80 protein-coding genes and 6 pseudogenes are annotated in these 95273 nt (G+C 50.2%); 16 read left to right on the top strand and 70 right to left on the bottom strand.

The window, feature by feature from the left end:
- Positions 1 to 439: 439 nt before the first annotated feature.
- The 3 genes from L1N85_RS13520 to L1N85_RS13510 form a co-directional block, all read right to left on the bottom strand.
- Complete coding sequence (locus tag L1N85_RS13520; protein WP_235239188.1) at positions 440 to 1678, bottom strand: TraB/GumN family protein; 1239 nt, start codon at positions 1676 to 1678, stop codon at positions 440 to 442.
- A 264-nt stretch (positions 1679 to 1942) separates the two neighbouring features.
- Entirely contained in the window at positions 1943 to 2923 is a 981-nt protein-coding gene (locus tag L1N85_RS13515; protein ID WP_235239179.1) for a ring-cleaving dioxygenase, read from the bottom strand.
- 32 nt (positions 2924 to 2955) lie between these two features.
- Entirely contained in the window at positions 2956 to 3399 is a 444-nt protein-coding gene (locus L1N85_RS13510; RefSeq protein ID WP_235239176.1) for a MarR family winged helix-turn-helix transcriptional regulator, read from the bottom strand.
- Between the two features lie 149 nt (positions 3400 to 3548).
- Between L1N85_RS13510 and L1N85_RS13505 the strand changes: the two genes are divergently transcribed.
- Entirely contained in the window at positions 3549 to 4190 is a 642-nt protein-coding gene (locus tag L1N85_RS13505) for a M15 family metallopeptidase (protein ID WP_235239174.1), read from the top strand.
- Positions 4191 to 4228: 38 nt separating this feature from the next.
- On the opposite strand, the gene L1N85_RS13500 is transcribed toward L1N85_RS13505, so the two are convergent.
- The 6 genes from L1N85_RS13500 to L1N85_RS13475 all read right to left on the bottom strand — a co-directional run bounded on the left by L1N85_RS13500 (position 4229) and on the right by L1N85_RS13475 (position 8396).
- A complete protein-coding gene (locus L1N85_RS13500; RefSeq protein ID WP_235239171.1) occupies positions 4229 to 5245 on the bottom strand; it encodes an LLM class flavin-dependent oxidoreductase in 1017 nt (338 codons plus the stop codon).
- A 193-nt stretch (positions 5246 to 5438) separates the two neighbouring features.
- Positions 5439 to 5882: an Rrf2 family transcriptional regulator gene (locus L1N85_RS13495; RefSeq protein ID WP_235239167.1), complete on the bottom strand. Its 444-nt coding sequence runs from the start codon at positions 5880 to 5882 to the stop codon at positions 5439 to 5441.
- A gap of 69 nt (positions 5883 to 5951) precedes the next feature.
- Complete coding sequence (locus tag L1N85_RS13490; RefSeq protein WP_235239164.1) at positions 5952 to 6845, bottom strand: kanamycin nucleotidyltransferase C-terminal domain-containing protein; 894 nt, start codon at positions 6843 to 6845, stop codon at positions 5952 to 5954.
- Positions 6846 to 6898: 53 nt separating this feature from the next.
- The gene (locus L1N85_RS13485) at positions 6899 to 7312 is read right to left on the bottom strand and encodes a DUF2203 domain-containing protein (RefSeq protein ID WP_235239160.1); all 414 of its coding nucleotides are present in this window, start codon (positions 7310 to 7312) and stop codon (positions 6899 to 6901) included.
- A gap of 32 nt (positions 7313 to 7344) precedes the next feature.
- The gene (locus L1N85_RS13480) at positions 7345 to 7992 is read right to left on the bottom strand and encodes a zinc dependent phospholipase C family protein (RefSeq protein ID WP_235239158.1); all 648 of its coding nucleotides are present in this window, start codon (positions 7990 to 7992) and stop codon (positions 7345 to 7347) included.
- A gap of 140 nt (positions 7993 to 8132) precedes the next feature.
- Positions 8133 to 8396 carry a hypothetical protein gene (locus tag L1N85_RS13475; RefSeq protein ID WP_235239155.1) on the bottom strand — a complete coding sequence of 88 codons (264 nt, stop codon included), beginning with the start codon at positions 8394 to 8396 and terminating at the stop codon, positions 8133 to 8135.
- 126 nt (positions 8397 to 8522) lie between these two features.
- Between L1N85_RS13475 and L1N85_RS13470 the strand changes: the two genes are divergently transcribed.
- Positions 8523 to 9191 carry an AlkZ-related protein gene (locus L1N85_RS13470; RefSeq protein WP_235239152.1) on the top strand — a complete coding sequence of 223 codons (669 nt, stop codon included), beginning with the start codon at positions 8523 to 8525 and terminating at the stop codon, positions 9189 to 9191.
- A 352-nt stretch (positions 9192 to 9543) separates the two neighbouring features.
- On the opposite strand, the gene L1N85_RS13465 is transcribed toward L1N85_RS13470, so the two are convergent.
- Positions 9544 to 10233: a hypothetical protein gene (locus L1N85_RS13465; protein WP_235239149.1), complete on the bottom strand. Its 690-nt coding sequence runs from the start codon at positions 10231 to 10233 to the stop codon at positions 9544 to 9546.
- Between the two features lie 242 nt (positions 10234 to 10475).
- On the opposite strand from L1N85_RS13465, the gene L1N85_RS13460 reads away from it, so the two are divergent.
- The gene (locus tag L1N85_RS13460; protein WP_235239144.1) at positions 10476 to 11567 is read left to right on the top strand and encodes a ParB/RepB/Spo0J family partition protein; all 1092 of its coding nucleotides are present in this window, start codon (positions 10476 to 10478) and stop codon (positions 11565 to 11567) included.
- An 81-nt stretch (positions 11568 to 11648) separates the two neighbouring features.
- Here the strand turns inward: L1N85_RS13460 and L1N85_RS13455 are convergent, their stop codons facing one another.
- The 3 genes from L1N85_RS13455 to L1N85_RS13445 are packed head-to-tail and all read right to left on the bottom strand — an operon-like array spanning position 11649 to position 14668.
- The gene (locus L1N85_RS13455; RefSeq protein ID WP_235239129.1) at positions 11649 to 12797 is read right to left on the bottom strand and encodes an NAD(P)/FAD-dependent oxidoreductase; all 1149 of its coding nucleotides are present in this window, start codon (positions 12795 to 12797) and stop codon (positions 11649 to 11651) included.
- Positions 12787 to 13527 carry a methyltransferase domain-containing protein gene (locus L1N85_RS13450; protein ID WP_235239198.1) on the bottom strand — a complete coding sequence of 247 codons (741 nt, stop codon included), beginning with the start codon at positions 13525 to 13527 and terminating at the stop codon, positions 12787 to 12789. The genes L1N85_RS13455 and L1N85_RS13450 overlap by 11 nt, the downstream gene beginning before the upstream one ends.
- A complete protein-coding gene (locus tag L1N85_RS13445) occupies positions 13520 to 14668 on the bottom strand; it encodes a type III polyketide synthase (RefSeq protein ID WP_235239125.1) in 1149 nt (382 codons plus the stop codon). The genes L1N85_RS13450 and L1N85_RS13445 overlap by 8 nt, the downstream gene beginning before the upstream one ends.
- A gap of 113 nt (positions 14669 to 14781) precedes the next feature.
- Between L1N85_RS13445 and L1N85_RS13440 the strand changes: the two genes are divergently transcribed.
- Entirely contained in the window at positions 14782 to 15537 is a 756-nt protein-coding gene (locus L1N85_RS13440; RefSeq protein WP_235239123.1) for an NAD-dependent protein deacylase, read from the top strand.
- Between the two features lie 294 nt (positions 15538 to 15831).
- Here L1N85_RS13440 and L1N85_RS13435 read toward each other — a convergent pair whose 3' ends face one another.
- The 9 genes and pseudogenes from L1N85_RS13435 to L1N85_RS13395 all read right to left on the bottom strand — a co-directional run bounded on the left by L1N85_RS13435 (position 15832) and on the right by L1N85_RS13395 (position 22634).
- The gene (locus tag L1N85_RS13435) at positions 15832 to 16380 is read right to left on the bottom strand and encodes a GNAT family N-acetyltransferase (RefSeq protein WP_235239116.1); all 549 of its coding nucleotides are present in this window, start codon (positions 16378 to 16380) and stop codon (positions 15832 to 15834) included.
- Positions 16381 to 16391: 11 nt separating this feature from the next.
- Positions 16392 to 16550, bottom strand: coding sequence for a hypothetical protein (locus tag L1N85_RS13430; RefSeq protein WP_235239100.1), 159 nt, complete (start codon positions 16548 to 16550; stop codon positions 16392 to 16394).
- Between the two features lie 199 nt (positions 16551 to 16749).
- A complete protein-coding gene (locus L1N85_RS13425; RefSeq protein ID WP_235239095.1) occupies positions 16750 to 17739 on the bottom strand; it encodes a zinc-binding dehydrogenase in 990 nt (329 codons plus the stop codon).
- A gap of 39 nt (positions 17740 to 17778) precedes the next feature.
- The gene (locus L1N85_RS13420; protein WP_235239090.1) at positions 17779 to 18810 is read right to left on the bottom strand and encodes an NADH:flavin oxidoreductase/NADH oxidase; all 1032 of its coding nucleotides are present in this window, start codon (positions 18808 to 18810) and stop codon (positions 17779 to 17781) included.
- 180 nt (positions 18811 to 18990) lie between these two features.
- Entirely contained in the window at positions 18991 to 19425 is a 435-nt protein-coding gene (locus tag L1N85_RS13415) for a MarR family winged helix-turn-helix transcriptional regulator (RefSeq protein ID WP_235239085.1), read from the bottom strand.
- Between the two features lie 99 nt (positions 19426 to 19524).
- A pseudogene (locus L1N85_RS13410) lies at positions 19525 to 19706 on the bottom strand (beta-galactosidase); the annotation flags it as partial.
- Between the two features lie 714 nt (positions 19707 to 20420).
- Positions 20421 to 20651, bottom strand: coding sequence for a metallophosphoesterase family protein (locus tag L1N85_RS13405; protein ID WP_235239069.1), 231 nt, complete (start codon positions 20649 to 20651; stop codon positions 20421 to 20423).
- Positions 20652 to 20821: 170 nt separating this feature from the next.
- Positions 20822 to 21016 carry a DUF4153 domain-containing protein gene (locus tag L1N85_RS13400; protein ID WP_235239064.1) on the bottom strand — a complete coding sequence of 65 codons (195 nt, stop codon included), beginning with the start codon at positions 21014 to 21016 and terminating at the stop codon, positions 20822 to 20824.
- A 265-nt stretch (positions 21017 to 21281) separates the two neighbouring features.
- Positions 21282 to 22634, bottom strand: coding sequence for a GMC oxidoreductase (locus L1N85_RS13395; protein ID WP_235239196.1), 1353 nt, complete (start codon positions 22632 to 22634; stop codon positions 21282 to 21284).
- Between the two features lie 371 nt (positions 22635 to 23005).
- Between L1N85_RS13395 and L1N85_RS13390 the strand changes: the two are divergent.
- Positions 23006 to 23260: pseudogene (locus tag L1N85_RS13390) on the top strand (ThuA domain-containing protein); the annotation flags it as partial.
- Between the two features lie 129 nt (positions 23261 to 23389).
- Here the strand turns inward: L1N85_RS13390 and L1N85_RS13385 are convergent.
- The 5 genes from L1N85_RS13385 to L1N85_RS13365 form a co-directional block, all read right to left on the bottom strand.
- Positions 23390 to 25066 carry a type 2 periplasmic-binding domain-containing protein gene (locus tag L1N85_RS13385; protein WP_235239048.1) on the bottom strand — a complete coding sequence of 559 codons (1677 nt, stop codon included), beginning with the start codon at positions 25064 to 25066 and terminating at the stop codon, positions 23390 to 23392.
- 87 nt (positions 25067 to 25153) lie between these two features.
- Positions 25154 to 26023 (bottom strand): carbohydrate ABC transporter permease, encoded by an 870-nt coding sequence (locus L1N85_RS13380; protein WP_235239035.1) that lies wholly within the window; start codon positions 26021 to 26023, stop codon positions 25154 to 25156.
- Between the two features lie 12 nt (positions 26024 to 26035).
- Positions 26036 to 27007 (bottom strand): ABC transporter permease, encoded by a 972-nt coding sequence (locus L1N85_RS13375; protein WP_407946386.1) that lies wholly within the window; start codon positions 27005 to 27007, stop codon positions 26036 to 26038.
- A gap of 160 nt (positions 27008 to 27167) precedes the next feature.
- Positions 27168 to 28667 (bottom strand): response regulator transcription factor, encoded by a 1500-nt coding sequence (locus L1N85_RS13370; protein WP_235239031.1) that lies wholly within the window; start codon positions 28665 to 28667, stop codon positions 27168 to 27170.
- The gene (locus L1N85_RS13365) at positions 28664 to 30472 is read right to left on the bottom strand and encodes a sensor histidine kinase (RefSeq protein WP_235239018.1); all 1809 of its coding nucleotides are present in this window, start codon (positions 30470 to 30472) and stop codon (positions 28664 to 28666) included. Before L1N85_RS13365 ends, L1N85_RS13370 begins: the two co-directional genes overlap by 4 nt.
- A 716-nt stretch (positions 30473 to 31188) precedes the next feature.
- Here L1N85_RS13365 and thpR point away from each other — a divergent pair.
- The gene (thpR, locus tag L1N85_RS13360; RefSeq protein ID WP_235239009.1) at positions 31189 to 31785 is read left to right on the top strand and encodes an RNA 2',3'-cyclic phosphodiesterase; all 597 of its coding nucleotides are present in this window, start codon (positions 31189 to 31191) and stop codon (positions 31783 to 31785) included.
- Here the strand turns inward: thpR and L1N85_RS13355 are convergent.
- From L1N85_RS13355 to map, 6 genes are all read right to left on the bottom strand, one after another.
- Positions 31750 to 32829: a GerAB/ArcD/ProY family transporter gene (locus tag L1N85_RS13355; protein WP_328285211.1), complete on the bottom strand. Its 1080-nt coding sequence runs from the start codon at positions 32827 to 32829 to the stop codon at positions 31750 to 31752. The two genes, thpR and L1N85_RS13355, sit on opposite strands and share 36 nt — an antisense overlap.
- A gap of 45 nt (positions 32830 to 32874) precedes the next feature.
- Positions 32875 to 33954, bottom strand: a complete 1080-nt coding sequence (locus L1N85_RS13350) for a GerAB/ArcD/ProY family transporter (protein ID WP_328285210.1) — start codon at positions 33952 to 33954, stop codon at positions 32875 to 32877.
- A 46-nt stretch (positions 33955 to 34000) separates the two neighbouring features.
- Positions 34001 to 34246: a hypothetical protein gene (locus L1N85_RS13345; protein WP_235238993.1), complete on the bottom strand. Its 246-nt coding sequence runs from the start codon at positions 34244 to 34246 to the stop codon at positions 34001 to 34003.
- Positions 34247 to 34269: 23 nt separating this feature from the next.
- A complete protein-coding gene (locus tag L1N85_RS13340) occupies positions 34270 to 35418 on the bottom strand; it encodes a Ger(x)C family spore germination protein (RefSeq protein ID WP_235238988.1) in 1149 nt (382 codons plus the stop codon).
- 38 nt (positions 35419 to 35456) lie between these two features.
- Positions 35457 to 37040 (bottom strand): spore germination protein, encoded by a 1584-nt coding sequence (locus L1N85_RS13335; protein ID WP_235238983.1) that lies wholly within the window; start codon positions 37038 to 37040, stop codon positions 35457 to 35459.
- 94 nt (positions 37041 to 37134) lie between these two features.
- The gene (map, locus tag L1N85_RS13330; RefSeq protein WP_235238979.1) at positions 37135 to 37878 is read right to left on the bottom strand and encodes a type I methionyl aminopeptidase; all 744 of its coding nucleotides are present in this window, start codon (positions 37876 to 37878) and stop codon (positions 37135 to 37137) included.
- 54 nt (positions 37879 to 37932) lie between these two features.
- Here map and L1N85_RS13325 point away from each other — a divergent pair.
- Positions 37933 to 38034 (top strand): annotated as a pseudogene (locus tag L1N85_RS13325) (DUF2500 domain-containing protein); the annotation flags it as partial.
- Positions 38035 to 38235: 201 nt separating this feature from the next.
- On the opposite strand, the gene L1N85_RS13320 reads toward L1N85_RS13325, so the two are convergent.
- From L1N85_RS13320 to L1N85_RS13290, 7 genes are all read right to left on the bottom strand, one after another.
- Positions 38236 to 39210 carry an aldo/keto reductase gene (locus L1N85_RS13320; protein ID WP_235238967.1) on the bottom strand — a complete coding sequence of 325 codons (975 nt, stop codon included), beginning with the start codon at positions 39208 to 39210 and terminating at the stop codon, positions 38236 to 38238.
- Positions 39211 to 39247: 37 nt separating this feature from the next.
- Positions 39248 to 39616, bottom strand: a complete 369-nt coding sequence (locus L1N85_RS13315; protein WP_235238959.1) for an STAS domain-containing protein — start codon at positions 39614 to 39616, stop codon at positions 39248 to 39250.
- Between the two features lie 28 nt (positions 39617 to 39644).
- Positions 39645 to 40112 (bottom strand): ATP-binding protein, encoded by a 468-nt coding sequence (locus L1N85_RS13310; RefSeq protein ID WP_235238951.1) that lies wholly within the window; start codon positions 40110 to 40112, stop codon positions 39645 to 39647.
- Positions 40113 to 40188: 76 nt separating this feature from the next.
- Positions 40189 to 41814, bottom strand: a complete 1626-nt coding sequence (locus tag L1N85_RS13305; RefSeq protein ID WP_235238948.1) for a PP2C family protein-serine/threonine phosphatase — start codon at positions 41812 to 41814, stop codon at positions 40189 to 40191.
- Positions 41804 to 43261 (bottom strand): PP2C family protein-serine/threonine phosphatase, encoded by a 1458-nt coding sequence (locus L1N85_RS13300; protein WP_235238946.1) that lies wholly within the window; start codon positions 43259 to 43261, stop codon positions 41804 to 41806. The genes L1N85_RS13305 and L1N85_RS13300 overlap by 11 nt, the downstream gene beginning before the upstream one ends.
- On the bottom strand, positions 43245 to 45068 hold the full coding sequence (locus tag L1N85_RS13295; RefSeq protein ID WP_235238939.1) for an AfsR/SARP family transcriptional regulator: 1824 nt from the start codon (positions 45066 to 45068) through the stop codon (positions 43245 to 43247). Before L1N85_RS13295 ends, L1N85_RS13300 begins: the two co-directional genes overlap by 17 nt.
- Positions 45069 to 45198: 130 nt before the next feature.
- Positions 45199 to 45990, bottom strand: coding sequence for a sporulation protein (locus L1N85_RS13290; RefSeq protein WP_235238937.1), 792 nt, complete (start codon positions 45988 to 45990; stop codon positions 45199 to 45201).
- Positions 45991 to 46154: 164 nt separating this feature from the next.
- On the opposite strand from L1N85_RS13290, the gene L1N85_RS13285 reads away from it, so the two are divergent.
- Positions 46155 to 47717: a copper amine oxidase N-terminal domain-containing protein gene (locus tag L1N85_RS13285; RefSeq protein ID WP_235238935.1), complete on the top strand. Its 1563-nt coding sequence runs from the start codon at positions 46155 to 46157 to the stop codon at positions 47715 to 47717.
- A 137-nt stretch (positions 47718 to 47854) separates the two neighbouring features.
- On the opposite strand, the gene L1N85_RS13280 is transcribed toward L1N85_RS13285, so the two are convergent.
- Positions 47855 to 49456, bottom strand: coding sequence for a GMC oxidoreductase (locus tag L1N85_RS13280; RefSeq protein WP_235238932.1), 1602 nt, complete (start codon positions 49454 to 49456; stop codon positions 47855 to 47857).
- 318 nt (positions 49457 to 49774) lie between these two features.
- Between L1N85_RS13280 and L1N85_RS13275 the strand changes: the two genes are divergently transcribed.
- On the top strand, positions 49775 to 53104 hold the full coding sequence (locus L1N85_RS13275) for a DEAD/DEAH box helicase (protein WP_235238930.1): 3330 nt from the start codon (positions 49775 to 49777) through the stop codon (positions 53102 to 53104).
- Positions 53105 to 53222: 118 nt separating this feature from the next.
- Here the strand turns inward: L1N85_RS13275 and L1N85_RS13270 are convergent.
- The 9 genes and pseudogenes from L1N85_RS13270 to L1N85_RS13230 form a co-directional block, all read right to left on the bottom strand.
- Positions 53223 to 53396: pseudogene (locus L1N85_RS13270) on the bottom strand (arylamine N-acetyltransferase); the annotation flags it as partial.
- Positions 53397 to 53415: 19 nt separating this feature from the next.
- Positions 53416 to 54006, bottom strand: a complete 591-nt coding sequence (locus tag L1N85_RS13265) for a histidine phosphatase family protein (protein ID WP_235238923.1) — start codon at positions 54004 to 54006, stop codon at positions 53416 to 53418.
- Positions 54003 to 54743 carry a DeoR/GlpR family DNA-binding transcription regulator gene (locus tag L1N85_RS13260; RefSeq protein WP_235238921.1) on the bottom strand — a complete coding sequence of 247 codons (741 nt, stop codon included), beginning with the start codon at positions 54741 to 54743 and terminating at the stop codon, positions 54003 to 54005. The genes L1N85_RS13265 and L1N85_RS13260 overlap by 4 nt, the downstream gene beginning before the upstream one ends.
- A gap of 60 nt (positions 54744 to 54803) precedes the next feature.
- Complete coding sequence (locus L1N85_RS13255) at positions 54804 to 55739, bottom strand: ribokinase (RefSeq protein ID WP_235238919.1); 936 nt, start codon at positions 55737 to 55739, stop codon at positions 54804 to 54806.
- 47 nt (positions 55740 to 55786) lie between these two features.
- Positions 55787 to 56770 carry an ABC transporter permease gene (locus L1N85_RS13250; RefSeq protein ID WP_235238917.1) on the bottom strand — a complete coding sequence of 328 codons (984 nt, stop codon included), beginning with the start codon at positions 56768 to 56770 and terminating at the stop codon, positions 55787 to 55789.
- Positions 56767 to 58275: a sugar ABC transporter ATP-binding protein gene (locus L1N85_RS13245; RefSeq protein WP_235238914.1), complete on the bottom strand. Its 1509-nt coding sequence runs from the start codon at positions 58273 to 58275 to the stop codon at positions 56767 to 56769. Before L1N85_RS13245 ends, L1N85_RS13250 begins: the two co-directional genes overlap by 4 nt.
- Before the next feature lie 79 nt (positions 58276 to 58354).
- Positions 58355 to 59455 (bottom strand): sugar ABC transporter substrate-binding protein, encoded by a 1101-nt coding sequence (locus tag L1N85_RS13240; RefSeq protein WP_235238912.1) that lies wholly within the window; start codon positions 59453 to 59455, stop codon positions 58355 to 58357.
- 146 nt (positions 59456 to 59601) lie between these two features.
- The gene (locus L1N85_RS13235) at positions 59602 to 60522 is read right to left on the bottom strand and encodes a sugar phosphate isomerase/epimerase family protein (protein ID WP_235238910.1); all 921 of its coding nucleotides are present in this window, start codon (positions 60520 to 60522) and stop codon (positions 59602 to 59604) included.
- A gap of 403 nt (positions 60523 to 60925) precedes the next feature.
- Positions 60926 to 61318, bottom strand: a complete 393-nt coding sequence (locus L1N85_RS13230; protein ID WP_235238908.1) for a winged helix-turn-helix transcriptional regulator — start codon at positions 61316 to 61318, stop codon at positions 60926 to 60928.
- A gap of 116 nt (positions 61319 to 61434) precedes the next feature.
- Between L1N85_RS13230 and L1N85_RS13225 the strand changes: the two genes are divergently transcribed.
- Positions 61435 to 62451, top strand: a complete 1017-nt coding sequence (locus tag L1N85_RS13225; protein WP_235238906.1) for a zinc-dependent alcohol dehydrogenase family protein — start codon at positions 61435 to 61437, stop codon at positions 62449 to 62451.
- Here L1N85_RS13225 and L1N85_RS13220 read toward each other — a convergent pair.
- The 9 genes from L1N85_RS13220 to L1N85_RS13180 form a co-directional block, all read right to left on the bottom strand.
- Positions 62445 to 63704 carry an extracellular solute-binding protein gene (locus tag L1N85_RS13220; RefSeq protein ID WP_235238904.1) on the bottom strand — a complete coding sequence of 420 codons (1260 nt, stop codon included), beginning with the start codon at positions 63702 to 63704 and terminating at the stop codon, positions 62445 to 62447. The genes L1N85_RS13225 and L1N85_RS13220 overlap by 7 nt on opposite strands.
- Before the next feature lie 19 nt (positions 63705 to 63723).
- The gene (locus L1N85_RS13215; RefSeq protein WP_235238902.1) at positions 63724 to 65274 is read right to left on the bottom strand and encodes a response regulator transcription factor; all 1551 of its coding nucleotides are present in this window, start codon (positions 65272 to 65274) and stop codon (positions 63724 to 63726) included.
- A 49-nt stretch (positions 65275 to 65323) separates the two neighbouring features.
- Positions 65324 to 67093, bottom strand: coding sequence for a cache domain-containing sensor histidine kinase (locus tag L1N85_RS13210; protein ID WP_235238893.1), 1770 nt, complete (start codon positions 67091 to 67093; stop codon positions 65324 to 65326).
- Between the two features lie 105 nt (positions 67094 to 67198).
- Complete coding sequence (locus tag L1N85_RS13205) at positions 67199 to 68986, bottom strand: glycoside hydrolase family 66 protein (RefSeq protein ID WP_407946382.1); 1788 nt, start codon at positions 68984 to 68986, stop codon at positions 67199 to 67201.
- A 22-nt stretch (positions 68987 to 69008) separates the two neighbouring features.
- A complete protein-coding gene (locus L1N85_RS13200; protein WP_235238888.1) occupies positions 69009 to 69842 on the bottom strand; it encodes a carbohydrate ABC transporter permease in 834 nt (277 codons plus the stop codon).
- 12 nt (positions 69843 to 69854) lie between these two features.
- Positions 69855 to 70814 carry a carbohydrate ABC transporter permease gene (locus L1N85_RS13195; protein WP_235238886.1) on the bottom strand — a complete coding sequence of 320 codons (960 nt, stop codon included), beginning with the start codon at positions 70812 to 70814 and terminating at the stop codon, positions 69855 to 69857.
- Positions 70815 to 70893: 79 nt separating this feature from the next.
- Entirely contained in the window at positions 70894 to 72216 is a 1323-nt protein-coding gene (locus L1N85_RS13190) for an extracellular solute-binding protein (RefSeq protein ID WP_235238885.1), read from the bottom strand.
- Positions 72217 to 72850: 634 nt separating this feature from the next.
- Entirely contained in the window at positions 72851 to 73579 is a 729-nt protein-coding gene (locus tag L1N85_RS13185) for a ThuA domain-containing protein (RefSeq protein ID WP_235238883.1), read from the bottom strand.
- Positions 73572 to 74633 carry a Gfo/Idh/MocA family protein gene (locus L1N85_RS13180; RefSeq protein WP_235238875.1) on the bottom strand — a complete coding sequence of 354 codons (1062 nt, stop codon included), beginning with the start codon at positions 74631 to 74633 and terminating at the stop codon, positions 73572 to 73574. Before L1N85_RS13180 ends, L1N85_RS13185 begins: the two co-directional genes overlap by 8 nt.
- Before the next feature lie 137 nt (positions 74634 to 74770).
- Here L1N85_RS13180 and L1N85_RS13175 point away from each other — a divergent pair, with 137 nt between their 5' ends.
- Entirely contained in the window at positions 74771 to 75685 is a 915-nt protein-coding gene (locus L1N85_RS13175) for an AraC family transcriptional regulator (RefSeq protein ID WP_235238867.1), read from the top strand.
- 175 nt (positions 75686 to 75860) lie between these two features.
- Here L1N85_RS13175 and L1N85_RS13170 read toward each other — a convergent pair whose 3' ends face one another.
- Positions 75861 to 76418 carry an NUDIX domain-containing protein gene (locus tag L1N85_RS13170; RefSeq protein WP_235238860.1) on the bottom strand — a complete coding sequence of 186 codons (558 nt, stop codon included), beginning with the start codon at positions 76416 to 76418 and terminating at the stop codon, positions 75861 to 75863.
- 234 nt (positions 76419 to 76652) lie between these two features.
- Here L1N85_RS13170 and L1N85_RS13165 point away from each other — a divergent pair, with 234 nt between their 5' ends.
- The 4 genes and pseudogenes from L1N85_RS13165 to L1N85_RS13150 all read left to right on the top strand — a co-directional run bounded on the left by L1N85_RS13165 (position 76653) and on the right by L1N85_RS13150 (position 78618).
- Complete coding sequence (locus L1N85_RS13165; protein WP_235238858.1) at positions 76653 to 77621, top strand: M23 family metallopeptidase; 969 nt, start codon at positions 76653 to 76655, stop codon at positions 77619 to 77621.
- A gap of 1 nt (position 77622) precedes the next feature.
- A complete protein-coding gene (locus L1N85_RS13160) occupies positions 77623 to 78033 on the top strand; it encodes a bactofilin family protein (protein WP_235238856.1) in 411 nt (136 codons plus the stop codon).
- 132 nt (positions 78034 to 78165) lie between these two features.
- Positions 78166 to 78318 (top strand): annotated as a pseudogene (locus L1N85_RS13155) (lipoyl protein ligase domain-containing protein); the annotation flags it as partial.
- A gap of 87 nt (positions 78319 to 78405) precedes the next feature.
- A complete protein-coding gene (locus tag L1N85_RS13150; RefSeq protein ID WP_235238854.1) occupies positions 78406 to 78618 on the top strand; it encodes a hypothetical protein in 213 nt (70 codons plus the stop codon).
- A gap of 448 nt (positions 78619 to 79066) precedes the next feature.
- On the opposite strand, the gene L1N85_RS27175 is transcribed toward L1N85_RS13150, so the two are convergent.
- Both L1N85_RS27175 and L1N85_RS13145 read right to left on the bottom strand, forming a co-directional pair.
- Complete coding sequence (locus L1N85_RS27175) at positions 79067 to 79192, bottom strand: hypothetical protein (protein ID WP_268818271.1); 126 nt, start codon at positions 79190 to 79192, stop codon at positions 79067 to 79069.
- Positions 79193 to 79542: 350 nt separating this feature from the next.
- Positions 79543 to 80763, bottom strand: a pseudogene (locus L1N85_RS13145) (RNA-guided endonuclease InsQ/TnpB family protein); the annotation flags it as partial.
- Between the two features lie 890 nt (positions 80764 to 81653).
- Here L1N85_RS13145 and L1N85_RS27605 point away from each other — a divergent pair.
- Positions 81654 to 82016: a hypothetical protein gene (locus L1N85_RS27605; RefSeq protein ID WP_328285208.1), complete on the top strand. Its 363-nt coding sequence runs from the start codon at positions 81654 to 81656 to the stop codon at positions 82014 to 82016.
- An 18-nt stretch (positions 82017 to 82034) separates the two neighbouring features.
- Here L1N85_RS27605 and L1N85_RS13135 read toward each other — a convergent pair whose 3' ends face one another.
- The 8 genes from L1N85_RS13135 to L1N85_RS13105 form a co-directional block, all read right to left on the bottom strand.
- A complete protein-coding gene (locus tag L1N85_RS13135) occupies positions 82035 to 82229 on the bottom strand; it encodes an erythromycin esterase family protein (protein WP_235238851.1) in 195 nt (64 codons plus the stop codon).
- Between the two features lie 79 nt (positions 82230 to 82308).
- Positions 82309 to 83268, bottom strand: a complete 960-nt coding sequence (locus tag L1N85_RS13130) for an acetylxylan esterase (RefSeq protein ID WP_235238844.1) — start codon at positions 83266 to 83268, stop codon at positions 82309 to 82311.
- Between the two features lie 165 nt (positions 83269 to 83433).
- Positions 83434 to 83652 (bottom strand): DUF3934 family protein, encoded by a 219-nt coding sequence (locus L1N85_RS13125; protein ID WP_235238842.1) that lies wholly within the window; start codon positions 83650 to 83652, stop codon positions 83434 to 83436.
- 251 nt (positions 83653 to 83903) lie between these two features.
- Positions 83904 to 84548, bottom strand: a complete 645-nt coding sequence (locus tag L1N85_RS13120) for a ThuA domain-containing protein (RefSeq protein WP_235238840.1) — start codon at positions 84546 to 84548, stop codon at positions 83904 to 83906.
- A 38-nt stretch (positions 84549 to 84586) separates the two neighbouring features.
- On the bottom strand, positions 84587 to 85351 hold the full coding sequence (locus L1N85_RS13115; RefSeq protein ID WP_235238838.1) for a sugar phosphate isomerase/epimerase family protein: 765 nt from the start codon (positions 85349 to 85351) through the stop codon (positions 84587 to 84589).
- A gap of 320 nt (positions 85352 to 85671) precedes the next feature.
- A complete protein-coding gene (locus L1N85_RS13110) occupies positions 85672 to 85962 on the bottom strand; it encodes a YidH family protein (protein ID WP_235238836.1) in 291 nt (96 codons plus the stop codon).
- Positions 85963 to 86072: 110 nt separating this feature from the next.
- The gene (locus L1N85_RS27905; RefSeq protein WP_407946380.1) at positions 86073 to 86432 is read right to left on the bottom strand and encodes a DUF3231 family protein; all 360 of its coding nucleotides are present in this window, start codon (positions 86430 to 86432) and stop codon (positions 86073 to 86075) included.
- 208 nt (positions 86433 to 86640) lie between these two features.
- Positions 86641 to 94914 carry a GH36-type glycosyl hydrolase domain-containing protein gene (locus L1N85_RS13105; protein WP_235238834.1) on the bottom strand — a complete coding sequence of 2758 codons (8274 nt, stop codon included), beginning with the start codon at positions 94912 to 94914 and terminating at the stop codon, positions 86641 to 86643.
- Between the last annotated feature and the right edge of the window lie 359 nt (positions 94915 to 95273).

The following is a 95273-nucleotide window of genomic DNA, read 5'->3' as shown; positions in this document are numbered from 1 at the left end:
ACGATGGACACCCTTGCTCTTGGCTAGTGGTTGGCAACTACAAGCCCCCACAGTGGACTTTCACCACCTAGTTAATCGCCATGCGTGGCGCACACACAAAAAACCGTGGCCAGCGGCGCACGGTCGAATACGTAGGGGGGTATCAGCTATACGAAAATAACGGATGCGTCACGCCACTCTTTCAGTGGGCAAACATCTCGTGCAGCTCGCTGCTGATTCCAATTGCATAAGTCCCCATTTCGACACACGTATCCCTGACCGGTTCTCGCTGCACGAGAACGCCGCTTGTTCTTAGACAAGTTGTTAACAGGAATCGTGTTCTTACTTCATCGTATGGGGGCCCTCCGTCAGTCATCAGTTTTGATATACGTTTATTATATTAGACTGCCGAATGCATTATCAAGCCTGACTTTTCGAAAAGATTGTCTATGACATGCGATTATTGACGCGTTACCGTAAAACCTGCCTTCTCCAGCAATGGAACAAGGCCATGCTCGCCCAGCATATGCGCGGCTCCCACAACAACGAAATAGGTTTTACCTTCTTTTTCATTCAAATAGCTTTTAACTTTATCGACCATCGGAATGTTACGGTCCTCCAACAGCGCTTTATATAACTCCCCATTAGTCGCTGTATCAAGGGTTAAGGCGAGAAGCTGCTCCTCATTGCCCGTAACCCACATCTCCGATACCGCTTCGATATCCGAGTTTTCGGCATAATAGCTCTCGATGGAGCCGTCAAGCATTTCCTCCTGCAGCTCATCCGAGAATTCATCGAACATTTTCAGCTGTAATTCAAACGATTCCAGCTCGATGATCGGCTGTTGGCTTACAATAGCCTGCTGCAAGAAATAAGCATCGATGCCTATGGCCGGGTCAAAGCCTTCTTTATTCGCTGCGAAATAAGATATTGTGTTTGATACGCTCCAAGGCTTGTATGCATCCAGCGCATTGGCCGCTAAGCCAATCTCCGCCAATATTTTCCCAATCTTCTCATACGTTTCCGCAGACACGTGATCCTTCAGCGTTGTGCCGTCCTTATAAGTGCTAAGATCAAGGACAAGCTCTTGAATCTTAGGATCGTTCGCTTTGCTGATATCCGCCTCAACGACTAAGTAGTCGGATTCTTTATAGGCATTCAGTATTTCTGACCGAAGCGGATACATCGCCTCGTTCGCGATATGAATCGAGCCAAGCAAATAGACCGTGTTGCCGGCATTTTCAACTTTCCATAAGAAACCGCGGCTTGCCTCCGTCGCTTCAAGCGATACCGTCCGCTGCTCGCTGCTCCACGACACGACGTATCCGGCTGCTTCGCTCACAAAGCGCAATGGCACGTACGTTGTACCTTCAATAATCTTAGGGGCCACAAGAAGCTGTTTCTCCGCGTTATTCACGTATGCGGTATGATTGCCTATTTGAAGCGCGAGGACAAGTCCGCCCTTCTCAGCGATAACCGCTTTATTTGCCTGATCCCAGTCTACTGTAAAATCCAGTTCTTCCAGAATCAGCTTCGCGGGAACGAGGGTCGTGCCCTTCTCTAGTATCGGCTCAGATTCTCCCAATTGAATCTGCTCTTCGCCTACCCATACGGATATGGGCTTCGCTTCGGCTTGAACGCTAGTTACGAATGAAAATAGTAGAGCGAAGGATAAAAATAATGCTGCGATTTTTTTCATGAATAGACTCTCTCCCTTAATCAAAATGAATGTCTCTTTAAAGAACTCTAGTAAATACGGCTGCCCGACCCCCTAGTTCCATATTTTATCTGTTTTTACCACGCAAATACCATTTCGGAAAATACCAATTACTTATGCGTTGTGTTCCACAGCCTTAGCCTACTTGACGCAAAAAGTCCCGCACCCCACGGAAAGCGAGTAGAACGGGACGTTCTTCATCCAATTTTGAGAAGAGAATATGGCTTAACAACAATGTCTGTCAAATTAACCCTCCGAAGGTGTCGTCTGCAGAGGCTTCAAACGAGATTCGATCTGCTTGCGCTGCGGCTCGAGGAACGGAGGCAAGGCAAGCGATTCTCCCAAGTGGTTGATGTCCTCATCCGTATCGAAGCCGGGTCCGTCAGTCGCCAGCTCAAAAAGAATGCCGTTCGGTTCGCGGAAGTAAAGCGAGCGGAAGTAGTAACGGTCAACAAAGCCGGAGTTAGGAATACGTACTCCCTGGATATGCTCGATCCACTCGCGCAGCTCTTCGTCGTTATCCACGCGGAAGGCTACGTGATGAACGCCGCCATGGCCTTGCATCTCGCGAGGCAGGTCGTTTCGCTCCTCTATATGAACCTCGGCGCCGCTGCCGCCCTCTCCAGTCTCAAATACGAGGATGTCCGGCTGGCCAGCGACAGTTGATGGATACTGTCCCTTCTCGCGGAAGCCCATCAGCTTCGTTAGCACCATTACGGTAGGCTCCGGATTTTTTACCGTCAATTGAACGGGTCCGAGACCAAGAATGCCGAATTCCGAAGGCACCGTGCTCTTGTCCCAAGGAATGCCGCCCGCAACGCCCTCATTATGCTCATCCGATACGAGCACAAGCCGTTGGCCTTCAAAATCACGGAAAGCTAACGTCTGCCGGCCTGCCCGTTCGATAATCTCGTCATGCTCCACCTTGAATGCCTCAAAACGTTCTTTCCAATATTGCAGCGCCGCGTCATTAGCTACGCGCAGCGATAAGGAGGAGATACTGCTTGTTCCCGGGCGGTTTTTGCCGGTCATCGGAAATTCGAAGAACGTAAGCTCCGTACCCGGATTGCCTTTCTCATCTCCGTAAAACAAATGGTAAACCGAGGTTTCATCCTGGTTGACCGTCTTCTTGACCAGGCGCAGCCCCAGCAGCTGCGTGTAAAATTCGAAATTTCCAATAGCTGTGCCTGTAATGGCGGATACGTGATGAATACCTTTTAATTGCATAGGAATAACCTCCAATACTGTTTTTTGAATCCTTAGCTCTGTATTTTCTTTAGCAAGTCGAGCAGCTGCCTTTTCTCATCCCGATCCAGTCCGTCATACTGCGACGCTTGAAACTGCTCCTGCACGGGAACGACCTCGTCGAACAGCTCTTTGCCCTTTGGTGTGAGCGATACATATTTCGTCTTCCATTGCTGCTCCCGCTGTACCAGACCAAGCTCCTCGAGCCTGCTAAGCAGTTGTGTGATATTGCCTTTCGTGACGAACAGCTTATCGGCCAGCTGCTTCTGCGTCAAACGATCATGGGCGCCTACTTGGGCCAGCATGTCGAACTGCGCGGCTGACAGATTCCACCTTTTCAAATGCTGATGGGTTTCCTTCACGCTTTGGTTATATACGCGCGATAAGCGGTACCATATCATTAAGCCTAATCGCCCGTCGCGCCTCGCCAGGAAGGAATCCGTATGATTCTGTGTCATATTATCACCTCAACCTTCGATATCTTTATCAGTTTAGTTATGAACTTATGATATGTCAAATGTCCAAATGAAATCCCCTACCATGGACTAGGGTAACCATCGACGCATTATGATAAGATAAGCGGATATAAACCGTAAGGAGATCATGCATGATTGAACAAAATCCATTATCCCGGCATCCGCTTCCCGCTACTCCCGCACAAACTCATCTTGTACCGAGAAATAGAAGAAAGCGCAATAGATTGCTTTTGTTCATCATTTTGGCGATTACCGCGGCTTTATTATGGAAAGGAATATGGGAGGTCGAGCAGTTCTTTCCCGGTCGCGACATCTTCCCTCCAGACGCTGCCAATCCGCCGATTACAGAGCTTCATCCCATCGTATTCGCCAAACAAAACGAATTAATAGCCGAAACCGGCAAACTAGGCATCTCCATTCTAATAACCGACGGCTTCCGCTCGAACGAAGAGCAGGACGAAATATATGCGAGAGGACGTACTTCGGAAGGGTCTGTTGTCACTCAAGTGCAGGGCGGCGACTCGTACCATAATTATGGCCTTGCGATCGATTTTGCCTTGAGAACGAAAAAAGGCGAGGTTGTGTGGGACATGAAATACGATGGAAACGAGAACGGGCAGGCGGACTGGATGGAGGTTGTTGCCGTTGCAAAACAGCTAGGCTTCACTTGGGGCGGAGATTGGAATAACTTCCCCGATTATCCGCATTTACAAATGGATTTCGGCTTTTCCATACGCCAGCTCAAAAGAGGATTAAGGCCTCCTGTGGAATAAGGAAGAGCGCCTCGGACGGGGCGCTCGGATTCGCTTGTTTAAAGTCCGGCAACAATTTCATAAGAACGCAATCGTGCCCGGTGATCAAAAATATGGGCAGCCGCCATAATTTCATCCGCCTGCGTCGCTTCGATATATTGCTGCAGCTTATTGCGGACCGTTTCCGGTCCTCCGATTATGGAAGAGCCTAGCTGCTGCTGCAATGCCGCCTTTTCCTGCACGCTCCATACCTTATCCATATCGAGAACCGGCGCGGGCAGCGGACCTCTTGTGTTGCGAATGAACGAGAGGAACAGCTGCTGCATCGACGTCGCTAAATACGCCGCTTCCTCATCCGTATCCGCGGCGACCACATTGACCGCCACCATTCCATAAGGCTTATCCAGCACGGCGGACGGCTTAAAGTTGCTGCGGTACAGATTCATGGCAGGAACGGTAAAGTTCGGCGAGAAATGTCCGGCAAAAGCAAACGGCAAACCCAGCTGCGCAGCCAGCATGGCGCTAAAATCGCTGGACCCTAGAAGCCAGATCGGAATATTCAGCCCTTCACCGGGGATCGCGCGAACAGCCATGCCGACTTCCGCGCCGGATGGATCAAGAAACGCCCGAAGCTCTGCAAGCTGCTCCGGGAAATCATGCCCGTTGCTTTTGCGGTTACCTCTTAACGCAGCCGCAGTAAGGCCGTCCGTGCCCGGCGCGCGGCCGAGTCCTAGATCGATTCGGCCGGGAAACAGCGATTCCAGCGTGCCGAACTGCTCCGCTATAACAAGCGGCGCGTGATTCGGCAGCATAATGCCGCCGGAACCGACTCGAATCGTCGAGGTTCCTGCGGCAACATGAGCAATAACGATCGAAGTAGCGGAGCTCGCAATGCTGGGAGCATTATGATGCTCCGCCAGCCAATAGCGGTTGTAGCCCCATTTTTCGGCATGCCGGGCTAGATCTAGCGTGTTGCCGAGCGATTCGGTGACGGAGCCCCCTTCGACGATCGGAGAGACATCCAGGACGGAAAACGGGATGTCGAATGCTCGATTTTGGGATACGCTTGCTGACATTATGCTCACCTTTTTCTATATAATTGATTTTTTCGCGTGCTTCGTGTGATCACTTCATAAACTGTATGAATATTTGATACATATTAATCGGTAAAAGATAAATGCGTCCGGCTTACTGACCCGCGGCTTCCTCGACGGGATACCCTGCGACACAGTTACATCCGCTCAAACGCCGTATCTATCTTATACGATGTTACACCTGCTCCGCTTTATGCTTCTGTTGGCACAGTCTAATTCTCTCCAACACGGTTTGCAGCGTATTTTGCTCTAAGTAAGCTTCATAATGAAGCTCCGCCTCGTGGAAGAAATGATCCATTACACCCTGAATGTTCGCAGAGACGAGACAGGCTTCCTCCGGATTTCCCGAGCACCAATGCGGCTTCAATGTGCCGCCGGAAAGCGTGCGATAAATCTGAGCCAGCGAAACCTCATGCGTCTCGCAGTTCAAAATATAGCCGCCGCCAATGCCTTCTTTCGTCTTGACATAACCATGCTTCTTCAAAGTGCTCATAATCTTCCGAATCCGCGTCGGATTCGTCGCCACATTGCGGGCTATCGTCTCGCTGCTGGCCATATGATCGGGCAAATACGCTAACAAGACCAAGCTGTGAACCGCTACCGTAAATTCACTATTCATAATTACAACTCCCTCTCTTGAAGGATACTGTAATCATATTTCATACAGTTGATAAAGTCAAACTATACATTAAGAAGAAATGGTTTGGTTACGCGTAAGCAGAAACTCCGCAAATTCGTCTAAGGATTGAAATCTATTCATCTTCACTCCTTGAGCGCGGAGATGGCTCTCCAATAAAATGTCGAGTCGTTCGACAGCCGTTTGAAGCGGTGCAAGGTTTTGCGGGTCAAGAAGACTGGCGAGATCGGGAAGACCTATTCTTCTATATACGTCCTGATAGTCGGTATTGGACTCGATTCTGCAAGGGAAATGCCCCTTCTCCGTATAATAAAGAAAATGCGCGATTTCATCCTGAATCCCGATAGCAGAGAAGAAAGCCGTATTATAGTCCCGCTTTTCGCAAGCCGTAATGATTTTGTCTAACGTCCCTTTCGTCTCCTCGTAAAATCCTTTCATCCGATCGGGATACGAAGATGCGCAGGCGTACGACTCCTTCTTGAGCTTGATCAATACCAGCGTTTCTGCTGTCAACTGCTCGCAGGCCGAAATAATTTCTGCAGGAAGCAGTGATTGTATGATCTTCTCGTACAGCTCTTCATAATGGGCTGGTTTTAATGGCAGCTGCAGCATTTGATCCTTATTTTTTCCCCATCCTGCTGTCAAATAGGTTTGGTTTACCAATGCTAAACATTTCATAATCAGCGTTAACACGCCATAAGCCTCCGTTCGATAAAAGCTTATGTTTACATTCTCATCGGCTCGGGTCATTTTGTACAAATGAACATAAGCATCGCGCAGCAACGACTCTGCCTTATTCGCTAGCTGAAGCCCTTGCTCCGGCTCCTGCATGACGGCAATCTTCTCGCGCAGCTTCATGAAGCGAGCGTGATCCTCGTCCGAGCGAACATATAGTAAGCGGCAATCGGCAATAATGGTCGTTTGCACTTCTTCAAAGGAGGCCATGCGTTCTGCCCGCTCCCAGCTAATCGGCCAGAAATCAAAGCTAATACTCATCTTTATGTATTGGGAAAGGGTTTACGTCCGATAAATCCTTCATGCCAGCCATGATAATGGGCAGCGCTCTCCTCCCCTTCCTTCCAGCAGATGAGTATCTCCTCGCCATCCAGCATCGCGGGAAAATCAATCAAGCCGGGTTGGATCATTTTCAGTAGGACGCCCTTCCGCTTAAAATTTTCGATTAAAAGATCCGTTTCCATCTTCATAAACTCCAGCTTGCTTTCCATCTCAAAAAAAGGATCATGCTTGCCGTTCGTTTGCGTAAACGCTTGCTTGTGAATCATTTTCGTCTTCTGATACTCCAATAATTGACCCTCGAACTGCTCTGTTACTTGCTGGAGCTTCCGCAAATCCTCCTTCAGCTGCGGCAGCAGCGCGTTCGCTTCGTCCAGCGTAAATAGCTTATGTTCCATGATGTCATAGCCCCCTTTACTTATAAACATAATTATAAATACCCATTTCGTTCGAACAGGCTTACCAATTGATTCGAGGTATCTCTAATGAAAAGCTGGACTTTTTCCTCTGTAATATACTCTGGTTTAACACCTGGCTCCTTGGAGCTATCCGTGAACCACAGCAGCGTTCTTGCCTTCCACTTCTCAACCTCTTCTGCTGACAGCATGCCCGGAACGCCGACAGAAACGGCATTGGATAGAATGTCCCACATCTCAGGTCTCCAAGGCTCATTTTGAAATAAATTAAAATCGACTTGATCCGTCTCTGCATAGTACACGGAGCGTTCATCAGCCATTGGATTGTCCGCTATGCTTGTTCTAAAGTCGCGATATACCGTATGCAGCCATATCAAATCAGTCAATACATGCGCTATATAGCCTTTTGCGAACCAATACTGCTGCTTGTCTGTATGATAAGAATCGAAAAATAGCCGCAGCTTGATTTGAAACAAATCTTCGACGTTTGATTCTTCGTTCATGCCAAAATGGGTTCTCCGTTTATCCTCTCTCGTCGTATGTTCCCTCATATGAATCGCATCAGGAGCAATGCTTCCTAATAAAAAATCAGCGTTTATTTCCATACCTTTATGTCTGAATATTTTTTCGGCAATGCTTATATGTACCATGGGCAGCGGCATTGTTGAGCTCTCCCTTATCTATAGCTAACTTTCTTATTCCTAGCTGCATTCCTGACGGCAGAGGAAACACCACCCTGCACTTCATTATTTTACCGCACATACGTTCTGCTGTAAATGTTTGCCACGGTAGATTTTCAATATTAAAAAGCAGAGAAAATGGGCTCACCGTTCAGAAGCGGCCGGCATCGATTTTCACAAAGCAAGGGTATTCGTTCGCGAATCCATGGGTGTATTTTCTCGTTCTCCATTTGAAACGCGTAGTACCCCAAAACCGCCATAAGCACGAAGCCTTCCAGAACGGCGGTGACTTGCTCCGGTACATTACTATCGCCAAAATACCCTTCGAGCACAAATTTCCTGGACAGGGCCGGAGCATTTAAAGCTGCCATCGCCAAATCATGCATATAGAACCCATATCCAAATGTCTTTTTATATGCAAACAGCAACCTGCTTTCTTTACGTTTGTCTGTTGCAGGATAAATATGGATAGTACTAGAATAGATTATTAACCTATTACTGGGAGTGAACGCATGAAGACCTCAACCTATCAAGAATTCGTACAATTAGTTAGGCACTATAAGATTTTCCCATTCTCCGACTTGATTCCCGAGCACCCTTCGCTAACGGCTGTTGCCGCAGATAACGAATGGCATACCGGATCAGAGCTGGATCCATGGCTATGGCGCGTCAAAATCGTAAAGGATGAGCTTGCGGCTTACGGCAAATTTTTTGGCACAAAACTCTCCTTCATCCAAGTGGACCTCTTTCCATTAGTAAAATCACTGCTTTCACAAGGCAAAAGCGTCGAGGAAAGGTATAGCAGCGGATTGATGTCACAGCACGCACGGAACATCTACAATATCATTGCGGAGGCCGGCAATATCGACTCCCGAAATTTGCGTAAGGCTTCCGGATTGACTGACAAGGAGCAGAAAAAGGACTATGAGCGGGCGCTTGTCGAGCTGCAAAATTTTGCGGACATCGTCATTACCGGCGCCCAGGAAAGCGACTTCGAGGGCGGGTGGAGCAGCATGTGCTTTGAAAGCTCCGATCACTGGCTGCATGTGACGTTAGGTAAAACGGCAGCCCCATCGGATGATCTTGCGAGCATGAGGGCTGCCGTTAAAGCTGAGCTGAGCGAGGTATGTACGGATAAAGCCATGAAATACTTGGATAAAAAATTGAAGCTTAACCTTTAGCTTGAATTTAACAAGGTGTCGGGTTAGGAGGACGCAGCGGCAGCCTAGAACTTGAAAATTAAGTCCTGGACTGCCGCTGCCTTTCTCAACTATATATTTCAGTCTATATAAATTGAACTAATCAATCACGCGAGTTCACGGCTGCACCGGCAGCACGAACTGGAAAAACGCCCGCTAATTTGCCTCAGACACGCTCTATAAAAACGATTAATGGGAAAACCAGGCGTTATTCACGGGAATAATCGCTTCTAGTCGGCAATCGGACCACATTAGCGGGACAAATTCCAGTTAGGCCAGACTTACTCGCTGATGAAGCAAGTTTAGCGGGATCTTTTCCAGTTAGATTCGTCATTCATCTCGCTTCCTCCTCAACCGAGCTTTTGAACGCAATGACCTCCTCCAGCTTATTCGTTTTCAAAACCAGCTTTTCTGTATCGAACACTAAAAACATCGGCAGTTTGTCGATATCGAGCGCTTCCTTCACGTCGAGCACGTAATTCGGATTATACTCCAGAAAGCTAAGCCCGCCTTCAAAGAGTTCAGGCGCTTCTTTCTCCATATATTCGGCATCGTAAGGCTGCTTCACACCTTTCTCATACACGATCGTCGTGCGATAGCTCCCCTTGCCGCCAGCGAACAAGCCCATTCTTCCCAAAATCTCCTCTTCGCTCATAGGAATGAGGATCAGCTCATTGGGAGTGTCCGTTATCTCTTCTGTTTTGGAAGGATTGATTTGAACCTTCTGCCCGAGCTTCAAATCGGCCCATTGCAGCTGCTCGCCGGCTTCATTTCGAATTTTGGTGCTTGGCAGAACTCGCGCTTCATAGCTGGCGCCCCAATCATCCATGCCAGGTCCCCGCTCATCCCGCTTCGTCCACTCCGAAATATCGAAGTCGATGATCTGATCCCGCTCGTTCAAGCTGCCCACGAGGCCGATCATTTGATCATCCTTGTAATGCCCATAAGGCTTAGTCGCACACCCCGTTATGATTAAGCATATCGCCAAAATAAGAAAGGCACCGGTTACCGACATTCGCTTCATACGCTCTCTCCCCCTTAAGACTTAGCGGCGGCGGCAAACTCCCGCTTCGTAAGTCATCTCCTTAAAACAAATAACGAGCCTTGGAGCCCTATTGTTTCAATATCTGCCAATTATGCAGCTTATTTTGCACGTCGCACCAATCATTTCCTCATTTTCGCCCATGATATATAATAGAGAAGTCCCCAATGGACGCTTAACCGAACGAGTTAATCGATGCTTCACAAAACGTTAGGAGAATTCATATGGACATTATAGAAATCGAAATGAAGCTAATTGACGAGGATACTGACCAGCCGAGATACCAATTCGACGAAGAAGCGCTGGAAGAATTAATGAAAAGCATTGAGGAAATCGGACTGCTCTCTCCGATTAAAGTAAGGACGACGGGCAACGGCCGCTACAAAATCATTTACGGCAATCGCCGCTATAAAGCGACCAAGCTGCTTGGCCGAACTACCATTCCGTGCATCGTATCGACGGTGACGGACGAAATGGAAATTTACTTGGAGCAAATCGCGGAAAATTTAACGCGCGAGGGCTTCTCTCCGATCGAGGAAGCCGAGGCGTTCAATAAGCTGCTGAATGATCCAAAGTTCAGAAGCTCCGTCAAATTTCTATCCGGTAAGCTGGGCAAGCCGGAAAGCTACATCAAAAACAAATGCGAGCTGCTGAAGTTCGGCAATGCGGTGAAGAAGCTGATCGTGAGCGGTACCGAGATCAGGAAGGACAAGCTGACCGAGGATCAGCTGCTGCCGCTGAAGGACTTGCCCATCGAGCACCGTGACCCTCTGGCTCTTATCGTGGCAAGGGATGAGCTCCCGGTCAGCGATGTGAAGAAGATCGCCAAGCTGTTCAAGGACAAAACGATTTCGGACAGCACCAAGGATAAGCTCCTGTTCAAAACCGGCAGCGGCCTTATCGAAACCTGGTCGACCCATGAGCAAAACAAAGCGGAGCGGGCGAAGCCGGCAGCGGAGCCCAAGCCATCCGCGAAAGCGGACAAACAAGCGAAGCAGCGGGAGTTGCAGTTAGCAGAAGGGCCGCATGCAAAAGAAGAAATGAACCAGCAAGCGACAGGAGCATCCCATGCAGCATCTACTACTCCTATCGCGCTTGAGCTGCAGCAGCTGGCTGCCGCGCTTCCCGTTTTCAGCGCTTTGCCGCCCGAGGTGCTGCAATCCGCCAGGGCCATCCCGGCCGGCGAGCAGGAAAGCTTTGCCCAAGACGTTGAATCGCTCATCGGCCACCTGGAAAAACATTTGGCGGAATGGAAGACGGTACGCGAGCTTGCGAACCTGAAATCGATAACAACGGCAAATACAACGACAACGTAATCAAAAAAAAGCTGCTCCAGAAGTTACGCGTCCTGTTTGCAGCTTTTTTTTCTATGCCGAAAGCCTTACGTCCCGATAGATTCATGGCGACCTGAACGGCTTTAGCCTTGTCGCTTGGACGAGTCCATGCGCTAAGCCGGGCGCCAGCCTCGCCGCGCCCGGCAGCAGCTGCGTCACTGCCGGCATGCTTAATAGCCATTGCAGCAAGCTCCCCCATCTCAAGGGCCCGTTGAACTCACGCTGAATGGTACGCGTATACTGCTGCTCCCAGTCACCCAGAGTCAGGTTCCCCCGCAAATAGCTGTCAACAAGCGGAGCGCAAATGGCCGCAGAACGCAGCGCCATCGACATGCCGTCTCCGCAGAGCGGAGCGATCATCGCGGCGGCGTCTCCTAAGAGCGGAAGCGTGTCCCACGCCAGCGGCTTTCTTTTCAAATGCACGGGAGCAACCGCTGCCTGCGTATCTCTTACCGGTACAGCTGCTGCCAGCCTTTGCGCCAGCTTCGGGTTTCTCTGCGCAGCGGCTTCCATAATGGACATAATCGATTTTCCCGCATTCGCGAAAGCGTCACGTTCCAGCAGCGCCGCCGCATTCACATGCCCGTCTTCAACCTTGCATAACCCCAAATAACCCCCGCGGAAAAAATACATCTCAATAACTGGCTCCATCGTGATCCCGTCAAAATGCGATTTTACGCCCATATACGTTTTCTGCGACGAGGTTTTCTGCCGATTTCCAGGCAGTCCGGCATGCGGATTCGCTCCCCATGCCGCAACGACCGTTCTTGCTTGTATCGTACTTATATCCCCGCCCCGCTTCGTCCTAATCACATAACCCGTCCCGCTGGGATGGACATCGGTGACCGTCGTTGCAGTGTGCAGCTGCGCCCCGGCCTGCTGAGCGGCACGATGCAGCTCAGCATCGAGCGCATACCGGCTCAATCCCCATGCCGCACCCGGCAGAGGAAGCTCCACTTCGGCCCCGTTGTCAAATATTAATCGTATCCGTTCAATGATACGGGGACGGAGCGCGGCAACCGTTTCAGTTAAGCCAAATGCATGCATCGTGCTCTGCGCCTCCGGCGACAGAAACTCCCCGCACACCTTATGGCGGGGAAAGGTCTGACGGTCGATCAGCACCGTCTCCCAGCCCTTATCCGCAAATGCTTTCGCCAGACAGCTCCCCGCCAGGCCTGCACCAAGCACGGCAGCATCCACTCTACGTTCCATCCCATTCAACTCCGCCCGCCGGTTTTGTTTTGCCGATCACAACCGCGTATCGAAACAATGGTCTCCAGGAGCAGTCCATCTGCGCCGGTCCGATCGCTTCCTTGAGCCGCTCCCAATCCTTCGCACGGAAGCCTTTGGCCACGGACAATGGACCGTCATTCCGTATATATCGGTTAGACGAAATGATCCGAGTCGCCAGCCATACCGCAGTCCAAGCGATCCAATGCCGATGGATATCGTTCACGACAACGCCAAGCCGCGCCCCCTTCAGCATGCTTGCAACGACGGCAGGAAGCTCTTCCTCGGCAAAATGATGCAAAAGCTGCGTTCCCGTGACGATATCCGCGCCCCCCTCAGGCAGCACGAATAAGTCCCCGCGCATCACCTGTACGCGCGGCTCGTCGTGAAATAAAAGCCTCGCTTCCGCGCAGGCCTCCTCCGTTGCGTCGACCAACGTAACGGTTAGATCAACGCCGCTCGCAGCCGCCCACTGCAATAGCCGCCGATTTACGTCGCCGGAGCCGGCTCCGACATCCATGACCGATAAGCGCTTCGGCTTGCCCGCCGCCCGCCATAGCCGCTTTACGCCATATAGCGTAGGTGCGGCAGCGGCAAACAGCAGATTAAGGATACGAAGCTCCCGCAGCGCTTCGCGAAGCTCCTCTCCTCCGGAAGAGAAATCGTCCATGAGTTCTGCCGCTATAGCCCGCTCGCGCAGCGCTCTAGGCATAAAGCTCATCCGTAAGCTGCTCACTCCTGATGACGGACGAGGCGTAAGCTATTTTTATCAGCTCCGCAGTCAGGCCGGGACCGAAGGCCAGTGCCAACCCTTCCACGCCCGTCGAGCCCTGCTCCCGCAGCTGCTTTCTCATTGCCTGCAGGACGAATAGAATCGTTGCGGAGGAGACGTTTCCAATGTCGCGCAGCACGCCAAGGCTCGGCGCAACCTGTTCGTCCGAGAGCGCATACCGGTCCCGCAGCACTTCGATGATTCCTTTTCCGCCCGGATGCACGGCCCACAGCTCAGGCTTCTCCGTGCCGCACAGCCGCTCGATTTCCTGCGGAATCCATTCCCCGATCAGCTTCGGAATGTTCGGCGACAAATAAAGATCGAAGCCGTAATTGCCGACCTCCCATACCATTTCCTCCGCGCCTTCGGGCAGCAGAACCGAACGCTGCTCACCCAGCAGGAACACATGCTTATGGCGCGAATCGGCCTTCGCCACGACGCAGGCGGAGGCGCCATCGCCGAAGAAGGAAACTCCGAACAGCGAGTCGCGGTCGCCGGTCGGCTGAATATGCAGCGTGCACAGCTCGACGCAGACGACGAGCACGTTGGCTCCCGGATAGCCGGCGGCAAGCTGCCTGGACAGGCACACCGCCTTTAACCCGGCTGCGCATCCGATAAAGGTAAGCGGCAGCCGGGTCACATTCGCGGGCAAGCCTAGTTCCCTCACCAGCACGGCGTCCAGTCCGGGAAGAAACTGCCCGGTGCAGCTAACCGTGATCAGGTGGGTAATGTCGCCGGCAGCGGTGCCCGCATCGCTCAGTGCCGCTCTCGCCGCTGACAACGCAAGCGGTACGGACTCTCTTTTGTAGATGGACATCCGTTCTGCCGTTGTCGGGACATTATCTTCGAGGCTGCGAGGAAAATAACGGCAAGCGGCAGCTTCCTCCTGCAAATTCGGCTCGCATGTATAACGGCTCTCCACCCCGCACTGCTTAAAAATCCTTCTCGCCCAGCGAGCCGCATCCTGCTTGTCGCCCAGCGCCTCCACCAGCCTGCGGGCCGTATCGGCCTGATCGAGCCGGTAAGGGGGCAAGGCGGTTCCTATTCCTACGATCGCCATATGATCAAATGTTTGTTCCATTCGGCTTCATCCTCTCTTCTAAACGGACGAGTAGCGTCCTGTCCTATTTATACGGCCCGGCCGCTTCAAATATGACGATGAACGCGTATAATTGAGGAAAGGAGGGATCGCGATTGAACACATTCGATCGAATAGCAGCCCGTATCGTTGAAGCTAAGCGAATTACCGTTCTCACGGGAGCAGGCATCAGCACGGCCAGCGGCATTCCCGATTTCCGTTCGCGCGGCGGCCTCTATGACAACGGCCTGCCGATGGAGCAGCTGTTGTCCAGATCCTATTTCAACAACAATCCGCGCCGGTTTTGGCATTATTTTAAGAAAACCTTCCAACTGGACCGCATGTCGGAGCTGCGTCCGAACGCCGGGCATTTCTTCATGAAGGAACTGGAAAATGCGGGGAAAGAGGTAACGGTTCTTACGCAAAACGTAGACGGGTTTCACCGCGCGGCAGGCAGCGGGCACGTCATTGAAATGCACGGCACCTTAATGTACGCATGCTGCCCAGCATGCAAAAAGCGATACCCGATAAAAGAGCTGCTGGAGGCGGATGTTCCGGCTTGCGCTGCAGACGGGGCGGACTTAAAGCCAGATATCGTATTGTTCGGGGAAGCCGTCAGACATATGGAGGAAGCCTATGCGGCTGTGTGCGAGTCCGATGTGTTCATCGTGATGGGGTCTTCGCTTGAGGTATATCCAGTCAACACGTTGCCTTCTTACACTCGAAACGCCAGGGAAATGACGACTATCCTGATCAATAGGGATACCACGCGAATGGATCCGCTGTTTCAGTATGTGCTGAACAGCGACATTAACGAGTGCATTGATCGGATTAAGGCATCCCCGTACTGGAGTTTGGATGCCCTCAAATAAAAAGAAGCTGCGTGCATGCCCGGCGGGCCTGTACGCAGCTTCCTTACAAACGGAAATCGCTTCCTGGAAGGAGTCCATTGTCATTTTTTCTTGATTCGTTTTGCCGACTGTATGGCACTCTTCATGAACTCTCTCTTGGCTTCTGTTGATTTTCGCGAAGATTTCAAATCCTCAGCTATAAGCTTGACCGTACGTTCATGAAGAGTTTCTCCGTTTAACTTCATACATAGCACCGCCCTAAAGGGAACTAACGATAACCTCTCGTTGATCCATTTATTGACGAAGATATGCATACTAATACTCTTCTATGTCAGCATCATCCGGAATTTGGAACATCATTAAATGCAAATTTTCCGAATTGACCGTACCCGTATCCTCAAAATAACGGTTTTGATAAAAACTCAGCGCCCGTTCATCCGGCACAGACCATAAAAACAAATATCTGCACGCAAAAATTTGAGAAAATTGGTAAACGTCATAAATGATCTTGTTAATGGCCAGCGTACCTATGCCTTTATCCTGAAAACGTTCTTCCACAGCCAGAAACTTAACTTCTATAGCAGGTACCAAGAAGGTCGAAATGCCCAGACTGCTGGCCTCTTCTTTCGAGATTTGCACTTGTGTACATGCTGCGGTGAAAAAACCTACAGCCTTCTCCTCGTAAATGATAACCGTGGTAGCAGCCAATCCATTCTGGTGATCGTAACGCGCCTTATATGTAGTGAAAAAGTAATTGTCTATCAACCTGTTCCCGCAAGAAAACCCTTGAACATGCTCAATCGAGACCTTGTCCAAGGGAACAAATGTCAGTTCTTCAGGTGCAACCTTAAGTGTGGGCATCATTCTAATCAGCGTTATCCTGACTTCTGCTCTTTTCGGTTAAGCAACGCGCCTACCCGGAGGCATTCTATTATAAACGCTTTTTTTTGAGCAGATCCTTCTTTTGTTTTAAAATCGTTCGCAATCATTTGGGCAGCCTGTTCCGACAGCTGAATATCGTGATTTAAGTTCACTTTGCTCACGCTCCTCATTACCTATAATTATCCATAAAAAAAACTTAACGTCAATAATGAACAATTGGTGAGGGTATCAAAAAGTACACGACAAAATGCAAAACACCGGCCTAAGGTCGGTGTTTTGCCGTTGGGTGAAAGATGAAGCGATCCTCGTTGCTTTGAGTAGTGAATTCAAAAAAGGGGTGAATTGAATGGTTTAGCTTCCTAGCACCAAGACGATCTTACCGCGCACATGACGCTGCGACAGCCGCGTCAACGCTTCGGAAACCTCCTCTATCCTGATCGTCTCGCCAATCATCGGTTCGATCTTGCCTTCGAGCATAAATGTCATAAATTCATCAGCCATACACGCCAAATCTTCCTGAGGGGCACGGTCCCCCGAAGTATGGGCGCCGCCTAGCATCAGCTTGTGCACGGTGAACGTTTTCCAGCTCGGCTGGAAATCCGCGACGATTTCCGGCGCACCTGCAATGCATGCGAGCTGGCCGCCGAAGGCAAGCGCGGACAAGTCGGCCTGCGCCAGCTTGCGATTAAGGGTATTGAGGATGCAGTCTACGCCACGGCCATTCGTCAGTTCTATGATGCGGCCGTGCACGTCCTCCGTCTTGTAGTCGATGACGACGTCAGCTCCCAAGCTGCGCACGTAATCGGAATTGCCTGGCGAAGCGCTTGCGATGATCTGAGAAGCACCAAACACTCGGGCTAGCTGAATCGCATAACCTCCCACGCCTCCAGCACCTGCGTGGATGAAGATCGTCTGTCCTTTTCCAATTCGCATTTTGCGCACAAGCGCCTGATAAGCCGTTAGTCCCGCGCAGGGGAAAGCCGCTGCCGATTCGAAGGATATGTCCTGCGGAATGGCTGCGGTTGTATGGGCCGTCGTAACCGCATACTCCGCGAATCCCCCTGGTTTTGAGAGATCGCCGTGGTAGACAACGCGATCGCCGGCTTTCCAGCGCGTGACGCCTTCGCCGATGGCATCTACGACCCCGGCGACATCAACGCCGGGTACAAACGGGTAGGTCCAATCGGGATGGCCTCCTGCCGCAACCTTATAATCGACCGGGTTAAGCGATGCGGCCTGGACGCGCACGCGTATTTCACCCGGTCCAGGCTCAGGCAGCGGCAGCTCCGTAAGTCTCATGGCGTCCGGCGTTCCCGGACCGTCAAGTACAATCGCCTTCATGATTCCAGTTCCTCCCCTTTCTTCATTAAGAACTAAAGTCTAAGCCCTTGGAAATCCAAACGTATACTGCTTCGGCAGATCGATTTCTTTACGAAGAATAGCAGCCGCTTCCAGCGTCCAATACGGATTTCTTAACATTCCTCTTCCAACAGCCACAAGATCGGCATCTTCATTTCCAATAACAGCGTTCGCTAGTGACGGTTCATCCAATCTTCCAACCGCAATGACCGGAATGTCAAGTGCTTGCCTAATGGCTCTTGCCAACGGAACTTGATAGGCAACATGCGTTCCCGGTCTTCCCTCAGCGGCTATTGGACCTTCTCCCCCTGCACTGATATGAAACATATCAACTCCTGCTTGCTGATACTCCCTTGAAAAATCAATGCTCTCGTTAATTCCATACCCGCCTTTAACATATTCTCCGGCAGAAATTCTCATAATTAACGGCATATCCGCAGGCATTTCGCTTTTAGCAGCTTGGATGACCTCTTTGCCGAACCTTGTTAATTCCTTTCCGTACTCATCCGTTCTTTTATTCGTTAAAGGCGAATGAAATTGATGAATTAAATAGCCGTGAGCGCCATGAAGCTCAATCGCGTCTACTCCAGCTTGAACGGCTCTGCGTACAGCAATACGGAATTTGTTAACCATTTCTTTGACTTCATCGGTTTCAAGAGCCCTAGGCGTTTTCGATTTTTCATCAAAAGGAACGGCAGATGGCGCGACCGGCACGTCAGCATCTTCCGCTTTTCGTCCTGCATGAGCGATTTGTATGGCTACTTTCGCTCCATGCTGATGACAAGCTTCTACGATACGGGTTAAAGCGGGAATTTGATCATCTGACCATAGCCCTAAATCATAATCCGAAATACGTCCGTCTGGTTCAACATCCGTCATCTCGATGATAATGAAGCCCGCTCCGCCGACCGCACGGCTGACATAATGCGTGTAGTGCCAATCCGTCGCAATACCGTCTTTACCCGTTACCGAATATTGACACATAGGAGGCATAACCACACGGTTTTTTAATGACAATCCCTTCAACTGATAAGGGGTGAATAAATGTTTCATGGAAAAACTCCTCTTCTGACAAGTTGATGATCGAAGTACCTGTAAGCAAAATAAAAATGCATGCACATGCATGTAATTTTACAGGCGATTACCATCTCTGTCAAACAAGAAACCACCAAAAATAAAAAGACGGCATATCCTTCACCCGCCTTATAGACAGTTGCAGGTATAGTTATCCCGTCATGTATGAAACAAATGATTGAATTGTTCGAGTTCCAGTTTCATTGTTTTTTTGGAAAAAACATTTTCGAGGGCTTCATTGAGTGTCAAAGACGCTTTATTAAGCTTTTCCTCTCCTTCTTTTGTTATGGAGGTGTAAATCGCTCTTCGATCCTCGATGCAAATTTGCCTTTTTAAAGCTCCGCAGCCCTTCTCTTCAAAACGGCTGACAAGTCTTGACATCGCACTTTGACTCAAGCCGACAATGTGCTGAAGCTGCTGCAATTTCAGTTTTTTTTCGGGTGCCTCAGATAAAAACAATAGCACGTAAAACTCTTTTAAGGATAACTGATGTTTTTCCTGGAGAATACCTTCTAACTCATTCGTGATCTTCATCTGTATATTCGTTAATGATATCCAACGCATTAACATCTGGTTATTGGGCTTGGAATCCATACTTACCACCTTTAAATGAAACGATATTCAGCCTTAGAAACACTATATCAGTTTTCTGTGTGAAACAGAAGGCTTGCTTCGATGGCGACGATATGATCGCCAGCCGAAATCGTAGGTTTCCTCGTCAGGCTGGTTTTTCGCCCAGGCCAATACGTTCAGCGTCGCTACGTCGATGCCGGCAAGCTTGAACATGCGCAAATCTTCATCCAGACCGGCTTCTCCCATTGATCGGGATTATAATCGCCGCCGTACCATATTTTCGGTTTGCTTGTGTTAATCATCTTGTCACTCCTCGTTATATATGATAAAACCGCATTAGACTACTTTATTTTATGACTTACGATTGCTAGATCCTATATAAAAAAATCGAATTCACATATAAGAATATTACGCTGAAAGCCCAAGCTACTTCGGCAAAGTATTTCGCGAGTATATGTCCATAACGTGAGCTAAAAGAACGCCTGCCGATCATAGGATCGACAGGCGTTTTGAATTTTTATATTATTCATATATTGGATCTGAGTGGAAAGATTCGATAAATTTACTTTTTAGACTTTCGAACTCTTTTAGGTAAGGATTTTACGAACTCAAATGGTTCATTTTTGGGGTTCTGTTTTCGCAAAGGAATTTAATTCACGCATGGCGCCTTTAAGCACGGTACACCAAGCATATCGACAAGCATCTGACACCAGAAGCTCGAATAAGTGAAGCCCCCGGAAGCCCGAACCTCCCTAATCGGGTACTTTTCATTCAGTACTCTTTCAGCTTGAACCCATGAGGATCCCTGTTTAACCAAATCATTGCGCTCTTTTTCGATATCGACCTCGTCAACCACATGCTTCTTTTGTATAATGAGCCCTACTTAAATGTAATAAACTTGAAATCTAATTTTCATCTCGTTTTAATGAAAGCCGCCTATAATAAAAACAACCCCCTTTTGTAATATATATAGTGAAGACCCGCAGCACCGATGCTGTGGGTCTCTTTTTGTTATTTTACGGGGATGCTGGCAGAAGCTCCACCAGCACAACCTCCGGCCGATTAAACAGCCGCTGCGGAACGACGCTGTTTCCAAGTCCGCGGCTTACGATTAGGGTGGAATCGCCCTCTTCATACTTGCCCGCGTCATACTTCGGCAGAAAGCCTTGTCCGGGCACAATCAAACCACCGACGAACAGCAGCCTGACTAGTCCGCCATGCGCATGACCCGAGAAGATCAAGTCCATCCCTCGCTGCACATTTACTTAGAACAGCTCAGGCCGGTGCGACAAGAGCAAGGTGTAAGCTTCCGAGTCCTGCGTCTCCGCCAAAGCCTCCGTTATATGCTCGTTCAGCTTATCGACATCGCCCTAAGCTTCGATAGATTCCAAGACTGCCACTTGCCGTCCTCGCGGGATTACTCACGCAAATCTATTAGCGCCTCATCAAGTCCGGCCAGCTCCGGGTGCTTGGCGTGCAGCTTTTGGAGCGCCGGCGCCGCATCGGCCGATAGCCTGCCCAGATAGGAAACATCGATTTTGCCGGTTTGCTCATAACGTTCACTGTTTTTCTCCGCGATTCGCGCATCGAAATTGGCGTAGTTCAAGGTCACGTAAGGGCGGCGAACATTTGAGAGGGCCAAAGAGTGTATCGGTAATCCGGTTTCGGATCGGCATGGCCGCGGGAGGAAGTTTTACTTGTCTGCCGGCGATATGAAGATCGGGACTTGCAATAGGTGTATTAAGGGAAATGAGCGCCTCTACATCTACCTGATGTTTTATCGCAATTGTTCTAAGCGTATCTCCAGCATCCGCGATATAGATCCTCAATGCTTTCACACCCTTTCACTCAAACGTTGATTTGGCGGACATGCCGCTTTAGCCTTGCCCGATGATATAATCTGCCGTGCGTATCGCCAAGGCAATTGTCGATAACGTCGGGTTGGTGCCTCCGATGCTCGGCAAGATGCTGTTATCAGCCACATAGAGACCGGATATGCCGTGTATTTGACCGTATCTGTTGGTTGCCGAAGTTAAAGGATCAGCCCCCATACGGCAAGTTCCCGCATAATGGGCGTCACTTCCCGGAGGCAACAGTTCGAGACTGCTCAGAGGGGCTTTCATGGCTAGTGAAGCCCGTTCCACGCCTTCCGTCGTTTGGTCGATAACTGCATAATCCTTTGCGCTGTAAGAGAAATCCACCTGGATACGCGGTACCCCGTATTCATCCAGATTGCTCGGATCGAGTGATATCTTGTTTTCAAACCGCGGTTCAGCATTGCCGTAACCGTGTAAATAAACTTCCAATTTCTCCGGTTCAGATTCTCCAGGCCCCCACAAATGTATACCGTAGGGACGCTCCTCCGTTTGCGGGATGAATATTTGCAATCCCCCGATAAAGCCCGGAAATTCATTGCGGTCTACGGTTGCCGCGCCCCTCACAAAAGCATGATCCGTCAAGTAATGGCCGATCGCTCTGCCCGGAATTCCGGACTGAAGCAAAATACGCGGAGTTTCAAATGTGCTTGCCGATAAAATAATGGTCTTCGCCCTGATCGAATAGGATGTTCTATCCGGAGTCAGCACGTTGACGCCGGCCGCTTTCCCTTGTTCGGTCAATACCTGCACGGCGCGGGCCTTCACGCCCAAATCGAAGGGCTTATGGTTCAAGGCATTTCCAAGAAAAGTGATGGAACTGAAAGCTGCATTGGAATGAACCACTCCATAGGATGACGGTTGGAGGTTGATGGCCATGGGCGCATCGATGACATCGGGAAATCCGTTTTCTTGAAGCCGCTTGAGAAGAACTTCTTGAAGTGATGAGCCCTTATTAAATTCTTGATTAACATTCATTGCTCTTTCGGCGATGTTGTAGTATACCTGCATTTCTTCTAACGGTACGGGCCATCCGGCAAGTTCGGAAGGATCCATACGAGGGCTGACCATTCCCCAATATAAAGTCCGTCCCCCTAGGGCAAATACCATATTTCCGGCCGGGAATTCAGGAAGCATATTCCCTATATTTCTCCAGACATTCGGGTTGCTCCATACATTTCCCGAATGACCGCTGGTTGGAATATTGAACAAGTGGGTCGGCAGCACGAGATCTCCCGCATCAATGACACCGATCCGTTTCTCATTTCCCCCCCACTGTTCGCATAGCCTCCAGATCGCGGCTCCCCCTCCGGCCCCGGTGCCAACGATCAGAACATCGTATTCGGTTTGGGCCATTTGTTCCAAAGGCGTAAGGGGAATCCAGTAACCTCTGAAATCCAATGGCGGTTCAGACGGAAAAGGGGCAGGACGGTTGTTAAAGTATCTGGTTGAAATGGTCGGGGAAGAAAGGTTTACCTGTCTGCCGGCGATGTTGAGATCGGGACCGGCAATATGCGGGTTTAGGAAGCTCAGCTCATCGATATGGAGATGATGTTTTGCCGCGATCCTTCTGAGCGTATCTCCAGCATCTGCTATATATAACCTCAATGCTGTCTCACATCCTTTTGGTCAAATCTTTATACTATGTATGAATATTTCGCATGTTTATGACAGTTTTGTTATTTCAAATCGAATCGACGCATAGATTAGTTGTATTTGGATTGAAGGATGTCTTAATCTGGTGGGGGCATAAATTTCACGATAACGTCGAGGATGTAATTGTTGAAAGAGTTCACAGCAGAGTACTTCAAGGAATGGGGCTGATCGTGCTTCACTCGGCTCATTTTTCAAAAATATTCAAGAAATTGATGGGCACTAGCTGTAATTTAAAAGTGAGAACGGACAATGAAAAAGAAGTCATATGGGTTGTCAATCTTGCCCATCCGATCACGCAAGGGATCGGTCAGTATCGGTATTTGGATTTATAGAACCTGTCATAGCGTTTAGGAGCAAGTAATTTTAACGCAAACAGCGTGCTTCCATGAAAGGACGAGCCGTCCATGAAAGCACGCTATTTATTTCATGACGCTAGTCTTTCTTTCATGACGTTATTATTTAGTGCTTTGATATTCGGCCATTTGCTGCTCGTAGATCGCATAGAAGTCATCCCATACAAGCACGTTATCCTTTTCTTTGCTCCACCACTCTTTATACCACGCTTCGATTTCTTTGCCGCCGCCGTTATTCCATTTATCTTGTGCATCCTTCATCGCTTGATCAACGGTATACTTGTCGCCGCCGATAATAGCTTTGGAGAAAATATCGCTGATCGGCGTTGCCAGATTCGTAAAAGTAACCTGCATATCCTTCGGAAGCTGCGGCATATGCTCGGAATGCGTAATGCCTTCGCCAACCGGAAGATCGGTCATGTAAGTGTCGCGGGCTTCCTTGAACAAGCGAAGTCCCTCTTTCTGCGATTGTACGGTTTCATTAAAAAATGCTTCGTTAAACCCGCATTTGCCTTCTTCCAGACGGCTGTGAAGCAGGTCATAATCGCTCGCCCACGTTACTTCATTCTTATATTTGTCCTGATCCGAAATTTCCGGACAGCCGTTTGCACCGGTTTTGTAATGCGTGCCTTCAATTCCGTAGCGGAATACCTTTCCGGTATCCACCTTCGTCAAGAAATCGATATGCTTGATAATCGCCTCCGGGTCTTTCGCATGCTTATTAACGACCGTCGTCATTTGAACCGGATTGTTCCATACCATCGTATGTTGGCCAACCGATGTTTTCGGCAGCGGAATAACCTTCAGCTTCGCGTTAGGCACATTTTGCTTCAGCGTTTCCAACTCCTTCGAGGAGAAGCTCACATAATCCATCGCGCTCCAGGAAATCATCCCGACCTTGCCGTTCAAGAAATCCTGCTTCGCCTTCGCCGCATCTTTGTCGGTCAAGAAATCCTTGTCAACGACGCCTGCATTGTACAGATCACGCTTGAATTCAGCGGCCGCTTTCATATTTTCAAGGCCAACGTAAATCTCGTTATTCTCGTCGACATTGAACCAGTTCGCATTAAACATATAGCGTATTAGACCAGCCGTATCGCCATGCTGATAGCCGGCGATGCCGTAGGTGTCATCTTGTCCATTCTTGTCCGGGTCGTTTTCGGTAAACGCCTTGGCGACCTGGATCATTTCCTCAGTCGTAGCCGGTGCCTCCAGACCCAGCTCCGCCAACCAGTCCTCGCGAATGAAGAAGCTCATTAGAGGATACACCTCGTTCACTCTTCCTACCTCGTACAATTTGCCGTCACTCTTCGTACCCGCCTGCTTCAACTGCGGAAATTTCTCCAGCATAGCCTTATACTCCACACTCGAGTTCTCAATTAAGTCTCCGATCGGCAGCAATTGCTTCTGATCGAACAGCGAGTTGCGGATGCTTGTACCGAATTCGAAAATCAGATCGGGAGCGCTTCCCGACGCGAACAGCACGTTCAGCTTCGATTGCGATTCCCAGCGGGGAATCGCCGTAAACTTCACGTTGGCTGGACCATTCTCATTGATCCATTTCGTCCACATATTGTCTTCGATCGTGCCCATTCCGTTTGGTACTGTCCCTCTGTCATAGATGGTCGAGGTGATTGTGGCGCGCTTTCCTCCGTTGTCTTCGTCTTTAGTCCCCGGACTGTTTGCTCCGCCTTCATTTTGATTGGAGCAGCCGGCCATAAGGCCGGCCGCCAATACGGCGATCATCGATAGCTTTTTCCAATTGTTTAATTTCTGCATGGATAGACCCTCTTTTCGTTCATTTTTTTGGACGAATATGATTGCTATGATCATTTCCCGGCCTGCAGGAAGCAGGCCCCGGAGAGATTAGCCTTTAATAGAGCCAAGCATGACGCCTTTAACGAAATACTTTTGAAGGAAAGGATAGACAAGCAAAATCGGCAGCACCATGACGATAACGGCTGCCGATCTGATCCCTTCCGGCGTAAGGTTGGCGATCATCGCAGGATCGGAGAAATCCTGCACCGCCGTAGTGGACATGATCATGCTCTGTACGAGCACCGTCATGTTGTACAATGACGTATCGTTGATATAAATGAGAACGCTCATGAACGCATTCCAATAGCCTACTCCGTAGAACAAAGCGATTGTTGCCAGCACCGGCTTCGAGAGAGGAAGCATAATCCGGAACAGCAGCCTAAGCTCCCCGCAGCCGTCGATCCGTGCCGCTTCGTCAATCTCAGATGGAATATTCGAGAAATAAGAGCGCATAATGAGCATATTATACGTACTGACCAGTCCAGGCAGCCATAGCGAATAATAACTGTTGACCAATCCAAGCTTCTGAACGATCAGATACGTCGGAATTAATCCCCCGCTGAAAATCATCGTAAACACCATCGCCATTGTAAAAAAACGTCTCGCATAAAATTGCTTGCGCGATAGCGGGTATGCGGCCATGATCGTGACGGCCAAGCTCAAGAACGTACCGATGAGCGTAATTTCAATGTTGTTCCAGAACGCATTCACGATCGGCGTACCCTCAAACAAGCTTTTGTAAGAGAAGAACGTGAACCCAACCGGCAGCAGGGAGACCTGCCCCGACATGACCGCCTTCGCGTCGCTTAAAGATAAAGCGACAATATTTAGAAACGGAAGAATGCAGCTTAACGTTATAAGCAGCAATACGAGATAATTAACGCCATAAAATACCTTTTCGCCATTGGATGCTCTCACAAGGCTGCCCCCTTACCATAAACCTTCGTTAAATTTTCGGGCTATATAATTCGCGCTGAAGATCAGAATAAAAGCTACTAAGGATTCGAACAAGCCCATAGCCGTCGTCAGTCCGAACTGCGCCCCTTGTAAACCTGTCCGGTAAATATAAGTGCTTATCACGTCCGCGATATCGTTCACAAGCGGATTTTGCATCATATACACTTGATCAAAGCCGACCTCCATGACGCGGCCCATCGAAAGAATGAGCAGAAGAATAATGGTGGATCGAATGCCCGGAAGCGTAATATGCCATATTTGCCGGGCCTTGCTCGCGCCGTCCATACCCGCCGCCTCGTATTGGCTGGGATCGATCGTAGTCAAAGCCGCCAGAAAGATAATTGCGCTGAACCCCATATCCTTCCAAATGCCGGAGCCTACGAAGATCGCGACCCACGAGCCCTCATTATATAAAAACTCATAAGGCTTGCCGAATAGGCTTTCCACCCAATGATTGACGGCACCGTTCTCCAGCGAGAAGATCGTTGTGACCATCATTGCGATAATGACCCAAGAGAAGAAATGCGGCATGTACACGATCGTCTGAACCGTACGCTTGAACAGCATATGCCTGACTTCGTTCAGCATGATAGCCAGCAGGATCGGAACCGGAAAGCCGAATATCAAGCTGAGTACGCTGAGCAATAACGTGTTTCTAATAATCTCGAGCGTTCTCGGATCACTGAACAGTGTTTCGAAATGCTTCAGTCCCACCCACGGACTGTTTATGACTCCGTCATAAAAGTTGTAATCCTTGAAGGCGATGATCAATCCGCCGATGGGAGCATAACGGAATATGAGGTAGAACAATATAACCGGTATAAACATAATCAGCAATGGAATGTTGGCTTTAAACCGTCTCATGCGCTGCAGCTTTAATTTGTGTTTTGCTTCCATAGCACTGCCCGGCGACCGCTGAGACGCTGCCGCTCCCGTTAAATTCATAGTCGTATACTCCTTTCTCTTGTTCGTTGTGAACGGGCTATACGTTTATTTTAACGAGAGTGAAGACTCTTAACATTTGATATTCAACAATAAATTATTAAAATTCTACACAAAAAAAACCACAGGCGGCAGTTTCCCGCACATGTGGATTTCAGTTATCCTATCCATGCTCCTTCCGAAAATCACTCGGCGACATCCCCGTCAGCTGCTTGAATACGGCCGTAAAATAGCTCGAATTGTCAAAGCCGGTCTGCTCGGCGATCTCAGTCATCTTCAGTTTCGTGCCGCGAAGCAGCGCCTTCGCCTTATCCACTCTCAATCCGCTTACGTAGTTTGTAAAGCCGATACCGGTCTCTCTCTTAAACAAATTGCTCAAATAGTTTGGCGTAACGTGCACGCAGGCCGCTGCCATTTGGAGCGTGCATACCTCCCGATAATGCAGCTCGATGTAATGCTTAGCGCGCTCTACTACATTATCCTGCTTCTCCTGCATCCAACGAGCGAACAGCTGGATGAAATCGCGGCTCTTACTCGATGCCCATTCCAGCAAACTTTCCGTTGAGCTCATAAGAAGGATGGAGCTCGGATTTAAATCCTCGTAAGAGGCTTCCTTCAAATGCTTAAAATCTGTCATTAAAATATCGGAGAAGACTGTCATTAACGTATACATTTCGGCCTTGCATTCCTGCAGGCCAAGCTGTGAGGCGCTTCTCAATTGAGCGTCTATCTTCACGCCAGCTCCCATATAATCGCCAATAATAAGCGCGGATACGATTTCTTCCTTGAGCTGATAAGAACGATTAGGACTTATCCATACATCCGTTAGCCCATCATGTCCGTTGCTGTTTATGTTATCGTAGAGGCTCGATAATTTTTCCAGCCCTTGCAGCGTACCTCCATCGAACCAGTTTATCGTCAGGCCGATCAGCTGCTTCACGGTGTTCTGCACGAGAGTGCGGTATACAGCCGCTTCCTCGCCCTGCTCCATGACAAAGGCATATTCTTGACTCTTGAGCGGCAGCCAGCTGCCCTTTATTTGCTGCAGCTGCAGCAGCTCGGAAATAATATTGGAGACGGCGTAATGCAAAAGTCCGATATCCCTATCCGAGTAGCTTTTGTCCGGCGGAAAGAAGCTGTCGATACGCAGCAAGTAAAATTGATAGCCGTCCCACTCAAGCGAAAGACTCTTCCATTCCGCCTTGTCGAAGGGCAGACGCAATATGGCGGCACGCAGCGCATTCGCCTGCCGCTCCTGTTCTTTCACCTTCTTCTTCAGCTCATTTAAGCGGAATCGCTCATATGCCTTCTGCAGTACCCGGCGTGTTTCGTCCAAAGACAGCGGCTTCAGCAGAAATTCAACCGCGCCGTGCCGGAGCGCCTTCTGAGCGTATTCGAAATCCCGATAGCCGGTCAAAATGATGACCATAATATCCTTCCCGCTTTGATGAAGCCTCTCTGCCAAGGCCAAGCCGTTCATGACGGGCATATTGATATCCGTTATGATCAAATTGGGTTCATAGGTCTCAATCGCGGCCAAGGCTTCTTCGCCATCCGAAGCTTCGCCGATAACCTCCCACCCCAATTGGCTATTGCCGATTAGCTTCGTCAAGCCCTCGCGAAACCATACTTCATCGTCAACGATGAGCAGCTTCCCAATCATTGCTGTTCCTCCTCTTCCGCTTTTTGATAAGGCAGCCGCAAGCGTACCGTCGTATAATCGCCAATCTTCGAGAAAATGTCAACGCCGTACGGCTCGCCGTGTACGAGATTAATGCGGCGGATGACGCTGCTTGTCCCGATCCGTTCCCGATCGCCTTCCGGTATCATTTGTGAAGGAGCGATTATCCTTTGAATCATGCTTGCGTCCATGCCGCAGCCGTTATCGGTAATTTCTATGATAAGAAAGTCAGGCTCCGATTGGCTGGCTGCCTGCCTAAAGCTGCGAATCGTCAGGCGGCGGTCGCTTTTTTTGTCGCGGAAGGCATGGACGAAGGCATTCTCGACAATAGGCTGGAACAACAGCCGGATGATCCGGCAATCATGCAGATCCAGCGGGATTTGAATATCGGTGGAGAGCGCCTCCTGATATCTGGCCTGCTGGATGTTGAAATAGTTTTCAAGCTGCTTCATCTCATCGCGCAGCGTCGTCAGCTTCTGTACCGGCTCGAGCGTATACTGCAGCATCTCCGATAACGAATTCACGAGCTGCGCCGATTTCTCATCGTTAAGTCCATAAAATTTCCAGAAAAACATGCCCAGCGTGTTGTACAGAAAATGAGGATTGAGCTGTGCCTGAATCGCTTTCAGCTCCGCTTCCTTCTCGCTTAGCTCCCGCTGATAAACTTCGCGAATCAACGTATCGATTTGATGCGTCATCTGATTGAAACTCTCGCCGATGAAGGCAAGCTCATCCTTCGTCTTAATGTTCACGCGGGTATCGAATGCTCCGTCCCGTACTCGCTTCATCCCGTAGACCAGACTTTTCAGCGGCCGCAGCAGCTTTTTGCTGACGATCAAAATAATGACCCAGTAGCATACAATACTTGCCAAAGCGGAAATAATCGCCACCTGTAAAATAACCCAGCTTCGATTCTGAATTTGCTTCAATGAAACCTTGCTGTATAAAGAGAAACGGACTCTATCGGAAATCTGCTTGGTGTATAAATAGGAGGTTCCGTTCTCCTTCCTGATCAGCGTTTCGTCCTTCTCCATGGCGGGAAGATCCGAATGCTCCTGCTCCTCATTATCTAACGAATACAAAAATCCGCCATCCTGGTCAAATAAATAAGCCCCTGTATCGCCTTGCATCCGCATATCCTTCAAGTACGATTCGAACAAGGACGAATTGAACAAAATCAGCATGACGCCGTATGTATCCAGATCGGTTGAGCGCATCAAGCGGCCCGCCAATATCCAGTTGCGATAGGCGTTCTGATGAAACTGCTCGGGGGCGATTCGGCTCCAGAGGTATTCGCCGCTTGTACCTTCCAGCTCCTTGACCTTCCCGGCCAGAAAGCTCTGATCGAGTTGAATGAAATGGCTGGCGAACGTGCCCACATTCGTAATATTGCCTTTCAAATCATAGATACGCACACCCATAATTTCCGGCGCGTCCAGCCTAACCTGAAGAAGCTGCTTATCCAGCTCTCTCTCGATCAGCATGCGGTCGAAGGGCGGCATATCCTCCGTCTGCCCGCTGATCGCTTGCTTGACGATCGGGTTTAAAGTAATGTAGTCCGTAATGCGGTACATATCCTTCACCCTTGAATCCAGACGAGCCAATACCTGCTGATTGGTCATCGCGTATTGCCGGCTGATTTCCTGATTAAACAGCGATAAGTGCACCTGATAAGTAATAAAGCCCGAAATGCTTAGTATTAGTAGATTCGCAATCGAGAGGATGAGAATCAGCTTCGTGCTAAAGCTGTAACGCCGCCCGAACATCGAGCGTAATTGAAAGGGCATGCTGGAATCCATCCTTTTCAGAGAAATGACACGATGAGATAGTCAGCTTTTGAAAAAGAATCAGTGCTTGACCGTTAGGTTGGAATCCGGTGCGGACAACAGATCCGTTATTTGTACAAAAAACGAATAAAGGAACCTAGGTCCGCTTTAGCTCTGAACAGGTGGTTCTATCCAGATATAACGGATCTAATGTCCGTTCATCGGCTCTGATGAATATTTACAGCGAAGTTACCGAAGCTTCGCTACCCATAATACCCACTATACGTTCTATTGAGGGGTAAGACAACCATTCTGACAAAGGGACAGTAGTATAGATACCTCCTCAAACGAATGAAAACTATCGAGGAAACGGTGGGCGCGAAAGACAGCATTAGGTATACGCTCACTCGCAAAACAGCGGGGCATAACAAGAGTTGGTTGGCAGTGCTGGTCCAGCTAATCTCCCATTAGCTTAATGCGTCGCCCCTACGAGATGAGAGACGAATCTAACTGGAAAAAATTCCGCTAAATTTGCTTTATCAGCGAGTAAGTCTGACCTAACTGGAATTGCTCCCGCTGATGTGGTCAGTTATTGTATAAATCCATCATGGCTAACTAAACTGCCCCCATAAAATGGGATGAACTACATAAGTCATGAGCATGAATGTTCTCTCTTCAACGGTTACATACTGAATAGGGTGGCTGCTAACATAGGGAAAAGAAATGGGGTTACGTTGATGAGTCAATCAAATGCTAAGGATCGTTCGCTGCGCTTGTTTGTGGCTGTTCCACTCACGAGGCCAATTGCCAATGAGTTACAGGAATGGACGCATGCCCATAGAGAAAAGCTGCCGTTTCGAAAATGGACCCATCCGGATGACTATCATATTACGCTTCAGTTTCTAGGAGAAACGCCGGCCGGAAAGATGGATGCGCTGCAAGCCGCGCTGATGGGGATAAAGGAAAGGGATTTGGCTCTGGCCTTGAACGGAGCAGGAACGTTCGGTCCGCCGACAGCACCCCGCATCCTGTGGGCAGCCGTTTCCGGACACCTGGAAGGATTAAGCTCGCTCCAGTCGGCCGTTACAAAGGCGACAATTTCCTGCGGCTTCAAGGCCGAGGATCGCCCTTATACTCCGCATATTACGGTTGCGAGAGGATTCGCGGGCACCGGCGCCATACCTGCCGAAGTGATGGCTAATGCTCCAAGCGGATTGCAATGGCGAGCGGACCGTTTCGTGCTTATGCGCACCCATATGCAAACTTCTCCGATGTATGAGGTAATCGGCGAATATCCGTTACACCCGCTTTCTGATCAAAGCGACAACCGTTAGCAGCACCAGAGGCATAAGAAATACAGCCGCCGTCCACACCGGATGAATGACGCTGACGACGCCTCCCCACTCCGTAGCTCCGTCAAAGGTAACGAGTCCCGTCAGAAAACCGAGCAGAGCAAGCGGCATCACGATCGTTCCGCTCTCCTTGAGCCGGAAGAGCTGACTGACAAATAAGCTCAGCACATAGAGGGTAATCGTCGTTTTCATATAGGAGCCCAGAATAAGAGACATCCCGATAATCGACTCGATTCTTTGAATAATTTCCTGAAACTCCACCAATCGCGCCATCGCGAAGAGCACATACGGCCTATCCGCCGCATAGGGCCCAAAGACCATAATGACGCAAACGGTAGACACACACAATGTAAATATATTGAAGCCCAAGGAAAAAAACATCGTCTTCGATATGGATAGTTTATTCGCCGGGTCTTTGACGACAAACGGCAGCAGCATGCCGAACAAGAAGATCTCTACATAAGGAAAGCCAAACGTAAAGTACGCCCCATGCAGGACAGGCTTGATCCCTTTAGGGAGGACGGGCAGCAGCAGCGACGGATCATAATCCGGTAAAGCTAAAAGAAAAACGGAGGCTAAAAAGATAGCAGTCAAGAGCACAATGAGCATAAACATTCTGGCTATGACCTCGATGCCCGCTCTTGCCGTTAAAGCGGATATAAGAAAAATCAGAAAGGTAAATGCATACATCGGAGTTTCCCTCAGCATGGAGCTAATCATAAATAAGCCTACATCAACGACAATGGCCGACTGCATCTGGAGAAGAAAAGAGATAGTCATTACCGATAAAATGACGGTCAGCGCGTTTCCTATTAATTTGCGGCTGTACTCGACATAAGTCAGATCGGGAAAGCGGCGGTGCAGAAACAGCAGCATGGCCAAAATACAGAAGCCGATCCCTCCCGATAGGAGAAGGGATAACCACGCTCCATTGCCGGCTTTGCCTATCAGCGGCCCCGGAATGTTGATAATGGAGGAGCCAGTCATAAATACGAAAAAAAGCATACCGATTTCATAGTGGCTAATGGTTTGTTTTCCGATGCTGATCTCCTCCTTTATCTGTACTTTTCATTACACACGCTTTCTGATCAAAGCGACAACCGTTAACAGCAGCAGAGGCATTAGAAATACAGCCCCCGCCCATACCGGATGAATGGTTGCGACGATGCCCCCCCACTGCGTAGACCCGTCAAAGGTAACGAGTCCCGTCAGAAAACCGAACAGAGCAAGCGGCATCACAATCGTTCCGCTCTCCTTGAGCTGGAAAAGCTGGCTGACAAATAAGCTTAGCACGTAGAGGGTAACCGACGTTTTCATATAGGAGCCCAGTATAAGAGACATCCCGATGATCGACTCGATTCTTTGAATAATTTCCTCAAACTCCACTATTCGAGCCATCGCGAAGATCACATAAGGCTTGTCGGCAGCATAGGGTCCAAACACCATAATCGCGCATACGGTAGCCGTACACAAAGTAAATACATTGAGACTCAAGGAAATAAACATCGTCCTCGATATGGATACTTTCTTCTCCGGGTCTTTGACGACAAACGGCAGCAGCATGCCGAACAAGAAGATCTCTACATAAGGAAAGCCAAACGTAAAGTACGCCCCATGCAGGACAGGCTTGATCCCTTTAGGGAGGACGGGCAGCAGCAGCGACGGATCATAATCCTGAATGGCTAACAAAAGAACAATGAATATAAAAAAGGACGTTAAAAGCAGGATCAGTGTAAACATTCTGACCATGACCTCAATTCCCGCTCTTGCGGTTAAGGCAGCTATGACGAAAACAGGAAAAGTAAACGCATACATCGGGGTTTCCCTCAGCATGGAGCTAATCATAAACAAGCCGACATCTGTGACAATGGCCGACTGCATCTGGAAAAGAAAGGTTATGGGCAATACCGATAAAATAACGGCAAGCACGCTGCCGACTAATTTGCGGCTGTATTCGACATAAGTCAGATCGGGAAAACGGCGGTGCAGATACAGCAGCATGGACATCATACCGAAACCGATTCCTCCGGAAATAAGCAGGGATAACCACGCTCCATTGCCGGCTTTGCCTATCAGCGGACCCGGAATGTTGATCATGGAGGAGCCGGTCATAAACACGAAAAAAAGCACTCCCAATTGAAAGTGGCTAATGGTTTGCTTCCCGATGTTTATCTCCTCCTTTATCTTGTTGACAAGTCTACCATTGCACCTTAAGAAAAGTATCGATTTGCTCAGCCAATCCTCCCAGGACCGGCTCGACTACATCATACATATCAAGCCAATCCTGATTATAGGCATAATCCGCGCTCAAGTATAGAGACACGACCAATAGACCGATATAAACCTTCTTTTCCCGTTTCGTTATTTTGTTTCTCAGAGCAATCCCGTCATACAGCAGCATGCCGCCGAGAGCTGCAACCAGAACCAGCAACCGTTCCAACATAGGCGAGTCTCCCTCTGTCAAGCTTACAAAACCGTTTTGTTTATAACCGTTCCGCCGGTAATGAGCTTCAGCTCCACCTCAATGTCAAACGGCATCTCTGCAAATCGCACATCCCAATTATCTTTAAGCTTCTCCCATGTTCCGGGACTCTTGCGGTAAATGCGGTTTCCTATGCCAATGACATCTATCCTATTCTTCTGAAGGAATTGGATGCAGTCGTTCACCTGCTTCGCGAGCGCCTTCTCCACCTTGCTTACGAATACTTGTTCATCCTCAAGCTTGTCAATCTTCGTACATCTCAATTCGCCAATGGCGAGCTCGCCTCTCAGCTTAACGCTGGCGCTTATTTTATCTCCTTTCACCAAAGGCTTTATTTTGACATCCATGGAAAGGACCTCAGTCGTCTCCTTCATGCCCTTCATCCCCGGACACGGAATTTCAACCACGCCCGAGCTGTATTCATTGCGCAAGATGATTAGCCCCTCTACTTTGCTTGCCGGCATTACTTCCTTCATTACACCGTCCTTGAAAAGGGCAAGACCGGCAGCGGAGAACATATCCTTTGTCTGTGGATCCTCATACACGTATGAAATGACCGCATCGGGATGAGCGCTCTTCAGCTCGCGTATTAAGCTAAGCAAGGAAGTATCCAGTGTTTTTGCGGCATTCTGGTAGGAGGATTCCTCCGTTCTTAGAAATTGCTGCGCCGTCGTTTGCTCGATAAGCGGCTTCTTCTCGAACAGCTTGCGGGCCGGACCCTTCGCAATCATGATCGATACGCTGCTTCTCGGCTCATGGTCCCGGTAAAACAGATCAAGAAGATTGCCAATTTTCTCGCTTTTGGCGAGCTTCTCTCCAATGATAATGACGCGCATATGGCTCCATTGGGCTTTCCTTCCCAGATGGATCGGAATATCGCGGATCGCCTCCATGACCGTATCGTCAACCGTATTAATATTAACGCTCGAAGGGCCCGTGGCGGTAGCCTCCGTTCCGACCTCTGCGGAAGCAGGACGATAGATTTGCGTCAGCATCTCGATTTTTCCATCCTTGCGTTGGTCGAGCGCCACGCCCATCACAAAGCCCCGCTCCGTCAGCTCGTACTTGCTCCAGCAGCCCGTGAGAAGCGTAAATATAGCTATCAAGCAAACGAAAACCGACATTTTTCTCATGCTGCATCATTCTTTCTGTTCGAAGATTTTCCATTTAGCTATTTCAACGGCTTATGCTTGTGCAAATCTCGCGGTTTTCGAAGCAGCGTCTTCAAGGGTACGCGCACGAAGACGTCCCTTAGCTCTGACAATCGCAGCGGTGCGAGCGGCGCCATATAAGGCTGGCCAAGCGTACGCAGCTTACAAAGATGAAGCAAAAGAAATAATAAGCAAATCATCATCCCGAACCCGCCCATAAGGGCGGCGCTGAGCATTAACGGAAAGCGTAATATCCGCAATGAAATCGCGACGCTGTACTGCGGAATGGAGAAGGACGCGATTCCCGTCAATGCGACTACGATGACCATGATGGGAGAGGCGATTCCGGCGCTGATGGCCGCATCCCCGATGACAAGCGCTCCTACGATGCTTACGGCAGAGCCGACCGGCCTGGGCAGGCGAATCCCTGCCTCACGCATCAGCTCGAAGAAAAATTCCATAAGCAGCGCTTCGAAAAAGGCCGGCAGCGGTATGCCCTCCCGCGCATTAAGTATGGCAAGCAGCAATACGGTTGGGATAAGCTCGGGGTGGAAGGTCGATAAAGCAATATAGATGCTGGGCAGCGTCAGCGCTATAATAAATGCCATAATACGAAGCAGCCGAACTAAGGAGGCTATCATTGTACGTTGATAATAATCCTCGCTCGATTGAAAAAATTCGGTAAATAAGCCCGGGCATAATAATACACCGCCTGTGCCTTGTACCAGAACCGCAATCTTGCCGTCAAGCATGCTGGCCACCACCATATCCGTTCGTTCCGTATACCGATGCTGAGGAAAAGGAGAATAGGTCGAGTCTTCAATGAGCTGTTCGATGTAAGATGTCTCCAATATTTCGAGCTGTTTGATTTGTTCGATTCTTTTTTTGAATTCTGCCAGCAGCTCGCCGTCAACGATATCCTCGATATATCCGTAAGCGACCGTCGATTTGGTTTCGCCGCCCGCGGTGACCATTTCGATTTTGAATTTCGGCGTCTTCAGGCGCAGACGGAGAAGACCAATATTTTTTTGCAAATTTTCAACGGTACTCTCGCGCGGTCCCTGGACAACCGATTCGTTGACCGGCTCGTTAACTTGTCTCGTCTCCACGGACTGTGCTCTGTAGCATAGCGCCTTATTCCATTGGTCAAACATGATGAGAAGTTGTCCATTTGATATTTCTTCCACCACATGATGCAAATTGTTCAGGATGATGGCTTTTTTCTCCGACACGCCATCCTGCTCGAAGAACGTACGTATATCTTGAGGCGTAACGTCCATGCCTGGTCCAATATGGTGAGTAACAAGGTCTTGAAGAGATAACTTCATATAGTTAACGGTATCTTCTTGGACAAGCGATCCATAGTAAACGGATAACGCCGTGAATTTCAATTCAGGACCATAATTCCAATGCTTGAAAATAATGTCCGAGCTCTTCGCGAATATCGATTCCAGATAATGAAGATTATCCGTTAACCGCTCGGAAATCGGCTGTTCAGAAATCGGCTGCCCGGGCTGTCCGGCTGCTTGCTGTTTATTCCCTTGCAGCGTTCCGCTTGTAGACTCAGATCTTGCTTGCGACTTGTTACCAGAGCTGTTTTCCATCGTGCGTTCACCTTGCTTCCATGTTCTGGTATGGTTTATTTACCAGTATGACCCTTGCCGCATACCGTTATACGGAACAAAAAAAAGACAGCGGCTAGGCCACCGTCAATATAATCGGCTTATTCTTTGTAATGATAATCGTATGCTCATGCTGTGCCGCAAAGCTGCGGTCCGGCGTGCTAAGCGTCCATCCGTCACGATGCGGAACGACATGCTCGGCGCCAGTTGTGAGGAACGGCTCAATCGTAATGACCAGCCCTTCCTTTAACGTTCGATTGTCGCGCTTGTTATACACAGGCACGATTTGCGGCCATTCATGTACCGCTTTGCCGACGCCGTGGCTGCACAAATCGCCGATTACTTTATAGCCTCCGTTCCTTGCTTCCGCCTGTATGATCCGGCCGATCTGATTGATTTTCACGCCGGCCTTCAAGGATGAAATCACCTTCATCATCGTCTGATGCGTATAATCGCAAAGCCTGATTAAAGCTTCGTCATACGGCGGCAACTGAAAGGAATGCCCCGTATCGGCGACATAACCGTCCTTCTCCGCACATACGTCGATATTAATAAGATCGCCCGGCATCAGCTTCCGGTCGCCCGGTATGCCATGCGCTACCTCATGATTCACGCTGATGCACGTATGCCCCGGAAACTGATAGGTTTTCTTCGGAGCCGAAACGGCGCCATGGCTTTGCAAGATTCGTCCCCCGAGCTCATCCAGCTCCTTCGTGGCCATTCCGACACGCGCCTGGCGCTTCATTTCATTTAGAGTAAGCGCTGCGATTCTGCCTATTTCTTTAAGCGCGTCAATATCCTTTTGCGAACCGACCGTCATATGTCTCCTCCCAACTGTTTCTTCTTCCATTATTGTATTACGCATCGCGTATAAATGGACGTAAAAAAACGATACGGCCTGGTTGTCGAAGGCGATACCGGCTACGTTGCCACGCAAGGGGACTGGATCGTCGCATTCGAGCGTAATTCGGGCTAGTCCATGTTATAGAGACTGTCCCGGCGGCTTAGGGATAGTGTCTATTTTTGTATTTGGTAACATGACTTATGCAGTTCGACCCATTTTATAGGGGCGGTTTGGCGCGCTATGATGGAATTATACAGTGAGTTGTTTCGATGAATTAATAAACATCCAATTACGGGCCAAATAAGCCGGCGCTGCTGCACATCGTTCATCTTCTTAGGACAGCCGATAGATGGCGAAAGGATCTCCATGTCGGAAGGGCTCGCTTATGGCCGCAAGCTCTGCGCGAATATCGGCAGTCAGCTCCAATGTAAGGCTCTTCACATTTTCCTCCAGCTGCTCTGCTCGGGTGGCGCCTACGATAACCGTCGATACAGCCGGCTGATGAATGAGCCAGGACAGCGAGAGTACGCTTGCGGTGCATCCGAGTTGCTTCGCGAGCTCACCTATCTTCTCTCCGAGCGCGATCGTCTTGCTGTCCAGAAATCGTTTGAAGTTCGGATCCGTCTGAGCCCGAGAGCCTTCCGGCGCCTCCTCGGGAGAACTGTATTTGCCCGATAATATGCCGCCCGCTAGCGGGAAGTATGGGATAATGCCGATACCTTGATCAAGACACATCGGGACAAGCTCATTCTCTGGCGTCCGATCCGCAAGCGAGTAGCTGGTTTGCGTAGAAACGAAGCGGTTTAGCCCCAGCTTGTCGCTAATTCCTACCGCCTTCATGAGCTCCCATGCGTAGTAATTGGATGCCCCAATATAACGCACCTTGCCTGAACTCACCATATCCTCGAGCGCGCGCAGCGTCTCCTCCAGCGGCGTTTCGGGATCGAACGTATGGATTTGATAGAGGTCGACATAATCCGTTTTCAAACGCTTTAGGCTATCTTCCAGCTCGGTCTGGAGATGATAGCGGGACGAGCCCCGTTCATTCGCGCCCGACCCCTTCGGCAGACCCGCCTTGGTCGCTAATACAATGTTATGGCGATATCCTTGCAGAGCTTGTCCAATAATCGTCTCGGATTGCGTTCCGGCATAGATGTTAGCCGTATCAATGAAATTCATTCCCTGATCGATCGCATAATGAAGGATTTGCTTAGACGTTTCATAGTCGGCGCGTTTGCCGAACGAGTTCGTACCCAGCCCGAGCGTGGATACTTTGAGACCGCTGTTGCCAAGGCGGCGAAATTGCATGATGCTTCACTCCTTTTTTAGAAGGCTTAAAAACGCTTTACTCCTCCCTCAGATACTCAATCCTCTGCAGTATAGACAGCTCGTTCGGGTAAATCATCATATGCTCCGTTAAACCGACCATACGGAACAGCTTTTGATAGTGCGGAGTAATGCCATAAGCGAATGTCCGGCAGCCCTGCTTCAATAAAGCGCGAACGATACGAATCAATACGGCAATGCCGATACTGTTGATGTACGTCACCTGAGTGAAATTGAAGATCAGGAACCTGCTGCCCTGGTCCAATCCCTGCTCCCAATCCCATATCCCAAGCAGACTGTCCTCGGCTGAATTCGAGAGATATCCCTTCAAATCATAAATGACTGCTCCGGCAGAGACCCGCTTGTCTGCCTGAAACTCGCTATTCATAACATAGCCTCCTCGTCTAATCGTACTTTTAAGATCTTTTTGTTTTATTTTCAAGCTGCTGAAGACCAACAAAATGCAAACGATTAAATAAGATCTCAATATACACAGATCCATCCAGCTTCCCGAACGTTACCCGATCTGCCAGCCGGTTAATGAGGAACAGCCCCCATCCTCTCGGGTGATCGGCCTTCCATTTCATAGAGAGCGGCGCCTCGCCCGGAATGACAGGCTCCCTGCTGCCATGATCGAAGATGCGAATAATATACTTCTCCCGATCCACAATCAGCTGGAGCGTAACTTGAAGGCTGTGATCGGATTGATTGCCATGCTCGATCGCGTTCAGGAAAGCTTCAGCGATGACCGTCATCATGTCATCCAATCGGCTCTCCCCGGGATTAATGCGGGAAATAGCGGAGGCGACCTTTTGCATCATGACCCTCTCACTGCCGTACACGCCAGGCATACTCCATCTTTTCTCGAACTGTGCATCCTGCATCGGTCGTCCTCCTTACTTCGCCGGTTTATTATATGTTATCCTATTATTCGTGATCATTGTAACAATAACATTATATTCAACCCATATCATTCCATTTCATCAATAGGAGAGTCCGATCATCGGCATCGCCCACGCCCTCCTCCAAAACCCGAATCCGAGAGAGCAGCTCCGTGAGCTGGTCTTGCAAGTCCCGATCAGGCTGCAATAGTCTCAACTCATGCTCCCACCGCTCGAAACCAAGCATGCTTCCGGAGGCATGGCCGCTCTCTATGATGCCGTCGGTGTATAGAACGAACAAATCTCCGGTTGCTAAAGTGTGATGCGTTCCTTCATACTGCTCATCCTGCGATATGCCCAGAGGAAATGATGAGCACTGCCACTCCATGACGTGGCCGCCGCGAACCAGATAGGGATCCAGATGGCCTGCGCTTGCATAATCCAGCTCCATCGTGCCGGAGGCCAGTTCGATAACAGCCAGACCGATCGTCGCATAAAGCTTCCCCTGAGTCATCTGGTACACATGCTTGTTAAGACGAGTCAGAATGTCGCCAGCCGTCCCGCCTTTCATCGCTTCGGTCCGAAGTCCTGTCATCATCGCGGACATGAGTAAAGCGGCCGGAAGGCCTTTGCCGGATACGTCGCCGATCGCGATGCAATACCGCCGTCCCCCAAGCGGAATCATATCGTAGAAGTCCCCGCCTACCGCTTGGCATTGCTGACACAGCACGGCAAACTCCACGCCTTCAATAGCGGGAAACTCCCTTGGCAGGAGCCGTTCCTGAACCGTGTACGCCAATTTCAGCTGACGTTCAACGTCTTCATAAGTTGACGCTACACGGTGCTGGAGCATATTCAAGGCAGAGGTCAGTCTCCCGGTTTCATCGCCCGACAGGATCGGCACCGTCTGATGAAGACCTGTCTTCATCCCGCGGGACAGCGCATAAAGTCGGTTAACAAGCATACTAAGCTCCTTCCGGAGCTGAGAAATATATAAGGCAAACATTCCGATTGCAAATACCGCATAAATCACACTCAGCAGAATAAAATCCCCGAGGCGAATATGACCCGGCTCTGACTGAACAATAACTCTCGAGGCCGGCGCAAACGTAATCACAAAACAAATAAAGACGGATAATGCGATGAATCGGACGGCCGAATGCCGCATATCCTCCGCAATGGTCTTCATATCCAGCTGAATGGCATAACCGCGCAGCAGCCTTCGGGAGGCGCTATGCAGCAGGAAGGAAAGAATAAATGACAGACTCAGCTCCCGCACAACAGTATTCGCGAGCCCGAGCCAGGCATCAAGCGAATGAAGTGCTCTTCGGCCTGTCATGATTTCAAAAAAGTGGTACAAAAAAATAAACAGCAGCGATAAAAGAATCATTCCCCGGAACAGCTCCATCGGGAAACGCACCAACCGGTTAAATACCGCTTCCTTGTCCACTCGATCTTCCAGACGAAATCGTCGGAAGTAGCGCAGTACCGGACCGAGCCGCCAATACGAAATACCGAGAAGCAAAACAGCCAATACCAGATCACTGAGCAATACGAACGGGATGTTAAATTGCAGCAGCTGGCGCAGCGTCCTGCCGTTAATCACCATATTGTTCAAAAAGATAAACAGCGAGCCTCCATACAACGCTGCTATATACACGGCAAACAGCCGCAATAACAAGCCTGCAGACTGGTTATCCGCCAAGCCGATCACCCCCTCCTCGCCTAGCCGTAAGTGAGCTCTGATCCTCCGAATGGAGCACAACGCGGCATTTCCCCGGGTTCAGAATCATTTGAGAGGCTTTATACCGGTTATGAGGACTGCTGCCAAGCGGATCTGCGCTCGACCGGTCGTCCAGGCAAGCACCGGGTTGAACGACCTGCACCAGCATGCTGCCTGCAGACGCATATTCGAGGCTCCCCTGCTCATAATCGATGATTGCAATAGTCATATGAACGTTGAGTCCGTCCTTCACAAAACCCGCTGCCGTACGATTCAGCTCTGTCAGCAAATCTCCGGCGCCCACAGCTGCATTCATTGTCGTCCGGAACAGCATGACCAGCGCCGACATGACTAGTGCCGAGGGCAGTCCATGTCCCCTCACCGTGCCTGCTGTCAGAGCAAGCCGATATTCCGTTAACGGCAGCGCATCATAGAAGCCTCCTCCGACTTCTCCCGGCTTACCGGCCGACCCATTCAGCTTCCAATCCTTCCAATCCGCCATCAGGTGGGAGAAGAGCTGTTCCTGTACACGAAACGCCAGATCAAGATCTTTATCCAGACGCGCATATTCTTGCTCGAACCGGTCCTGCAACGAATTGATCGCAGACGTCAACTCTCCGGATTCATAAGGGGAAGCGACTGGTACCCGGCTGCGCTGATCCGCCCTCTTCATTCCCGCCAATTCCCGCAGTCTTGCCGTCATCAAGTCCATATCGCGAAACAAGTAGAAGGCCATATGATAGATGACGGCAAAGGTAACGGCAAATACAATCGTCAAAATGATAAACAGCACCGCCTGCCGCGGCTCCCTGGCGGACGATTCGCTGCTGAGCGCGTACCAAAGCATACACAGCAGCAGGTAAGTAAGCCCGCAGCCGAGAAAAAAAATCATGTTCACACCGGCGCTTCTAAAGCTCGAAGCATCCTGATGATAGATATGAAGCTGCCGGATCCGTGACCGAAGCACCCATCTTGCAGCGCTGTAATGAATCATTCCGAAAGCAACGAAGGTATTCAAGTTGAACAGCGTGCTTTTGCCATATTGGAATATGATATCCCCCGGCCAAGGAGGAAATCCGTGAACAGATAGCTGTTGCAACTGAGTAAGCAGCATGCCGCAGCCAACAAGCCAGACAAATAATTCTTTAGGAAAGCTGGTGAACCGGCTCCATTTCCGCATGTCTCTACCCGCCATCCTGCAAGGCTCAAGCTTCTCGCTGGGGATGCGAAGCCGGACCCATGTAAATCCGGCGAGCAGCGCGACCAAAACCGGAAATCCGACAAGCAAACCTCTCAGTACCATTGCCAATTGTTCCTCAGAGTTGCCATGCACGTATTTATTAGAGAAAAACATGCCAGCGGCCCCCAGCGCAGCGAAAGCAACATAAACGCCGATCAGCCGTACTCTTATGTCACGTAAAATGTTCAATGCCCCTCCCCCTAAAGAGTGCACGGATCTCTTCGGACGGCTCCGTCCCTAGTTCATCGCGGCATCTCGCGGCAAATCTGTCATAGACGAACCCCATCTCGCTCATACGGTTCGAGCGTATCAACAGCCGCATGAGCTGCTGATAAGCCTCCTCCTGATAAGGCCGCAGCCGGATCCATTCCTGGCAATATATTTCCTCAAGCACGCTGTCGCGCTGCTTCGCCGCCAGCTGGCACAACTTGCGGATAACCGAAATCTGCTTATCCAGCACGTACTCCCTCCTATTATCCAGCCAAGTGAAATACGGAAACTCCGGCAACAGATCATCGTAGAGGGCAAAGGCTTCCTGATACAGCTCATAGGCAAGGTCCCAATCCTTGAGCCATAGCTGATCCGCTACGCGGACAAGGGTCAGATAACGCTCTACATCAACATGCTCGAACGCCTCCTCACGCAGCCCCACCAAGCCTTCACGGGTACTTATCCCGTCACGGATGGACAGCTCGTCATAGAGCGTTTGCTTTAATTGATGAATAATGACATACAATGATTTATTCGCCTTTTCAGGCGATTCACCCAGTTGCAGCAACTCGGTCAGCTGCTCTCTCGGACAGGTGTAATTAGGCTGTAAAAGCAGGAACATACAAAGCTCCTGCGCTTTCTTGCGCTTCCAGCGGATATGCCGCACTGCATCGGCACCCCTCCCGAAGGAGAGGCCGCCGAAAAAGCTGACCCGCCAGCCGCCCTCCGGCTTCGGCTGATCGGTCTGTTCGTCAGCGGGCTTCTCATCAATCGCATGCGCTGGCGCAAGTGATTCAGCAGAGACTGCGGCATCTGCAGGCAGCATCAAGTACCGGCCGATGAATCCGGCCTCAGACATAGCTTCATCCGCCTCCCCGGAAAGACCAAACCGGCGGCAGCCGTCAGACAGTGCAAGCAGCGCAGCATGCTGCAGCCGCAGATCGACGGGGTATTGCTGCCGCAGCTCGCGAAGTCCATCAAGAGCGGCAGCTGCCTCCCAGGAGCCGCTCAATATTGCAGCGCGTAAATAGAGAAGCCGCACATATGCGGGATGAACCATGGACTGCTCCTTCCAATAATCATGCATGTACGGCCTGAGGCGTGAATAGACCCGCTCCCACTGTCCCAACTGGGCATCGCGCAGCGCCAGAATCCACGTCAAGACGGCAGCGCTTACTTCAGAATCGGCTGTCCATCGCTGAAGTCGCCATGCAAGCCCTTCCCATACCGACGGCTCCAGCTCCGGCCCGCATTGAAGCAGCTCCGCCAGCGCCAACGCCGCTGCCTTCAGACGAAGCTGCTGTTCATACAGATCGACAGCCTCCATATACCACCGCTTTACGCGGCTCCCGCCCCCGATAAGACGGCTGCCTGCCGCAAGGGCAAAGGGCAGCTCTCCGCTGCGTTCTTCTGCCGGCTTTCGGTCATACTCCTCCCGGAGAAACTCGAGCAGCGTTGCCGCCGCCGGGCACTCGCCTAACCTCAGCAGTACATGGACAAGCGCGCACATGGCAGACAGCATCCCTGCCGGATAAGCCATCGCCCCATAACCCTTGACCGCCTGCTCGAGCAGCCGCTTTGCCTCATGGTACTCTCCGCGAAGGAAAACGATTTCCCCCAGCGCCTGCGTAAGCAGGGAGGAAGCATGCAGACTCGCTTCCGGAAGTGCCCGAATCTGCGCTTCATCCGGCATCCCGCCCTCCAGCGCTATACATTCCATAAGAATAAACGCATCCTTAAAACGGCTCTGCCGCAGCAGGTCGTCGATCTGCGCATCCGCTGCCATGAACTCGCCACCACCTTTTCTATCCTTCCGCGCCAACCGCCGGTTCTCTATTCATATCCCCCATAGTATAGCAAAAAAGAGATGTCGCAGCGTCACTTTTCTGCCCAGATATGCAGCTCTTCTCAGTTGCTTATGCCTGCTGCAAACACCGCTCGATAACGTCCTCAAGCTGCGCAGCTAACTCATCATCGCACTTTGTTTGCCATTGCTCGGGGATCAGCTCAATTTTGCCCTTCACGAGATCCTTGCCTGCAATCGAGTCGAGCAGCCCTTGCTTGCGTGTGATCTGCAGCGCGATATGCAGCGCATCGGTCATCCAAATTGGCGTTGCCGTCACCTCATGCAGTTCTTCCCTATATTCGTCAGGCACACGGTATACGATCCGATGAACATATGGATCGGGACTGGAATCCGTCACCCCGTTCTCCGTCAAACGCGACTTGACCATAAAGAATCCGAGACGTTCCATCGTATTCAAAAACCGCCGCAGCAAAGGGTCCGGAAGCACTTCGATGACATCTTTATCAGAAGGATCCACTGCTTTCTCCAGACTTATTGCCGTTTGGAGCCATACCTTCTCCCGTGTCAGCCGGGGCGGAGTATGCAGCGGAATAAGCAAGCTGCACGGCAGCTCGCGATTCTCATAAGGCTGCAGCACAAAATCTAACTCCAGCGTATACGATTGAATAACCGTTTTAACGGACCTGGTCCGCTGCTCTCCCTGAGGGTTCGTCTCATATGAAGTATATTCCGCATACAGGTTGATTTCACAAGCATGCAGCAGCTGTTCCACGGAGCCGCCCTGTATGCGAACGATCCCTTCCACCGCTTCTCCGGCCGTCACTTCACTGGATGCAAGCTCCAGATCCACCTTTACACCGCCGATTCCGATTCTTGATAATACCTTTTTAAATATAAACACAGGTATCCCCGCCCTTCCCCTCATTTCATCATACATCAAATGATAATTGTGCCAGCTTGCAAATACATAACAAATTCATTACAAAATACGATGTTATCTTTCTGTAAAACCGATGCGATATATTGAAGCACAGTGACTATTATATCTCTAAGGAGTGAAGACCAATGAAGAACAAAATTGCAGCCATGTTAACGATTCTTATGCTGTGTCTTGCTGTATCCGGCTTAGCTCCCGGTGCGGCGCAAGCTGCAAGCACGATTAAATGGGGGGAAGAGAAATCCGGGGTTTATAATCAGATTCATCCGTACACGTTGAATTGGACTGGTAATGTGCTTGACCGCGGAGGACTGAACCTGTTCACTATGGAATACACGACCGACAGCTCGGAAGCCGACATCGTCATCAATCAGTACGGAGATATCGGGGCACTTTCGATCCGAAAGCTTGCTGCCGAGGAATTGACAGCTCCGACCGAGCGATATACTTCCGGCTTTAGCAACTCGCTGGAAATGGAGCAAGGAGCGCTGTACCTCGTTGCTCTGCATGACGGCACCCATGCCAAATTCCGCATCGACCGAATTTTGCCGGACAATGGCTTCACGATTACACAGGTCAGATTCTCATATGTATTAGAAACGCCGGAGGATGAGGGCTGGGACGGACAGAACGGCGGCAATGATCTGCCGTCAGTGCTTGAAATCGGCTCTCCGGCTCAGGATGTTCTGAATCCGTCGGCTGAGTATGTGTTTGAAGGGGACGGGACCATTACAATTCCTTGGGAGCAGCTTCCGGGGGAATATACTTGGGACATTTACCGTTCGGATAATGGGGCGCCCTATATGAAAATGACAGATTTCAAAATAACGGAAACGGAATACTCCGACCATTACACCTTCGTCGGCCATACCTATCTATATAAGCTCGCTTCCTATGACAGAGACGACAACCTGATAGCGATTTCTCCTGCAATCATGGTGACGATTGTCGCAGAGGGCGATGCTGAACCAACCGTTCCGGAGAATCTGATCGTATTGCAGCTCGGCAACCGGACTGCTTATGTCAACGATAAAGCTTTTACATTAGAAACCTCGCCGTTCTTGCATAACGGCCGCACCCTCATTCCACTCCGCTTTGTCAGTGAAGCGCTGGGCGCCACGGTGAAATGGAACCAGAAGGACAAAAGCATCACGCTGACGATGAACTCGGATACGATCGTGCTCGTCATCGATAAATCCGTCGCGAGGGTAAACGGCAAAAACATCATGATGGATGTACCCGCCTCTATTTACGGCAATATAACGATGGTACCGATTCGCTTCGTGAGCGAACAACTGAAGCAGAATATCAGCTTTGACAACAAGACACAAAAGATCGTTATTACCAGCCAGAAAGCTGCCGGCAGCTCTGCCAGCGGTAAAAATGGCAACAGCAACAGCGGCTCGCAGACGTCTGCCGCAGATGCATCTTACTTCATCGGCAGCTGGAAAATGTGGGTTCCGGCCGGCAGCAGCGGAGCGGATGGAGGCACATTGACGATTTACAAGGACGGCACCATCTCTTTCTATTGGAACGGACCGAAGACAGGTACCTGGACTTATGACAAAGCAACGGGCAAACTGCTGCTCACCGGCTATAAAAGCGGCTGGGACTGGACGGTAACGCAGAGCGATACCGGTATTACCGTATCGACGTTAGGGGTGTACGAAACAGGTACGCGAGCGAATTGACATTAACGCGGCTAACTTCACTAATTATGAGGAGCGGCGGGAGGGAGTTCAAGCGCAAAGCAGAGCTGCCTCCCGCATTTTAAGCAAACGGGATGATACCCCTGGCGCTTGGTTAATAATTGATGTGTTTTTCGATATTATTTCAGTTGCCGGATCAAATAATCTGCAGTACGAATCGCGAGAGCAACTGTGGTAAGCGTGGGGTTGGCCGTTCCGCTGCTTGGTATGACGCTGTTGTCCGCCACGTAGAGACCGGATATTCCGTGAATTTGACCATACCGATCCGTTGCTGAAGTATCGGGGTCATTCCCCATCCTGCAGGTCCCCGAATCATGAATAGCCTCCACGGCAGGGCCGACTTCGAACGTTCCCCCTTCACCAGGATGAGCTTGCACGGCGGAAAGAAGCTGCAGGGTTCCTTCTTTCATTTGCCGAATGACTTCCTCATCTTTCTTGCTATAGGAAAAATGGACATGTATGACAGGCACCCCGAATTCGTCCCGTACGGCCGAATCCAATTCGACCCGGTTTTCAAACTGCGATTCCACTGCTCCGAACGCACCAGGTACAATTCTCAATTGTTCCTGCAACGGTTCTATCTGGTACTGCTGATAGGCATTATACCCTTGCGGGGGGCCGTCGATCCCCAACTGAAAGGGGCGGTCTTCCCTAGCGGGAATCACAATACCCAGATTCCCTAAAACCTCCGGGAATTGTTTACGGTCCAAATATCCCGCTATCCCCAGAAGAGAATGAGTGGTAAGATAATGGCCAATCGCCCGTCCTGTAATTCCGGAAGCAAGCAGCAGACGAGGGGTTTGAAACGTGCTTGCCGCCAGCACGACGGTCTTTGCTTTAAGAACATGGGATTTCTTGTCCGCCGACATGACCCTAATACCGGCGACCCGCTTATTTTCGGTGATGATCTCGACTGCGCGGGAGTTGACGGCCAAATCGAAAGGCCGCCGGTTCAAGGCTTCAGCAAACAAAGCGATGGAGCTGAAAGCGGCGTTGGAATGAATCTGTCCGTACTTTGTCGCTTCTTGGTCAACGGCTACCGGAAATGGGATTGCATCAATAAAACCGTAATTGTGAAGCCGATCCAACAAAATGGACGTAAAATAAGATCCCTTCTGATAAAAGGGAGTGACGTTCATGGCCCGTTCCGCAATCGAATAATAAAATTGCAATTCATTTGCCGGTAAGGGCCAATCCGCAGTCTCAAAAGCGGGCATCCGCGGGGCCAGCAACCCCCAAAGCAATGTTCTGCCGCCAAATGCGTATAGCTCTCTGAACATGGTTTGATCAACCGGGGTCGACACTTTCTCGAAGTACCTCCCGGCACGCGGATGGCTCATCGTTGGAATGTTATAGAAATGGGTCGGCAGCAAAAGATCTCCCGCTTCCACGACACCGATCTTTTTCCCGTTTATACCCCATTGTTGACATAATCTCCAGAGAACGGCTCCGCCCCCCGCTCCTGATCCGACAATGAGCACATCGTAATCCGTTTGCGCCATTCTCGTTAGCGGTGTAAGTGGAATCCATTCGTTCTTGAAATCGGTTATCCGATTTCCCGCCGATGCCGATGGCGGGGGCAGTTTGATCTGTCGGCCGGAAAGGTTTGCGTCGGGACTCGCCACTTGCGGGTTAAGGGGAACCAGCTCTTCGAGTGCGACATTCTGTCTCTGCGCTATGTTTCTTAATGTCTCACCGTATTTCGCGATATAAATCCTCATGCTCCACTTCCTTCCTCTTACTGACTAAACCAGACGGTCTTTTTGCACTTCATGGCTGTATTAATAATATTTCATAATCGGCGGATTTATGTGGCCGTTCGTCCTCACACCCAATCTATATCATTCACATTCAAGCATAGATTCTTACCATTTCCAATTAATCTCGCGAACATATCGATCCCCCGCATTTCGTTTTTTTTCCTGCTATTATATAATTACATGATCGCAATAGAGCCTGAGCCGGTGAAGCACGGGATAAGGCTTTCCCTGACAGCATGCAGCGTTTATCGATAACGTTCACAAGAAAGGATCAACGTTATGAGCTCTCGATTATCCAAACGAGTCATTAAATTATTATGCGGCGAAGCCTTCTACGAAAGAGGCGAAGCTTTCTATAACGCGGGAAAAGTGACGATTACGCATACCGGGGATTCCAGCTACGATGTTGTCGTACAGGGCGCCTCGCGAAACGATGTAACCATCGTTATCGATCGCAATGGGGATGTGGACGCGCACTGCAGCTGCCTTGCCTTCAGCTCTTACGAGACCTATTGCCAGCATGCAGCGGCGGCGCTGTTGCAGATTCATGAGCTGGAGTCGGTCTCGGACAAGCCGGCGCGTAAATTCCCTTCCCTCCTGCATCCGGAAGATCAGCCCGCCCATGCCGATGAAGAGCTGGAGGAAGGGCAGCTTGTTCCGCGGTTTGCAAGGCATGCAGCCCTATCCGCTGCGGAATCCCGGCTTGCGAGCGACATGCTCGGGCTATTCGCCCGCAAGCCGCCGCGCCCAAGCGGCAGCGGTCAGCTGCTCGATACCCGAACACCGCTCGAATTAGAGATCACATGTAAGCTGTACCCTTACGGCTACCGAAAGCATATGTTCGGCATTGAGCTGAAGACCGGTCCGGGGCGGCTGTACATCGTGCAAAAAATAAGGGAGTTTCTAGAGAAGGTTGACCGGCGCGAGCCGTTTCCATTCTCCAAAAACTTCACCTATGACCCGGCTGTCCACTGCTTCTCGCCCGTAAACGATTCAATCATGAAGCAGCTTGTACAAATCTACCGCAATGAGACGATGTACAGGGATTCATCGACTCGTTCTTTCTTTAAAGATACGCCTGCCAGCGGCGACCGGATGCTGCTTATCCCGCCCTTCTCTTGGGAAACGCTTCTTCCGCAGCTTGTATCGGCCTCATCCGTAAAGCTGATCCACGACGGCCAAACCTTTGACGGCTTACAATTGTCCGACGAAGCGGTTCCGCTCCATTTTGCATTCGATCAAGCAAGGAGTGACGGGTATCAGCTCGATGTTCAAGGCCTCAATCAAATGACGGTCATGGAGGAGTATGAGCTGGTGTTAGCCGAAGGAAGGCTCATCAGGCTGCAGCCGGACTCCTGCAGGCGTCTTGCGGAGTTGAAACATCTGCTGGCCGCTTCGCAAAAGTCGAAAATTCAGATCGCGCCAGAGCAAATGGAGCCTTTTATGGAGAAGGTCGTACCCTGCTTGATGAAGCTCGGGAGCGTGAAGATTGCCGACTCGATCGCGGATCGAATCCTGCAAACCCAGCTCAAGGCCAAGCTTTATCTGGACCGGGTAAGAGATCGGCTGGTTGCGGGACTCGAATTCCAATACGGCGACATTAATATTAATCCATTAGAGGCAAGCGATAAGAAACGCGGCACAGACCGCATTCTGATGCGGGACGGCGAGCAGGAACGGCGCATACTGGAGCTTATGGAGCTAAGTCCCTTCGCCAAAACGGAGGAAGGCTACTTCATGGAGGATGAGGAAGCCGAGTACGAATTTCTGTACCATGTCGTTCCGCAGCTGGAGAAGCTGCTGACGGTATACGCTACATCGGCCGTGAAGGTGCGGATTGTGACCAAGCATGCGCCTCCGTCCATTAAGGTCGATATCGGCGAGAGAACCGATTGGCTCGAATTCAAATTTAATATGGACGGCATACCGGAATCGGAAATTCGCCATTTGGTGAAGTCGCTTGAGATCAAACGAAGCTATCACCGGCTGCCTGATGGCGCGCTCCTTCCTCTCGAATCGGCTGAATTCCAAGAAATTATCCGCTTCCTGAACGATGTAGGTATTCGCCAAAGCGACGTGGAGGGCGCGAAATTTCGCATTCCCGCCGTAAGAGGCCTGCATCTTATGGATTCGAACGGGAGCGGAAAGGCCATTAAGTTCGGCAAATCGTTCCGCCGGTTGTTGGAAAATATGCAAAACCCTGACAATCTGGATTTTCACGTTCCGGAAGGTTTGGAACCCGTTCTGCGCGATTACCAGAAATACGGCTACCAGTGGATGAAGACGCTCGCTCACTACCATTTTGGCGGCATATTGGCTGATGATATGGGGCTTGGCAAGACGGTGCAGGCGATTTCCTTCATCGTTTCCGAATTGCCCGAGATCAGAAAACGGGAGCAGCCCGCGCTAATCGTTTCGCCCGCTTCACTCGTCTATAACTGGCTGAATGAGCTCAAGAAATTCGCCCCGGAGATTCGCGCCGTCATCGCGGACGGCAGTAAATCGGAGCGCAGCGGCGTGCTGAAGGTTGCAGGCGAAACAGACGTTATTATTACGTCCTACCCGCTGCTGCGCCGGGATATTGCCGAGTATGCGAGGGAAACCTTCCATACGCTTATTCTGGATGAAGCGCAATATTTCAAAAACCATACGACCCAAACGGCGCAGGCCGTGAAAGCGATAGAAGCGCAGTACCGCTTCGCACTTACGGGCACGCCCGTGGAAAACACGCTGGAGGAGCTTTGGTCCATCTTCAGCGCTGTATTCCCCGAGCTGTTCCCGGGCCGCCAAGCGTTTAACGAGCTGACCCGCGAGACGGTCGCGAGGCGCGTCCGTCCCTTCCTGCTGCGCCGCTTGAAGACCGATGTCCTGCAGGAACTGCCGGACAAGATCGAATCGATTCAAGCCTCCGAGCTGCTTCCTGAGCAGAAGAAGCTCTATGTCAGCCTGCTGGCGAAGCTGCAGCAGGAAACCGTCAAGCATCTTAGCGAGGACAGCTTCCAGAAACACCGGATTAAAATATTGGCGGGGATCACAAGGCTGCGCCAGCTCTGCTGCCACCCCGCCCTGTTCGTCGAGGGCTACAAAGGCAGCTCCGCCAAATTCGAGCAGCTGCTCGAGATGATCGAGGAATGCCGCAGCGCGGGCAAGCGGCTGCTCATCTTCTCGCAATTTACCGAGATGCTTGGCTTAATCGGACGCGAGCTTGGCTATCAAGGCGTGCCTTATTTCTATCTCGATGGCCAAACGCCAGCTTCCGAGCGGGTAGAGCTTTGCAATCGGTTCAACGACGGCGAGCGTGAGCTGTTCCTGCTCTCCTTGAAGGCCGGCGGTACTGGACTTAACCTAACCGGAGCCGACACAGTTATTCTGTATGACCTCTGGTGGAATCCCGCCGTCGAGCAGCAGGCCGCCGACCGCGCGCACCGGATTGGACAGAAGAACGTTGTCCAAGTCATTCGTCTCGTTACGCAGGGTACGGTCGAGGACAAGATGCATGAGCTTCAGCAGAAGAAGAAAAGCCTCATCGACGAGGTTATCCAGCCGGGCCAGGAAGCCTTATCCTCCTTGTCCGAGCAGGATATTCGGGAGCTTCTGATGCTCGAATAATTCGGCGGCAAGAGGGTTACGCTTTATTCAATTACGATACCAAAATAAGTGCGCAGAGCTTCGTCATACTCCTCTTTAGTCTGAGGAATGAAGGTTTGTACGCCGTCAGAGGCGAAACACCTGTTTCGACTTTTAAAACATGGTGGCGCAGCTTCGGAGGGAGATTGCTTTCATCCCTCCAGAAGCGGGCCACAAGATCCGTAACGGAAAACCCCAGCTCCCGAAGCAGCCAGCCAAAGAGGGCGTTGAGCTCGAAACAATAGCCTCCGCGTCGACGAATGACGATTTTCTCTATACATAATCAAAATCGATTAGAATCTCGTTGTAAACTGTTCCAAATGCTTACTACAATTCAGCAAATCACAGCGCCAGCCGGACGTGTAAAAGCTCAGGATAGACAAGGAAGTGTTCGTCAAATGCTGCTGTACCACCGTACCGTATCGATTGGCCAGAACAGGTTCAATAACTCCCCCATGGCTAACGATCAGAATTCGTTTTCCGTCATAAATACGCGAGTTTTCCTCTAAAAAAGAGTCCCAACGAAAGAGCACGGATTCCAGCGACTCTCTTCCCAAATTCAACTCACGCCAGTTCTCTCCCCATCTTGCAATCCTTTGCGACAGGGTCGTCCCTTCTAAAACCCCGAATCCGCGTTCACGAAGCCGTGCATCCACGCCCAGGAAGGGAATCTCGGATGAGCTTGCCAACAGCTCTGCTGTTTGTCTTGCTCTGTCCAAATCGCTGGACAAGATCCCATCCCAATCCGCACGCTGAAGAGATTTTCCCAATAATACAGCTTGATCTCGGCCAATATGCGCAAGCGGGATGTCCATTAGTCCCTGCATACGGCCATACAAATTCCACTCCGTCGTCCCGTGACGAATAAATCCAATTCGGATCATGTTGCTACGAAATACTTTGCATGTTTCTCCAAGGTATCGTTGGACTCATCGGTAATGATAATACATTCTTCGATGCCGAACGCCTTGCAGAAGGTTGTTTTATTTGCCTTGGAGCTATCCAACAGAACATATATATCCGCCGAGTTGTTCTTTACGATTTCCTTCTTCTTGGCTTCTTTCGGATCCGGCGTATTGATCCCGCTCTTGAGGCTGTAACCGCTGGCGCCTAGGAATGCCTTGTCAAAAAACATGCTGTCCAGTTGGGTTTCTGTTAACGGGCCCGCAATGGAAGCGAGAGACTTCGTAACTTCTCCGCCCAGGACGATACAGCTGAATTTGGCATCATCAATTTCGGCGATCACTTTTGTGTTGGAAGTGACCACTTTAATATTTTTCTCTTTCAAATATTTGATCATCTCGAACACGGTAGTCCCAGAATCTATATAGATGACATCCCCTTCATTCACAAGCGAAGCTGCAAACTTCGCAATTTGATCCTTTTTCTCAATATTTAATAACACTTTGGTTTGGATCGGAGTTTCATAGGCATCCTCCTTGATTCGAACGGCGCCGCCCCGCAAAAGCTCAATTTGCCCTTCGTCGGCCAGAGTTTTGAGATCCCGGCGGATCGTAGACAACGAAGTGCTTTTCATCGTTTGAGCCAGTTCTTCGACATATACAATTTCTTTCTTCTCGACCTCTTCAAGAATCTGCTTTCTTCGTATATACGGAATCATGATTGGTCCACCTCAGCCCTTAAGCAATACAGCCTTATTCGTCTAAAAAAACTAATTCGATTATACCATATGCCCAGTTTCATTAGGAACGGACATTTCAAGCTCTCTTAATGTTGGCATCGCGGGCTGTCCACCGATTTTTGTTACGGTTATCGCCGCCGCCCTTGTCGCATACCCCGCCGCTGCGGCAATTTCTTTCCTGTCGAGAAGCTGACAGGCGAACGCACCAATAAAGGAATCGCCCGCACCGGTCGTTTCAATCGACTCAACCTCCATTGCTTTCACATGATCGTGGGAGGCGGCGTCAAACAGCACGCTACCGTTTTTGCCTAACGTAATGATCAGCAGCTCGCCCGTCTTGTCGTAGAGCTCGCGTCCACACTTCAACGCGGACTCCAGGTCATCAATCAACTCTCCACAATAGAAAGTAGCTTCGGATTCATTTACAACCAAACAATTCACCTTCGCTAGTGCATTCGCAGAAACGGCTGCAGCAGGGGCGGCATTAAGAATAACAAAACAGTCTAGGCTATGGGCCTTATAAATACAGTATTCCACGACTTCGATCGGAATTTCCAACTGTAGAATCACGATTGAGCTGCGTTTCAACAGAGACTCGATTTCATCGATTCTCTCTGTAGTCATCGCATAGTTTGCTCCCTTGGAGATCGTCGCCATCAGAGCTCCATCCTCTAAGGCATTAACGACCCCGACACCTGTCGTTGCATCCACTCGGGTGACGTAATCGGTATTTACGCCATAATCGGCCAAATCCTGCAGCAATTGATCCCCCAAAACATCCCGGCCAACTGAACCGACCAGGTAGGTGGTTGCGCCAAGCTTAGCGCATTGAACGGCCTGATTAGCCCCTTTGCCTCCAGACGTGATGGTCATATTATCAGCCGAGTAGGTTTCTCCCATTACGGCTAACCGCTGCTGCTTAAAGATTATATCGAAATTTAAACTGCCAATCACAGTAATGATCTTCTCTTTCACTCTGCCCACTCCTATCCTGCTGGCACCTTATCCACCTAGTGGTCCGATTATCTTTTCCCGGACAATCTTTTTCCAAAACCGCTGAATTTACTTTGAATAATTTCGAAATAAGCGGCTACTGCAATAATAGTGCCCATAGCGATATATTGCCAGAACGAATCTACGCCAATAACAACCAGACCTGTTTTTAGCGCTGATAATATCAGCGCGCCGAGCAGCGTTCCGAGAATGCTTCCTTTCCCGCCTGCCAGACTAGTGCCGCCAATAGCGGCTGCCGCGATGGCGTAAAGCTCATAGCCTTGCCCCGCTGCAGGCTCACCAGTGCCTAGCCGAGCCAGCATAACCATTCCGGCCAGCGCTGCCCCAACGCCGCACAAAGCGTAAGTAACCATTTTAGTGAAATCAACGTTAATGCCGGACAAGCGGGTCGCTTCCTCATTGCCTCCAATGGAAAACACAAAGGTGCCCGTTCTCGTCTTCTTGAGAATGATGTGGCTAATGATTGCAAAGGCTAACAAGATCGGGATTGATATCGGGAAATTCCCGACCAGATCCCCATCCATCATATCCCGATAGTTTTGAGGAATATTCAATACAGGCCAGCCGTTGGTGATGATATAAGCCACACCCCGAAATGCGCTCATGGTTGCCAGTGTTGCAATAAACGGCTGGAGCTTGAACTTAGTTACGAGCAGGCCGTTAAAGAGCCCGATCACCGCGCCGATCAAAATTCCTAAAATGATAGCCAGAATAGGATTCATCCCCTGTTTGGTTAGAAACCAGCCTACACTGACAATGACGATCGCCATGATCGATCCAATAGACAAATCGATTCCGCCCGTAATAATGACGAAGGTGATACCAATGGCGAGAAGTCCGTTGATGGTGCTTTGATCCACGATGTCCAGCAGGTTACCAGGACTTAAATAGATAGGATCAATAAGCGCGAAAATCGCAATCATCAGGAATAGGGCGACGAGCAAGCCTATTTCCCTGCCCATTCCTTTGGTCAAACGGTTTAATAAATTCATGACTTGTACTCCGATCCACCCATGGCGTAATGTAATATCGTTTCTTCATCCAGTTCCTGCCTCTGAAGCTCCTTAATCATTTTCCCCTCATGCATGACCATTACCCTATCGCTCATTCCGATGACTTCCGGCAGTTCAGATGACACCATGATGATTGATTTGCCTGCCGCCAAAAGCTCTTCCATCAGCCTGTAAATTTCGGCTTTGGCACCGACGTCAACCCCTTTGGTCGGCTCGTCAAAAATCAGGACATCCACGTCAGTGGTGAGCCATTTCCCGAGGACAACCTTTTGCTGGTTGCCTCCACTGAGATTATAGGTCATATAATAGGGATCTTTGGGGTTCAATTGAAGCTCTTTCGTGAGACGGTTGCAGTTGTCGATTTTCTGTTTGTGGTTGATGAAGCCTAGGTGAGAAAACTTTTCTAAAGAGGCAAGTCCCATATTTTCGGCATTGGTCAGATTATGAATAAATCCTTGCGTTTTTCTGTTCTCCGGAATCAGCCCGATGCCGTGCTTTAACCCCTGTTTCGGTGTCTGAATCTTCACCTTCTTGCCTTTCATATATATATTACCGGCCGTCTTCGGGTCGGCGCCGAAGACGGCACGAACAACATCGGTACGCTTGGAACCGACTAGACCCGAAAACCCCAAAATTTCTCCCTTGTTCAGTTGAAAGCTTATATTCTCAAAAACGCCAGTTTTGGAAAGATTCTTTACTTCCAGCACGATCTCATTTGTTTTCAATCCCAGCTTCTGACGTTCGGCGAACGCCGCAACGTCCCGACCCACCATGCTTTGAATCAGCTTCTGACGTGTCATTTCCGCCGTATGATAGGTGCCAACATATTTACCATCCCGCAACACCGTGATGCGATCCGAAATCTGAAACAACTCATCAAGTCGATGCGAAATAAAAATCACAGTGATTCCATTTGCCTTCAATTCTCGAATAATTTCAAACAACGCACGTGACTCGTTTTCCGTCAATGCTGCAGTAGGCTCATCAAAAGAGATGATGCGAGATTCGTGAAAAAGAGCCTTGGCGATCGAAAGCATCTGCATCTCGCCTGTACTCAGTGTACTAACCAGATCAATACTCCTGAACTTGCAGCGCAGACGCTCAAGTATCACGTCCACTTTGGCATGCAGGGTATTAAAGTCGATAAAGGGGCCTTTCTTCGGCTCATGCCCGAGTGCAACGTTTTGACCAACAGTCAAATCCGCAATCAAGCTCACCTCTTGATGAACCTTGGAGATACCGGCCTTAATCGCATCATGCGCATTCTTGAAGGCAGCCTTCTTTCCTGCAATCCAGACTTCACCTTCGTACTCGTTATAGATGCCATGCAGAATGTTGAGCAAAGTGGATTTGCCAGCTCCATTCTCCCCAATCAACGCATGTATTTCACCCTCCATCACATCGTAATTAATGTTGTCGAGCGCCTTAACACCGGGAAATGACTTCGATATCGTCTTGAAGCTAATGATTGGATTTGACATCATTCTCCACCCTCTTTGTGAAAAACAGCCGGAAGATTCAAGGAAATCTGTCCGGCTATTTCTTTTGGATCAGTTTAATTGATTATTCAAACTTCGCGTTCTCCCAGCCGATGATTTCCTCAGCCGGCGTATTCACATTAGTGCTATCGATTAAAGCCTGAGGCGTCCAAATGACGCGCGGCAGCTGCTGTCCTCCGAGGATGCGAAGCGCTACTTCCACGGAAATTTGTCCTTTGTATTTCGGAAAAGAATCAATCGTGGCTGACATTTCGCCTTTCTTGATGGACTCATAAGCTTCGCCGATGCCGTCAACGCCAACCACAAGGATTTGCTTGCCGGATGCCTTAACGGCTTCCACAATACCGAGTGCCATCGTGTCATTATTTGCAAAAATCGCTTTCAGGTCAGGATGTTTCTTGATCCAGGTTTCGGCGAGATCCCTCGCTTTGGACCGATCCCAGTCCGCGTTTTGCTTCTCTACAATTTTTACGTCCGGTGCATTCTCTTTCATCCAGTTCTCAAAGCCAGCCGTGCGTTGACGAGCTGCAAACGCTTTCGGCATGCCGATCACAATCGCGACTTCACCTTGATTATTTATTTTATCTGCAATCCACTCCGCCGCCAATTCTCCGTTTTCAATTGCTTTAGGGCCTACGAAATTCGGAGCAGTGGCGATCAGTCCGTCATTGACGTTAATGACCGGAATACCGGCTTTCTTCGCATCTTCCACACCTGGCGTCAAATTGCCGTCGGAAATTGGGGAGAGCAGCAAAGCGGAATATTTCTTATTGATCATATCTTTGACGACTGAAAGCTGGCCTTGCTCGTCCCCTTCGCCTTGAGCCGACCTGACGTCAACGCTAACGTCAATGCCGGATTCCTTCATCGTCTTGGCACCCAGCTCCATTCCTTCTTTCAACGTTCTCCAATATTCATTCTCGAATGCTTTGGACACACTGCCTAGTTTAATGGATCCTGACGGTTTCGGAACTACGCCATTTTGTTCTCTCATTTGCTTAAAATCGACGCCATCCGCCTCATCCGGATTGAAAGTTGCGGTTTCTGCCGGAGCGGCGGGTGCAACCGTGTCATTGCCTGCTTCGTTTTTCGAGGCACAAGCTGTTGCAAATATTACGATCAATAAGATCAATACAAGCGCTTTCAAATTACCTATTCTTCTCATTTTTGTTTCCCCCAATAATAGTATAGTCTCAAGCCATTCACCGAGGTAGATGGGACCAGGGTTTCCTTGAACTTATCATCGTCTTTACTCCCAGCCCGACTGCGATGCGGGCTGGGACAGCGCCTAAAAAATACTTTAATTGGTACTTATTTCAGACAGGCGAACATAATTGCCTGCGCTGCAACGGCATCGTTACGATCAATGATGGATTGAATTCGAATGATTCCGATTTCGTCAATCAACTGATCCAGTTTGTCGAACATGGCAATGTTCGCCTTGAGCTCTTCCAATGGCTGTTCACGGACCGGGAACGTATCGAAGTAGACAACTCCTTGATAATTATACTTCTTCAGATAAAAGATGAACTCGAGCGTTTGAATGAAGTTGACCGAGCCTACCATCAGGCCGTCATCATTGAGCTTATTTCCGTCATTCAAATGAACGCCATGCAGTTTGTTCCGCTCTGCTACCAAGCTTAGTCCATAGGATGGATTTTCGGCCTTCATCAGCATGTGGCAGAAATCCAGAGTGACACCCAGATTGGCAGCTCCTACATCTCCAACCATCAGCAGAGTATCTGCATAACTTGATATGAACGAATAGGCACGCGGCTGAAATGGTTTATACTCGATACTGATTTTCAAATTGGAACCGTAACGGCAAATTTCTTCGAATGCACGAGCGACTTGGTTCCATACTTGCGCATAATTGATCTGAAAGGAGTAATCGAATCCTTCATAACCCAACCAAATAATGATGTGTTCTCCGCCCAGTTCTCTGCAAACGTCAATTGATTTCTTGCACATTTCAATAGCTTTGCGTGCCACTTCCGGATCAGAGTTTCCAAGCTCGCCGTTAATGAACTCACTCCGGAACCTCGGGGCAATAGCGTTCAGCTTGATGTTGTTCCTTTCTAGTGCATCTTTGATGTCTTCAACCGAGTTTGTTTGAAAATGCTCCGGGTAATTCAGGTCCACATGAGTGAGGCCCGATACCGCAGCGATTTGATCAATGGTCTCGACGATAGAGCAATTGGAAAAAGAATTAAGTCTAGTTGCGAATTTCATGTATAACGCTCCTTGTCAGTTAGGTTCTCTCTTTTCCTACTTGAAGGCCGTGACCAGCCAATTCAATGTATAACGCTTACAAAATAGCTAACTGTGACCACCCCTCCTTCCCTTATGCCATATTCTTTGATCATTTTGAAATTTAATAAATATTAGTGACTTAAATATGAGAATATCGTAAGGCCTCGAGGTTCAATTTGTCAACAGTTTTCATTAAATTTCATATTATAATGACCATAAAAGATAATTAATAAATATTAGTGAACTTTTCTTATTTAAAATGAAAAGCCACATTGCCTGATAGCGAATGTGGCACTCGAACTACTCTAACTCAGAAATATCGCTAGTTATGTAGCTCCTCGGATGGGGCGTAATGGGACAGCCCCTTTTAAGTTTTGCGGAGCTATCCCTCATCCCGGCCGTTAGACCGGTCGTATTCCTCTCTTGCCCTCTCGACCAGCGGAAAATATTCAGCTGTCCACAGCTTCAGATGTTTCATCGTACCGATCAACGTTTCGCCAAGCGGAGTCAATGAATAATCGACAACGGGCGGCACGGTCGGCGTAACCTCGCGCCTCACTAAGCCGTCCCGTTCCATCTGCCGGAGCGTCTGGGTCAGCATTTTTTGCGATATGCCTTCAATCCGCTTTCTTACTTCCCCGTAGCGAAGCATTCCATCCTCTAACGCATAGATAACTAATGCCGACCATTTGCTGGAAATAATTTCAAGTACCCTGCGATAGCTGCATGCCGATATCGAAATGTCAGCTTGTTTGATTGGTATCGCATCTCCCACGACTTCTCCTCCTTACGCACCTGCAGGTTCGCAGCGAACAATAAAGTGCCTTCTTACCGAATTTTAGTTGATGTATTATTGTATGTCTATACCAACTATATGAGGAGAGATGATCGATGAAAGTATACGAAATTCAAGACGGCTTCGGACTCGAGCATGTGAAGGCGGCTGAACGCCAGGTTCCTGTGCCCGGCGCCGGAGAGGTGCTTATCAAGATGCGGGCGGTCTCGCTCAACTACCGCGATCTGGGCGTCATCGACGGGTTTTATGACCCCAACTTAAAGCTGCCTCTCATTCCGGTATCAGACGGCGTTGGCGAGGTGGTTGCTCTGGGCGAGCAAGCGGGAAGGTTTAAGCTGGGCGAAAGAGTCAGCGGTATTTTCACGCAGAGCTGGAAATCCGGCGAACTGATGCAGGCTGACTTGGGAAGCACGCTGGGCAACCCTTTGGATGGTATGCTGGCGGAATACGTCGTGCTGCACGAGAATGGACTGGTCCGCATGCCGGAGCATTTGAGCGACGAAGAAGCGGCCTCGTTTGCATGCGCGGGCGTGACGGCATGGCATGCCATCGCCGAGAAGGGCGGGGTCAAATCCGGCGACACGGTCGTCGTCCAGGGAACCGGCGGCGTCTCTCTATTCGCGCTCCAATTCGCAAAGCTTCACGGCGCTTCCGTCATCGTGACATCGAGCAGCGACGAGAAATTGGATCGCGCCAAAGCCCTTGGCGCCGATTTCGGCATCAACTACAGAAGCGTGCCCGGTTGGGATAAGGCCGTGCTTGAGCTCACCGGTGGCCGTGGCGCCGATCTCGTTGTCGATCTGGGCGGAGCCGCTACGCTGAACCAGTCGCTCGGGGCGCTGCGGGTGGGCGGACAGATCAGCTTGATCGGCATTTTATCCGGTACCCGCGTGGATGGCTTCAATATCGTTTCCGCGCTGGTCAAGCAGGCTCGTCTTCAAGGCATTAACGTCGGCAGCCGTGAAATGTTCGAGACCATGAACCGAGCGGTTGCCCAACATAACCTTCGACCGGTCATCGACCGGGTTTTCCCGTTTGAACGTTCCGTCGAAGCGCTTCGTTACTTGGTGAAGGGCACGCATTTCGGAAAAGTATGCATCGCTTTTTATTGAATCAATAGCTGATCGATTTTGCCCGCTGCTTGCGTTAAGCCATCCTCGACCGACAGCTCGCCTTGAAATATTTTGGCCATGTATACGGCGTAGATCTCGTCTATTCTGCTCCATGCCTTGACCGGCGGACGAAGAAAGGTTTGATCGAGCGCAACCGCATAGGGATGGATGAATGATTCCCGGTTCGCTTTCATTTCCTTTGCCTCCAAATTAGTCGGTATGAGACCGGTTTGCGACATCGCAACCTGCGTATCCTTGCGGATCATCCACTTCATGAATTCCCATGCTTGAATCGGATTTTCAGAGCCTCTCAGGATTACGAGATCCTCTCCGCCCAATACCGAGGATGGCCCGTAAGCAGCTGGAAAAGGTACCGCTATCGTAGACCGGACGGCCCGCTCTAATTCTCCCCCTTGGAATACGCTGTAAAACCAAGGGCCTTCATCCGTCATCAGGATGTTTCCCGTCTTCACACCCTCCCAATTGTCGGCGCCGCCTTTAATAACGGTTCGGTCGATCAACTTGTCATTGTAAAGGGATACCAGCTCCTCAACCGCCTTGATCGTGGCTGCTCCATTCAGATAGCCGGTTGCTGCCGAATAGGTATCATTCGTCATACGGCCTCCCAACGCATACACATACGGCAGGCTCGACCAGGACTCCATTCCGCCCATTCCGATTTTGAAGCGATGCTCTCTCGCGAGCTCGATTACCTCCTCGAAGGTAGAAGGAGGCACATCTAATCCGGCTTTTTCAAGCAGCGCCTTGCTAAATATGGCTGCCTTCGTATTCATGTTTACGGGCAATGAATAGTGGTGTCCTTCATAATAGCCTGCCGAGCCCGTATTGCTCTGCAAAAGCTTCGTCACATCCCCAAAATCGCTATAATCGCTAAGCGGAAGCAGCAGTCCGCTTTGCGAAAACTCGGGGACCCAAGCGATATCCATCCGAACGACGTCAGGCGCCCGATTCGCGGAAGCCTTGGAAATTAACGTATACTTCAATTCCGCATTATTCGCCTGCCTGATTGGAACGACGTGAATGAGAGGATTATCCTTCTCGAAGGAAGGAATAATGAGATCCTCCAAAATACGGGTTTCCTCATCGCTATAGGTATGCCAAAACGTAATATCGACATTTTGGCCATGCCTTAATCTTTCCACGGTGCCTTCCTCCGATATAATCGACTGTTGGCCGCAGCCTGTTATCATGAGGACGATCAGTACGATCATCCATCGCTTGCCGGCATGCATCTGAATCTCCCCCCATCAACTATTGTTGATGCTTCTCCCGGTATTCGACCGGCGTCATTTGCGTCATCTTTTTGAACAGCTTACTGAAATATTTCACATCGTTGAAGCCCGATTTTTCCGCAACCTCATAAATCTTATATTCATGTTGAACGAGCATCCGTTTTGCTTCATGCAGCCTCAAATCAATCAAATAATCGATGAAATTTTGACCCGACTGTTTTTTGAACAAATTTGAAAAATAGCTTTTGCTCACATGGATGGTATCCGCTACTTCTTGCAGCGTTAAATCATCGCGGTAATGAAGTTTAATGTACTCAATAGCTTTCGTGATTAACTGCCCGCTATGGCCTTTATCGTTCAGCCTCAGCTGATTCGGATGCTCCATCTCCTCTATTAATTGGCGGATGGCCGCCTCAAGCTGGACAACCGTATCGCATCGCCAAATGTGATCCCGGAAATCCGACAGCGTTTTTGAATCGCCGTTTAAATACGCATAGACGGAGAGTACCTCGCAGGCCTCTCTCCTTACCAGCTCCGGTGTCAGGCGGCCCTTCGTCCACCTCGAAACGAAGCCGTCGATTACGATTTTCGTGTTATTCTCGGCACGCAACTTCTCGACCATGTCATGCCTATTCATCATTTCCTCGTATTCCGGCTCACCTTCATGCTCATTCGACCGCTGCTCCCAGGCAAACAGCTGTCCAGTGCCTTCGAAAAACCGCCTTTCTCCGGCTGCACGGCTTCTATTCAGTCCTTTTTCAACCCGCTCGCTTTCCTTCTCCATGCAGTAGCCTATCGAAATGGAGGTGGATAATTCAGCGGCTGCACGAGCCTTGAAGCGTTCAAGCTTAGTTTCTGCCTCCTTCTCATAGGGATAGATGATGAAGAGACCTTCTCCCGTTAAGACCGGCGCGCTGCCATACTGAAATTGCTCGTAAAATAACGACTGCATATCCTCATACATGATGCTGATATGCAAATTCCCATATCGCTCCCGCCACTCATTGAGTCCATCCGACACGACAAAAGCACACACATATCTTTCATTTTGCCGGCCAAAAATATCAATAAAACGAAATTCCGACCGGCTGGATGCAAGTAATCGTATGATCTCCTGCTCGGAGCGTCTTCGTTCCAGCAAGGTCAGTTGATGGTCGAACTGTTTTTTCTGCAGCGCTTGCGTGCGGTTCTTCACCAGCATTTCTTTGCATCGCCCCAGTACGGCAAGGAGCTCCTCCGCTTCCAGCGACGGTTTGAGCAAGTAATCGACTGCGCCTTGCTTCATCCCCTCGCGGACATATTCGAACTCGTTGTAGCTGCTAATAAGAACAACCTTCATTTGCGGATTAACCTGCAGCGCATTGCGCGTCAGCTCCAGGCCGTCCATGACCGGCATCTTAATATCCGTTATTAAAATATCAATGGGACGGGAGCGAAGCAGCTCTAATGCTTCCAGGCCATTTGCACAATCTCCCGCTAAGGTGAGCCCTAGCTTCTCCCAATCGATAAAGTTTTTAAGTCCGTTTCGAATAATCGGCTCATCGTCCACAATCAACACGTTATCGTTCACGTTATTTCCTCCTCAAAGTTGCAGGCAGCCAGATCTGATTTCGTAAGCGTCAGCTGTGAAGACGTATAACGATTTGAATTTGCGTGCCGCTCCCTCTTTCACTGGCAACCGACATGCCCGAGCCCGCACCGTAATAAAGCCTCAAGGAATCATGGACATGCTGCAGCCCTATTCCTGCTTTAGCCGTGTCTTCCTTGGCATTCAATTGCTTCAGCTTCTCAACTGCTATGCCTGATCCGTTATCTTGGACTAGAATACGCAGCTCGCCCTGGCGCTCCGAGACCTTTATCGCTATATCGCCTCCGCGGTTAAGCGGCACAAAGCCGTGGAAGACCGCATTTTCCACAAGCGGCTGAAGCAGCATCCTTGGAATTTTCACCTGCTCCGTTCCAGGCTGCACATCCATAAACAATGCATACTTCTGCTCGTACCGCATTTCTAATATAACGATATATTTCTGAATGATTTCCAGCTCTTCCTCAAGCGCAATCATTTGTCCGTTCTTGCCCATGTTCGCTTGAAGCAGCCTGGTCAGAGCCGCTAGTCCCTGATCCGCCCGTTCCATCTCGCCCGCTCGAATAAGCCATCTTAGCGTGCTGAGCGTATTATAGAGAAAATGCGGATGAATCCGATACGTGACCGCGCGCACCTCCGCTTCCAGCTTCTCGTTCTGCTCCTGCTCCACCCGTCCCATGAGCTGCTCGATTTCATCCAGCATTTTATTGAAATGCTTGCTCATGAGTCCAATTTCGTCCGAAGAGGTTAATGCTGTCCGAACGGATAAATCCCCCTGCTGCACGCGCTTCATCTCCAGCGTCAATTGCTTAATCGGTTTTGTAACCCGCTTCGCAATCAGAAGGCCAATGAGCACCGCCAATAAAGCAAAGCAAGCCGAGGTTATTAAAATGCGGCTGTGCAGCTTGTCTAACGCCCCCGTTATTTCAACCGTTGGCACCGTACCGACCAGCAGCCAGCCGTTGCTCAGCATTTGCTTCACGCCATAATAATGTACGCCTTTATCGGAGTATTCGAATTCAACCGCATCATTGTGCACGATAAGCTCATGCAGGTGAGGATCCTCAACGTTTCGGCCTATTCGAGAAAGGTCGGCATCGATCATAATTTTACCCTCGGGATTCACGACTCTATAACGGCCTGTATCGCCAAGCTTGACCTGATTAATCGTATTAATAATGGCCTTTCCGTTTAGATTGACGACGAGCAAGCCTATTTGCTGAAGCGACTCAAAGTCTTTCAGCGTACGGCTAATGGGAAGCACGAGATCTGTATTTTCCCCGCCGCCGCTAAAAGGATCCTTCCGTAAGGCTTGCCAGACCAGCCCTCCATCCAGCCTTTTGGACTCCGTTACCCATTCTTGTTGATTAAGATCGACCTTTCGCAGTTTAGGCGTGGAGAACGTGCCGCTGCCCCAGCCGATTCCGCCGCCCTTTACGATATAAACGATTCGCACGAACGAGCTTGAATAAACGACGTTATTAAGCAGTGTATTTAAAGATTGCGACATCTCTGCCTGCGTGCTTAGCGGACTTGAGCTATACTCCATCGCCGCTTTTTGCACTTTCAAATCACTGTATATTAAATCGGATGTATCGCTTCCCGCGTTGAAAATAGAAGACAGGGCATCCGCGGTTTGTTTCGTAACCTGAACGGCAGATGCTCTGACATTTCGTTTCACAAGCGCGGAAGATTCCAAATAGAAAGAGAACCCCGATAAAGTGGTCGGAATCAGAATGATCAATAAGAAGGCTAAAATCATTTTCGAAGCAAACCGGTTGGATATTTTCCCGAAGCGCGCCATATGCTGTCCACCTTACGTAAGGAGATACTCCTAGTGTACCTAAAAACCAAAGCGAACGAAAAGTTTCTCGTATCGCTTTGGTTTGTCAGTTCGGCTCATACGGTATTATTTGTAGCTAATCGTGATTAGATCCCAATACTTCAAGCCCGGAAGCTTAAAGGCTAGGCTGCCGTTATTCTGCTCGAAGCTCAGCTTAACAGGCGAGCCATTATAATAATCCGGGGACGCGAACATGATGTCCGCTACCTCCCGCTCCGTCGGAATGAAAATATCTACATTCTTGCGCTCCGCAGGCGTCGCTTGTTCACCTCTGTTGTCTTTCCATTCCATCGTAGTCGCATCGGAGAAATTAATGAAATGAACGATTTCGCTTTCACCCTTCCGCTTCGCGAAGGACCAGATCTTGCCTTGCTCCGGCTCAGCAGAGATTTCAACGGCCCCGGTACCCGATGCGGCCGTCTCCGATTCCTCCAGCCCGTCTCTCAACAGGTTCTGGTACGCCACCAGGAAATCATAATAACGAATAAGCTGCTCCTCCAGCTCGGCCGGAATCGTCAGGTTTTTGTTCGGAAAATATTCCTTCGCGAGCATGTTTTCCCCGAGCTCGAGATGCGAGCCGCCGGATGCGAAGATGACTGCATCGGTCAGCAGGACGCCCGGCGTATTGAATTCACCTGGCGAATTCGCCAGATCATAGTTCATGTACGCCGCAAGTACCGTGTTAAGCTTATTTTTACTGTACGCGCTGTTCTGGTCGATAATGTCCTTCAAGCTGCCATATTTCGGATGCCCGTCCCATACTTCCGTGTACAAAAATTCGAGCGGAGCCTGAGGAGCCATGAACGCTTGCCCATACTGCCCAACCGCATTCATGACATAATCAACATCCAGCTTTTCCTTTGCCGCTTTAAGGAAAGACACATACCCTTGCGTCAGCTTCACGCTCTCACCGTCAGCGTTCCACAATGCTCCGCGGTCGCCCAATTGATCGACATGCCAGCCGTCAAATTTCAGATGCTTAAAGACTTCGATTTCCTTGTCGATCAGATAGGTCTGCCATTCAGTATTGCTCGGGTCATACAGCATAATGTCGCTCGCCCAGTTGTCCGGCAACGGATGCTTATCCTGATTCGTTTGCGTCGGATCCTTGTACAGTCCCCACTCCATCATCACACCGTCGGCTTCCGCACCCTCATAGGCGCCAAACAGCAGGTTATAATTCATCGCCATCATGTTCTTGCTGTGCGCCAGGTCGATGTAGCCTTTGATCGTATCAAAGGAAACCGGCCGGTTCGCGATGTCCGGCCATTCCTTCGCCGGCTGGTCTCCGTCCATTTTCAAAGGCTCGTGATGCTTGTATTGCCAGTCGTAAAACTGAATGCCATTAATATGAAAACGATTCAAGCGATCGATAATCTGTGACATTTCTTCCTCGCTCATGCTATGGAAGTCGGCCAAATAGCCGTAGCGGGGAAACTTTTTCCAATCTGCAGAAACATCGATCGCGACGTTCAGATGATCCTTCACTTCGCCCTTTGCTGTAATAAATACTTCTGCCATATAGCCCTTGCCGTTTTCCTTCGGAGGCGCCCAATCCCAGGTGACTTGTTCGCCTTCAGCCTTAATCTCCTGCCCGCCGATCTTCTCGCCGAGATGGCGATACTGAACGATCACCTTCGCCTCCGGCTCGGCTTTGCTCAAATCAAGCTTGAAGCTGACCTTCTCGCCGGGGCGGTACGCCGCTTTGTCCGTGGTCAGTCCGCTCATCATCCTTTGGCTGACCACTGTCTCCGCTTCGATCTCCTTCTGATTGCTGCAGCCCACTGCCAGAATGAGCAAGCAGCTCAACGCTGCTACTGCAGTCGACTTCTTTTTTTTGCTGATCACATTCATCTGTCCTTCCCTATTCGTCTGTTTAACCCTTCACTCCGCCTTCGTTAAAACCGCTCTGCACGAATCGCTTCTGGAAAATGATATACAGCAGCACGGTTGGTATGAGCGCGATGATAGATGCCGCGAATACCCATGAATAGTTAGTCGCATACTTGTCGTTGAACATGAGCAGCGCGACTGGCAGCGTCCGCAGCGCTTCATCCTTGATGATAACGAGTGCCGTGAAATATTCCTCCCATGTGCCCTGGAAGGACAGAACCGCAAGCGTTGCGATTGCCGGCATCGATTGCGGAAGGTAAATGTTCCAGAAAATTCGCCAGCTGCCTCCGCCATCGATCAGCACGGACTCCTCGTACTCCTTTGGAATGCTTTGAAAAAAGCCGCGGAGGAAGAACGTGCTGCCGACAACGCCGCCGCCGATATAAATCAACCATAGACCCCAGTACGTGTTAACCAAACCGAATGATTTGATAATTAGAAATTGCGGGATAATGTTAATCACGCCGGGAATCATCATCGTCAGAAGAAACATCCGGAACAGCAGCTCTTTGCCCGGAAAGGTAAATCTCGCAAACCCGTATGCCGTTAAACAACCGAGGAACAGGCTTCCCGTCATGGACACGATCGTGACGAGCGAGCTGTTCAGGAAATACCTCGCAAAATTATTTTTGCTCCATACAAGCTGGTAGTTATACAGGTTTGGAATGACTGAGAATACTTCCTTAGGCCGCGGCAGCGAATACGCCCCTTTGATAAAGCTGGTCATAATCATATAGGCGAAGGGGAATAGGAAAGCCAGCGCTCCAAGCACGATAATGCCGTAAACCAGGAGCTGTATATGCCATTTTGTTTTCATCGCTTCCCCCTCCTACAAAAACCGCTGGTTGCCGAATTTTTTCATCTGGGAATACGTGAGCAAGAACACGGCAATCCCCATCATGACGGCTACCGCAGATGCATAACCAAAGTTAAAGTTCTTAAAGGCTTGCAAGTACATAAGGCTCGGCAAGGTTTGCGTCTGATCCATCGGGCCGCCCCGCGTAATAAAGTAAACCTGCGGGAAAAAGTTAAACGCGCCGTTAACCAGGTTTATGATAACGAATGCGGTTACGGGGCCAAGCATAGGAACCGTAATGCTCCAAAACCGTTTAGGTCCGTTTGCGCCGTCGATTTGCGCCGCTTCATAATATTCCTTCGAAATGCCCTGCAAGGCCGCCAAATAGATGACTACGCCCCAACCAACCGTTTTCCAAATATGAAACAACCAAATGACGATCATCGCCGACCAATAGTTAGAAAGAAAATTAACCGGTTCTTGAAATAGGCCAAGCTGCTTATAAAAAATAAAGTTGATCAAGCCATACTCACCGCCTGCGAACAGGAAGCGGAACAAGAAGGCTACCACGATCCATGACGTAATGATCGGCAGATAATAAATCGTACGGAATACAATTTTGTGCTTGACGAAGTGAATATTGATTAATACCGCAAACACGATGGCAAGAAACCAGTTGATCGGCACCGTTACCGCGACGTTCAAAAATGTATTTCGTATGGCCATCAACACTTTATTGTTCGGATCCGTAAAGGCGGATACGTAGTTTGCAAAGCCAATGAATGGACTTTCCGCGTTAGGCATAATGCTGTATTCCTGGAAGCTTATAATAATATTTTTGATCATCGGGTAGATGACGAATACGGCCGTACCCAAGACACCGAGGAAGATATAAGGCAGAACCATTATCCATTGCTGCATGCCCTTTTTCAACTTTACGCCAGCCGGAATCCGCTGCGCGGATTTCGGCTGGCCCGCCACTGGTATAGACATAGTGATGCTCCTTCCCTATCCTTTAGCTAAGTGAGCCTTCGCCTACCCTATGCGATAGACGAAGGCTCCGGTATTGAAATTACTTGGTCAAGATGGCTTCGATGTTTTTCGCTGCCTCGTCGAGCGCTTCTTTCGGTGCAAGCTCTCCGCGAATCGCTTTTTCAAAGGCAAGATTAACAATCCCTTCCATTTCGCCGTATTGCGGAATCGGCGTACGCGGCAATGCCGTTTCCAGCTGCTTCACGTATTCGGTAACGAATGGCTGCTCAAGAAACGCCGGATCGTTTGCTGCCGTTTTGTTCGTAGGGATAAGGCCAAGCTTGCTCATAATCTTCTGCGGCTCGTCGCCAAGCATCCATTTCGCGAATGTCCAAGCTTCTTGCGGATGCTTCGAGTTTGTAAAGATAACGAGATCCTCGCCGCCTACGACGGAACGGCTGCCGCCTGCGCCTGCAGGAATCAGGCCGCGAACCGTTTGCTCCAGCGGTTTGAACGCGGATTCAGCTTCGTTCATCAGAATGCTGTAGAACCAAGGACCGTCATCGATCATCATGTAATCGTTGTTTTTCATGCCGTCCCAAGCGCCTGGCTCGCCGCCGAGAATTGTAGGCGTTACCAGCCCGTCTTTGTTCCATTGCACGATCGTTTCAAGCGCTTTCACGCTCTCCGGGCTGTTTAAGTAGCCTTCTACTTTGGTATAATCCTCGTTCGTCAGCGATCCGCCAAGGCTCCAGAAGTAAGGAGAAGCTGCCCATACGTTCGCTCCGCCGATGCCGATTCCGCCCGGCTTGCCTTTTGCTACCGCAAGCTTCGCCGCTTCTACGAACTCATCCATCGTTTCCGGCGCTTTCGTTACGCCGATTTCATCCAGTACGGATTTGTTGTAAATCGCGATTTTCGTATTCGTGTTGACCGGAACGCCATAGTAGCCGCCGTTATAGGCGTTCGTCTCCATCGGAGCCTCGAACACGCTGGCTTTAATGTCATCAAAACCTTCATTTTTGCTGATATCTTGAAGCGCGCCCATCTTTGCAAATTCCGGAACCCAGATAATGTCCATCCGCATCAGATCGGGTGCCGCATCGCCCGCTACGCCTGCGATAATCTGCTCCTTAAGCCCTTCATAAGGCATTCTTGTAAGCTTCAGCTCGATTCCCGGGTTTTGCTCCTCGAAGAGCGGCTTGATCTCTTCTGCCAGCACCTTCTCTTCCTGATCGCTGTAGGTATGCCAGTATTCGATCGTGACCTTCTTTCCGCCGCCTGCCGGAGCGTTACCGCTTTCATTTGCCGGCGTGTTTCCGCCGTTACCTGCCGGCACGTTATTGCCGCCGCCGCAAGCGGTAATGGTGAATGCCATGACTGCTGCCAAAACCCCATAAGATATCGTTTTGTACCATTTCATATCGTTGACCCTCCTCTTATTTGTGCTGCTCCTTTATTATGCGTAGAACGGACTTTCCGAGAAACCGTTTTCATCGTGATAAAGGTGTCGTATTTTACTCCGTTTGAGATGTGGAAAATTTGAAAAAAGAAAAAGGTGTCTTATTTTTCTGTTCGAACAGAAAAATAAGACACCTTGAAACCAGAAATTAGATCGCTATTTCGCGCTATACCCGCACTCCGACCACCGAAATGCACTCATAACCGACGATTCCGCTGCCAGTAGAGCTAATTTTTAGCTCTATTTCTCTCCAAGTAACCAAAACAAGTAAAATAGAGCTATTTATTAGCGTTATACCCTTCCTCCGACCACCGTAATGCCTCAAAACCGCCGAATCCGATGCCAGTAGAGCTAATTACTAGCTCTATTTCTCTCCAAGTAACCAAAACAAGTAAAATAGAGCTATTTATTAGCGCTATCCCTCACTCCGAGCGTCGAAATGCCTCAGAACCGCCGAATCCGCTCCAGTAGAGCTAATTTTTAGCTCTATTTCTCTCCAAGTAACCAAAACAAGTAAAATAGAGCTATTTATTAGCGCTATCCCTCACTCCGAGGTCGAAATGCCTCAAAACCGCCGAATCCGCTGCCAGTAGAGCTAATTTCTAAGCTCGAGTGGCGCTACACGGCCTGAGGATAGACTCGCTCCCTGAACGGGTGCCGCCCAGCGAACCCCGTTAGCGATCACCTTCAGCACGTCGGGATGATGATAAATGGGGAATGTCTCATGTCCCGGACGGAAATAGAACAGCTTCCCTTTCCCTCTCCGGTAGCAGCAGCCGCTTCGGAACACCTCTCCGCCCTCGAACCACGAGATGAATATCAGCTCATCCGGGGCCGGTATATCAAAGCGCTCTCCGTACATTTCTTCCTTCGGAATTTCAATATAATCACCTAGGCCGTCCGTTATCGGATGTCCGTGCTCTATGACCCAAATCCGCTCCTTCTCGCCGTCATCGCGCCACTTCAGCGACCCCGTCTTCGTCCCCAGCAACGATTCGAATATTTTCGAGCCATTACCGGAGTGCAGCACGATGAGTCCCATTCCCTCCAGCACACGAGCGCGCACTTTTTCTACAATGTCGTCCCGTACCTCCGAATGAGCCAGATGACCCCACCAGATGAGCACATCCGTGCCGTTCAACACTTCGTCGCTTAGCCCATGCTCCGGTTCATCGAGTACAGCCGTCCTCACTTCAAAGCCATCGAATGTCTTCAAATATCCGCGGATCGCATTATGGATACCTTCAGGATAGATGCTTGCGACATGCTCATTTTGCTTCTCATGCCGATATTCGTTCCATACCGTCACCTTTAGGTTAGTCATTTCTGGAAGCCTCCTGTTCAATGGTAATCCACCGTTCCTCCGTAAACGACTGAACGATAGCGTCGAGCGTCAATTGATTGATATAACCGTCCTCGATCGTTGCGTCGAGTCCATCGCCCTTGCCGTTCAGCAAATCGAAGAACGACTGCATTTGATTCGCTTTGAATGAAACTGGGATTTCCAGCTTTCGGAACTGCTGCTCCTCCCCAAGCTTCACATGAATCGTATCCTCTTCCTCAAGGTTATAGACGAGCGCGCCCCGCGTGCCGTAAATCTCGACCTGCTGATAATTTCCGCGCCCATAGGCGAAACGGGATATGCTCATCGACGAGGATGCGCCATCCGCGAAATGGGCAAGCACATGACAGAAATCATCGACATCCACCTCTCCTTTGCCCTCGCCGCTTAGAAGATCGCGCTCCTTCACGACCGTGCCCGCATCGGCGATTACCCGTACCGTTTCTCCAACGAGAAAGCGCTTAAGATCCAAGATATGAGAGCCCAAATCGCCGAGCGCGCCCGATCCGGACAGCTCCTTGCGGAATCGCCATACGAGCGGGATATCTTCACGGATAGCCCAGCTTTGCAAATACTGGCTGTAAACGTGATTGATTTTGCCTAGAGCGCCTTGCTCGATAAGCTGCTTCGCAAAACGAACCGCGGACTTGTACCGATAGGTAAAGCACACCATATGCGGCAGCGGCCCGGCCTCCAGCGCCTCTCTAAGAACAGCCGCTTCCTTCGCATCAAGCGCGATTGGCTTCTCGAGCGCAAACGGCTTACGATACTTAATCGCGTCAAGGGCGATCACAAAATGATTGCTATTCGGCGTGCCGATCGTCACGGCGTCCAGCTCCGAATCCTTTAACATATCCAAATGATTAACGTATCGCCTTGCCGGCGGAACGTTCAGCTCCCCGCCTTTGGTCAAAAGCGCTTCTTCATTGCAGTCGCAAATCGACCATACTTCTGCATCCTCGCTTGCCAATATCCCTTCCATATGAAAATTCGCGATGCCGCCAAGCCCGATTACTCCGATTTTCAGCTTCTTCATATGCATCATCCCATCCTTAAGGTCACTTTCATTACAAACCCAGTATAGTTTGTGTTAGAATGAACGGGAATGTCAGATGGAGACTCTTTTTGTACAAAAGCGACTTTTTAGAGAGATCAGGGAGGGGGAGACTAACCTTGCTAGCCATTAACGTGGATATGGTTCCTCGCATAAAAATCTTAGGGTTTATTGCCTACAAGAGCCCGTGGATTCACTTCAGACGCAATATAAACGAATACGTGCTCTATTTCATCCGAAGCGGCGAGCTTCATCTCAAGGAGGAAGACAAGCATTACGTTCTGAGGAAGGGCGACATGTTTATTCTTGAGCCCAATAGGGACCATGAAGGCACCGCAAAGCATGTATGCGACTATTACTACATTCATTTCGAGCATCCGGATATAAAGTCGGTTCAAATCGCCGATATGCAGGCGCTAGCCAACTATTTTATCGTAGAGCATGAGCAATCTCCGTTCATCGAGCATAAACCGGCTATTGCGGATATTAATCCGTATGGGTGCTACTTTCCGAAATATCATACGATTTCTGAGAAAACCAGATTTCAGCAAACGCTGCACGCGATGAATGAAATGCTGCAGCTATATAAACGCAGACATTACAATCGAAGCTTAACGGCATTAAGATTCACGCAGCTGCTCATCGAGCTGTCGCGCGAAGACTTCATGGATGAGCTGCAGAGGAACGACCGCCTTCATTCCAAGTCGATTGTGAAGGTTAACGCCCTGCTTGATTATATTCATCAAAACTACCAAAGTAAAATAACGGGCCGTGACATCGAGCTCGCATTCGAGAGCAACTATGACTACTTAAACCGTGCCTTCAAGCAAGTAACCGGCCAATCGATAAGCCGCTACATAAACGCTGTACGCATCAATCAAGCAAAGGAACTCATCGAGACAACCCCGCTCAGCATCGGCGAGGTCGGCTATTTAATCGGCATCAACGATCCTTATCATTTCAGTAAGTTGTTCAAGAAACATGCCGGCCTCTCCCCTACCCAATATTTCAAGCTGGTCAGGAAAATCGAGTAGGAAGGGGGCCTGTCCCGTCTATTTAACAGAAGCATACATGCCGAAATTCAAATTCATTTACATGTGGGTAACATGGATTTTTATCAAAAAAAAAGACCTTCCGCAAGAAGGCCTTCATTAAGAGAGCTATGCTCCATGTATTTTATGCGGCAAGCAAGAAAAACGTACGTGTACTTTATACTCGGTACAATCCGTATCCATTCAGCGGAACGACAGGAGCCGGATCGACGGTCAAACCTTGCGTGCGGCCATGAAAAGCAACATCTGCGAGCCAGCGCGTAAAGCCGGCGACGTTCATCGTCTCCAGCTCCTGCAAGCTGAAGAAGCCGGCCGCGTCCACTTCTACGTTATCGGGTATCGGCTCGCCGCTTACATATTCCATTTCGAACGCGATATAAATGTTATGAATGCTTCTTGGCTGGTCCCGCAGCGCTACGACGCTCTTAACGGCCGCTTCTACTCCGCATTCCTCCAGCACCTCCCGCTCTATCGTCGCTTCAATCGGCTCCAATTGCTCAATGTAACCGCCCGGATTCGTCCAATAGCCTCTTCCCGGCTCTTGCGCTCTGCGCACGAGTAATATTTTACCGTCCTTGATGACCAGCGCCCCGACACCGATACTATAGCTTCCCCAATGAACGAAGCTGCAACTGATGCATGCCCGTCTCATTGTTCCGTCAACGTCTCTTGTTTCCAGCTCATCGCCGCAGGCCATGCAAAATTTCGCTTCCATCTATGTCACCTCTAAATTAAGCTTTTAACTCAACCGATTATACTGGCTTTTCCGGCCTTTGCCTAGAAGGAAGAAGAAGATATGCCCTCCTGCAAACAAAAAATTCGACATAATCCAACACAAATTCAGCAAAACTGCGTAAACCTTCCAAAAAATAATGTAAAAAGAAGGACTTTTGTAGGTGTATGTCGAATAATTTCTGTCGGCAAGCTTGGTAAATATAGGAGGAACGTCATGGGTTGGCTCTCTAAACGATTCACATTCGTCATCATTCCGGATGCGAAGCATTCCGTTCAACAATATCGCGTATCCGGGCTCTTTATCCTGCTGGTACCGTCCGTTATTTCGCTTCTCCTTTTATTCGCGCTCGTATTTTTCTTGTTATTCTCCAATCGCGCTTTGCTCACGAACGAGCTCAAAGCTCAGTTAACTGCGATAGAAACCCGATACGAGCAGCAGCTAACCGTGAAGGAAGTTCACATATCCAGCCTTCAAACCAACCTGGTTCAACTATCGGAGCAGGCCCATACGATGGAGAACAAGTTGGTCGAAATTAACGAGCTGGAGGCACAGCTCAAGCAGCTGGCCGGAATCGATATGAAATCTCCTGTTACACTATCTAGCCTGGCTACAGAACAAGGCGGCGAGGAGCTTCAGCTCCCTGAAGGATCGACAGAGAAGCTTATTGCTCAAACAAGCAAGCAGTACTCAAGCCTCGATCTGCAGCTTGATTCTTTAATTCCTCAGCTCGAGGATACGAAAAAAGCGGTCATGAATTACCAGCAGCTCTTAAAAACGACGCCGACCATCTGGCCGACCGACTCCCGCAAGGTAACCTCCCTGTTCGGCATTCGAAAGGACCCGTTCACGAGGCGGGCTACCTATCATAACGGCCTCGATATCGGCGGAAAGACCGGCGACCCGGTTTATGCGGCCGCGGACGGTACGGTTACCTTATCCCAAAGAGATCGCATATTGGGCATAAATGTCTTGATCGATCATGGCCAAGGCATTCAAACCCGTTATCTTCATCTGAATAAGCGACTCGTAGAAAGCGGCGATAAGGTCGCCAAAGGCCAACTCATTGGCGAGCTTGGCAGCACGGGCCGAAGCACGGGACCCCATCTTCATTACGAGGTATCCGTGAACGGCAAGAACGTTAACCCGAAGCCCTATATCAAAGCAGATCGAGAGGAGCCTTAAAATGTTTAAAAGTAAAGGCGCTAAAATTAACCCCGACTCAACCGATACGCTGGTTGGCGAAGGCTCTACGTTTGAAGGGAAAATCAAATCCGAGGCCGGCATTCGCGTGGACGGCCATATCATGGGGGATATGGAATCCTCAGGAAGCATTACAATCGGAGAGAACGGCATCGCCAGCTCCAACGTGGCAGCCCGCGATCTCGTGCTTGCCGGGAAGCTGACCGGAAACGTCGTGGTAATGGGAACGCTGACCATTCGCGCTTCCGGCACGCTTATTGGCAATATATCCGCAGGCAGACTCATTATAGAGGCAGGCGGCGTATTCCATGGGACGAGTTTGATGGAAGGGATGGATGCGCCAGTTCCGGCGGAGCAGGAACCTGCAGCAAGTCTTGCCGTATCCGTTTCTTAAACAAATGACAGGAGCATTCGTACGGACATCACCGTCCGTACGGATGTTTTTTTGCTTGGCAGGTTTGAAAAGCGGCTTATCGGACGAGTATAATTCCCATACGAGCTTGCCTGCAGGAGGAGAAGAAGAACGATGCGTTTCATTAGCAATAAGGGCATTACCGATCCGTCGATAAACCTGGCATTAGAGGAATATATATTGCGCTCGCTTCCTGATAACGAGGACTACCTGCTCTTCTACATCAACGAGCCGTCGATCATCATTGGCAAGAATCAGAATACGGTCAGCAGTTCAGACAAAGCCTGCTGCAATCGATTTTCGGAGATCAAGAGCAAATCCCTTTCTAAGAGCTTAGCGAGCAGGACTGGGTAAATGTGCAAAAGCTTGCAGAAGAGCGTTACCAAGCTGGGAATGGAACTACGGCCGTTCTCCTGCCTTCAACGTGTAGTTGAAGCGGCGTTTGCATGTGCAGGCACGTTCGATATCCGCCTTCAGGTAGAGGATGGCATGATCGTCAGCGCCGCCATCTACGGCGATCAGCCTTTACTTTTAACGGGAGACGTCCGTCGGTCAGGAGTTGTTTGAATTCATCCAAAGGGAGCGGCTTGGTGAACCTCCCCGACTTACTTGTTATCACAAGTTGAAGTCGGGTCTTCTTACCACCAGCATCTTCCATGCAACTTTGTAGAATTGGGTTTGCCAACTCTACTCCATACTCGGAGGCAGGGGTGTCATCGAAGCTGCCTAAGTAAGCAACATGTGTCTTCGCACACATGGGGCGGAACAGCCCATCTACTACTTTTTGCTTACGCAATCCGTAGATACTTGATCTTCGTTTCCACATCGAAATTTTGAAAAGGCACAATTTGACCTCGAATCACGGTCATCACCCCCTATCGAACATACGTTTGATATATCTATCATACCACACATATGTTCGTATTTGGAGGTATATTTACGAAAATTTCCACAAAAAAACGGTAGTTCATTTTTCTCTTTTTCCTACCCGTCTCTTACAGGGGGAATGCGTCATTCATCCCCCACCTAAGGAGGAAGGGGACTTCTGACCGATATAGTTAAAGTAATAGCCTTGTGCCTTGTCGCAGCCCAGCCTTACTAAATGCTCGCGCTGCTTTTCCGTTTCTGCGCCCTCCGCCACGACCTGCTTATACAAATCAAACGTTCAAATGGTTGACGACCATGCCTTCCGTTATTTCCAGACACAGAAAAGCCGGACATAACCCGCTGGCGTGTAAGATTCCCTGCACAAGCGGAATAAACTCTCCCGGCTGCACCATGCCAAGCTCCGTCGTTCAAAACATGATGCCTCCTCGCCTTATGCAAATAGGAGGGGCCGCTTTGCTTCCCCGAACCCATATGATTATTATAGAACCTAATGCCAGTCGTCACTACGTATATTTCGACATTTCATAGTCTTATGAATACTCCCGCCACTTACCGATGCTGTTGCTTCGGCTGAAGTGGGGGTTTCTGATGTATCATCCTTACTTACTTCAGGATGCTTAACATCAGTGGAGTTGACACATTGATGGTCTGGTTACCATTGGGCCCCTCTATCCCATCCGTTCCTAGTGCGGATACGTTTGGGAATACTTTACGCATAATGTTCGCTGCGCCGTTCACATCGGCATGAATCAGGCCTTTCGCACTCTTATACAGCCCTCGATACATTCGCTTGCCAGAGAAGATCCATATCCTCTCTTCATCATAATGCGGCAATGGGTCTTGATCGAGGAAGCTGGCTTTCGAGGTGTACGCTTCTTCGGTCAACCTAACGGCTATTCCCTGTTCAGCCGCTTTATACTGGATCATCGATATGAGCATCTGATGCGGGATGTGACAGAAAGGCTGATTGTTTCGCCGTCCGATCGCGGACGCTTGCTTCCATCCATCGTTTTACCCGATAACGATTGTGCCGATCTGTTGCTCCACGGCCATTTTAACGATATGACGGCTTACTTTGTGGAACAAGTCTTTGATCCGGTGATGGCGCTTCAGATGCAAGCGTTCCAATCGGCTGGACGTATGGGTTCCTTCACACGGTTTCTTGCCCTGACGAAGAATGCCGATATCATGAGCTTTCATCTTGTTGTAATATTGATTCATCGCTTTGATCATCTTGCCCTTCACGAGCATCGGTTTCGAACCGGTAGTCGTAACGATGGTTGCAAGATTTTCAATGCCAAGATCAATCGCAAGCGCGTTTTCTTTCGCTGCTTCCTTCTTTTCTATTGGATATGAGAAGACCATTTCGACGACATACCGGCCATGGCTCGGCACCACACGCACCTGCTTCAGTTGTCCGCCTGTACAGCCTAGCTTACCGATATTAAGCTGCAGCTTGGTCTTCGGAAGTTTAAGATACTTCTGTTCTTTAATCACGCAATCCTGGTTGGAGAACACGACTTCTTTCACTTTACTGTGGGCATATCCCGGTACATTGGGCTTTCCCTTGTATTTCCCGGGATGCTTTCGGTAGTCCTTCATACTGGCGAAGAAAGAAAGCCAGTTTTGAAACGCAATCTTCATGATGCCTTGACTGCTCTGCGCGGGGAGGGCTCGATAGTCGATTTGATCCATCACTTTGAACAAGGCATCCAAGAAGTTGTAAGAAACAAATGACTTCTCCTTGGAAGGCAGCTTGAAGGGATGGGAACGATTCTTCTCGCTCAGCCGTTCGTTCATCGCATCGATATGCTCCTCCAGTGTACGAAATGGTTTGCGCCGAATTGCCCGTTTCCTGAAATGCTCTTGTAATGCGATAGCGTTTACTCATTAAGATGCCTCCAATATTGTTCACGATTAAAGCTCTCTCGATCTGCTGCACCGTTCGGTTGCCGGGCGGACGCATATCTGCTCCCTTGATCGGCAAGTGCTAGCCGCGGCAAGCAAATGGCTGTATTTTTACGAACAATTTTGGAATAATCAATTTGACGCGCTTGAACGTGAGCTGAAAAAAGACGAAAAGGAGAAGCACTAGTAGAATGTTCCGTAAACAGTGTTCTTACGGAACGAGCAGCTAGCCCGCGTTTTGCTCCGTAGGCTAACGGTTAACGGACGTCTGAGGCGTTATCATCCCAAAATGAGGTATTCGAAAAATCTAACGGACATGAGAAGTCTTATGGGACCGATTTTTGCCATATTCCCTTTGATTTATTGGAAATAACGTTCCTCACGTCCGTTAGATTTCGATAACAGTGGTTTTCTTTGAATTAGTGTCTCTCATGTCCGTTACACGTTGATAATCCGGCAGGCGACAGGCCGTTATGTTTTCTAATGGCTAATGTATCCCAAACCACTTTGGTAATGGTTCGCCAATTTGAAGTGCCGACTGAAAGAGTATTTGATGCGTGGATAAACCCTGTCATGATGAGAAGATGGCTGATGATCAATGAAGGCACCAATAAGTTAGCGGTAAACGAACCTTTCGCAGGAGGGAGATAGACCATTGTTGAGGAGAATATTTGGAAATCGAACGTCCGAACCTCCTGGCCTTCACCTTCCAAATGCCTTAATTCAGCGAATCGACCGACCGTCTTACAGTAGAGCTCAAAGCGCTGGAGAAAGGCTGCGAAAAGACGTTTACGCAAGTCATCAACGTGCCTCACGAGGCAAGCTGGTCAGAAGCCGATATCGAGAAAGCACTTGGAGAATACCACAGCGGCTCGGAGCATGGCCGGAATTTAATGTTCGGAGGTTTGAAGGACATGCTGTCCTTATATGCGCTTATTCAACAAATCGGCCCAGAGCGGTTGGCGGCGCTCAGCAATCAGGTACTTAAGAGTGCTGGCGAAGATTTTTTCAAAAATGAATATGAGCAAGCTTTATTTAGCCTTCGCTATTTAGGCTTCGTAGAGCATGAATCCGCCAACCGAAAACACCGTTGTCATTTTAGTTGCTATTCTCGTTTTCATCAAACCTTGACGGGCTCCACCGCGAGCGGAGACAATGCTTTCGTCTGATCGATGTAAATAAAGACGTTATAACGAAATGACGGTAGGAACGTAATTGCCTCTTTCCCGCTGAGGGTGGTACACAACGCCGATCGCCCGGTGACCGACGACGGTTTCATCCAAAACGGGCTCCTCCTTGTCGAAAAAGAGCAGCTTGTCCTCCGCCCCGTCCCTATGCAGCAGCTCCTCCCAGCTATTCGCGACAGCCGGCGGAACACGCATCTCTTCCGGCTAATTCGAAGCAAATCCTCATGGGGTACCGTGGTGCAAATCACGATCCCCCATGAAGTGAATTAAATTTCTATTCCTCCAGGAAAAACTGCATCGTCATGTCGGCAAAGCCAGGCAAATCCTCATGTCCGAAATCCGGATAAATTTCCATCCGCTTCTCTGCCGAAATTTTATTATAAACCGCAAACTGGGTGGAGGGCGGACAAATCGTATCCATCAATCCTATTCCGAAGAGAACCTCACCCTGGATCCGCGAGGCCAGATGCTGGATGTCGATGTAGCCCAGCTTCGTAAAAATCTCCTCTTCCCACTTATGCTGCGGGTCGAAATGGCGGAAAAATGTACGCAGCTCCGCGTAAGCATCCTTAGCCAAATCCATTTGCCACACGCGTCTGTAATCGCTTAGAAACGGAAAAACGGGTGCGAGCTTCTTAATCCGCGGCTCTAACGCGGCGCAGGCGATCGTCAGGGCGCCGCCCTGCGAGCCCCCCATCGCCATAACGCGATCCGGATCGACCTCCGGCATTTGCATCGCAATAGCAGCCAGCTGAGCCGTGTCCAGATAGATATGACGGAACAGCAGTTGATCCGGATGGTCATCCAGGCCGCGAATAATATGCCCGTGATGCGTATTCCCTTTGACGCCCCCCGTATCTTCCGATTGTCCGCCTTGGCCGCGGCAGTCTAGGGAAAAGAACGAAAAGCCAAGGGCTGCATAACCAAGCTTATCCTGCCAATGGCCCGAATGGCCTGTGTAGCCATGAAATTGCAGCACGGCCGGATGCGGCTCAGTCACGTTCTTCGGTCTTATGTATTTCGCATGAATACGGGCATCGCGCACGCCGGTAAAATACAAATCGAAGCACTCTGCGTATGGGACTTGAAAGGAGCTGGGAACAAGCTCGATTTGCGGATCGACTGCTCTCATTTCAGCAAGCGCCCGCTCCCAATAGACATCGAAATCGTCTGGACGCGGGTTTAGTCCCTCATAATTTTTCAGCTTGTCTAAAGGCATGTCTACTAACGGCATTCTTCTACCTCCTGATATTGAAAAAATTCGAAATATCGGCCTTCTTCTTGAAAGCGCTAGCTCTATTTTAATGATATCAGCTTGGAATGCAAACAGAAAAACCACAGGCTTCACATTACAGTGAAGCTGCGGTCGTTCATCCTTATAACTATTGCGTAACTGGACTTACTTTGCCGGGTTACTGCCTTTATTCACACTGCTGCCTCTAACCGGGCCAGCACCTTTACTACCGCCGTTCCCTTTATCGCCATCCGCTGCTTTAGAAGCAAGATTCCTGCCGAATATTTTGGGCGCTGCCTTCTTCTTGGCGCTGGCCTGCCAGCGGTTCCAGCCCTTTTTGCCCGTTCCTCTGCCTGTCCCGCCCTTGCCCTTCGTACTGCTCATTTCATCACTCCAATATGCTTTCTGTGTCCGTTGCTTACCAGTATACCATTAATCCTGCCTTTAAAAACGTAAAGCCTCTTTCTAAGGAGGATTAATCATTCCACCTTTCTGGCTTGTCTAACCGCAGTCCTGAGCAACGATGAAGAGCAGGATACCCTGCGGCGTCCTGCTCTTTATAGAAAAAGATTATGTAACAGTCCGAAGAAGTCTTATTGGTCGGCCGGGTAACGCAACCCCCATTCATAGTTCAATCATACCTTATTATGGTATCCGCTGCACCATTTGAGAGCGCCTGCAATCGCTGCCTGATAATCGGGATGCTTGAGCGCTTCCAGAAAATGTCCCGGCGTAAGTACGCAAACTCTTCCCTTGCCTTGCTCCCGTACCCAGCCCGCCGGCTGAGTACCGTGCTCTGACGTTGAGGTCAGAAACACGTGAATGCGCTCGTCGATTACCTCAACATAGTAATGCTCATCATGCATGGAAAAGCTTTTTGCCGTTTCAATAGGCAGCATGGCTTCATCCGTGTAGGACATCGTTACCTGACATGCCTCGGGATGCATGTTGAACACCCCGCCAATCAGCTCGAAGAAGGTCCTTTCTTCCCGATAGCCGACGGTTCCCGAATGAAGAACGAGAAGCCCTTTTCCTTGCTCGACATAGTCAACAAAGTGTGCTTGAATCTCATCCGTTAGCCATGGCATCTTATCCCTGGCCGAGATTTGATTCGATTTCGCAAGCACGACCGCATCCTGACCATCCATCCATATCCGGGTCCACTCCGACGCATGCTGTATAAATTCAAATTGAAAGCCCTCGGTTCCCAAGGGTTCTAAGCCCTGCTTAACCGTCGTTCCCGGATGCCAATAATCATCGCAAATAATGCCGATCTTCATAAAGCTCATCCCCCTGTCGATATATACGATACCACAACTTAGAGGATAAACTGACGTAAATTTTGAAGACTGATCGCTAAGCTTTCAAACGGGTCGCGCCTGCACACGTCCTGCTCAACAACGTACCATTCCACTCCGGTTTCCCGGCATGCCGCAATAATATCCTTAAAATTCAGGTTTCCTTCCCCAATCTCTGCAAACACCTGCTGATGACCGACGATTTCCAGGTCCTTCAAATGAACGACGCCCATTCGGCCGTTCACACGATAGATCATATCGACCGGATTCACTCCGCCCACATGTACCCAGTACGTATCGAGCTCGAAGCCGAATGCTTCCGGATCGCTCTCTTCTCTCAAAATTTCCATACCGGTTCTGCCCGCGAATTTCTCGAACTCGAACTGATGATTATGATATATGAACTGCAGATCATGCTCCTTCAAGCGTCTGCCGATTTCCGAAGCCTGCTTCGCAAAAGCCGCATAGCCTTCCGCGTTCGTACGGTACTGCTCGGGCAAGCCTCCGATTCCGACGTATGGACAATTCCACAGCTTATGCTTTTGTACATTTGCCTCAAAATCTTGCACCAATGAATCGTAGCTTACATGCGTCGCGCATATCCGAAGTCCCGCTTCATCCGCAATGCGTTTGATTGTCTCAGGCGTGATCGGTCCGACGCCCGATACTTGAACCGCTTGATAGCCGATGTCCTTCACCTTATGCAAGGTCTGCTCCAAATCGGCTTCATTCTTGCAATAATCCCGCAACGTATACAATTGTGCCGCAATATTGGATAAATTCATACTTTCGCCGCCTTCTTCGATTAATGTAGTTTACTAACAGAGGTATTGCTTCCATTGTATCATTTCGGATGAAAGCACTACTTTACTGAGGTTAGCGAACATGGGGCCGGCATTTGATTGTAATTGAGCGTGATGGCAGAGAATCCGGGTTCGTGATGATGATGATGAAGAAGAAGAGGAGGAGGAGGAAGAAGAAGAAGAAGAAGAAGAAGGTGGTGAAGGAGACCGATCGGCAGCTACAACTCTATAGTCCGAAGAATAAGAAAACGACCAAGCCTATTAAAAGCACATTAATCAGCGCTAGCGCCGCGAACAATACCTTAACTAACAAGCTTGTAGTGCGAAAGGTTTGCGTAGATGACGCTTCGTTTCACCATATAATCCATGGTCGCCAAGCCCATTATTATAAAACCGAGCATCACAGAGGAAATGCCTGCGATTGCCGCAAGCGTATGTCCAACTTCACCATACGGCGTGGATTGAAAAACAATACCTGCCGCCAGAAATCCCAAGCCCATTATGGTAATACTGGTCCTAATCCATGCCAGATAAGTTCTTTCGTTGGCCAAATGCTGTTGAATCCATTTCGACTCGTCCGGATGTTCGTTCATGACCGTTGCCTCCATTTAAGCAAAGTGAAGCTGCCCCTGCGGAAAAAGCCTAATTTCTCGTTTATCCAACTGAGAAATTAGGCTTTTTCGGATATCATCATTACTTCTTGCTATTGTTGAGGAAGCCCGTTTGGGATGTAATAGGGAGGAACTTTAATCCATCCGCCTTTGCGCGTTAAGGTTTTTAAAAAAGAACTGTATTTTAACTTCTCGGAAAGAAAATGAGTAAACATTACTCCTACATCAGTGCGTATTGATGCGGAAGCGGCACTAGCACAAGATATTACCGTTGAAACTGTCTTCAGACTCAGCACATTTGCAATTTCATCATCCGTAAGCTTAATACCAAGTGGAATGTCATAGTGTTCGGATTTTGGCTTTGGTTCCGATGTAGGCGGGAGTGGGATTCCTTCTTTAATCAGAAACTCCGATAGCCGCATCGTTTGGACTTCACACTTTATGTCCAACATGCAAGGGAGTCGTTGGTTCATCGTCTACAAGTGTTTTAAGGGAATCAACAAAAGCGTGAAGTTAGTGGAGATATCCAACATAGCGAGCCCGATCGGACTCGGAAGCGCGAAGTTAGTGGTGAAATCGCCTGCAGAAAAATGTGAGCAAAAAAATAAGGAGCTCACCGCTCTTGCAGCGGGAAAGCTCCTTTTTCAATTATTAACAAGATTAAATTCTTAACTCCACCTGATGCTTCTTGCCGTCATCATGCAGCTCAACGTTCGGGATTGCCGGCTCCTCATCTCCTGTTATTTCGACCTCATTGCCATCCAAACGCAGCCTTCCGGCCGGATGGTCTTCACCCTGAGCCCTTCTGGTAACGGTGATGGCATAGTCCGCTTTCCCGAATCGATACGTTGCCTTAAAGCCCGGCCATTCGGAAGGAATACGGGGATCGATGTACAATCGACTGCCATGCCGCCGAATGCCGAGAATCCATTCGAGCCCCACCTGATACATCCAGCCGGAAGCCCCGGTATACCAAGTCCAGCCCGCATGCCCTCTATGCGGCTCTGCTGTATACACATCGGCAGCCATAACATAGGGCTCGCCAACGTATCGCTTCACCTCTTGATCGGTTCGGGTATGCGTGATCGGATTCAGCATATGGAACAGCTCAAATGCTTTATCTCCTTGCCCCAGCTTACTCCAGGCCATGATGCTCCATAAGACTCCGTGCGTATACTGCGCCCCGTTCTCGCGAATGCCCGGCGGATATCCTTGAATATAACCGGGACTCGGCTCGGTAAGATCAAAGGGAGGCGTCAACAGACGTACGACCGATAGCTCCCGATCCACCAGCTCGCGGTCGAAGGACTGCATCGCCTGCACGGCACGGTCCTTTGGAGCGGCTCCCGAAATGACCGACCAGGATTGTGCGATTGCATCGATTCGGCATTCACCATTATGGATGGAGCCAAGCCATTGCCCGTCGTCCATAAAGGCGCGGCGGTACCATTGTCCATCCCAAGCATGCTCGTTTAGCGCCAGGCCCAGCCGTTCGCGCGACTCGCGGTATCCCGCTTCCCGCTCATTGTCGCCGCGCTGCTTGCATATCTTCTCGAACCGCTGCAGCACCTCGCAAATAAACCAGCCGAGCCACACGCTTTCGCCGCGCCCTCCATGCCCGACGAGATTCATGCCGTCATTCCAATCGCCGACGCCGATTAGAGGCAACCCATGCTCCCCTATGCGCGACAATGCTTTGTCAATCGCCCTTAGGCAATGCTCATAGACCGATCCGCTCTGTGTCGATCGCTTCGTTTCCTCGTAACGCTCATGCTCGCCTTCCCGCAGCGGCTCGCTCGTTATATAGAAAGCCGTCTCCTGCAGGATGTCCCGGTCCTCCGTCTGCTCGATATAGCGCGAAACCGCATATGGGAGCCAGAGCAAATCATCGGAGAACAGCGTACGAATGCCGCGCTCGGTTTCCACATGCCACCAATGCTGCACATCGCCTTCCTCGTATTGATGCGAGGCGTGGATCAAAATTTGCGACCGCGTGATCTCCGGCATCGTATGCAGCAGCGCCAATGAATCCTGCAGCTGATCGCGGTAGCCGTAAGCCCCGCCCGCTTGATAGAAAGCGGTCCGCGCCCAAATCCGGCAAGCCAGCGATTGGTACAGCAGCCACCCATTGAGCAGCACATCCATTTCGCGCGATGGCGTCGACACCGTGGTTTGAGACAATGTTTCCTCCCAGAAATCGGTGACATCCCTCAAGGCCTGCTCGCACGCAGTGTCTTGGCTGTACTTCTGAGCTAGGCTGGCTGCGGCGTTTTTCGATGCTTCGCAGCCCAATAATATAGATAGGATTCGCTCCTCGCCCGGCTCAAGCGTCAGCTTATGCTGGACAGCCCCGCAGGAAGCATAACTTTCTCCGGTCCTGCCCGATAAACGTTCGCGTCCCAGAGCAGCCGGCTGCTCGGCCGTCCCGTTCCGGCCGATGAATTCCTCCTGGTCCGACGTCCAGCTTAGCTCCGCCGTTTCCGCAGAATGGCCGCTATTCGGCTGCTGAGCGTAAATACCTAAAAAAGCCGTTGCGTCACGGAACGTTTCCTGATACTGATTGCGAGCAGTCATCATTTTCGCGGAAGCGTCCCACTCGGTTACGATATAAGGCGCATTCGCCTGACGCTGAACGCCGATTACCCATTCCGCATAATAAGTCACCGAAAGGGTTCGACGCTCGCTGGTCGTATTTTTCAACTGTACCCGGATCACCTTTACAGGCTCCTCAAGCGGTACAAATACGGTCATCGCATGCTTGATTCCGCTCCGCTCATGATCAAACCGCGAATAGCCCCATCCGTGGGTTACCAAGTACGGCGACGAGGTGGAGATCGAGGACGGCGTCATCGTCCAATTCTCTCCGGATTCCTCATCCCGCACGAAACCGATTTCCGTCGGAGGGTCCAGCACCGGGTCGTTCGACCATGGCGTCAGCTTGCATTCCCGGCTGTTCCGCCACCAGGTATACCCTCTCCCCAACTCGGATATGAGCGAACCGAAGCGCTTGTTAGCAAGCACATTGATCCACGGTGCCGGGAGATGGCACCCATTCTTGATCACGATCCGGTATTCTCTGCCATCCGGAGAGAATCCGCCCCAGCCATTATAGAACAGCCAGTCCTTCGTATCATAGCTTTCCGAATGCTGATAATCCACGCTCACCTTCTCTTTGAGTTCGCTCGTATCGAGCGCCTTCGGCAGAGCAGCCGCTTCCCCGCTCCGAGGCAGCCTCAGCTGCGCCATGAAGCTGGAGCCTCCCGCCCGCATGATGAGTCGGGCAACCGAAGTCAGTAAAGTGACGGATTCTTCGTCTAATTGATTCGCGGGGATGACATGTATGCCCGCCGACCCCATGCCGAATCGGTCAACGCCATGCTCGACTGCCCGCTGCAGCGCCTCCTGCAAATCCTGGTGATAGCCCCCCGACGATTCGTTCAGAATGACGAGATCGAACGAAAGGCCGAGCCTCCTTAAGTACTCATGCCCGGTAAGCAGCTTCACGATAAATGGCAGATGGCTGCGATTGTCGATATGAACCAGAACGATCGGGCGGTCTCCGGAGATGCCGAACGCCCATAACGACGATTGCCCTTTACGGTTTGCCCCTATGCTTTGCTTCCGTTCCTTCCGCAAAGGCGGCGTATATAATACTTGTCCGGCAAATTGTTGGAAAGCCGTCGCTTCGCGTTGGCTAAGCTGCAGATTGCGAAGCTCGATCCGGCTTCGGTTCCATGACAGCTGGAACGTCCTTTCCACCGCCTGCCCGTTCGTAAACTTGGAAACGATGTCCACCGCTTCCTCCCTCGTTCCCGACACCGCAGTTATCGCGAATAAGTGTACCTGCTCCCCGGGCTCGAGCCGGATGCGCCGCCGCATGACGAAAGCCGGATCAGCGACCGAGCCTGTTTTGCCGTGCAGTCGCGTGCGGATGCCCTGAGGCGCCGCAAGCGTATGCCCGCGCCCGATAAAGGCCGCACGGTCCGTCTCGAATTCCATCGGGCCGAGCGTATGCCCTTCCGCAATCAACGAATGTGCCGCCCATAACATCCGATCCTTCGCCTCGCGCGGCCTTCGCCCGGCAACCAGGCAGCCCGAGCCTTCATCGTATTGCGTCCGGATGAACAGCTTGCTGAAGGCCGTATGCGCATCGTCCGCGATCGGCTCGGCCAGTGCCAGCTCCACGAAGGTCGTTACCTCCAGCACCTTGGTTTCCGTACTTAGGTTCGTCAAGGAAATTTTTCGCACCTCGGCGTTCCATTCCGGCGAAACGCACACCTCCATACTGGTCGCGATATCATCATCCACGCGCGTGAAAGCGGCACGGTCCAGTTGGAACTGCACGCTCTGCTCAGACGCTTCAACCATGCATGGCTGGTATGAGGGCGACCATATTCGCTCTGACGATAGGTCGCGAACATAAATATAGCTGCCCCAAGGATCTCTAACCGGATCCTCTCTCCACCTCGATACGGACAACCCCTCATACCGGGTGAACCCGCTTCCGCTGTTCGTCAGCACGGTCGTGAACGTCCCGTTCGACAGCACGCAGCACTCCGGAATACGGGAATGCGCGTTCGAATAATGCCTTACCTCCGCCTTATCCTGCAGCTTCCCTCTATCCGGTCCATGGATCCGGTGCATCGCCGGATGCCTGATCCATTTCGGATGGGCCGGATTTCGCTCCTGCAGGAGCAGCTCCGCCGCGCGGACCTGCTTATTGCTATGGAAACGGCCGTACATCGTCTTAGGCAGGAGAAGGTTGGACAGCGTCAGCATGCTCATCCCCTGGTGATGGGCCATAAAGCTGCGGATCACCATATGTCGTTTTCCTTCGGGCATCCGTTTCTGTGTGAAATCCATGGCCTCATAATAGCCGTATTTGCCGCGTCCGCCCAGCCGCTCCAGCTCGCTAAGTGCTTTTAAGCCCTCGCGCTTCGCGAAAGGCAGCGCCATAATCGTAGCGTATGGAGCCAAAACCAGATCCTCTTCAAGTCCCCGTTTGAAGCCAAGACCAGGGACGCCGAACGCCCGGTACTGATAATTCATTCGGTAGTCGAAAGCATAAAAACCCGATTCGGAAATGCCGAAAGGCACCTCTCTCTGACGCGCATACTCGATTTGCCGATCTACGACGGCTCGATACGTGCTGTCCCACAGCGTATTTCGGTAGGTGCGCATGAACAGCCAAGGCATCAAATATTCGAACATCGTCCCCGACCACGACAGCAGCACCGGGCGTTTACCCGCTTTGGTCAATGTCCGCCCGAGCGCGTTCCAATGCGATACGGACACTTGCCCCAGTGCAATAGCGATAAAGCTGGCTTGCCGAGCCTCGGAAGCCATTAAATCGTACAGCACCGTTTCGCGATGCTGCTGCGTCACTTTGTAGCCAAGCGAGAACAGCTTCGCTTTATGGTCATACAGCGGCCTGAAGTTCGTTCCTTGAATTAAAGCTTCCATGCGCGCGGCAAGGCGTTCTCCTCGGGCCGCCTCTCCTGCTACTGATTTTTTGCCAGGGCGGGATAAGCTGTTAACCGGCGTGATTTCTTCAGCGAATGCAACCTGAAATTGATCCTGTCTGCGACTCGCGTCTGTGCGCAAATCATCCCGCTCGTCTCCTGAATCACCGGCCTTCAGCCATTCGATCAATCCTTCCTTGACAACGATCAAGCAAGCGGCGAAGTTGCCGGAATCAACCGTAGAGACGTAGATCGGATGCAGCGGCGCCAACGTTTCCGTATCATACCAATTGTAGAGATGTCCCTCCCATTTCTCCATACGCTCAATCGTATCAAGCGTTCTCTCCAAGCGCTCCAGAAACCCTCCCGTATCGATAAATCCAAAATCCCTGGCGGCCAAAATACAAGAGAGATACAAGCCGATGTTCGTAGGCGACGTCCGATGCGCCACGCCGTTAGGCGGTTCAAACTGCACATTGTCAGGCGGAAGCCAGTTGTCCCCCTCCGTTACATAATCCTCATAGAAGGTCCAAATCTCCCGGGACAGCCCGTTAAGCTCCTCCCGCTCTTCCTCGGTGAATGCAACGGCAGCATGATAATGCGGCTGATCCAACCAAGCTATCGCAAGCGGAGCGCATAACCATACGAACGCCAAAAACACGCCGATTCCTTGAACGGCGACGTCGCCGCTCCATAAGCACAGCCCCAAAAAAACGAGGCTCAGCGCATAACCTCCGAACAGCCCGAGCGGCCCTCTTGTTCCTTGCCGTCCCGCGCTTCGCTCGACCTCGGCCTGAGAGGTCCATTCCAATAGGCGACGCTTCGAAATGAGCAGTCGATACAGCGTTGTCACAATCGCATCCAGCATACTTACGCTTTGGAAAGGCAGCGTAATTAAAGCTACTCCTGCTTGTCCCAAAGATACGAATAAGCTGCGAGGATTTCGCAGCATAGCTGGCAACGCCAAGCACTGCCGCCAAAGGGGCAGAAGAAATGTAGCCAGTACCAAAACAAACCAACGGATAGGAGAGCCCGGAAGCAAAGGCACGGCCAACAACAAGATGGCCATCAGCGCAGGGTGGAGAAGACTCCTCCTTAAATTATCGAGCATTTGCCAGCGAGTTAATAGGGATAGATCGATCGGGAGCAGCTCGCCTTTTCGATTGCGCGCTTTAGGCAATAACCAGAGCAGCAACTGCCAATCCCCGCGAACCCAACGATGCTGTCTCTTCTGATGAGCACGGAACGTCGCCGGGTGATCATCAATTAATTCAATGTCCGAAATTAACCCGGCCCGCAGCACTCCTCCCTCCAGCAAATCATGGCTTAATACCCGATTTTCAGGAATCCGGTCACAAAGTATTTCATGAAACACATCGATGTCGAATATCCCTTTCCCCGTAAAAATCCCCATTCCCAGCGCATCCTGGTACGGATCGGAAATCGCGAACGCGTAGGGATCCACGCCAGGCTCGGATGACCATAGCGCTGCCAGCCTTGAACGCTGTACGCTGGCAAGACTCATGCTGATTCTTGGCTGAAGTACGCCGTAGCCCTCTACTACTCTTGTCCTCGCGGCATTCATTCTCGGCCGGTTATAGGGAAGATGCATGGCGCCGATCAATCTGCGCGCGCTCTCAAGCGGGAGCTGCGTGTCGGCATCCAGCGTTATAATGTATCTGAGGCTGCCGAGCACCGACGGCTCACCCTCTGCCTCGTTGTAGCTCGTATCCTTTTTCCCCTTCAATAGCTGGGCAAACTCTACCAGCTTGCCGCGCTTCCTCTCCCATCCCATCCACGTTCCCTCGGACGGATTCCAGCGCCTCTCCCGATGAAACCAATGGAAGGAGCTTCCGGCATATTCTTGGTTCAATCTCTTGAACTCCGCTTTGGCGGCCTCTACGATTTCCCCGTCCTCTGCAAGCCGCTGCGAATCGGCATCCATGAAATCGCTCAGAATGGCAAAATGAAGATTCGGATCCCGATTGGCCAAATAATGGAGCTCAAGCCGCTCTGTCAATGCCTTCACTTCACCGACGCTCGACCAAATGACCGGCATGACGACCATCGTGCTCGCCTCAGACGGTATTCCTGAAGAAAAATCGTAACGAAGCAGCCTGACCGGTCTTCTTACCCGTTCGATAAACCAGTGTGCGGCCGTAATCGCCCATTCACTTGCAGGAATTGCAAGCAGCAGCAAGGCGAGCGCCCCTCCAAGCATCATTCCCCCGACATGCCAGCCGATCCATGCCGAAAAACCGATCAAAGCTCCAATAAAGCAAACTCCCAGCAGTTGAAAATAAGTACCGGTTGCTCTGCGCAATAGGCTCATTTCCGGCAGCGCACCCGTTTTGCCGCACATCTTCAGAGCTTGTCTAAGCGCGGACAGGCCGCCAGGCTCTAATAAGTAAAAGGCAGCATTCGCCTTACGTGTTGGCGTGCCTCCGCCCCGCTCCACGCCGCTTTCCGCATAGGCCCGATCAGCCAGATGAACAGCCTGAGCGGCAATCAGCTTCTCCGGCACCTTCAGCCGAAGGGCCAGCTTCGCCACCCGATGCCGCAGCATATCCCGGCTGGCAAAATCCATAAGCGCGTAGTCGCCCGCTTGCTCTTCCCGCAAGGTTCTCTCGACCAAGCTGATCCCCTCGAACATCACACTCCAGTCCCAACGCGAAAGCATGCGCAAGCTTCCAATGAGATTGCCTGTCGTCATTTGGAATCCAGCTTGAAGCTGATACTCAAAGGACAAAATCGAGTCAATGCTTTCCGGTCCGTTTTCCAATTTACAAACTAGCCATTCTCCGATGTTCGCCGTATCCTCGGCATGCTCCCGCAAATGCTGGACGAGATGCACGATCATCGCCCCGGACAGAGGCATTTCTTGCCCGGCCTCCTCCAGCACTGTCTTTAGCCGATCCGGCGTCAGCTCCGATGTCTTGATGCCGGAAAGCATCCGCTCCACCGTATCGCATACGGATCTCCGCTCTCTCACGATACCCATAATATCCGACAACCGGCGAATGACAGCAATCCTGAGCATGACGGGCAGCATCCACGCTTCCGCGTTGGTCAGAACCGAAACCTCTTGATAAGACCGAATATAGGTAGTGAAGGATTCCTCGTTCAATTGCCCATCCGTGTGATTCAAGTAATCATCGCATATCGCGAACGCTCTCAGCTGTCCCGTCTTGCTAATATGAGGAAGTGTTCTTACGGTCTCTTTTGGCAGATCGGTCTTGACCGTCAGTACTTCTCCTTCGATAAATTCAGCATTATCCAGCAGCCATTCCTCGGCCGGCTGCGTGCATGTGCCGCGATGCTCATGGAGCTCCGCCGCGAATGCGCGCAAGCGGTCCATATTGGACTGAAGGTCTTTCCATAACCGTCCCGACGATGCCCGCTTCAAATACGGGTCATGAATTAAAGCAAGCTGATGCGCTTCTTCCCTTAGCTGTTCATTATGTAAAAACATCCTTATCCCCCAAACGAGCATGGTTGTCATAATTCCAACCATTATTATGCCCGTAAGGAAAAATTTTATGATATTTACTTTGTCACTAATTAATTTCCTTGCCGTTTTCACTTGTTAACGCCCAGTTAAATCCAAATGCGGCCACTTTGAGCACCCTATGTTGAATTTCTACACTAACTTCATTCACACCAGCCACTTTCAGAGTCTATGTTGGATTTCTATTTTCTAACTGGCGAACCGCTTTGGAGATTTAGCCGCCAAAGTTTGAACTACCCCTTCTTAAAATCAATTGATTTTTGAAGAAGGGGATTCCTAAGAACTTCACCCTAACGGGCAAATATATGGATTAGGCTATCCCC

This window comes from Paenibacillus alkaliterrae, from assembly GCF_021532375.1.
Classification (GTDB): domain Bacteria; phylum Bacillota; class Bacilli; order Paenibacillales; family Paenibacillaceae; genus Pristimantibacillus; species Pristimantibacillus alkaliterrae.
The sequence above is the reverse complement of the archived record's forward strand: the minus strand, read 5'-3'. Positions and strand labels throughout refer to the sequence as shown.

Bases quoted from the DNA above. Each gene is read 5' to 3' on its own strand.
- L1N85_RS13520 (WP_235239188.1), bottom strand. From the start codon at position 1,678: ATGAAAAAAATCGCAGCATTATTTTTATCCTTCGCTCTACTATTTTCA.
- L1N85_RS13515 (WP_235239179.1), bottom strand. From the start codon at position 2,923: ATGCAATTAAAAGGTATTCATCACGTATCCGCCATTACAGGCACAGCT.
- L1N85_RS13510 (WP_235239176.1), bottom strand. From the start codon at position 3,399: ATGACACAGAATCATACGGATTCCTTCCTGGCGAGGCGCGACGGGCGA.
- L1N85_RS13505 (WP_235239174.1), top strand. From the start codon at position 3,549: ATGATTGAACAAAATCCATTATCCCGGCATCCGCTTCCCGCTACTCCC.
- L1N85_RS13500 (WP_235239171.1), bottom strand. From the start codon at position 5,245: ATGTCAGCAAGCGTATCCCAAAATCGAGCATTCGACATCCCGTTTTCC.
- L1N85_RS13495 (WP_235239167.1), bottom strand. From the start codon at position 5,882: ATGAATAGTGAATTTACGGTAGCGGTTCACAGCTTGGTCTTGTTAGCG.
- L1N85_RS13490 (WP_235239164.1), bottom strand. From the start codon at position 6,845: ATGGCCTCCTTTGAAGAAGTGCAAACGACCATTATTGCCGATTGCCGC.
- L1N85_RS13485 (WP_235239160.1), bottom strand. From the start codon at position 7,312: ATGGAACATAAGCTATTTACGCTGGACGAAGCGAACGCGCTGCTGCCG.
- L1N85_RS13480 (WP_235239158.1), bottom strand. From the start codon at position 7,992: ATGCCGCTGCCCATGGTACATATAAGCATTGCCGAAAAAATATTCAGA.
- L1N85_RS13475 (WP_235239155.1), bottom strand. From the start codon at position 8,396: ATGCATGATTTGGCGATGGCAGCTTTAAATGCTCCGGCCCTGTCCAGG.
- L1N85_RS13470 (WP_235239152.1), top strand. From the start codon at position 8,523: ATGAAGACCTCAACCTATCAAGAATTCGTACAATTAGTTAGGCACTAT.
- L1N85_RS13465 (WP_235239149.1), bottom strand. From the start codon at position 10,233: ATGAAGCGAATGTCGGTAACCGGTGCCTTTCTTATTTTGGCGATATGC.
- L1N85_RS13460 (WP_235239144.1), top strand. From the start codon at position 10,476: ATGGACATTATAGAAATCGAAATGAAGCTAATTGACGAGGATACTGAC.
- L1N85_RS13455 (WP_235239129.1), bottom strand. From the start codon at position 12,797: ATGGAACGTAGAGTGGATGCTGCCGTGCTTGGTGCAGGCCTGGCGGGG.
- L1N85_RS13450 (WP_235239198.1), bottom strand. From the start codon at position 13,527: ATGCCTAGAGCGCTGCGCGAGCGGGCTATAGCGGCAGAACTCATGGAC.
- L1N85_RS13445 (WP_235239125.1), bottom strand. From the start codon at position 14,668: ATGGAACAAACATTTGATCATATGGCGATCGTAGGAATAGGAACCGCC.
- L1N85_RS13435 (WP_235239116.1), bottom strand. From the start codon at position 16,380: ATGATGCCCACACTTAAGGTTGCACCTGAAGAACTGACATTTGTTCCC.
- L1N85_RS13425 (WP_235239095.1), bottom strand. From the start codon at position 17,739: ATGAAGGCGATTGTACTTGACGGTCCGGGAACGCCGGACGCCATGAGA.
- L1N85_RS13420 (WP_235239090.1), bottom strand. From the start codon at position 18,810: ATGAAACATTTATTCACCCCTTATCAGTTGAAGGGATTGTCATTAAAA.
- L1N85_RS13415 (WP_235239085.1), bottom strand. From the start codon at position 19,425: ATGGATTCCAAGCCCAATAACCAGATGTTAATGCGTTGGATATCATTA.
- L1N85_RS13405 (WP_235239069.1), bottom strand. From the start codon at position 20,651: ATGGACTTGATCTTCTCGGGTCATGCGCATGGCGGACTAGTCAGGCTG.
- L1N85_RS13395 (WP_235239196.1), bottom strand. From the start codon at position 22,634: ATGGCCCAAACCGAATACGATGTTCTGATCGTTGGCACCGGGGCCGGA.
- L1N85_RS13385 (WP_235239048.1), bottom strand. From the start codon at position 25,066: ATGCAGAAATTAAACAATTGGAAAAAGCTATCGATGATCGCCGTATTG.
- L1N85_RS13375 (WP_407946386.1), bottom strand. From the start codon at position 27,007: ATGAATTTAACGGGAGCGGCAGCGTCTCAGCGGTCGCCGGGCAGTGCT.
- L1N85_RS13370 (WP_235239031.1), bottom strand. From the start codon at position 28,667: ATGATTGGGAAGCTGCTCATCGTTGACGATGAAGTATGGTTTCGCGAG.
- L1N85_RS13365 (WP_235239018.1), bottom strand. From the start codon at position 30,472: ATGCCCTTTCAATTACGCTCGATGTTCGGGCGGCGTTACAGCTTTAGC.
- thpR (WP_235239009.1), top strand. From the start codon at position 31,189: ATGAGTCAATCAAATGCTAAGGATCGTTCGCTGCGCTTGTTTGTGGCT.
- L1N85_RS13345 (WP_235238993.1), bottom strand. From the start codon at position 34,246: ATGTTGGAACGGTTGCTGGTTCTGGTTGCAGCTCTCGGCGGCATGCTG.
- L1N85_RS13340 (WP_235238988.1), bottom strand. From the start codon at position 35,418: ATGAGAAAAATGTCGGTTTTCGTTTGCTTGATAGCTATATTTACGCTT.
- L1N85_RS13335 (WP_235238983.1), bottom strand. From the start codon at position 37,040: ATGGAAAACAGCTCTGGTAACAAGTCGCAAGCAAGATCTGAGTCTACA.
- map (WP_235238979.1), bottom strand. From the start codon at position 37,878: ATGACGGTCGGTTCGCAAAAGGATATTGACGCGCTTAAAGAAATAGGC.
- L1N85_RS13320 (WP_235238967.1), bottom strand. From the start codon at position 39,210: ATGCAATTTCGCCGCCTTGGCAACAGCGGTCTCAAAGTATCCACGCTC.
- L1N85_RS13315 (WP_235238959.1), bottom strand. From the start codon at position 39,616: ATGAATAGCGAGTTTCAGGCAGACAAGCGGGTCTCTGCCGGAGCAGTC.
- L1N85_RS13310 (WP_235238951.1), bottom strand. From the start codon at position 40,112: ATGCAGGATGCACAGTTCGAGAAAAGATGGAGTATGCCTGGCGTGTAC.
- L1N85_RS13295 (WP_235238939.1), bottom strand. From the start codon at position 45,068: ATGGCAGCGGATGCGCAGATCGACGACCTGCTGCGGCAGAGCCGTTTT.
- L1N85_RS13285 (WP_235238935.1), top strand. From the start codon at position 46,155: ATGAAGAACAAAATTGCAGCCATGTTAACGATTCTTATGCTGTGTCTT.
- L1N85_RS13280 (WP_235238932.1), bottom strand. From the start codon at position 49,456: ATGAGGATTTATATCGCGAAATACGGTGAGACATTAAGAAACATAGCG.
- L1N85_RS13275 (WP_235238930.1), top strand. From the start codon at position 49,775: ATGAGCTCTCGATTATCCAAACGAGTCATTAAATTATTATGCGGCGAA.
- L1N85_RS13265 (WP_235238923.1), bottom strand. From the start codon at position 54,006: ATGATCCGAATTGGATTTATTCGTCACGGGACGACGGAGTGGAATTTG.
- L1N85_RS13260 (WP_235238921.1), bottom strand. From the start codon at position 54,743: ATGATTCCGTATATACGAAGAAAGCAGATTCTTGAAGAGGTCGAGAAG.
- L1N85_RS13250 (WP_235238917.1), bottom strand. From the start codon at position 56,770: ATGAATTTATTAAACCGTTTGACCAAAGGAATGGGCAGGGAAATAGGC.
- L1N85_RS13245 (WP_235238914.1), bottom strand. From the start codon at position 58,275: ATGATGTCAAATCCAATCATTAGCTTCAAGACGATATCGAAGTCATTT.
- L1N85_RS13240 (WP_235238912.1), bottom strand. From the start codon at position 59,455: ATGAGAAGAATAGGTAATTTGAAAGCGCTTGTATTGATCTTATTGATC.
- L1N85_RS13235 (WP_235238910.1), bottom strand. From the start codon at position 60,522: ATGAAATTCGCAACTAGACTTAATTCTTTTTCCAATTGCTCTATCGTC.
- L1N85_RS13225 (WP_235238906.1), top strand. From the start codon at position 61,435: ATGAAAGTATACGAAATTCAAGACGGCTTCGGACTCGAGCATGTGAAG.
- L1N85_RS13220 (WP_235238904.1), bottom strand. From the start codon at position 63,704: ATGCATGCCGGCAAGCGATGGATGATCGTACTGATCGTCCTCATGATA.
- L1N85_RS13210 (WP_235238893.1), bottom strand. From the start codon at position 67,093: ATGGCGCGCTTCGGGAAAATATCCAACCGGTTTGCTTCGAAAATGATT.
- L1N85_RS13205 (WP_407946382.1), bottom strand. From the start codon at position 68,986: ATGAATGTGATCAGCAAAAAAAAGAAGTCGACTGCAGTAGCAGCGTTG.
- L1N85_RS13200 (WP_235238888.1), bottom strand. From the start codon at position 69,842: ATGAAAACAAAATGGCATATACAGCTCCTGGTTTACGGCATTATCGTG.
- L1N85_RS13195 (WP_235238886.1), bottom strand. From the start codon at position 70,814: ATGTCTATACCAGTGGCGGGCCAGCCGAAATCCGCGCAGCGGATTCCG.
- L1N85_RS13190 (WP_235238885.1), bottom strand. From the start codon at position 72,216: ATGAAATGGTACAAAACGATATCTTATGGGGTTTTGGCAGCAGTCATG.
- L1N85_RS13185 (WP_235238883.1), bottom strand. From the start codon at position 73,579: ATGACTAACCTAAAGGTGACGGTATGGAACGAATATCGGCATGAGAAG.
- L1N85_RS13180 (WP_235238875.1), bottom strand. From the start codon at position 74,633: ATGAAGAAGCTGAAAATCGGAGTAATCGGGCTTGGCGGCATCGCGAAT.
- L1N85_RS13170 (WP_235238860.1), bottom strand. From the start codon at position 76,418: ATGGAAGCGAAATTTTGCATGGCCTGCGGCGATGAGCTGGAAACAAGA.
- L1N85_RS13165 (WP_235238858.1), top strand. From the start codon at position 76,653: ATGGGTTGGCTCTCTAAACGATTCACATTCGTCATCATTCCGGATGCG.
- L1N85_RS13160 (WP_235238856.1), top strand. From the start codon at position 77,623: ATGTTTAAAAGTAAAGGCGCTAAAATTAACCCCGACTCAACCGATACG.
- L1N85_RS13150 (WP_235238854.1), top strand. From the start codon at position 78,406: ATGTGCAAAAGCTTGCAGAAGAGCGTTACCAAGCTGGGAATGGAACTA.
- L1N85_RS13135 (WP_235238851.1), bottom strand. From the start codon at position 82,229: ATGCGTGTTCCGCCGGCTGTCGCGAATAGCTGGGAGGAGCTGCTGCAT.
- L1N85_RS13130 (WP_235238844.1), bottom strand. From the start codon at position 83,268: ATGCCGTTAGTAGACATGCCTTTAGACAAGCTGAAAAATTATGAGGGA.
- L1N85_RS13125 (WP_235238842.1), bottom strand. From the start codon at position 83,652: ATGAGCAGTACGAAGGGCAAGGGCGGGACAGGCAGAGGAACGGGCAAA.
- L1N85_RS13120 (WP_235238840.1), bottom strand. From the start codon at position 84,548: ATGAAGATCGGCATTATTTGCGATGATTATTGGCATCCGGGAACGACG.
- L1N85_RS13115 (WP_235238838.1), bottom strand. From the start codon at position 85,351: ATGAATTTATCCAATATTGCGGCACAATTGTATACGTTGCGGGATTAT.
- L1N85_RS13110 (WP_235238836.1), bottom strand. From the start codon at position 85,962: ATGAACGAACATCCGGACGAGTCGAAATGGATTCAACAGCATTTGGCC.
- L1N85_RS27905 (WP_407946380.1), bottom strand. From the start codon at position 86,432: ATGTTGGACATAAAGTGTGAAGTCCAAACGATGCGGCTATCGGAGTTT.
- L1N85_RS13105 (WP_235238834.1), bottom strand. From the start codon at position 94,914: ATGTTTTTACATAATGAACAGCTAAGGGAAGAAGCGCATCAGCTTGCT.